At 69.5% G+C, this 115343-nt stretch carries 99 protein-coding genes (2 of these 99 running past the window's edge); 53 read left to right on the forward strand and 46 right to left on the reverse strand.

Annotation, left to right across the window (positions count from 1 at the left end; genetic code table 11):
• From ACFC1I_RS12725 to ribD, 6 genes are all read right to left on the reverse strand, one after another.
• On the reverse strand, window positions 1-286 hold the beginning of the coding sequence (locus ACFC1I_RS12725; protein WP_376009780.1) for an MFS transporter. 1205 nt of this gene lie to the left of the window's left edge; the window shows 286 of its 1491 coding nt (coding positions 1-286); its start codon is at window positions 284-286; its stop codon lies beyond the left edge, outside the window.
• 231 nt (window positions 287-517) lie between these two features.
• Window positions 518-868, reverse strand: coding sequence for a Fe-S protein (locus ACFC1I_RS12730; RefSeq protein WP_376009782.1), 351 nt, complete (start codon window positions 866-868; stop codon window positions 518-520).
• 207 nt (window positions 869-1075) lie between these two features.
• A complete protein-coding gene (gene ribH, locus ACFC1I_RS12735) occupies window positions 1076-1552 on the reverse strand; it encodes a 6,7-dimethyl-8-ribityllumazine synthase (protein WP_376009784.1) in 477 nt (158 codons plus the stop codon).
• Window positions 1549-2823 carry a GTP cyclohydrolase II gene (ribA, locus tag ACFC1I_RS12740; protein WP_376009787.1) on the reverse strand — a complete coding sequence of 425 codons (1275 nt, stop codon included), beginning with the start codon at window positions 2821-2823 and terminating at the stop codon, window positions 1549-1551. Before ribA ends, ribH begins: the two co-directional genes overlap by 4 nt.
• The gene (locus ACFC1I_RS12745; protein ID WP_376009790.1) at window positions 2820-3527 is read right to left on the reverse strand and encodes a riboflavin synthase; all 708 of its coding nucleotides are present in this window, start codon (window positions 3525-3527) and stop codon (window positions 2820-2822) included. Before ACFC1I_RS12745 ends, ribA begins: the two co-directional genes overlap by 4 nt.
• Entirely contained in the window at window positions 3527-4564 is a 1038-nt protein-coding gene (gene ribD, locus ACFC1I_RS12750; protein WP_376009792.1) for a bifunctional diaminohydroxyphosphoribosylaminopyrimidine deaminase/5-amino-6-(5-phosphoribosylamino)uracil reductase RibD, read from the reverse strand. The genes ACFC1I_RS12745 and ribD overlap by 1 nt, the downstream gene beginning before the upstream one ends.
• Before the next feature lie 381 nt (window positions 4565-4945).
• On the opposite strand from ribD, the gene ACFC1I_RS12755 reads away from it, so the two are divergent.
• The 3 genes from ACFC1I_RS12755 (at window position 4946) to ACFC1I_RS12765 (ending at window position 9331) form a co-directional block, all read left to right on the forward strand.
• Window positions 4946-6673, forward strand: a complete 1728-nt coding sequence (locus tag ACFC1I_RS12755; protein ID WP_376009794.1) for a glycerol-3-phosphate dehydrogenase/oxidase — start codon at window positions 4946-4948, stop codon at window positions 6671-6673.
• Between the two features lie 71 nt (window positions 6674-6744).
• Window positions 6745-8283 (forward strand): glycerol kinase GlpK, encoded by a 1539-nt coding sequence (gene glpK, locus ACFC1I_RS12760; protein WP_376010860.1) that lies wholly within the window; start codon window positions 6745-6747, stop codon window positions 8281-8283.
• A 28-nt stretch (window positions 8284-8311) separates the two neighbouring features.
• A complete protein-coding gene (locus ACFC1I_RS12765) occupies window positions 8312-9331 on the forward strand; it encodes a hypothetical protein (RefSeq protein ID WP_376009797.1) in 1020 nt (339 codons plus the stop codon).
• A gap of 9 nt (window positions 9332-9340) precedes the next feature.
• Here ACFC1I_RS12765 and ACFC1I_RS12770 read toward each other — a convergent pair whose 3' ends face one another.
• Both ACFC1I_RS12770 and ACFC1I_RS12775 read right to left on the reverse strand, forming a co-directional pair.
• Complete coding sequence (locus ACFC1I_RS12770) at window positions 9341-10201, reverse strand: Fpg/Nei family DNA glycosylase (RefSeq protein ID WP_376009798.1); 861 nt, start codon at window positions 10199-10201, stop codon at window positions 9341-9343.
• A gap of 120 nt (window positions 10202-10321) precedes the next feature.
• Entirely contained in the window at window positions 10322-10888 is a 567-nt protein-coding gene (locus tag ACFC1I_RS12775) for a GNAT family N-acetyltransferase (protein ID WP_376009801.1), read from the reverse strand.
• 326 nt (window positions 10889-11214) lie between these two features.
• Here ACFC1I_RS12775 and ACFC1I_RS12780 point away from each other — a divergent pair, with 326 nt between their 5' ends.
• Entirely contained in the window at window positions 11215-12051 is an 837-nt protein-coding gene (locus tag ACFC1I_RS12780) for an endonuclease domain-containing protein (protein ID WP_376009804.1), read from the forward strand.
• A 185-nt stretch (window positions 12052-12236) separates the two neighbouring features.
• On the opposite strand, the gene trpS is transcribed toward ACFC1I_RS12780, so the two are convergent.
• From trpS to sdhC, 7 genes are all read right to left on the reverse strand, one after another.
• Complete coding sequence (trpS, locus tag ACFC1I_RS12785; protein WP_376009807.1) at window positions 12237-13244, reverse strand: tryptophan--tRNA ligase; 1008 nt, start codon at window positions 13242-13244, stop codon at window positions 12237-12239.
• A gap of 30 nt (window positions 13245-13274) precedes the next feature.
• Window positions 13275-14141 (reverse strand): exodeoxyribonuclease III, encoded by an 867-nt coding sequence (locus ACFC1I_RS12790; protein WP_376009809.1) that lies wholly within the window; start codon window positions 14139-14141, stop codon window positions 13275-13277.
• Window positions 14142-14238: 97 nt separating this feature from the next.
• The gene (locus ACFC1I_RS12795; protein ID WP_376009812.1) at window positions 14239-15564 is read right to left on the reverse strand and encodes a YihY/virulence factor BrkB family protein; all 1326 of its coding nucleotides are present in this window, start codon (window positions 15562-15564) and stop codon (window positions 14239-14241) included.
• A 156-nt stretch (window positions 15565-15720) separates the two neighbouring features.
• Entirely contained in the window at window positions 15721-16521 is an 801-nt protein-coding gene (locus ACFC1I_RS12800) for a succinate dehydrogenase iron-sulfur subunit (RefSeq protein ID WP_376009814.1), read from the reverse strand.
• Entirely contained in the window at window positions 16521-18344 is a 1824-nt protein-coding gene (sdhA, locus tag ACFC1I_RS12805) for a succinate dehydrogenase flavoprotein subunit (protein ID WP_376009817.1), read from the reverse strand. Before sdhA ends, ACFC1I_RS12800 begins: the two co-directional genes overlap by 1 nt.
• 44 nt (window positions 18345-18388) lie before the next feature.
• Window positions 18389-18838 carry a succinate dehydrogenase hydrophobic membrane anchor subunit gene (locus ACFC1I_RS12810; protein WP_376009820.1) on the reverse strand — a complete coding sequence of 150 codons (450 nt, stop codon included), beginning with the start codon at window positions 18836-18838 and terminating at the stop codon, window positions 18389-18391.
• A complete protein-coding gene (sdhC, locus tag ACFC1I_RS12815; protein WP_310289241.1) occupies window positions 18838-19269 on the reverse strand; it encodes a succinate dehydrogenase, cytochrome b556 subunit in 432 nt (143 codons plus the stop codon). The genes ACFC1I_RS12810 and sdhC overlap by 1 nt, the downstream gene beginning before the upstream one ends.
• Window positions 19270-19509: 240 nt before the next feature.
• On the opposite strand from sdhC, the gene ACFC1I_RS12820 reads away from it, so the two are divergent.
• The 9 genes from ACFC1I_RS12820 to ACFC1I_RS12860 all read left to right on the forward strand — a co-directional run bounded on the left by ACFC1I_RS12820 (window position 19510) and on the right by ACFC1I_RS12860 (window position 30491).
• Entirely contained in the window at window positions 19510-20625 is a 1116-nt protein-coding gene (locus ACFC1I_RS12820; RefSeq protein ID WP_376009822.1) for a mannose-1-phosphate guanylyltransferase, read from the forward strand.
• A 179-nt stretch (window positions 20626-20804) separates the two neighbouring features.
• Window positions 20805-21950 (forward strand): BMP family protein, encoded by a 1146-nt coding sequence (locus ACFC1I_RS12825; protein ID WP_376009825.1) that lies wholly within the window; start codon window positions 20805-20807, stop codon window positions 21948-21950.
• Window positions 21951-22062: 112 nt separating this feature from the next.
• Window positions 22063-23577 carry an ABC transporter ATP-binding protein gene (locus ACFC1I_RS12830; RefSeq protein ID WP_376009827.1) on the forward strand — a complete coding sequence of 505 codons (1515 nt, stop codon included), beginning with the start codon at window positions 22063-22065 and terminating at the stop codon, window positions 23575-23577.
• A complete protein-coding gene (locus ACFC1I_RS12835) occupies window positions 23574-24941 on the forward strand; it encodes an ABC transporter permease (protein WP_376009830.1) in 1368 nt (455 codons plus the stop codon). Before ACFC1I_RS12830 ends, ACFC1I_RS12835 begins: the two co-directional genes overlap by 4 nt.
• Window positions 24938-26218, forward strand: coding sequence for an ABC transporter permease (locus ACFC1I_RS12840; protein WP_376009833.1), 1281 nt, complete (start codon window positions 24938-24940; stop codon window positions 26216-26218). Before ACFC1I_RS12835 ends, ACFC1I_RS12840 begins: the two co-directional genes overlap by 4 nt.
• Before the next feature lie 110 nt (window positions 26219-26328).
• Window positions 26329-26730, forward strand: a complete 402-nt coding sequence (locus ACFC1I_RS12845) for a cytidine deaminase (RefSeq protein WP_376009836.1) — start codon at window positions 26329-26331, stop codon at window positions 26728-26730.
• The gene (locus ACFC1I_RS12850) at window positions 26727-28016 is read left to right on the forward strand and encodes a thymidine phosphorylase (RefSeq protein ID WP_376009839.1); all 1290 of its coding nucleotides are present in this window, start codon (window positions 26727-26729) and stop codon (window positions 28014-28016) included. The genes ACFC1I_RS12845 and ACFC1I_RS12850 overlap by 4 nt, the downstream gene beginning before the upstream one ends.
• A 92-nt stretch (window positions 28017-28108) precedes the next feature.
• Window positions 28109-29224: an adenosine deaminase gene (locus ACFC1I_RS12855; protein WP_376009842.1), complete on the forward strand. Its 1116-nt coding sequence runs from the start codon at window positions 28109-28111 to the stop codon at window positions 29222-29224.
• Window positions 29225-29558: 334 nt separating this feature from the next.
• Window positions 29559-30491, forward strand: a complete 933-nt coding sequence (locus ACFC1I_RS12860) for a DUF559 domain-containing protein (RefSeq protein WP_376009845.1) — start codon at window positions 29559-29561, stop codon at window positions 30489-30491.
• Between the two features lie 329 nt (window positions 30492-30820).
• Here the strand turns inward: ACFC1I_RS12860 and ACFC1I_RS12865 are convergent, their stop codons facing one another.
• The 11 genes from ACFC1I_RS12865 to ACFC1I_RS12915 all read right to left on the reverse strand — a co-directional run bounded on the left by ACFC1I_RS12865 (window position 30821) and on the right by ACFC1I_RS12915 (window position 41646).
• Window positions 30821-31780, reverse strand: a complete 960-nt coding sequence (locus ACFC1I_RS12865; RefSeq protein ID WP_376009847.1) for an SDR family oxidoreductase — start codon at window positions 31778-31780, stop codon at window positions 30821-30823.
• Entirely contained in the window at window positions 31777-32829 is a 1053-nt protein-coding gene (locus ACFC1I_RS12870; protein WP_376009850.1) for a bile acid:sodium symporter family protein, read from the reverse strand. Before ACFC1I_RS12870 ends, ACFC1I_RS12865 begins: the two co-directional genes overlap by 4 nt.
• Window positions 32826-34181, reverse strand: a complete 1356-nt coding sequence (locus ACFC1I_RS12875) for a flavin-containing monooxygenase (protein WP_376009853.1) — start codon at window positions 34179-34181, stop codon at window positions 32826-32828. Before ACFC1I_RS12875 ends, ACFC1I_RS12870 begins: the two co-directional genes overlap by 4 nt.
• Window positions 34182-34295: 114 nt before the next feature.
• Window positions 34296-35024, reverse strand: coding sequence for a TSUP family transporter (locus tag ACFC1I_RS12880; protein WP_376009856.1), 729 nt, complete (start codon window positions 35022-35024; stop codon window positions 34296-34298).
• A gap of 4 nt (window positions 35025-35028) precedes the next feature.
• Window positions 35029-35820: an alpha/beta hydrolase gene (locus ACFC1I_RS12885; RefSeq protein WP_376009859.1), complete on the reverse strand. Its 792-nt coding sequence runs from the start codon at window positions 35818-35820 to the stop codon at window positions 35029-35031.
• A gap of 131 nt (window positions 35821-35951) precedes the next feature.
• Window positions 35952-37106 carry a mannitol-1-phosphate 5-dehydrogenase gene (locus ACFC1I_RS12890; RefSeq protein WP_376009862.1) on the reverse strand — a complete coding sequence of 385 codons (1155 nt, stop codon included), beginning with the start codon at window positions 37104-37106 and terminating at the stop codon, window positions 35952-35954.
• A complete protein-coding gene (locus ACFC1I_RS12895) occupies window positions 37106-37543 on the reverse strand; it encodes a PTS sugar transporter subunit IIA (protein WP_376009865.1) in 438 nt (145 codons plus the stop codon). The genes ACFC1I_RS12890 and ACFC1I_RS12895 overlap by 1 nt, the downstream gene beginning before the upstream one ends.
• Before the next feature lie 165 nt (window positions 37544-37708).
• Window positions 37709-39268, reverse strand: coding sequence for a PTS mannitol transporter subunit IICB (locus ACFC1I_RS12900; RefSeq protein ID WP_376009868.1), 1560 nt, complete (start codon window positions 39266-39268; stop codon window positions 37709-37711).
• A gap of 45 nt (window positions 39269-39313) precedes the next feature.
• The gene (gene ptsP / locus ACFC1I_RS12905) at window positions 39314-40969 is read right to left on the reverse strand and encodes a phosphoenolpyruvate--protein phosphotransferase (RefSeq protein WP_376009870.1); all 1656 of its coding nucleotides are present in this window, start codon (window positions 40967-40969) and stop codon (window positions 39314-39316) included.
• 2 nt (window positions 40970-40971) lie between these two features.
• Window positions 40972-41250: an HPr family phosphocarrier protein gene (locus ACFC1I_RS12910; RefSeq protein WP_376009871.1), complete on the reverse strand. Its 279-nt coding sequence runs from the start codon at window positions 41248-41250 to the stop codon at window positions 40972-40974.
• Window positions 41251-41292: 42 nt separating this feature from the next.
• Window positions 41293-41646 carry a PTS sugar transporter subunit IIB gene (locus ACFC1I_RS12915; RefSeq protein WP_376009873.1) on the reverse strand — a complete coding sequence of 118 codons (354 nt, stop codon included), beginning with the start codon at window positions 41644-41646 and terminating at the stop codon, window positions 41293-41295.
• 129 nt (window positions 41647-41775) lie between these two features.
• Here ACFC1I_RS12915 and ACFC1I_RS12920 point away from each other — a divergent pair, with 129 nt between their 5' ends.
• Window positions 41776-43716, forward strand: a complete 1941-nt coding sequence (locus ACFC1I_RS12920; RefSeq protein WP_376009875.1) for a BglG family transcription antiterminator — start codon at window positions 41776-41778, stop codon at window positions 43714-43716.
• A gap of 271 nt (window positions 43717-43987) precedes the next feature.
• Here the strand turns inward: ACFC1I_RS12920 and ACFC1I_RS12925 are convergent, their stop codons facing one another.
• Complete coding sequence (locus tag ACFC1I_RS12925; protein ID WP_376009877.1) at window positions 43988-44938, reverse strand: hypothetical protein; 951 nt, start codon at window positions 44936-44938, stop codon at window positions 43988-43990.
• A 368-nt stretch (window positions 44939-45306) separates the two neighbouring features.
• Window positions 45307-45891 (reverse strand): GNAT family N-acetyltransferase, encoded by a 585-nt coding sequence (locus tag ACFC1I_RS12930; protein WP_376009879.1) that lies wholly within the window; start codon window positions 45889-45891, stop codon window positions 45307-45309.
• 209 nt (window positions 45892-46100) lie between these two features.
• On the opposite strand from ACFC1I_RS12930, the gene ACFC1I_RS12935 reads away from it, so the two are divergent.
• The 5 genes from ACFC1I_RS12935 (at window position 46101) to ACFC1I_RS12955 (ending at window position 51373) form a co-directional block, all read left to right on the forward strand.
• Complete coding sequence (locus tag ACFC1I_RS12935; protein ID WP_376009882.1) at window positions 46101-47666, forward strand: ABC transporter substrate-binding protein; 1566 nt, start codon at window positions 46101-46103, stop codon at window positions 47664-47666.
• 104 nt (window positions 47667-47770) lie between these two features.
• Window positions 47771-48730 (forward strand): ABC transporter permease, encoded by a 960-nt coding sequence (locus tag ACFC1I_RS12940; protein WP_376009885.1) that lies wholly within the window; start codon window positions 47771-47773, stop codon window positions 48728-48730.
• On the forward strand, window positions 48727-49608 hold the full coding sequence (locus ACFC1I_RS12945) for an ABC transporter permease (protein ID WP_376009888.1): 882 nt from the start codon (window positions 48727-48729) through the stop codon (window positions 49606-49608). Before ACFC1I_RS12940 ends, ACFC1I_RS12945 begins: the two co-directional genes overlap by 4 nt.
• Complete coding sequence (locus ACFC1I_RS12950; protein WP_376009891.1) at window positions 49605-50459, forward strand: ABC transporter ATP-binding protein; 855 nt, start codon at window positions 49605-49607, stop codon at window positions 50457-50459. The genes ACFC1I_RS12945 and ACFC1I_RS12950 overlap by 4 nt, the downstream gene beginning before the upstream one ends.
• Window positions 50456-51373, forward strand: coding sequence for an ATP-binding cassette domain-containing protein (locus ACFC1I_RS12955; protein WP_376009894.1), 918 nt, complete (start codon window positions 50456-50458; stop codon window positions 51371-51373). Before ACFC1I_RS12950 ends, ACFC1I_RS12955 begins: the two co-directional genes overlap by 4 nt.
• A 102-nt stretch (window positions 51374-51475) precedes the next feature.
• Here ACFC1I_RS12955 and ACFC1I_RS12960 read toward each other — a convergent pair whose 3' ends face one another.
• Both ACFC1I_RS12960 and ACFC1I_RS12965 read right to left on the reverse strand, forming a co-directional pair.
• Window positions 51476-53776, reverse strand: a complete 2301-nt coding sequence (locus ACFC1I_RS12960) for a phospho-sugar mutase (RefSeq protein ID WP_376010863.1) — start codon at window positions 53774-53776, stop codon at window positions 51476-51478.
• A 35-nt stretch (window positions 53777-53811) separates the two neighbouring features.
• On the reverse strand, window positions 53812-54645 hold the full coding sequence (locus ACFC1I_RS12965; RefSeq protein ID WP_376009897.1) for a purine-nucleoside phosphorylase: 834 nt from the start codon (window positions 54643-54645) through the stop codon (window positions 53812-53814).
• Between the two features lie 103 nt (window positions 54646-54748).
• On the opposite strand from ACFC1I_RS12965, the gene ACFC1I_RS12970 reads away from it, so the two are divergent.
• A complete protein-coding gene (locus ACFC1I_RS12970) occupies window positions 54749-56206 on the forward strand; it encodes an NAD(P)H-quinone dehydrogenase (protein WP_376009899.1) in 1458 nt (485 codons plus the stop codon).
• A gap of 372 nt (window positions 56207-56578) precedes the next feature.
• Here ACFC1I_RS12970 and ACFC1I_RS12975 read toward each other — a convergent pair whose 3' ends face one another.
• The 3 genes from ACFC1I_RS12975 to ACFC1I_RS12985 all read right to left on the reverse strand — a co-directional run bounded on the left by ACFC1I_RS12975 (window position 56579) and on the right by ACFC1I_RS12985 (window position 59593).
• Entirely contained in the window at window positions 56579-56881 is a 303-nt protein-coding gene (locus ACFC1I_RS12975; RefSeq protein WP_376009901.1) for a hypothetical protein, read from the reverse strand.
• A 177-nt stretch (window positions 56882-57058) separates the two neighbouring features.
• Window positions 57059-58825 (reverse strand): acetyl/propionyl/methylcrotonyl-CoA carboxylase subunit alpha, encoded by a 1767-nt coding sequence (locus ACFC1I_RS12980; RefSeq protein ID WP_376009904.1) that lies wholly within the window; start codon window positions 58823-58825, stop codon window positions 57059-57061.
• Between the two features lie 78 nt (window positions 58826-58903).
• Window positions 58904-59593, reverse strand: a complete 690-nt coding sequence (locus tag ACFC1I_RS12985) for a Maf family protein (protein ID WP_376009907.1) — start codon at window positions 59591-59593, stop codon at window positions 58904-58906.
• Between the two features lie 200 nt (window positions 59594-59793).
• Between ACFC1I_RS12985 and ACFC1I_RS12990 the strand changes: the two genes are divergently transcribed.
• The 4 genes from ACFC1I_RS12990 to ACFC1I_RS13005 are packed head-to-tail and all read left to right on the forward strand — an operon-like array spanning window position 59794 to window position 64174.
• A complete protein-coding gene (locus ACFC1I_RS12990; protein WP_376009910.1) occupies window positions 59794-61119 on the forward strand; it encodes a class I SAM-dependent RNA methyltransferase in 1326 nt (441 codons plus the stop codon).
• 22 nt (window positions 61120-61141) lie between these two features.
• A complete protein-coding gene (locus ACFC1I_RS12995) occupies window positions 61142-61819 on the forward strand; it encodes a response regulator transcription factor (protein WP_376009913.1) in 678 nt (225 codons plus the stop codon).
• A complete protein-coding gene (locus ACFC1I_RS13000) occupies window positions 61809-63059 on the forward strand; it encodes a sensor histidine kinase (RefSeq protein ID WP_376009915.1) in 1251 nt (416 codons plus the stop codon). The genes ACFC1I_RS12995 and ACFC1I_RS13000 overlap by 11 nt, the downstream gene beginning before the upstream one ends.
• Window positions 63056-64174 (forward strand): hypothetical protein, encoded by a 1119-nt coding sequence (locus ACFC1I_RS13005; RefSeq protein ID WP_376009918.1) that lies wholly within the window; start codon window positions 63056-63058, stop codon window positions 64172-64174. Before ACFC1I_RS13000 ends, ACFC1I_RS13005 begins: the two co-directional genes overlap by 4 nt.
• Before the next feature lie 388 nt (window positions 64175-64562).
• Here ACFC1I_RS13005 and ACFC1I_RS13010 read toward each other — a convergent pair whose 3' ends face one another.
• Together ACFC1I_RS13010 and ACFC1I_RS13015 are read right to left on the reverse strand one after the other, a co-directional pair.
• On the reverse strand, window positions 64563-64805 hold the full coding sequence (locus ACFC1I_RS13010) for an acyl-CoA carboxylase subunit epsilon (RefSeq protein WP_376009920.1): 243 nt from the start codon (window positions 64803-64805) through the stop codon (window positions 64563-64565).
• On the reverse strand, window positions 64802-66391 hold the full coding sequence (locus ACFC1I_RS13015) for an acyl-CoA carboxylase subunit beta (RefSeq protein ID WP_376009923.1): 1590 nt from the start codon (window positions 66389-66391) through the stop codon (window positions 64802-64804). The genes ACFC1I_RS13010 and ACFC1I_RS13015 overlap by 4 nt, the downstream gene beginning before the upstream one ends.
• Before the next feature lie 112 nt (window positions 66392-66503).
• Between ACFC1I_RS13015 and ACFC1I_RS13020 the strand changes: the two genes are divergently transcribed.
• The 7 genes from ACFC1I_RS13020 to ACFC1I_RS13050 all read left to right on the forward strand — a co-directional run bounded on the left by ACFC1I_RS13020 (window position 66504) and on the right by ACFC1I_RS13050 (window position 74957).
• Window positions 66504-67313 carry a biotin--[acetyl-CoA-carboxylase] ligase gene (locus tag ACFC1I_RS13020; protein ID WP_376009926.1) on the forward strand — a complete coding sequence of 270 codons (810 nt, stop codon included), beginning with the start codon at window positions 66504-66506 and terminating at the stop codon, window positions 67311-67313.
• Between the two features lie 80 nt (window positions 67314-67393).
• Entirely contained in the window at window positions 67394-67978 is a 585-nt protein-coding gene (locus tag ACFC1I_RS13025; RefSeq protein ID WP_376009929.1) for a PH domain-containing protein, read from the forward strand.
• Between the two features lie 63 nt (window positions 67979-68041).
• A complete protein-coding gene (locus ACFC1I_RS13030; protein ID WP_376009932.1) occupies window positions 68042-69178 on the forward strand; it encodes a 5-(carboxyamino)imidazole ribonucleotide synthase in 1137 nt (378 codons plus the stop codon).
• A gap of 106 nt (window positions 69179-69284) precedes the next feature.
• Window positions 69285-69752 carry a 5-(carboxyamino)imidazole ribonucleotide mutase gene (gene purE / locus ACFC1I_RS13035; RefSeq protein WP_376010866.1) on the forward strand — a complete coding sequence of 156 codons (468 nt, stop codon included), beginning with the start codon at window positions 69285-69287 and terminating at the stop codon, window positions 69750-69752.
• The gene (locus ACFC1I_RS13040; protein WP_376009935.1) at window positions 69749-71233 is read left to right on the forward strand and encodes an LCP family protein; all 1485 of its coding nucleotides are present in this window, start codon (window positions 69749-69751) and stop codon (window positions 71231-71233) included. The genes purE and ACFC1I_RS13040 overlap by 4 nt, the downstream gene beginning before the upstream one ends.
• Before the next feature lie 3 nt (window positions 71234-71236).
• Complete coding sequence (locus ACFC1I_RS13045; protein ID WP_376009937.1) at window positions 71237-72367, forward strand: glycosyltransferase; 1131 nt, start codon at window positions 71237-71239, stop codon at window positions 72365-72367.
• 130 nt (window positions 72368-72497) lie between these two features.
• On the forward strand, window positions 72498-74957 hold the full coding sequence (locus tag ACFC1I_RS13050; protein ID WP_376009939.1) for a hypothetical protein: 2460 nt from the start codon (window positions 72498-72500) through the stop codon (window positions 74955-74957).
• Window positions 74958-75106: 149 nt separating this feature from the next.
• Here the strand turns inward: ACFC1I_RS13050 and ACFC1I_RS13055 are convergent, their stop codons facing one another.
• Window positions 75107-76516 (reverse strand): sugar nucleotide-binding protein, encoded by a 1410-nt coding sequence (locus ACFC1I_RS13055; protein ID WP_376009941.1) that lies wholly within the window; start codon window positions 76514-76516, stop codon window positions 75107-75109.
• Window positions 76516-77514, reverse strand: coding sequence for a dTDP-glucose 4,6-dehydratase (gene rfbB / locus ACFC1I_RS13060; RefSeq protein WP_376009943.1), 999 nt, complete (start codon window positions 77512-77514; stop codon window positions 76516-76518). Before rfbB ends, ACFC1I_RS13055 begins: the two co-directional genes overlap by 1 nt.
• A gap of 71 nt (window positions 77515-77585) precedes the next feature.
• On the opposite strand from rfbB, the gene rfbA reads away from it, so the two are divergent.
• From rfbA to ACFC1I_RS13095, 7 genes are all read left to right on the forward strand, one after another.
• The gene (rfbA, locus tag ACFC1I_RS13065; protein ID WP_376009945.1) at window positions 77586-78458 is read left to right on the forward strand and encodes a glucose-1-phosphate thymidylyltransferase RfbA; all 873 of its coding nucleotides are present in this window, start codon (window positions 77586-77588) and stop codon (window positions 78456-78458) included.
• 104 nt (window positions 78459-78562) lie between these two features.
• The gene (locus tag ACFC1I_RS13070) at window positions 78563-80413 is read left to right on the forward strand and encodes a rhamnan synthesis F family protein (protein WP_376009948.1); all 1851 of its coding nucleotides are present in this window, start codon (window positions 78563-78565) and stop codon (window positions 80411-80413) included.
• Window positions 80410-82350, forward strand: coding sequence for a rhamnan synthesis F family protein (locus tag ACFC1I_RS13075; RefSeq protein ID WP_376009951.1), 1941 nt, complete (start codon window positions 80410-80412; stop codon window positions 82348-82350). The genes ACFC1I_RS13070 and ACFC1I_RS13075 overlap by 4 nt, the downstream gene beginning before the upstream one ends.
• Before the next feature lie 38 nt (window positions 82351-82388).
• Complete coding sequence (locus ACFC1I_RS13080; RefSeq protein ID WP_376009954.1) at window positions 82389-83303, forward strand: ABC transporter permease; 915 nt, start codon at window positions 82389-82391, stop codon at window positions 83301-83303.
• Window positions 83304-83305: 2 nt separating this feature from the next.
• Complete coding sequence (locus tag ACFC1I_RS13085) at window positions 83306-84514, forward strand: ABC transporter ATP-binding protein (protein WP_376009957.1); 1209 nt, start codon at window positions 83306-83308, stop codon at window positions 84512-84514.
• Between the two features lie 3 nt (window positions 84515-84517).
• The gene (locus ACFC1I_RS13090) at window positions 84518-86362 is read left to right on the forward strand and encodes a glycosyltransferase (RefSeq protein WP_376009960.1); all 1845 of its coding nucleotides are present in this window, start codon (window positions 84518-84520) and stop codon (window positions 86360-86362) included.
• 81 nt (window positions 86363-86443) lie between these two features.
• Window positions 86444-87349 carry a class I SAM-dependent methyltransferase gene (locus ACFC1I_RS13095; RefSeq protein ID WP_376009963.1) on the forward strand — a complete coding sequence of 302 codons (906 nt, stop codon included), beginning with the start codon at window positions 86444-86446 and terminating at the stop codon, window positions 87347-87349.
• Window positions 87350-87355: 6 nt separating this feature from the next.
• Here the strand turns inward: ACFC1I_RS13095 and ACFC1I_RS13100 are convergent, their stop codons facing one another.
• Complete coding sequence (locus ACFC1I_RS13100) at window positions 87356-88759, reverse strand: glycosyltransferase (RefSeq protein ID WP_376009966.1); 1404 nt, start codon at window positions 88757-88759, stop codon at window positions 87356-87358.
• Window positions 88756-90366 (reverse strand): DUF2142 domain-containing protein, encoded by a 1611-nt coding sequence (locus ACFC1I_RS13105; RefSeq protein WP_376009969.1) that lies wholly within the window; start codon window positions 90364-90366, stop codon window positions 88756-88758. The genes ACFC1I_RS13100 and ACFC1I_RS13105 overlap by 4 nt, the downstream gene beginning before the upstream one ends.
• 112 nt (window positions 90367-90478) lie before the next feature.
• Here ACFC1I_RS13105 and ACFC1I_RS13110 point away from each other — a divergent pair, with 112 nt between their 5' ends.
• From ACFC1I_RS13110 to ACFC1I_RS13125, 4 genes are read left to right on the forward strand one after another with little or no spacing between them, the layout of a single operon-like run.
• Window positions 90479-92329: a hypothetical protein gene (locus ACFC1I_RS13110; RefSeq protein WP_376009972.1), complete on the forward strand. Its 1851-nt coding sequence runs from the start codon at window positions 90479-90481 to the stop codon at window positions 92327-92329.
• Window positions 92330-92371: 42 nt separating this feature from the next.
• Complete coding sequence (locus ACFC1I_RS13115; protein ID WP_376009975.1) at window positions 92372-93103, forward strand: glycosyltransferase family 2 protein; 732 nt, start codon at window positions 92372-92374, stop codon at window positions 93101-93103.
• On the forward strand, window positions 93100-93537 hold the full coding sequence (locus ACFC1I_RS13120) for a DUF2304 family protein (RefSeq protein ID WP_376009978.1): 438 nt from the start codon (window positions 93100-93102) through the stop codon (window positions 93535-93537). The genes ACFC1I_RS13115 and ACFC1I_RS13120 overlap by 4 nt, the downstream gene beginning before the upstream one ends.
• Window positions 93527-94777, forward strand: coding sequence for a hypothetical protein (locus ACFC1I_RS13125; RefSeq protein ID WP_376009981.1), 1251 nt, complete (start codon window positions 93527-93529; stop codon window positions 94775-94777). Before ACFC1I_RS13120 ends, ACFC1I_RS13125 begins: the two co-directional genes overlap by 11 nt.
• On the opposite strand, the gene ACFC1I_RS13130 is transcribed toward ACFC1I_RS13125, so the two are convergent.
• The 6 genes from ACFC1I_RS13130 to ACFC1I_RS13155 form a co-directional block, all read right to left on the reverse strand.
• On the reverse strand, window positions 94774-95712 hold the full coding sequence (locus tag ACFC1I_RS13130) for an NAD-dependent epimerase/dehydratase family protein (RefSeq protein ID WP_376009983.1): 939 nt from the start codon (window positions 95710-95712) through the stop codon (window positions 94774-94776). The genes ACFC1I_RS13125 and ACFC1I_RS13130 overlap by 4 nt on opposite strands.
• The gene (locus tag ACFC1I_RS13135) at window positions 95709-96719 is read right to left on the reverse strand and encodes a GDP-mannose 4,6-dehydratase (RefSeq protein ID WP_376009985.1); all 1011 of its coding nucleotides are present in this window, start codon (window positions 96717-96719) and stop codon (window positions 95709-95711) included. The genes ACFC1I_RS13130 and ACFC1I_RS13135 overlap by 4 nt, the downstream gene beginning before the upstream one ends.
• A 58-nt stretch (window positions 96720-96777) precedes the next feature.
• Window positions 96778-97872, reverse strand: coding sequence for a glycosyltransferase family 4 protein (locus ACFC1I_RS13140; RefSeq protein ID WP_376009987.1), 1095 nt, complete (start codon window positions 97870-97872; stop codon window positions 96778-96780).
• Between the two features lie 62 nt (window positions 97873-97934).
• The gene (locus ACFC1I_RS13145) at window positions 97935-99038 is read right to left on the reverse strand and encodes an acyltransferase family protein (protein ID WP_376009990.1); all 1104 of its coding nucleotides are present in this window, start codon (window positions 99036-99038) and stop codon (window positions 97935-97937) included.
• The gene (locus tag ACFC1I_RS13150) at window positions 99038-100174 is read right to left on the reverse strand and encodes an NAD-dependent epimerase/dehydratase family protein (protein WP_376009992.1); all 1137 of its coding nucleotides are present in this window, start codon (window positions 100172-100174) and stop codon (window positions 99038-99040) included. Before ACFC1I_RS13150 ends, ACFC1I_RS13145 begins: the two co-directional genes overlap by 1 nt.
• Before the next feature lie 55 nt (window positions 100175-100229).
• Window positions 100230-101120: a glycosyltransferase gene (locus ACFC1I_RS13155; RefSeq protein WP_376009994.1), complete on the reverse strand. Its 891-nt coding sequence runs from the start codon at window positions 101118-101120 to the stop codon at window positions 100230-100232.
• A gap of 149 nt (window positions 101121-101269) precedes the next feature.
• On the opposite strand from ACFC1I_RS13155, the gene glf reads away from it, so the two are divergent.
• The 5 genes from glf to ACFC1I_RS13180 all read left to right on the forward strand — a co-directional run bounded on the left by glf (window position 101270) and on the right by ACFC1I_RS13180 (window position 106839).
• Window positions 101270-102406 (forward strand): UDP-galactopyranose mutase, encoded by a 1137-nt coding sequence (glf, locus tag ACFC1I_RS13160; RefSeq protein ID WP_376009996.1) that lies wholly within the window; start codon window positions 101270-101272, stop codon window positions 102404-102406.
• A 23-nt stretch (window positions 102407-102429) separates the two neighbouring features.
• Window positions 102430-103236, forward strand: a complete 807-nt coding sequence (locus ACFC1I_RS13165) for an ABC transporter permease (protein ID WP_376009998.1) — start codon at window positions 102430-102432, stop codon at window positions 103234-103236.
• On the forward strand, window positions 103236-103994 hold the full coding sequence (locus ACFC1I_RS13170; RefSeq protein WP_376010001.1) for an ABC transporter ATP-binding protein: 759 nt from the start codon (window positions 103236-103238) through the stop codon (window positions 103992-103994). Before ACFC1I_RS13165 ends, ACFC1I_RS13170 begins: the two co-directional genes overlap by 1 nt.
• Window positions 103995-104243: 249 nt before the next feature.
• Window positions 104244-105101, forward strand: coding sequence for an ABC transporter permease (locus ACFC1I_RS13175; RefSeq protein ID WP_376010003.1), 858 nt, complete (start codon window positions 104244-104246; stop codon window positions 105099-105101).
• A 49-nt stretch (window positions 105102-105150) separates the two neighbouring features.
• Window positions 105151-106839 (forward strand): ABC transporter ATP-binding protein, encoded by a 1689-nt coding sequence (locus ACFC1I_RS13180; protein ID WP_376010005.1) that lies wholly within the window; start codon window positions 105151-105153, stop codon window positions 106837-106839.
• Window positions 106840-106844: 5 nt separating this feature from the next.
• On the opposite strand, the gene ACFC1I_RS13185 is transcribed toward ACFC1I_RS13180, so the two are convergent.
• Window positions 106845-109148, reverse strand: coding sequence for a glycosyltransferase (locus tag ACFC1I_RS13185; protein ID WP_376010008.1), 2304 nt, complete (start codon window positions 109146-109148; stop codon window positions 106845-106847).
• A 55-nt stretch (window positions 109149-109203) separates the two neighbouring features.
• Here ACFC1I_RS13185 and ACFC1I_RS13190 point away from each other — a divergent pair, with 55 nt between their 5' ends.
• From ACFC1I_RS13190 to ACFC1I_RS13215, 6 genes are all read left to right on the forward strand, one after another.
• Window positions 109204-110370 carry a nucleotide sugar dehydrogenase gene (locus ACFC1I_RS13190; protein ID WP_376010011.1) on the forward strand — a complete coding sequence of 389 codons (1167 nt, stop codon included), beginning with the start codon at window positions 109204-109206 and terminating at the stop codon, window positions 110368-110370.
• Between the two features lie 145 nt (window positions 110371-110515).
• Window positions 110516-111994: a sugar transferase gene (locus ACFC1I_RS13195; protein ID WP_376010012.1), complete on the forward strand. Its 1479-nt coding sequence runs from the start codon at window positions 110516-110518 to the stop codon at window positions 111992-111994.
• Between the two features lie 155 nt (window positions 111995-112149).
• Complete coding sequence (locus ACFC1I_RS13200) at window positions 112150-112953, forward strand: glycosyltransferase (protein WP_376010015.1); 804 nt, start codon at window positions 112150-112152, stop codon at window positions 112951-112953.
• Window positions 112950-113924: a glycosyltransferase gene (locus ACFC1I_RS13205; protein WP_376010017.1), complete on the forward strand. Its 975-nt coding sequence runs from the start codon at window positions 112950-112952 to the stop codon at window positions 113922-113924. The genes ACFC1I_RS13200 and ACFC1I_RS13205 overlap by 4 nt, the downstream gene beginning before the upstream one ends.
• Before the next feature lie 2 nt (window positions 113925-113926).
• Window positions 113927-115090 (forward strand): glycosyltransferase, encoded by a 1164-nt coding sequence (locus tag ACFC1I_RS13210; protein ID WP_376010019.1) that lies wholly within the window; start codon window positions 113927-113929, stop codon window positions 115088-115090.
• A gap of 63 nt (window positions 115091-115153) precedes the next feature.
• A protein-coding gene (locus ACFC1I_RS13215) for a glycosyltransferase family 2 protein (protein ID WP_376010021.1) crosses the window boundary here: on the forward strand, window positions 115154-115343 show its 5' end (the start). It continues 674 nt past the right edge of the window; the window shows 190 of its 864 coding nt (coding positions 1-190); its start codon is at window positions 115154-115156; its stop codon lies off the right edge, out of view.

Below are 115343 nucleotides of genomic sequence, written 5' to 3' on the forward strand. Positions count from 1 at the left end.
CCTTGCGGCCGAACCGGTCGCCGAAGTGCCCGAAGACGATGGCGCCGAGCGGGCGCGCGACCATCGCGGCGCCGAAGACGCTGAACGACAGCAGCAGCGACGTGGTGTCGTTGCCGGTCGGGAAGAAGAGGATCGGGAAGACGAGGACGGCGGCGGTCGCGTAGACGTAGAAGTCGTAGAACTCGATCGTGGTGCCGACGAGGCTCGCGAGGATGACACGGGAGCGGGGATTGGCGGGTGCCGCGGGGGAGGCGGCGGTCGTGCTGGTCGTGCTGGGGGAAGACATTTTCACCTGGGGCGTGCGCGGAGCGGGGCATCCGGGTGGGATGCGGCGGTGGGCGGACGCCGGGCGCAGGGGTGACGCGTCAGGCGGCACTGCACTGGATCACCGTGGGAGCGGGCGTTGTCGCCCGGCACAAAGGACTACCCTACTCCCGGCAGCGCGGCCTGGGCCCCGCATACGGAGAACGGATGCTGCGGCCCCAGGGCCGCAGCATCCGTTCCGTGTATCAGCGGTTCAGCGCCAGAGCACCGCGATCGCGGCGTTCGCGAAGGTGAGCGCACCGATCGACCAGAAGATGGCGCCGGGCACCGAACCCGTCTTGCGCTGACGGCCGGCGCCGATGCCGAGGAGCGCGCCGATGACGACGAGGATGATGAGCTTCACGCCGATCTTCATGTAGTTCGGCTCGTACGTGAGGCCCCACGGTGCGGCGAGGATGAGGCCGGCGAGGCCGGCGATCGCGAGACCCCAGTTCATGAGGCGCGTGATCCGGTGCTTTCCCACCGCTTCGACGACCCAGGCGCCGAAGAGGATGGCGAAGCCCACGAGGTGGACGAGCACGACGACGTGACGGAGGATTTCCATGCCATCAGCCTAGCTGAAGGTTGGCTCCCCGCCAGGTGCGACCCCCATCAGGCGGCGTGCACGCCCCCACCCCCGTCCGTACCCGAATCAGGCGATGAGGCGAAATCAGGCCGGATCCGGCGTGGACCAGCCTGATTTCGCCTCATCGCCTGATTCGAAGACGGTGGACGGGTGCGCGGGGCGGCGGGTGGGAGCGCAGGCGCGGGCTCAGGCGCGCAGGCCGCGCAGCACCACGGCGGTGCGGATCGCCGCGTCGGCGGCCTCGTAGCCCTTGTCCTCGACGGAGCCCTCGAGGCCCGCGCGCGCGATGCCCTGGGCCTCGTCGTCGAGCGTCAGCACGCCGAACCCGACCGGCTTGCCGGTGTCGAGCGCGACGCGGGTCAGGCCATCGGTCGCCGCGTTCGAGACGAACTCGAAGTGCGGCGTCCCGCCGCGGATGATGACGCCGAGCGCCACGACCGCGTCGGCCCCGGCCTCGAGCGCCGCCTTCGCCACCACCGGAAGCTCGAACGAGCCGGGTACGCGCACCAGCCGGTGCGAGGCGCCCGCCGCCTCGGCGGCGCGCGCGGCGCCGGCGATGAGGCCGTCGGTGATCGTCTCGTGCCACGTGCCGGCGACGACGACCACGTCCAGTCCGCTGCCGTCGACGGGTGCCGTGGCCTCGGGTGCGCCCTTGCCGCTCATCGTTCTGCTCCTTCGTGCATGTGGGCGATGGCGTCAGCCAGGTCAGCCTCGTCGATCAGGTGACCCATGCGATCGCGCTTGGTCTCCAGGTACTGGTGGTTGTTCGGGCCGACGCCGACCAGGAGAGGCACCTGCTCGACGATGTCGAGGCCGAGCTCCCGCAGCTGCTTCACCTTGTCGGTGTTGTTCGTCAGCAGGCGCACCTTCTCGATGCCGAGGTCGGTCAGGATGCCGGCCGCCGCCGCGTAGTCGCGCGCGTCGGCCGGGAGGCCGAGCGCGAGGTTGGCGTCGACGGTGTCGAGGCCGCGCTCCTGCAGCGAGTAGGCGCGCAGCTTGTTGATGAGGCCGATGCCTCGCCCCTCGTGGCCGCGCATGTAGATGACCACGCCGCCGTCCTGCTCGATGGCGTCGAGGGCGGCATCGAGCTGCGGGCCGCACTCGCACTTGAGCGAGCCGAACGCCTCGCCGGTCAGGCACTCCGAGTGCACGCGCACGAGCGGGGCCTCCGAGAGCTCGCCCGAGACGACCGCGATGTGGTCGGTGCCGGTGATGCGGTCCTTGTACGCGAGGAAGCGGAACTCGCCGTGCGCCGTCGGCACGTGCGCTTCGGCACGCAGGCTGACGCGGCGCTTGTGGACGTTGCGGCTCGCGGGATCGCACGGCGCGTGCTCGTCGAGGTAGGCCGCCAGCTGCTCGATCGTGATGACCGGGATGCCGTACTCGGCGCCGAGCTCCTGCAGTCCGGGCAGGCGCATCATGCTGCCGTCCTCGGCGACGACCTCGCCGATGACGCCCACCGGCGCGAGCTCGGCGAGCTTCATGAGCTCGACCGCGGCCTCGGTGTGGCCGGCGCGCTCGCGCACGCCGCCGTCGACGGCGCGCAGGGGGAGCACGTGACCCGGGCGGATCACGCTGGTCGGCGTCGACTCGGGGTCGGCGAGCACGTTGAGCGTGTGCGCCCGGTCGGCCGCGCTGATGCCCGTCGAGACGCGGTCCGCGGCGTCCACACTCACCGTGTAGGCGGTGCCGCGAGCGTCCTCGTTGTTCTCGACCATCGGCGGCAGGTCGAGGCGATCGGCCCAGTCGGCGGGCATGGGCGCGCACAGGAACCCGCTGGTCCACCGGACCGTCCACGCGATCCACTCGGGGGTGGCGAGCTGGGCCGACAGGATGACGTCGCCCTCGTTCTCGCGGTTCTCGTCGTCGGCGACGATGACGGGCCGGCCGGCGCGCAGCGCCTCGAGGGCCTCGGGGATGGTGGCAAGGCTCACTTCGAGCCTCCTTCCGTGGGTGCGGACGCGTCCGCGGGCAGTTCGGGTGCGGCCGGGGTGGCCGAGGGTGCGGGCACGGCCGGGGCGGCCGGCGTTGCCGGCGCGAAGGCGAGCAGTCGCTGCACGTGGCGGGCGAGGATGTCGGTCTCGAGGTTGACGCGGTCGCCCGGCACGCGGGCGCCGAGCGTGGTGGCGGCGAGGGTCTCGGGAATGAGCGAGACCTCGAACCAGCCGTCGCCGGGGGCTGCGGGGCTCGCGCCGCTCACCGTGAGCGAGACGCCGTCGACGGCGATCGAGCCCTTGTCGACGACGAGCGGGGCGAGCTCGCCCGGCACCGAGATGCGCAGCACCTGCCACTGGGCGCCGGGCCGCACCTCGAGCACCTCGCCGGTGCCGTCGATGTGCCCCTGCACGATGTGCCCGCCGAGGCGGCCGTGCGCGGCCGTCGCGCGCTCGAGGTTGACGACGCGGCCCGCGGCGACGCCCTCGAGCGTCGACATGTCGAGCGTCTGCTTCATGACGTCTGCGGTGAACCAGTCGGCACCCTGCTCGACGACGGTGAGGCACACGCCGCTGACCGCGATGGAGTCGCCGTGCGCGGCATCCGACACCGCTTTCGGACCGCGCACCGTCACGCGCACGCCGTCGCCCGACGGCTCGACGGCGGTGACCTCGCCGATCTCCTCGATGATTCCGGTGAACATCACTCGTCTCCTTCCGAGGCGGGGTGGGCGACGAACAGCAGATCGTCGCCGAGAGGGATGACGGATGCTACGGCCAGCCGCCGCGCGTCGCTCATGGTCGTCACTCCGATGTCTTGCACGGCGACCCGGTCGCCGCCGATCAGCACCGGCGCGACGTACACCAGCAGTTCGTCGGCGAGCTGTTCCCTGAGGAAGGACGCCGCGACGGCCGGGCCGCCCTCGACGAACACGCGCTGCACGCCGCGGTGGCGCAGGTCGTCCAGCAGGCCGGGAAGTCCGCCCGAGGCGTCGTCGCCCGGGTACTGGAGGAAATCGTGGGGATGCCGCCGCACGGCCGCCGCGTCCGGCACCGCGCGGGCGCCGACGACGACCGGAACGGGCTGGTGCGGCAGGAGCGAGCCGTCCTCGGCGCGAGCGGTCAGCGCGGGGTCGTCGGCGAGCACGGTGCCGGTGCCGGCAACGATCGCGTCGGCCTCGGCGCGGCGGCGGTGCACATCGGCGCGCGCCGCGGCGCCCGTGATCCACTTGCTGGTGCCGTCGGACGCGGCGGCCCGGCCGTCCAGGCTCTGGGCCCACTTGACCGTGACGTGCGGGCGGCCGAGGCGCTGGACCGTCAGCCACGAGTCGAGCAGGGCGGTCGCCTCGTCGGCGAGGAGCCCTGCCTCGACTTCGACGCCGGCCGCACGCAGACGCGTTCCTCCGCCGGAGGAGTGGTCGCCGGGATCGGCGATCGCGTAGACCACGCGGGTGACGCCGGCGGCGATGAGCGCCTCGGAACAGGGGCCGGTGCGCCCGGTGTGGTTGCAGGGCTCGAGGGTCACGATCGCGGTCGCACCGCGCGCGGCGCCGGGTGCGAGCTTCGACAGCGCGTCGACCTCGGCGTGCGGGGTGCCGGCGCCCTGGTGCCAGCCCTCGGCGAGGACCTCGCCGGAGGGGGAGAGGAGAACGGCCCCGACCTGGGGGTTCACGCCGCGCGGGCCGCGGCGTGCGATCGCCAGCGCGCGACGCATCGCGTCGTGTTCGGCTGTGCTCGCCATCCGGGCCCTCGTCTCGTCGTTCTCGACGCTCCGAGGCAGGGGAAGCGGGAGGCGCGCATCGCGGCGCCTCAAGTGCTGCCTCCCATCCGGACTAGCGGCCGGCCTCCCTGAGGAAGCCCGTCGCATCACCGTCGGTTCCGGAATTCCACCGGATCGGCCGTGGCGGCATCCGATGCGGATGCTGGTGCCTTGGCTCGCGGACTGTCACCGCCGGTTCGGATTCACACCGACCCCGGAGCACGTTGATGCTCTCGAGTGTAGTCAACGCAGCATCCGTCTCCATACATTCCATGACTTCACATGAAGTCCACCGGTGGGGCGGATCCCGCTCGGAACGGCGATGTCATGATGGAAAAGCGACAGCACGACGAGGGGGAAGCGATGACGGCGCGGGCTCGGGACCGAGGATGGACGACGCTCGCGGGGCGGCCCTACGCGGACGTGCTGATCATCGGCGGGGGCATCAACGGCCTGGCGACCTTCCGCGATCTCGCGATGCAGGGGGTGGACGTCGCCCTCGTCGAGCGCGACGACTTCGTGAGCGGAGCGTCGGCGGCGTCGTCGCACATGATCCACGGCGGCATCCGGTACCTCGAGAACGGCGAGTTCCGGCTCGTGCACGAGGCCGTGACCGAGCGCAACGCGCTGCTGCGCACCGCGCCCCACTACGTGCGGCCGCTGCAGACCACCATCCCGATCTTCTCGACGTTCTCGGGCGTGCTGTCGGCGCCGCTGCGCTTCCTGCGCCACGGCGGCGGGAAGCACCGTGAGCGGGGCGCCGCGCTCATCAAGATCGGGCTCGTGATCTACGACTCGTTCTCGCGCGGCGGCGGCGTGTTCGGCAGGAGCACCGTGCCGCGGCACACCTTCCACGGGCGGGCGCGCTCGCTCGCGCAGCTTCCGCAGCTGAACCCCGACGTGAAGTACACCGCGACGTACTGGGACGCCTCCCTCCACGACCCGGAGCGCCTCGCCATCGATGTGCTGCGCGACGGCCGCGCGGCCGGCGGCGACCGGGCGCGTGCCGCGAACTACACGGCGGCAGTGGGTGTCGACGGCGGACGCGTCGTGCTGCGCGACACGCTGACCGGAGACGAACTGCGGTTCTCCGCATCCGTCGTCATCAATGCCGCCGGTCCGTGGACCGACTTCACGAACCTCGCCCTCGGCGACCCCACCCGCTACATGGGCGGCACCAAGGGCTCGCACGTCGTTCTCGACCACCCCGAGCTGCTCGCGGCGACCGGCGGGCGCGAGCTGTTCTTCGAGAACGAGGACGGGCGCATCGTCCTCATCTATCCGCTGAAGGCCCGCGTGCTCGTCGGCACCACCGACCTCGAACACGACATGGCCGACCCGGTCGTGTGCACCGAGGCGGAGGTCGACTACTTCATCGAGCTCATCGGCCAGGTGCTGCCGACGATCCCCGTCGAGCGCTCGCAGATCGTCTACCGGTTCGCCGGCGTGCGGCCGCTCCCCGGCCACGACGACGTCTCGCCGGGGTTCGTCTCGCGTGACTACCGCATCGAGTCGGCGCCGTTGGGCGAGGGGGATGCCACGGTCCTGAGCCTCATCGGCGGCAAATGGACCACGTTCCGCGCCTCGGCCGAGCACCTCGCCGACCGCGCCCTCGAGCTGCTGGCCCGCCCGCGCCGCGGCTCGACCCGGGGTGTGCCGATCGGCGGCGGCCGCGGGTACCCGACCACGGAGCGCGCGCGCCAGCAGTGGATCTCGGCGCACGCCGCCGCGGTGCCGCCCGCCCGCGTCGCGACGCTGCTCGACCGCTACGGCACCGTCGCCTCGGCCGTCGCCGACGCGATCGAGGCCGACGCCGACGACGCGCTGCTCGAGCACCTGCCGGGCTACAGCTCCGGGGAACTGCGCCACCTCGCGGCGACGGAGGACGTCGTGCACCTCGACGACCTGCTGATGCGGCGCACGTCGATCGCCTTCGTCGGCGCCGCGACGGCCGACGCGGTCGCCGAGGCGGCGGATGCCGTCGCTCCGGTGCTGGGCTGGGACAGCGGCCGGACGGCGGTCGAAGTGGGCCGCGCGCTGGACCGCGTGCACGCCGCCGACCCCACGTGGATCCCCGCCGCGGCGCGATAGCCTGACCGCACGTGCGCTCGGCGCGCGGCCGACCCATGCGGGCGAAGTCGCCCGTGAGCAAGGAGACGACGTTGCCCGACCACGTGCTGTCCATCGACCAGGGCACGACCTCGACGCGCGCCATCGTGTTCGACGCCGACGGCGCGGTGGTGGCCGTCTCGCAGCGGGAGCACGAGCAGATCTTCCCCCGGGCCGGTCGCGTCGAGCACGACCCCGTCGAGATCTGGACCAACACCGAGTGGGTCATCGCCTCGTGCCTCTCGCGTGCCGGGCTCGCAGCATCCGACATCGCCGCCATTGGGGTCACCAACCAGCGTGAGACGGCCGTCGTCTGGGAAAAGCGCACGGGGCGGCCGGTGCACAACGCGCTCGTGTGGCAGGACACCCGCACGCAGCCCCGCATCGACGAGCTGGCGGCCGAGGGCGGCGCGGACCGGTTCGCTGAAACCACGGGGCTCCCGCTGGCGACGTACTTCTCGGCGTCGAAGGTCGCGTGGATCCTCGACAACGTGGCCGGTGCGCGAGCCGCCGCCGAGGCGGGCGAGCTGCTGTTCGGCACGCCCGACACGTGGGTGGTGTGGAACCTGACGGGCGGGGCGCGCGGCGGCATCCACGTCACCGACGTCACGAACGCGTCGCGCACGCTGCTGATGGACCTCCGCACCCTCGACTGGTCGGACGAGCTGCTCGCCGTCTGGGGCATTCCGCGCGCGATGATGCCCGAGGTCCGATCGTCGTCCGAGGTGGTCGGACACTCGTCGCTGCCCTCGGTGCTCGACGGGGTGCCGATCGCCGGCATCCTCGGCGACCAGCAGGCGGCGACCTTCGGGCAGGCCGCGTTCGACGCGGGCGAGTCGAAGAACACGTACGGCACGGGCAACTTCCTCCTCGTGAACACCGGCACCGAGATCGTGCGGTCGCAGAGCGGCCTCATCACCACCGTCGGCTACCGCATCGGCGACGAGCCCGCGCACTACGCCCTCGAGGGATCGATCGCGGTGACGGGATCGCTCGTGCAGTGGCTGCGCGACAACCTCGGCATCATCCAGCGGTCCGAAGACGTCGAGACGCTCGCGGCCAGTGTCGACGACAACGGCGGGGCGTACTTCGTGCCCGCGTTCTCGGGCCTCTTCGCGCCGTACTGGCGCCCCGATGCGCGCGGTGCGCTCGTCGGGCTGACGCGGTACGTCAACAAGGCGCACATCGCACGGGCCGCGCTCGAGTCGACGGCGTTCCAGACCCGCGACGTCATCGACGCGGTCGTCGCCGACACCGGCCGCACGCTCGACGAGCTGCGCGTCGACGGCGGCATGACGCGCGACGACCTGCTGATGCAGTTCCAGGCCGACATCCTCGGCATCCCGGTGGTGCGGCCGAAGGTCGTCGAGACGACCGCGCTCGGCGCCGCGTACGCCGCGGGGCTCGCGACCGGCGTGTGGAGCGACCTCGACGAGCTCCGATCGCACTGGCGCGAGGACGCCCGCTTCGAGCCGCGCATGCCCGACGACGAGCGCGAGCGCCGCTACCGCCAGTGGCGCAAGGCGGTGTCGAAGTCGCTCGACTGGGTCGATGACGACGCGCGCGTGCTCATGGGCACGACCGGCGACTGACGTCGGGGACCGCGGCTACCATCACAGAATGGTGGACGAGTTCCCTTTCCGAGCGAAGCTGAACATCGAGGTTGACCTCGAGATCGGCCCTCCAGAGGCGGTGACCGCAGCCGCGATTGAGGGCACGTCTCGCTACGACTTCGGTTCCGAGATCGCGGCGGCCGAGGAGCGGAACCTTCTCGCCTCGGACTTCGGAGCGGCAGTGATGGAGCTTGTCGATACCGGGCTGCTCGAAGGCGACACCGGACTCATCCAAGTACGGGGTTCCGTGATGGGTTTCCTTGAACAGCCCCATCCCCAGGGCTCCCGCGACGAAGCCGCGGCTGAGGAGCAGACGTTGCCACCCTCGTTGCGGGTGCACCCATCCCCGGAAGACGAGTACTCCGAGACGGGGATCGCGCGCAACTCAGTGAACCTGCACGGGATCGACTGGGTGTTCGAGGACATCGTTCCCGAAGAGAGTGAACCCCGCCCGAGCACTGCGGAGCGCGCGAAGCTGATGAGGGAGACCGCACTCATAAGAGGTCTGCTCTGGCACGCAAGTGTGACAGTCGTCGATCGTCTCTTCGAGGATCTGCGAGAACTCGCGCGACCTGATGCGGGCGCTGGTGCCTGGCACGACACGTGGGTGCTGAGTCAGCTGCCGCCCATGTTCGGTCATCGCTACGGCGTCCTCTTCGCGCAGAAGTTTCTGGTCGCTGCCGTCGAGGTCACTGCTCGCCTGGCGGGCGGGTGGTCGACGCTCCCGACCGTCGCGCACGAACTGGCGCTGCGCATCATCCTGAACGAAGCCGAGTCCGTGCAGGAGGAGATCGCCTTCTCGCTGCGCTCCGACTGGCGAGCGCAACTCGAAGAGGTGCTGTTCCGGGACCTCGATCACGAGCTGCTCTACGAGCCCGACATGGATGGGATCGGAGAGTACGCGGCTGCCCAGCTCGGGATGACCCCGATGGATTTCGCCTCGTGGTTCGTCCCGTTCGCCAACGCGGAGCAACCCGCTCCGTATGCCACCGACTCGTCCCGCATCGGGCGGCTGGACGACGATTGACTCAGCTCCTTACTTAAGCAGGCGCGAGAGGCGACGGTCGGCGAGGATCTTCCCGCCGGTCTGGCACGTGGGGCAGTACTCCAGCGAGTTGTCGGCGAAGAACACGCTGCGCACCTCGTCGCCGCAGACGGGGCAGGTCTCGCCGCGGCGCCCGTGGACCTGCATGCCGCGGCGCTTCGCGTCTTTCAGCTCGGCCGGTGGCTTTCCGGATGCTTCGGCCACAGCATCCGTCAGCGTCACGGTCATCGCGTCGAACAGGCGCGTGATGTCGTCGTCGGAGAGGGAAGACGCCAGCGCGTAGGGCGACATCTTCGCCGCGTGCAGGATCTCGTCGGAGTACGCGTTGCCCACCCCCGCGATGATCGTCTGGTCGCGCAGCACGCCCTTGATCTGCGTGCGGCGGCCCGCGATCAGGTCGGCGAAGGTGTCGCGCGTGAAGCTCGCGTCGAGAGGGTCGGGGCCCAGGCGGGCGATGCCGGGCACGTCGGCGAGATCGCGCACGACGTAGTAGGCGAGCGACTTCTTCGTGCCGGCCTCGGTGAGGTCGAACCCGGCGCCGTCCGACAGAGCGACGCGCAGCGCGATCGGGGTCTTGCCGGGGCGGATGATCGTCTTCGGCAGCTCGTCGTACCAGCGCAGCCAGCCCGCCTTGGCGAGATGGAACACGAGGTGCGGCCCGGTGGTGGCGAGGTCGATGAACTTGCCGTGGCGCGCGGCGCCGGTGATCTCCTGCCCGTGGAGGGCGTCGATCGGCGGGGCGTACGTCTTCAGCGCGGCGATGTTCGCGACCGTCGCCCGCGTGATCTGCACGCCGGTGAGCCGTTCGCCGAGGAAGTCGACGAGTCCCTGCACCTCGGGCATCTCGGGCATGCGCTCATCCTGCCATGCCCCGGCGACACGCGCGCCGGGCGGCGGCAGGCGGGCAGCTTGAGCGGGGCGTACGTCGGTGCTTGACGAGGCGCCGGGGGCGCAGCATCCACTCGTCCGTCGTCAGTCCTCGAGGATGGGCCAGGGCTGAGGCGTCCGTTCGTCCGTCTTCAGGAGTGCGGCGATCCAGCCGTCGTCGCGGCGGTCCCCGCTCACGAGCGCCTGGCGCAGGGTGCCCTCGAAGCGGAAGGCCAGCGCGCGCGCGACGCGCGCCGACGGCTCGTTGCCCACGACGGCGCGCCACTCGATGCGCGCGAGGTCGGCGCCGTCGGGCGAGAAGGCCCAGTCGATCACGGCGTTCGCGGCTTCGCGGAGGCGCCCGCCACCGCGCTGGTCGGGTGCGATCCAGTATCCGATCTCGCCGTTGCCCTGTCCGTCGAGGCGGTAGAAGCCGATGGTGCCGACGAGCGTCGCGCCGTCGCGGATCACCCACGTGCGGTGCAGCTCCCCGGCCCATTGCTCGGCGACGGAATCGATGAACTTCTCGGCGTCGGCGCGCGTGTACGGCGAGGGAACGCGCGTGTAGCGCTGGATGTCGGGGTCCTGGCACGCCGCGTAGACGGCGTCGACGTCCTCCACGCGCGGCGCCGACAGCTCCAGGCGCGCAGTGCGCAGGGTCACGGGCTCCATCCGCCCAGCCTAGGACGCGGCCCCGCGGGGACGGGGATGCCGGTCTCAGGACCCGTGCCCGTTGCGGGTCCACTGCCGGACCCGTGAGAGGTTCGTGTGCCGCGTGTCTAACTCCGGAGTTCTGGTCAGAGCCGACGACGGAAGGCCAGGAGCGCCCTGCCGATGCGAACCAACGGGCTCAGAACTCCGGAGAACCGAACGCCGGCTACCCGGATCTCGGAGGAGTGCGAAGCACTGACTCCTCCCCAGAGGCCCTCGAGTCGCCGGAACGCACAGATCTCGTCCGGCTGCCGCACCCGGTGCCGCACACGAGCGAGCCTCTCGGTATGCACCAGCACCGCACGCGCGCCGAACTCTTCGCCGAAGGGCTGACAAGCCGTGACATCACCAGGGCCGTTCAGTCCGGCGAACTCATCCGGGCCCGGCGCGACAGGTACCTCCCCGGTGATACGCCGGATGCCGTCGTCCGCGCCGTCAGAGTCGGCGGACGACTGACCTGCCTCTCGCTGCTCCAACTGCTCGAAGTGTTCGTCCTAGCCAACTCACTGCTGCACGTCCACCTCTCGCCGAACGCCACGCGTTTGCGGACACCGCACAATCGCGCCATGCGGCTTCGTCCCGCGCGATCACCGAAGACGCGACTGCATTGGCGCGAACTACCCGAGTCCGCGGGAAGCGCGGCATGCGTCGACATCGTGGTGGCGCTCGCTCACGCGGTCAGATGCCAGACACCGCGTGCGGCGGTTGCGTCGATCGACAGTGCGCTCAACAAGGGCGTGCTGCATGCCGACAGCCTCAGTGCGCTCTTCGACCTGCTTCCGGACAAGTACCGCGTCCTCCAACGACTCGTCGACGGCCGAGCCCAGTCGGGGCCGGAGACTCTGGTCCGACTGATGGTTCATGGACTGGGATGCGGCTTCGACCTGCAGGTGCCGATCGACGGTGTCGGGTTCGTCGATCTCGTGGTCGACGGCTGGCTCGTGATCGAGTGCGACAGCAAGGCATTCCACTCGGACTGGACCCAGCAGCTGAAGGACTACCGGCGCGACCTGGAGCTGGCGAAGCAGGGCTATTGCGTGCTCCGACTGACGGCCGAGGACATCCTCTACCAGCCGGAGTCAGTGCTCGCATCCTTGCGCGGCGTGCTCACCGGCCGCAGGTAGCCGGTTCGAACGCGCGGCCGTTCGGTTCTCCGGAGATTCGGCGACTGTCTCACGGTCAGGTGCCGAATCCGCGTCCGACGCCGGGCCGAACTCCGGAGTTGCGAACGCGCGAACGGACGCAGACACCAGGAGCAGGAGGGCGGATGCCGCGGCCCGCGGCCCCGGGCCGCGGCATCCAGCCCGGCTCAGCGGGAGCGGCGGAGGAGGCCGACCTTGTCGTAGACGTCGGCGAGGGTGCGCTCGGCGACGTCGGACGCCTTGCCGGCGTTGACGGCGAGCACGCGGTCGAGCTCGGCGGTGTCGTCGAGCAGCTCGAGGGCGCGGGAGCGCACGGGCCCGAACTCGTTCACCACGACCTCGGCGAGGCCCTTCTTGAAGTCGCCGTAGCCGCGGCCCGCGTACTCGTCCTCGATGGACGGGATCTGGCGGCCGGTGAGGGCCGCGTAGATCACGAGCAGATTCGAGACGCCGGGCTTGGCCTCGCGGTCGTAGCGCACGGACCCCTCGGAGTCGGTGACCGCGCGCATGATCTTCTTCGCCGAGACCGCCGGGTCGTCGAGCAGCCACAGCACGCCGGCGTCGGTCTCGGCAGACTTCGACATCTTCGCGGTGGGGTTCTGAAGGTCGTAGATGCGGGCGGTCTCCTGCTGGATGACCGGCATCGGCACCTTGAACGTCTCGCCGAAGCGGCTGTTGAACCGCTCCGCGAGGTCGCGGGTCAGCTCGACGTGCTGCTTCTGGTCGTCGCCGACGGGCACGATGTCGGTCTGGTACAGCAGGATGTCGGCGGCCATCAGCACCGGGTACGTGAAGAGCCCGACCGACGTGGCGTCCGAGCCGTAGCGCGACGACTTGTCTTTGAACTGCGTCATGCGCCCGGCCTCGCCGAAGCCCGTGATCGTCGACAGGATCCACGCCAGCTCGGCGTGCGCGGGCACGTGCGACTGCACGTACAGCGTGGACTTCGAGGGCTCGATGCCGGCGGCGATGTACTGCGCGGCGGTGCGGCGGGTCTTCTCGCGCAGGTGCTCGGGGTCCTGTGCGACGGTGATCGCGTGCAGGTCGACCACCGAGAAGAACGCGTCGTACGACTCCTGCAGATCACGCCACTGCATGAGAGCCCCGATGTAGTTGCCGATCTGAAGCGAGTCGGCGGAGGGCTGCATGCCGGAGTACAGACGCGATCTACTCATCCGAAAAGTCTATAGAGCGGATGCTGCGCCTCAGCGCCCGATCGTGTAGTCGGCGACGACGGGGGAGTGGTCGCTCCAGCGCGTGTCCCATGAGGGGGCGCGCACCACGCGGTAATCGGCGACCCGGGCGCCGAGCTCGGGCGTCGCGAGGTGGTAGTCGATGCGCCACCCGGTGTCGTTGTCGAACGCGCGCCCGCGCATCGACCACCAGGTGTAGGGACCGTCGACGTCGCCGTGGAACCGGCGGCCGATGTCGACCCAGCCGAGGCCGGGGCCGGTCGAGCCGTCGACGCCGGTGACCTCTGCGCCCTCCTCGCCGAAGAAGCGGTCGAAGTACGCGCGCTCACGGGGGAGGAACCCGGCCTTCTTGACGTTGCCCTTCCAGTTGCGGATGTCGAACTCGCGATGGCCGACGTTGAGGTCGCCCATCACGAGCGCGAGCGGGGATGCGGCCTTGAGCTCCGGCAACCGCGTCTCCATCGCGTCGAGGAAGGCCCACTTCGCGTCTTGCTTGGGGGTGTCGGCCTCGCCGGTGTGTACGTAGGCGCTCACGACGATGAGGCGCTCGCCGTCGATCTCGAAGTCGGCCTCGATCCAGCGGCCGGCGCTGTCGAGCACGTCGGCGGCGTCTTCGGCGGCAGCGCCGAGCACGCGCCGCACTTCCACCGACGGCATGCGACTGGCGACGGCCACGCCGGCGCGGCCCTTCGCGAGCGCCTCGTCGTTCACGATCTCCCAGCCCGGGAGCGCGGCGCGCAGCTCGTCTTGGGTCGCCCGCACCTCTTGCAGCGCCATCACGTCGATGTCGGCGGCGTCGAGCCACTCGAGCATGCCCTTGCGCGTCGCCGCGCGGATCCCGTTGACGTTGACAGAGGCGATGCGAACACGGCGAGACACGACGGCAAGACTATCCGGGGCCACCGACACCGCCGCACTCCACGGCAGAATCCCGGCCGGCACCCGCCCTCGAGACCGCGTGCCGCTCTCGACGGAGTCAGGCCTTGCCGTTGCCGTTCGCGCCCGGGCCGTGCACGGCGCCACGGCCGTTCTCGGCCGGGCCACCCGAGGCGTCTTTCCCAACCCGCGACCGCTTCGCCTTCGCCGCCTTGGGTGCCGCCGGTGCCGCCGGCGTCGCGGCCTCGACCTGGCTCAGCTCGTCCTCGGCCTCGCGGACGGCGCGGTCCGCGACCCACGCGCGGTACCACGGCGCCTGATCGCGCGCGTCCTGTGCGGTGCGCAGCCGCACTCGCGCCGCCACGAGCAGTGCCGCGTGCTCGGCGGCGACGCGCTCGGCATCGGTCTGCGGCAGCATCACGACGTCGCGGTCCTTCGCCGCGACCGCGATCCACGCCGCGGCGACGAGCATGACGATGCCCAGCAGACGGAACCACAGCAGCATCCCGATGAAGATCGCGAAGGTCGCCAGCAGCGGGTTGGACGGCGTGTAGCTCAGCAGCAGGCCGGCGCCGAGCTGCAGCACCGAGATTCCGAGACCGCCGAGCATGGCGCCGGGCCAGATGCGGCGCCACGGCAGCTTCGTACCGGTGAGGAAGCGGAAGAGGCCGGTGAGCGCCGCCGAAGTGATCACGAAGCCGATGAGCACCGAGCCCACGCTCACGGTGATGTCAGTGAAAGCGCTGGTGTTCTTGAACCCGATGAGCGAAAGAACCCATTCGACCGCGTAGGCGCCGACCGTGCTCAGCATCGCGCCGAGGATGAGCGCCGCACCGAAGATCAGGGCGGCGAGGAAGTCGCGCGCCTTCAACAGGAAGTAGCTGCGGCGATCCGGCGGGATCGCGAAGAGCTCTCGCACCGCGCGACGAGAGTACGTGACCCAGTCGATCGCGGTCCAGATCAGGGTGCCGAGGGCGATGATGCCCGTCCACCCGAGAACGCCGGAGTTCGACGATGCGATCTCCTGCACCTGGTCATTCGTCACCAGGCCGCCGGACGGCGCGATGAGCCCCGGAATGTAGCTGTTGATCAGCTCGATGAGGGCGTTGACAGCTTCGGTGCTGCCGCCGAGCCAGATCCCGACCACTGCGAAGACGAGGTAGATCGCGGCGAAGCACGCGAACAGCGCGACGTAGCTCACGCCCGCCGCGAGCAGGAACCCGTTCTCGATCAGGAAATGCCGCCACACCCGCACCGGGAACCACGCCATCGTCGCCTGCGTGAGCCGCGTCGCGCGGCTGATCGGGGCGTCGAACCGCTGCCTGAGGTTGTGTTCCGTGGCCTCCCAGCGCTCGCGGAGCGACTCCTCCTCGCGCTGCGCGGCGTCCGCGGCCGCACGGGCGTCGGGCGGGGGCGTGTGCGTCACGGTGTCAGATTATCGACTCCCGGCAGCCCTGCCGCACCCGTGCACGGGACGTCGCCACCGCGCATTCACACGCGGCGACGGAGAACGGATGCTGCGGCAATGACGATGCCGCATCGCTCAGCGATGCGGCATCCGTCCATTCAAGAACGCGAAGGGCTACGCGCGCCCGCGGAGGACCGCCTGCTTGACCTCGGCGATCGCCTTCGTCACCTCGATGCCGCGCGGGCACGCCTCGGTGCAGTTGAAGGTGGTGCGGCAGCGCCACACGCCCTCCTTGTCGTTGAGGATGTCGAGACGCACGTCGCCCGCGTCGTCGCGCGAGTCGAAGATGAAGCGGTGCGCGTTGACGATGGCGGCGGGGCCGAAGTACTGGCCGTCGGTCCAGAAGACGGGGCACGACGAGGTGCACGCGGCGCAGAGGATGCACTTGGTGGTGTCGTCGAAGACCTCGCGGTCGACGATCGACTGGATGCGCTCCTTGCCGGCCTCGGGCTTCGAGTTCGCGATGAGGAACGGCTGCACCTCGCGGTACGACGCGAAGAACGGCTCCATGTCGACGACGAGGTCCTTCTCGAGCGGCAGGCCCTTGATCGCCTCGACGTAGATCGGCTGCGAGATGTCGAGGTCCTTGATGAGCGTCTTGCACGCGAGCCGGTTGCGGCCGTTGATGCGCATCGCGTCGGACCCGCAGATGCCGTGGGCGCACGAACGGCGGAACGTCAGCGAGCCGTCGACCTCCCACTTGATCTTGTGCAGGGCGTCGAGCACGCGGTCGGTCGAGTAGAGCTCGACGTCGTAGTCGACCCAGCGCGGCTCTTCGTCGACCTCGGGGTCGAAGCGCCGGATGATGAAGGTGACGAGGAATGACTGGATGCCGGTGTCGTTCGCGGACTCCTCCGCGCGGACCGGTGCGTCGGCGTCGGTGCGCTCGATGACGTCGGTGACCGAGGTCGCCATCAGTACTTCCTCTCCATCGGCGGGTAGTTCAACTCGCCCTTCTCGTTCGTCGTGAACACGACCGGCTTCCAGTCCAGGCTGATGTGGTCCTCGGCGTTCGACGAGTGCGGGTCGCCCGACAGGTACGCCATCGTGTGCTGCATGTAGTTCTCGTCGTCGCGCTTCGGGAAGTCGTCGCGCATGTGGCCGCCGCGGCTCTCCTTGCGGTTCTTCGCGGTGACGACGACGACCTCGGCGATGTCGAGGAGGAAGCCGAGCTCGACGGCCTCGAGCAGGTCGGTGTTGAACCGCTTGCCCTTGTCGTCGACGTGCACGTTCTTGTAGCGCTCGCGCAGCTCCTCGATCGTGAGGAGCACCTCGCCGAGCGACTCGTCGGTGCGGAACACCTGGGCCTTGCGGTCCATCTCGTCCTGCAGCGTCTTGCGGAGGACGGCGATGCGCTCGGTGCCCGGGTTGTTGCGCAGGCCCTCGATGAGGGTGCGCACCTCGGCGGCCGGGTCCTCGGGGAGTGGCACGAAGTCGGCGGTCTTGACGTACTCGACGGCGTTGCGGCCGGCGCGCTTGCCGAACACGTTGATGTCGAGGAGCGAGTTGGTGCCGAGGCGGTTCGAGCCGTGCACCGAGACGCACGCGCACTCGCCGGCGGCGTACAGGCCGGGCACGACCGTGGTGTTGTCGCTCAGCACCTGCGCGTCGTTGTTCGTCGGGATGCCGCCCATCGCGTAGTGCGCGGTCGGCATGACGGGCACCGGCTCGACGACCGGGTCGACGCCCAGATAAGTGCGGGCGAACTCGGTGATGTCGGGGAGCTTGGTCTCGAGCACCTCGGCGCCGAGGTGCGTGCAGTCCAGCAGCACGTAGTCGCGGTGCGGGCCGGCGCCGCGGCCCTCGGCGACCTCCTGCACCATGCAGCGGCTGACGATGTCGCGCGGCGCGAGGTCCTTGATGGTCGGCGCGTAGCGCTCCATGAAGCGCTCACCGCTCACGTTGCGCAGGATCGCGCCCTCACCGCGCGCACCCTCGGTGAGGAGGATGCCGAGCCCGGCGAGGCCGGTCGGGTGGAACTGGAAGAACTCCATGTCTTCCAGCGGCAGGCCCTTGCGCCAGATGATGCCGACGCCGTCACCGGTGAGGGTGTGGGCGTTCGACGTCGTCTTGAAGATCTTGCCGAAGCCGCCGGTCGCGAAGATCACGGCCTTGGACTGGAAGACGTGCAGGTCGCCGGTGGCGAGCTCGTAGGCGACGACGCCCGCGATCTGCTTGTCCTTGCCCTCGCCCACCGTGATGAGGTCGAGCACGTAGAACTCGTTGAAGAAGTTGATGCCGAGCTTCACGCAGTTCTGGAACAGCGTCTGCAGGATCATGTGGCCGGTGCGGTCGGCGGCGTAGCACGCGCGGCGCACCGGGGTCTTGCCGTGGTCGGCCGTGTGGCCGCCGAAGCGGCGCTGGTCGATCTTGCCCTCGGGCGTGCGGTTGAACGGCAGGCCCATGTTCTCGAGGTCGATGACCGCGTCGATGGCCTCCTTGGCGAGGATCTCGGCCGCGTCCTGGTCGACGAGGTAGTCGCCGCCCTTGACGGTGTCGAAGGTGTGCCACTCCCAGGAGTCCTCTTCGACGTTGGCGAGGGCCGCCGCCATGCCGCCCTGCGCCGCGCCGGTGTGCGAGCGGGTGGGGTACAGCTTCGAGATGACAGCCGTCTTCGCCCCGGGGCCCGCCTCGATGGCGGCACGCATGCCGGCGCCGCCGGCGCCCACGATGACGATGTCGAACTGGTGGTAGTGGACGCCGTCCTTGACGTAGCTGTCGGTGGTCTCAGTGCTCACGCTGTGTGCTTTCGATGGTCGGTGCTCGGGGAACGCCCGAACGCTTACGCGCAGATTCCGGTGATGACGTCGGACGCGGTCTCGGGGTCGAAGCCGAGGCACGGGTCGAACGTGAAGACGACGAGCGTGCCGAGCACGATGAGGAACGCGGCCGCGAGACCGAGCGCCCAGACCAGCACGCGGCGGGTGCCGGCGTGGGTCACGTAGTCGTTGACGATCGTGCGCATGCCGTTCGCGCCGTGGATCAGCGCGAGCCACAGCATCAGCACGTCCCACCACTGCCAGAACGGCGTGGCGTACTTGCCGGCGACGAACGCGAAGTCGATGCCGTGGATGCCTTCGCCGACCATCAGGTTCACGAAGAGGTGGCCGAAGATGAGGACCACGAGCAGCACGCCCGAGGCGCGCATATAGACCCAGCCCCACTTCTCGAGGTTGGCGCCCCGGCGACGGACGGCGGCGCGCGGAGCGCGCGGATCGGCGATGGCGGTCATCAGTGGCCCCCTCCCGGAGCGAAGGCGAGCATGAGGTGACGCGGGACGAAGCCGAGCATCGTCACCACCCACAGCCCCAGCACGCCCCACCACAGCTGGCGCTGGTGGCGGGTGGCCCACGACCACATGTCGACCAGGATGATGCGCAGGCCGTTGTACGCGTGGTACGCGATCGCGCCGACCAGGGCGACCTCGCCCAGGGCCATCACGGGGTTCTTGTACGTGCCGATCACCGCGTCGTACGCCTCGGGCGACACCCGGATGAGCGCCGTGTCGAGGATGTGCACAAGCAGGAAGAAGAAGATGGCGACGCCGGTGATGCGGTGCAGCACCCACGACCACATGCCCTCGTTCCCGCGGTACAGCGTGCCGCGGGGAACTCGGGAGGTGGTCTCGGATACCGACGGTGTGACGCGTGCTGGTGCAGACACGTCCGTCCTCCTTGGATCGAAACACGATGGGGCTCGCCCCGGACTGCGAGGCCTTCCCCCGAAGAGGGCCCGGGAACCGTGGGCTTCGGGCCTTCGGCGTCACGCGGGCGCTGCGACCATCCTATTCCCGCATTTCGCGGGCGGGCGACGAAGGCCACCCTTACGACCCCTTCATCCGGAGGGATCTTCCCGGACGGCAAGAACCTCGGTTGTTTCGCGGATCCGGCTAGCCTGGGTGCCATGTCCGGACCCATCGACGACTTCTACGCCGTGATCCCCGCCGGCGGCATCGGCAGCCGGCTGTGGCCGCTCTCCCGCGCCGATGCGCCGAAGTTCCTGCACGACCTCACCGGTTCGGGCCACACGCTGCTGCGCGACACCTGGAACCGTCTCGAGCCGCTCGCCGGCCCCGACCGCATCGCCGTCGTGACCGGGCGTGCGCACCGCGCCGCGGTCGAGAAGGAACTGCCCGACATCGACGACAAGAACGTCATCCTCGAGTCCGAGCCGCGGGACTCGACGGCCGCGATCGGCCTGGCCGCCGCGATCCTCTCGCGCCGCGAGCCCGACGTCATCATCGGCTCGTTCGCCGCCGATCACGTGATCCGTGTGCCGCAGCTGTTCGAGTGGGCGGTCAACCAGGCCGTCGCCACGGCGCGCGAGGGCTACATCTGCACGATCGGCATCCAGCCGTCCGAGCCGTCCGTCGGCTTCGGCTACATCAAGAAGAGCGACGCGCTGAAGGTCGACGGCGCCCCCGAGGCGGCGCTGGTCGAGAGCTTCGTCGAGAAGCCCGACCTCGAGACCGCGAAGGAGTACTTCGCCGACCGCAACTACCTGTGGAACGCCGGCATGTTCATCTCGCGCGCCGACGTGCTGCTCGGTGAGATCGCCGAGAACGAGCCTCATCTCTATGCGGGGATCATGGACCTCGCCGAGGCGTGGGACGACCGCGAGCAGCGGGGGCCGGTCGTCGATCGGGTCTGGCCGACCCTCAAGAAGATCGCGATCGATTACACCGTCGCCGAGCCCGCCGCCGCGAAGGGGCGCCTCGCCGTCATCCCCGGCCACTTCGACTGGGACGACGTGGGGGACTTCGCGAGCCTCGCCAAGCTCAACTCCCACGGCCGAAAGAACGACCTCGCGATCCTCGGCGAGAACGCGCGCATCCTCTCCGACGCGGCCAGCGGCATCGTCGTCAGCCAGACGCGTCGCGTCATCAGCCTCATCGGCGTGCGCGACATCGTCGTGGTCGACACCGAGGACGCGCTCCTGGTCACCACGAGCGAGCACGCGCAGCGTGTGAAGGGCGTCGTCGACGCGCTCAAGCTCAGCGGGCGAGGCGAAGTTCTGTGAAAACGGATGCTGCGGGCCGCGGCATCCGTTTTCCCTGATCCTCTGCTCATCTGAGCGGGATATTGCGTCTTTGTAACCTTTCGCGAATGACGCCTCACGATGCATGCAACCGCGCCGTCACAGTGGGTAACTTGATGCAGTCCCCGTGAAGGCCGCGGGGGAACGTAGTGGAGGCTGAGTTGACCATCTCACGCACCAAGAAGCTCGTCGGCGTCACCGTCGCCGCGGGCATGCTGATCGCCCTCGCCGGCTGCGGCTCCGCCCCTGAGGAGACCGAACCCACCGGAGACGCCGGGAACGTCGTCGAGGGCTTCACCCCCTGCCTCGTGTCGGACGACGGCGGCTTCAACGACAAGTCGTTCAACCAGTCCGCCAAGGAAGGCATGGACCGCGCCGCCGAAGAGCTCGGCGTCAAGCCCATCGAGGTCGAGTCCAGCTCGGCCAACGACTACGCCCCGAACCTCGAGAACCTCATCGCCGAGGGCTGCACGTTCATCATCTCGGTCGGCTTCAAGCTCTCGGCCGACACGGTCGCCTCCGCACTCGCGAACCCCGACGTGAACTACGCCATCATCGACGACCGCGCCGACAACAGCGGCAAGACGGGCGACGACGGCAAGGAGACCGGCGACGGCGAGACCGACGCGCCGAACATCAAGCCGCTCCTGTTCGACACGGTCCAGGCCGCGTACCTCGGCGGCTACGCCGCGGCCGCGTGGTCGGCGCAGGCCGGCGTCAACAAGGTCGGCACCTTCGGCGGCATCCCGATCCCGCCGGTCACCATCTTCATGGACGGCTTCATCGACGGCGTCGACAAGTACAACGAAGACAAGGGTGCCGCGGTCGAGACCTTCGGCTGGGACGTCGACGCCCAGGAGGGCTCGATGACCGGTGGCTTCGCCGCCAACGACACCGCCAAGCAGACGGCGCAGGGCATCCTCGACCAGGGCGTCGACGTGATCCTCCCGGTCGGCGGCCCGATCTACCAGAGCGCGCGCGACGCCATCACCGACGCCGGCAGCGGCACGGTCATGCTCGGTGTCGACTCCGACCTCGCCAAGGCCGACCCCTCGGTCGCCGACATGGTGCTGGTCTCGATCATGAAGCGCATCGACGAGGCCGTCTACCAGGCGACCATGGAGGCGTCGTCGGGCGACTTCGACCCGGCCACCTACATCGGCACGCTCGAGAACGAGGGCGTGGGCCTGTCGGGCTTCGGCTCGTTCGAGTCGCAGCTGCCGGAGGGCCTGCTCGACGAGCTCGCCGCGCTCCAGGAGCAGATCATCTCGGGCGACCTCGAGGTGACCTCGCCCAGCTCGCCGTAAGGCAGCAGGAACAGCGGAACGCGGCCGGGTGGACGACTCCACCCGGCCGCGTTCTTCCCCGCCGCCGCCGGATGGATGGCGCCGCGGCCGACAGCATATATAGGGTGCACATATGAAGCTCGAGCTCCGTGGGATCACGAAGCGTTTCGGGTCCCTCGTCGCGAACGACCACATCGATCTCGTGGTCCAGCCGGGTGAGATCCATGCCCTTCTCGGGGAGAACGGCGCCGGTAAATCCACACTCATGAACGTGCTCTACGGCCTGTACCAGGCCGACGAGGGCGAGATCCTGCTGGACGACGCGGTCCAGCACTTCCGCGGCCCCGGCGACGCGATGGGCGCGGGCATCGGCATGGTGCACCAGCACTTCATGCTGATCCCGGTCTTCACCGTCGCCGAGAACGTGATGCTCGGGCACGAGAACACCAAGGCGCTCGGCGCCCTCGATCTCGCGAAGGCCCGCCAGCACGTGCGGTCCGTCGCCGACCGCTTCGGGTTCGAGGTCGATCCCGACGCCATCGTGGGCGACCTCCCTGTCGGGGTGCAGCAGCGCGTCGAGATCATCAAGGCCCTGTCGCGCGACGCGAAGGTGCTCGTGTTCGACGAGCCCACCGCGGTGCTCACGCCGCAGGAGACCGACGAGCTGATGACGATCATGAAGCAGCTGCGGGACGAGGGCACGTCGATCGTGTTCATCACCCACAAGCTGCGCGAGGTGCGCGCCGTCGCGGACCGCATCACCGTCATCCGGCTCGGCAAGGTCGTCGGCGAGGCATCGCCGACTGCGTCGAACGCGGAGCTGGCGTCGCTCATGGTCGGTCGCGCCGTGGAGCTCACCGTCCACAAGGATCCGCCGAAGCGAGGCGAGGGCGGCCTCGAGGTGCGCGACCTCCGCGTCGTCACCCCGAACGGCACCGTCGTCGTCGACGACGTGAGCTTCGACGTGCGACCGGGCGAGATCCTCGCGGTCGCCGGCGTCCAGGGCAACGGCCAGACCGAGCTCATCGAGGCGATGGTCGGCCTCGGCGAGCGCGTCACCGGCTCGATCGAACTCGGCGGCGTCGAGCTCGTCGGCAAGAGCGTGCGCGGCATCCTCGACGAGGGCGTCGGGTTCGTCCCCGAGGACCGCACCGAGGACGGCCTGGTCGGCACCTTCACGGTGGCCGAGAACCTCATCCTCGACCGCTCCGGCGACAAGGCCTTCGTGTCGGGCGGCACGATCCGCCGCGGCGTGCTCGACGACTTCGCGAAGGCGCGCATCACCGAGTACGACATCCGCACGCAGGGGCCGGATGTCCCCGCCGGCACGCTCTCGGGCGGCAACCAGCAGAAGGTCGTCATCGCCCGCGAGATGAGCCGCGAGCTCAAGCTCCTCGTCGCGGCGCAGCCGACGCGCGGCGTCGACGTCGGCTCGATCGAGTTCATCCACAAGCGCATCGTCGAGACGCGGGATGCCGGCATCCCGGTCGTCGTCGTCTCCACCGAGCTCGACGAGGTCGCCGCTCTGGCCGACCGCATCGCGGTGATGTACCGCGGCGCGATCGTCGGCATCGTGCCGGGCGACACCCCCCGAGACGTTCTCGGCCTCATGATGGCCGGCGAGAAGCCCGAGGAGGCCGTCGCGTGAACGACCAGAACCCCGCTGCGAGCGGCGACCCGCTCAAGGGTCTGCCGGCGGACCAGCTCCCGCCCGTGTCGGGCCCGCTCACCGGTTCGCCGAACCTCCCGGCGCCCACGCCCGACGCACCCGGTGCCGTCGACGGCGAGGTGCCCCCGCCGCCGCGGCAGAACGTCTTCATCAAGGAGCTGCTACGCAGCAACTGGGTGACCACCGTCCTCGCGATCGTCGTCGCGATGATCGTCGGCGGCATCCTCATGGCGATCACGAACGAGGAGGTCCAGCGGACCTCCGGCTACTTCTTCGCGCGGCCGGGCGACACCCTCGGCGCGGTGTGGAACGCCGTCTACGGCGGCTACGAGGCGCTCTTCCGCGGTGCGATCTACAACCCCCGCGCGAACGACTTCGCCACGCAGATCCGCCCGCTCACCAACACGCTCGGCTTCGCCGCACCGCTCATCGCCGCCGGCCTCGGCGTGGCGCTGGCGTTCCGCGTGGGCCTGTTCAACATCGGTGGCCGCGGTCAGATCCTCATCGCCTGCGCGACAGCGGCGCTGTTCACGTTCAACCTGAACCTGCCGATGTTCCTGCAGCTTCCCCTCACCCTCGCGGCGGGCATCGCCGGCGGCGCGATCTGGGGTGGCATCGTCGGTGTGCTGAAGGCGCGGACCGGCGCTCACGAGGTGATCCTCACGATCATGCTCAACTACGTCGCGTTCTACCTCGTGACGTGGATGGTGCGCACCTCCGGCATCCTGCAGCGGCCCGCGGGCGACCAGCCGATCTCATCGGCGACGCCGGCGAACGCGCAGTTCCCCGACCTCCTCGGACCCCGCTTCCCGCTGCTCGACTGGGGCTTCATCATCGTCATCGCCGCCACCGTGTTCGTGTGGTGGCTGGTCGAGCGCTCGAGCCTCGGCTTCCGCCTGCGCGCGGTGGGCGAGAACCCCCACGCCGCACGGGCGTCCGGCATCTCGGTGCAGCGCATGTACATCTACGCCATGCTCTTCGCCGGTGGCCTCGCGGGCCTCGCCGGCATGAACCAGATCCAGGGCTCGGTGACCACCGGCTTCGACGGCTACATCGACGCGGGCATCGGCTTCGACGCGATCACCGTCGCCCTGCTCGGCCGCAGCCGGGCCTGGGGCGTGTTCGCCGCCGGCATCCTGTTCGGTGCGCTGAAGGCCGGCTCGTTCACGATGCAGGCGTCGCAGGGCATCCCCGTCGACATCGTGCTCGTGGTGCAGTCGCTCATCGTGCTGTTCATCGCGGCGCCGCCGCTCATCCGCACCATCTTCTTCCTCCCGAAGACCGATGCCGAGAAGGCCGCCAAGGCGAGAGCCAAGGCCGCGAAGAAGGCGGTGTCCGCATGACCGCACTAGCTTCTGCGCCCGACGGGACGATCCAGCTGGCCACCGTGAAGGTGCGTCACCTCAAGCTGCCGATCACCCTCGCCATCGCGACGGCGCTGCTGGCGCTCCTCTTCCTGTTCGTGCCGCGCAACGGCATCTCGACCTTCCGGCTGAGCGACCCGAGCTCGTCGATCGGCCTGCCGAACGTGAGCGTCCCGACCGCCATCACCTGCTGGATCATGGTCGGCTTCCTCGTTCTCCTGACGCTGTGGGCGTTCTGGGACTCCGCGAACTACCGCCGCACCGGACTCTGGCTGCCGATCGTCTTCAGCCTCCTCGCCGTCTTCGCCTTCCTCGTGTGGGCGGCCGCCGGTGGGCTCGTGCCCGTCACCGGGCTGCTGTTCGGCGCGCTGTCGCTGTCGGTCCCGCTGATCTTCGGTGCGCTCGGCGGCGTGATCGGCGAGCGGGTCGGCGTCGTGAACGTGGCGATCGAGGGTCAGTTCCTGTTCGGCGCGTTCAGCGCCGCGCTGCTCGCGAGCATCACGCACAACCCGTTCGTCGGCCTCGTCGGAGCGATGATCGGCGGCGTGCTCGTGGCCTTCGTGCTGGCGGCGTTCTCGATCAAGTACCTCGTCGATCAGGTCATCGTCGGTGTCGTGCTCAACGTCCTCGTCACGGGTCTCACCGGCTTCCTCTACGGAGCGCTGCTGGTGCCGAACGAGGCCGAGCTCAACCGCCCGGTGCGCTTCACGCGCTTCGAGATCCCGCTCCTCGGCGACATCCCCATCATCGGGCCGGTGCTGTTCAACCAGACGTTCATCGTCTACCTCATGTACATCACCGTCGCGCTCGTCGCGTGGGGCCTGTACCGCACCCGCTGGGGCCTGCGCCTCCGCGCGGTCGGCGAGCACCCGCAGGCGGCCGACACCGTGGGCATCAAGGTCAACACCAGCCGGTTCTGGAACGTCTCGCTCGCGGGCGCGATCGCCGGCATCGGCGGCGCGTACTTCACGCTCGTCTCCGTGGGCCAGTTCACGAAAGAGATGACGGCCGGCCTCGGCTTCATCGCCCTCGCGGCGGTCATCTTCGGCCGCTGGGACCCGATCCGTGCGACCCTCGCGGCGCTGCTGTTCGGCTTCGCGACGAACCTGCAGAACCTGCTGACGGTGCTGCGCACGCCGATCCCCAGCGAGTTCATGCTGATGCTGCCGTACGTCGTGACGATCATCGCCGTCGCCGGCTTCGCAGGGCAGATACGCGGCCCCGCCGCTGCCGGCAAGCCATACATCAAGGGGTGACGAGTGCCTGCCTCGAACCCGCAAGCCGCCGACCCTCCGGATACTTGCACGGTCGACCGGAGGCTGCGGACCCCTGTGAAGCCTGACATCACCGTGAACGGAGTCCTCTGGTGACCGATATCGACTGGGATGAGCTGCGCGCCGCCGCAACCGATGCGATGCAGCGGGCGTACGCCCCGTACTCGCGCTACAAGGTCGGCGCCGCGGCCCTCGTGACCGACGGACGCATCGTGACCGGGTGCAACGTCGAGAACGCGTCGTACGGCGTGACCCTGTGCGCCGAGTGCGGTCTCGTCAGCGAGCTCGCGAACTCGGGCGGCGGCAGCCTCGTCGCGTTCGTGTGCGTCAACGGCCACGGCGACACGATCATGCCGTGCGGCCGCTGCCGCCAGCTGCTGTACGAATTCGCGATCCCCGGCATGCTGCTCGAGACCGTGTCGGGGATCCGCACCATCGACGAGGTGCTGCCCGACGCCTTCGGCCCCCGCGACCTCGAGGAGGCGACGCGATGACGGTCGAGGCATTCGACGCGGTCGATGTGATCCGCACCAAGCGCGACGGCGGTGCCGTTCCCGAGCCGGCGATCCGATGGATGGTCGACGCGTACACGCGCGGCTACGTCGCCGACTCGCAGATGGCCGCCTTCGCGATGGCGGTGCTCCTCAACGGCATGACCCGCGACGAGATCCGCGTCATGACCGACGCGATGATCGCGTCGGGGGAGCGCATGAGCTTCGCCGGCCTCGGCAAGGCCACGGTCGACAAGCACTCCACCGGCGGCGTCGGCGACAAGATCACGCTGCCCCTCGCCCCGCTCGTGGCGAGCTTCGGCGTCGCGGTGCCGCAGCTGTCGGGCCGCGGCCTCGGCCACACCGGCGGCACGCTCGACAAGCTCGAGTCGATCCCCGGGTGGCGTGCGGCGCTCTCGAACGACGAGATGTTCGCGCAGCTCCGCGACATCGGTGCGGTCATCTGCGCCGCGGGCTCCGGACTCGCGCCGGCCGACAAGAAGCTCTATGCGCTCCGCGACGTCACCGGCACCGTCGAGGCGATCCCGCTCATCGCGTCGAGCATCATGTCGAAGAAGATCGCCGAGGGCACCGACGCGCTCGTGCTCGACGTGAAGTTCGGCTCCGGCGCGTTCATGCAGGACGTCGACCGCGCACGCGAGCTCGCCCGCACGATGGTCGCGCTCGGCACCGACTCCGGTGTCTCGACGACCGCGCTGCTCACCGACATGAACACCCCGCTCGGCCTCGCCATCGGCAACGCCAACGAGGTGCGCGAGTCGGTCGAGGTGCTCGCCGGCGGTGGTCCCGCCGACGTGGTCGAGCTGACGGTGGCGCTCGCGCGCGAGATGCTCGCGCTCGCAGGCCAGCCCGATGCCGATGTCGAGGCGGCTCTGCAGGACGGTCGCGCGATGGACGCCTGGCGCGCGATGATCCTCGCGCAGGATGGGGATCCGGATGCTGCGCTCCCCACTCCGAACGAGACCCACACGGTCACCGCGACCGAGGGGGGATACATCACCGGCATGGAGGCGCTCCCGTTCGGCATCGCCGCGTGGCGCCTCGGCGCCGGACGCGCCCGCGCGCAGGACCCGGTGCTCCACGCCGCGGGCATCGATCTTCACGTGAAGCCCGGCGATGAGGTGACGGCCGGCCAGCCGCTGTTCACCTTGCTCGGCGAGGATGCCTCCCGGTTCGACCGCGCCCTCGAGGCCCTCGACGGCGCGTGGCAGATCGGTCCGGCCGCACCGGAGCACACGCCTCTCGTCCTGGAACGCATCACGGCCTAGGCTTAGTCAGTCCCGCGCCGGAGTCCCCGCCGCGGCGGGCCGCAGCATCCGTCCACCACCCCCACTCGCGATCGCAACCGAGGAGAACCCCCATGCCCATCGATCAGCACGGCGACGCCATCCTCGACGGAGTCTCGCTGCGGAGCCTGCCCAAGGTCTCGCTGCACGATCACCTCGACGGCGGTGTGCGCCCCGCGACGATCATCGAGCTGGCCGACGCCATCGGGCTGGAGGTTCCGGAGTCCGACGCGGACGACCTCGCGGACTGGTTCGCTGAGAAGAGCGACTCGGGCTCGCTGGTCGAGTACCTGAAGACGTTCGACCTGACCACGGGGGTCATGCAGACCCGTGAGGGCCTCACGCGCGTCGCGCGCGAGTTCGTCGAGGACCTGGCGGCCGACGGCGTGATCTACGGCGAGGTGCGCTGGGCGCCCGAGCAGCACCTCGCGCGCGGGCTGTCGCTCGACGAGGTCGTCGCCGCAGTGCAGGAGGGCATCGAGGAGGGCGAGGACGCCGCCGAGCGCAGCGGTCGCGACATCCGCGTCGGGCAGCTCATCACCGCGATGCGCCACACCGACCGCTCGCTCGAGATCGCACGGCTCGCGGTGAGCTGGCGCAACCGCGGGGCGGTCGGCTTCGACATCGCCGGCCCCGAGGACGGCTTCCCCGCCTCGAACCACCGCGAGGCGTTCGACTACCTCGCGTCGGAGTTCTTCCCGGCCACCGTGCACGCGGGTGAGGCCGCGGGGCTCGAGTCCATCCGCTCGGCCCTCATCGACGGCCGCGCGCTGCGCCTCGGCCACGGCGTGCGCCTCGCCGAGGACCTCGAGGTCGTCTCGCGCGCCGGCGAAGAGGTGCTGGTGCAGTTCGGCGACCTGGCGCGCTGGGTGCGCGACCGCGAGATCCCGCTCGAGCTGTCGCCCTCGTCCAACCTGCAGACCGGCGCGATCGAGCGCTGGGGCACCACGATGGAGGATCACCCCTTCGACCTGCTGTACCAGCTCGGCTTCGCGGTGACCGTGAACGTCGACAACCGCACGATGAGCCGCACGTCGCTCACGCGCGAGCTGGCACTGCTCGCCGAGACCTTCGAGTACGGCCTCGACGACCTCGAGGCCTTCCAGCTCAACGCCGCCGCCGGCGCCTTCCTCCCGGTGGAGGAGCGCGAGGAGCTCATCGACCTCATCGCCGACGGCTTCGACGCGTAGCCCGCAGGGGCTCCTGAGGGACGCATGCCGCGGCCCGCGGCATCCGTTCTTCCATTCGTGGGCGCGGCTCTGTCCCGGTGTTCTCGCCTCGACCTCCGTCGAGTTCGGTGAGGTCCGGACTTCGCAGGTTCCGCGCTCCGAGTTTCTGCGTTGTCCGGACTTCGCTCGCCGGGTGGGCGATTGTGCGAAGTCCGGACTTCGCCGGTTCCGGATGCTGCGTTCCTGCGTTGTCCGGACGGCGCAGATTCCTCCACACCGGGCTTGTCGCTTGGGTTGTGCACAGGTTCGTTCGCCATGGCGTGAGCCGCGCCACCGCCGTGCGTGAAATGGGGAGGTGACGAAGAAGCCCCCCGCAATCGGAAGCCTGCCGTTCACGGTCGCCGACGGACTCGAGCATGGAATCGGCCGTGGAACCCTCGACGGCCCGCGCTTCGACCGACCGTTTCACGGCGTGCGGCAGGCCAAGGAGACGCACGTGAGCAGCGACGCGCCCAAGCAGCCCCGCAACGTCGCCAGGCTCCGCGCGTTCAAGAAGCGCTGTGCTCAGCTCGCCGTGCGGATGGGAGTCGAAGACTTCGTAAGCCATACCTCGGCACTCGTGCTGCATGGCGCGCCGACTCCGCGGGACTGGGACGGGGTCATCCACATCTCGGGGATCCGGCCGCGCAATCCGATCCGCATACGCGGTGTGGAGTCACATCGTCTCTCTGCGAGGGAAGCCGCGTTCACTTTCCGCGGCCGCATACGGGTCGAGGCTCCCGCGCGAGCTTGGGTACAAGCATCGAGTCAGCTCTCCGACGTCGACCTCATCGTGGCAGCCGACTATCTCGTCGCGCGGCGGCGACGCCTCACCACGATCGAGGAACTCCGAGCGGAGGCCGTTCGCATGCGTCGCCCGCGGCTCCAAGGCGTGATCGATCGCGTTCGCGACGGTGCAGAATCAGGCAAGGAGACGGAACTGCGGATTCGGTTGGTCGACGGCGGCCTCCCGGAGCCCGAGCTTGCGGTCGAGCTCTTCACCGCGAATGGGACGTTCGTTGCTCGACTCGATCAGGCCTACTCCCGATACCGGGTTGCCGTCGAATACGACGGTCGCCAGCACGCCGAAGACGCGAACCAGTTCGAACGGGACGCCGATCGTTGGCGCGCGATCGGTGATGAGGGTTGGCATCTCGTCCGCATCCTCAACCACCACCTCGAGCCCAACCCTCAGGTGGCAGTCGATCTCGTGCGTCGAGCACTTCTCCGCGCCGGCTGGCGTCCTTGAGAGCAGGCGCGAGGTCCGGACTTTGCAGGGCTTGGGTTGGATCCTCCTGTGAGGTCCGGACTTTGCAGGGTGTGGGAGATCGGTCTACTGCGGTTCCTGGCACCTGACCGCGTCGCGCAGCCCCGGGCGCTCCTGTGAGGTCCGGACTTCGCAGGGTGTGGGTTGGATCCTCCTGTGAGGTCCGGACTTTGCAGGGTGTGGGAGGCCGGTACTCTGCGGTTCCTGGCACCTGACCGCGTCGCGCAGCCCCGGGCGCTCCTGTGAGGTCCGGACTTCGCAGGTTTTGGGTTGCATGCTCTGGTGAGGTCCGGACTTCGCAGGGGCGGGGGTCAGCGGCGGGCGACGCCGGGGTGGGACTCCAGGTACGCCTCGAAGGCCTCGGACGACGTCTTCGACGGGGTGAAGCCGAACTCGTCCTTCAGCCGGGCGTTCGCGAGCACGGGGCGGTAGCGGAGGAAGCCGACCTGCTCGGGGCCGTGGACGGTGAGGCGCAGCATCCGTCCGACGCGCAGCCCGAAGCCGAGCACACCGGCAGGCACCGTCACGACCGGCTTGCCGAGGCGCCGGGCGATCTCGGGCACGGTCACGCGGCCGTCGCCGGCGACGTTGTAGACGCCGGCCGGGCCGTCGGTGGCCGCGCGCGCCATCGCGCCGGCGACGTCGTCGACCCACACGAAGACGAACGGCGACTCCGAGCCGCGCACCTTGAGCAGCGCGGGACCGTCCCAGAGCGCGGTGATCTGGTTCCGCACGGTCGGCCCGAGGATCGTGCCGATGCGGAACACCACCTGCTCGAGCTCCGGGTGCGCGGACCGGTAGCTCGCGAGCAGCTGCTCGACGAGCCGCTTGTGCTTCGAGTACGGGAACTCGTCGTTGCCGCGCACCGGATCGCTCTCGCGCAGCCACTCCGGGTTGTCGGCGTGGTAGCCGTAGGCGGCGCCCGACGACGACACGACGATGCGCTTCACGCCGGCCTCGACGCAGGCCTCGAGCACATGCCGCGAGCCGCCGACGTCGACGAGGTACTCCATGCCGTGATCGCGGCCCGGGTTGACGATCGCGGCGAGATGCACGACGACGTCGATGTCGTGCCGGCGCAGCAGCGGCACGAGGCCGTCGGGCCGGGTCACATCGCAGTCGTCGTAGACGATTCCCTCGATGGGATGCTGCGGCCGCCGCACGTCGCCGGCCACGACCAGCTCGACATCGGGGCGCGCCGCGAGGGCCGTGGCGACGTGCGAGCCCAGGAAGCCCGAACCGCCGGTGACGAGGACGCGACGCCCGCTCACGGCGTCGGCTCCGCAGCGTCGCCGGGCCCCGCAGACCCCGCCGGCCCGGCCGGTCCCGCCGACCCCGCGGACCCCGCTGGTTCCGCACCGGCCCGGCCGGCCGCCGCCGCGCGCAGCGCGTGGCGGGATGCGTCGCCCTTGGCCGAGCCGGTGCGCTTCTTCGTGTGCCGTGCCCAGAGGGCGGCGACGATGAGCCCGGCGATGATGTCCCAGATGCCCCACCAGCCGGCGACGATCGCCATGCCGCCGAGGCCGCCGAAGAACGCGAAGACGAGCCCGAGGCCGAGACCGGCGTTGCGGATGCCGACCTCGAACGTCATGGCCTTGCGCTCGCGGGTGCCGAGGCCGCCGACGACCGCGGTGCTGTAGCCGATCGCCAGCGCGACGGCGTCGTGGATCGTCACGACGACCACGATGATCCCGAGGAACGCGACGAAGTACTCCCAGTTGCCGGCGAGGGCCGCGACGATGAAGGCGACGAGCGCGAGCAGCGAGAACCACTTCACGAACGGCTGCACGCGCGCGGCGAACCGCGCGAACCGGTGCCGGATGAACAGGCCCAGCGCGAACGGGAGGCCGATGATCAGCAGGATGTCGCCGAGCATCGCCCACGCGTCGAGCGAGACCGCCTCGAGCAGCGTGCGCGCCGTCGGGTGTAGCGACCCCCAGAACGCGATCGACAGCGGCAGCACGAAGATGTAGATGAGGTTCGACACCGCCGTCATCGACACCGACAGCGCGACGTTCCCGCCCGACCGGTGCGTCAGCACCTGCGAGATGTTGCCCGGCGGGCAGCACGCCACGAGGATCATGCCGAGCGCCATCGACGGCGTCACCGGCAGGATCAGCGTCAGCCCGAACGTCACCGCGGGCAGCACGATGAGCTGCGCGAGGATCGCGATGACGAACGGCTTCGGCTTGCGCGCGACGACCTTGAAGTCCTCGAGCGTCGTGTCGAGCGCGATGCCGAACATGATGAGCCCGAGCACGACGTTGAGGATCACGAGCGTGCCCGGATTGAAGTTGAGCACCACGTCGTCGGGATTCATGCCGTCACCTTCTTGCGAGCGGCCCCGCGCGCCCGGCGCGGGCCGCGAGCCGCAGCATCCGTCTTCAGAGCCTCCGTGGCCGTGCGCACCGCGCCACGGTAGGCGTCCTTGTTGACGTAGTACGACATGCGCTCGAGGCCGAGGTAGTTGTAGCCGCCGGTGAGGTCGGGCCACGGCTCGCCCGTCACCCGCGCGCGGAACGCGGCCGCTCGGTCGGGGTGGCGCTCGAGCGCCGCGAGGTAGGCCGCGATCAGCGCGGCCTGCTCGTAGCGGCCTTGCCAGCCGATTCCGGATGCCTCGATCATGCCCATCACGTAGAGCCCGTTGAACGTCGGGGTGAAGGTGTTGAGGAAGAGGCGCGGTGCCATGCCCGTCCACTCCAGCGCGGCGCGGTCGACGAACGGGTAGTCGAGCTTGTACCCCGTCGCGAGGAGGACGGTGTCGTACTCGCCCGAGGATCCGTCGCGGAAGTGCACCGTGCTGCCGTCGAATCGGTCGATGTCGGGGACGATCCGCAGGTCGCCCTGGCCGAGGTGGTTGAGGATCAGCGTGTTGACGATCGGGTGCGACTCGTAGATCTTGTAGTCGGGCTTGGGGAACCCGAACCGCACCGGGTCGCCGGTGAAGGCGCGCAGCACGCGCGTGTCGACGAACTGCTTGAGGCGCGCCGGCAGCGGTTTGCCCTGGTTGAGCGTGTCGGAGGGTTTGCCGAACAGGTAGCGCGGCACGAAGTAGTAGCCGCGGCGCACGCTCATGTCGACGGAGGCGGCGTGGTGCACGGCGTCGACAGCGATGTCGCAGCCGGAGTTGCCGGCACCGATGATGAGCACCCGCTTGCCGGTGAGCTGCGTGGCGCTCTTGTAGGCCGAGGTGTGCAGGAGCTCTCCGGAGAACTCGCCGCGGAACGCGGGCACGTTCGGCTCGGCCAGCGTGCCGTTCGCGAGGATCACGCCGGCGTACTGCTCCGCCAGCGCACCCGACGGGCCGTCGGCGCGCAGCATCCACTCGCCGTCGTCCGTACGTGTCAGCGACGTGACCTTCGTGTCGAACCGGAAGCGCGCGGTGAGTCCGAAGTGATCGGCGAACTCTCGGAAGTACGCGATGAGCTCGCGGTGGCTCGGGTAGTCGGCCGTCGTGCGCATCGGGAACTCGGCGAACTCGGTCGTCGTGCGCGACGAGATGAGGTGCGCCGACTCGTACATCGTGGAGCGCGGGTTCTCGATGTCCCAGAGGCCACCGACGCCGCGAGAGGCCTCGTAGCCGTCGAAGGTGATGCCGGCCTTCTGCAGGGCCCGCGCGGCGGCGAGCCCCGACGGGCCGGCGCCGATGATGGCATAGCGGTGCGCGCTCATGCGTCTGTCATTCCGTCTCCACACGTCTTCGTGTCGTCGGCGCGACGGTGCCGACCCCAGTTGCGAGTGCAACCCTAAGCGTTAGTCGGAATTAACCGAAATCGCCGGATCGTCTCACACGAAGACTGCCAGGAAGCCCCGCACCAGCACCACTGTCGCCCCGGCCCACGCGATGGCGAGCATCGCGATCCGGGCGATCCGCGGCGAGACATTGCGCGACAGGATCGTGCCGATGGCGATGCCGGCGATCGTGGCCACGATGAGCGTTCCGACGTCTTCGACCGGCGAGACCGGAAGGCCGCGGAGGGCTACCGAGGCGATGCCGAACGCCAGGAAGATCACCTGCACGCTGGCCGCGAAGCGGCGCTGCGGCCACTTGTCGCCCACCGCGTAGGCCGCGAGCGCGGGGCCCGACAGACCGCTCGCGGCGTTCATGAAGCCGGCGGCCGACCCGGCGACGATCGCGCCGGTGCGGCCTGACAGCGATGCCGAGAGTGCGGGGATGTGGCTCGCGACGAGCGCGAAGTACGCCATCGCGGCGATCACGAGGAGCAGTGCCGGCTCGGGGAGCAGGTGCACGAGCAGCACGCCGAACGGTGACGCGATGAGCCCCGGCCAGATGAGCCACCAGGTGCGCTTCCATTCGACCTGCTTCCAGACGAACGGCACGGCGGTGGCGGCGGCCACCACCGCGAGCAGCACCGCGATGGTGACGCCCTCGACGGGGCCGTAGAGGAGGACGATCGGCCCGACGAGCACCAGGACGAACCCGAGCCCCGTGATGCGCTGGATCACCGCCGCGACGAAAGCCGCGACGACCGCGAGGACGAGGGTGAGCTCCACGCCCTCAGCCCTGGGCGAGGGCGAAGGCGCCGACCAGCTCGGTGAGCTGGTCGCGCATGTCCTCATCGGAGATCGTCGGGGTGTTGTCGCCCGCCTGCAGGCCGTAGTCGCCGAACGAGGAGTGGCTGGCGCCTTCGATCTCATGCATCTCGGCGTCTTCGGGGAGCAGGTGGCGGTTGTCGGCGATCTTCTGCGGCGTCGACAGCCCGTCCTCGCTGCCCGAGACGCTGATCACCGGCAGGCCGGAGTCCGACAGGTCGTTCGAGCAGTACGAGCCGAACAGGGCCAGCCCGTCGGCGTCCGACGCGAGCTGGCAGGCCCGCACGCCGCCCAGCGAGTGCCCGCCGACCAGCCACGTGTCGACGTCGGGGGCCAAGTCGGTGAACGTCGACAGCGGCCGGACGTCGAAGAACGCGAGGTTCAGCCACGGCTTGGTGATGACCACCGTGACGCCGTCCTCGACGAGCCCCGACACCTTGTAGGCGTACGCCCACGCGTCGACCTTCGCACCCGGGATGTACACCAGACCCACATCGGCCGACTCGCCGGCGGGGGAGAGCACGATGGCCGCGTCGGTGTCGGTGATCTCGATCGCCGTGTTCGCCTTCACCTCGGCGAGCGGCTCGGCCTCGGCGCCCATCACGCCGACCTGGCTCCAGATCACGATGCCGACGACGGCGAGCACGATGAGCGCGCCGAGCGAGCCGAGGATCCACCACAGGACGCGCAGTCCGCGCCGGCGGGGCTTGGTTGCGGGTTCGGACGGGGTGCCTGCCTCGGGCGCGGAGTCGCTCACCGATTAACCCTACGTGGTCATACGTGGCAATACCGCGGTGGCGGGTTCGGGGCGCACGGCGTGCGTTCGGTGCGCGCGCGGTGCGCCCCGAACGATCACGACGCGCCCCGAACCCGACAGCCCTGCCCGGCTCAGCCCGCGAGCTCCGCCTGCCGGGCCGCGACGACCGCCTCGACCTTCGGGAAGAGTGGATGCTGCGGCTCGAGGCCCGTGACCGACTCCGTGAACGTCGCGGCATCCTGTTCCCGCAGCATCCGCTGCAGGTCCACGGACTGCGCGTCCTCGGTGTCGTCGAACGCGAGCGCCGCGCCCATCGCCGCGACCAGGGCGTCGACGCCGAGCCCGCGCTCGGCCGCCTCGGCCGCGGGGCCGACGAACCGCTCGTGGCGCGACAGCTTGCGCAGCGGCTGCCTGCCCACGCGCCACACGGTGTCGGGGAGGGCGGTGTTGCGGAAGCGCCCGAGGATCGTCGCGCGGTAGTCCGCCAGCGAGGCGGCGTCGAGCCCGTGCTTGGCCTCCAGCAGCGCCGAAGTCTCCTCCAGCGCGGCCTCCACCCGAGCCGCGATGCCCGGGTCGGCGAGCGCCCCGGCGATCGCCTCGACGCCGGCCAGCGCGCCGAAGTACGCCGTGGCCGCGTGCCCGGTGTTGACGGTGAAGAGCTTGCGCTCGATGTACGGCGCGAGGTCGTCGACGAAGTGCGCACCGGGGATGTTGGGCGGGTCGTCGCCGAACGGCGGCCGCTCGATCGCCCACTCGAAGAACGGCTCGACCGTGACGTCGACGCCGGCGCCTTCCGGCTGGGCCGGCACGATGCGGTCGACGGCGGTGTTCGCGAACACCGCGCGCGACGAGAGGGCGTCCCACGCGTCGCCGGCGAGCGCCTTGATCTCGTCGCGCAGCAGGTCGGTCGCGTTGATCGCGTTCTCGCACGCCATGATCTGCAGCGGCGGGCTCGACGGGTCGCGGAGGGCCAGCCCTGCCACGATGTGCGGAGCGACGAACTTCAGGATCGTCGGCCCCACGGCCGTCGTGACGACGTTCGCCCCGGCGATCTCGTCCACGACGCGTTCCGGGTGCTCGGCGCTGTTGATGGCTCTGAAGCCGGTCACGACCGTGTCGCGACCACCCTCGCCCACCTCGTGCACCGTGTAGCGCGAGACGTGGTTGATGGCGTCGACGAGCGGGGCCGCGACATCCGAGAAGACGACGTCGTACCCGCCCTCGTGCAGCAGCAGCCCGACGAACCCCCGCCCGATGTTGCCGGCCCCGAAGTGGACGGCCTTCATCACACGCCCGCCGCCGACACGAGGCCGAACAGCTCCTCCGGCGTCTGGGCGGCCTTGAGGCGGGCGACATCGTCCTCGTCGGAGAACAGGATCGCGATCTGCGACAGGATCTCGAGGTGCTCGTCTCCCTTGCCGGCGATGCCGATCACGAAGCTCACCGGGTTGCCGTCCCAGTCCACGCCGCCGTCGTAGCGCACCACCGACAGCGCCGAATCGAGGATCTCGTTCTTCGTCTCGTTGGTGCCGTGCGGGATCGCGAGCTCATTGCCCATGTACGTCGACACCGTCTGCTCGCGCTGCAGCATCGCGTCGTAGTAGGCGCCGGTGACGGCGCCCACCGACTGCAGGATGTCGGCCGCCTCCCGCATCGCCTCGTCGCGCGTGGCGCTCCCGGAGTGGATGCGCACCTGGCCGATGCTCAGAACCTCGCGTGCCATGTTCTCGCCTTTCTCGTCGTTCGTCTCGAGTCGTTCGTCTGAAGATGTCGTCGGAGGAGATACGGATGCCGCGGCCCGCCGCCCGTTGTGAGCGACGGGGCGCGGCCGTGCCGAGGGCGGTGGGACCGGGGGCTCATCGCCCGCCCGGCCCCACCGCGGTCTCAGCTACGCCTTCCCATCCTCATGCTGGGCGCGGACGAGGTCCACGACCTCGTCGTAGCGCGGCGAGTTCATGAAGTTGTCGACCGACACGTGGACCGAGTCCGGCGTCTTCTGCCGCGCGCGGTCCGTGAGCTGGTTCTGCGTTATGACCAGGTCGGCCGACGGGTCGAGCGCCGCGATCGCCTTGTTGGTGACCGTGACGTCCTCGATCCCCGCCTTCTTGATCTTGTTGCGCAGCACGCTCGCGCCCATGGCCGACGAACCCATGCCCGCGTCGCACGCGAACACGATGTTCTTGATCTCGCGCTCGGTCATGGTGGCGGGCTCGATGCCGCCGTCGGCGCTCGTCGCAGCGCCGCTGCGCAGGCCGTCGAGCGCCGCCGACGACTTGCCCTTGGCTGCCGCGGTCTGCGTGATCGCCGCGCCGAACGCATCGTCGGTCGCCGCCATGGCCTCGAGGTCGCGCTTGCGCGAGGCGCGCAGGATGACCCACGAGATGAGGAACGTCACGGTGGCGGCGAGCACCACCGAGAGCAGCACCGCGACGTAGGAGTTGTTCGCGACTTGAGCGATCACCGCGAAGATGCTGCCCGGTGCGGCCGGCGCTCTCAGGGCACCGCCGAGGAGCATGTTCGTCGTGACGCCGGTCATGCCGCCCGCGATCAGCGCGAGGATCAGCATCGGCTTCATCAGCGCGTACGGGAAGTAGACCTCGTGGATGCCGCCGAAGAACTGGATCACCGCGGCGCCCGGGGCGGAGGCGCGCGCGGCGCCGATGCCGAAGAACGTGAACGCGAGGAGCAGACCCACACCGGGGCCGGGGTTGGCCTCGAGGAGGAACAGGATCGACGAACCGGTGTCGGCGGACTCCTGGATGCCGAGCGGAGTCAGCACGCCATGGTTGATGGCGTTGTTGAGGAAGAACACCTTCGCCGGCTCGATGATGATGCTCGTCAGCGGCAGCAGGTTCATCGAGACGAGCCAGTCGACCGCGTTGCTGAGCACCTGCATGATGCCGTTCACCACCCACGCGATCGGGTAGAAGCCGATGATGGCCAGGACGAAGCCCCAGATGCCCGCCGAGAACATGTTCACGAGCATCTCGAAGCCGGCCCTGATCTTGCCTTCCCACAGACTGTCCAGCCACTTCATGGAGTAGGCGCAGATCGGGGCCATGATCATCGCGCCGATGAACATGTGCACCTGGCCCAGCTGGTTGTCGGCCGGCAGGTCGGCGTTGATCTGTGCGATCAGGTAGTCCGATCCTGCGATCGCGCCGAAGGTGCCGATCGAGGCCACCACGCCACCGCGCACGCCATAGATGATGTTGCCGCCGGTGTATGCGATGAGGATCGGCAGCAGATAGTGGATGAAGGGCCCCACGAGCGTCGCGAGCGCCGGGACCGGGGTCCAGCCGACCGCGATGAAGAACGCGGTGAAGATGCCCCACGCGATCAGCGCGGGGATGTTCGGCATGATCATGCCGGACAGGAACGTGCCGAAGCGTTGGACTCCGACCCGAGCCCTGCTGGTGCCCGAGGTGGGCACTGACGCCGTTGTCATTTTGCTGTCTCCCTTGTGTGTGGGTTTCCGGGCCGCCGCGGCGACCTATCGGGTGGCCGCCTGCTGGGCTGCGGACCGGGCGGATGCCGCGTCGTTGGCGGCGAGGGCTGCCGTGGCGATGTCGCGCGCCTCGGCGATGGTGTGCTGGAGAAGGGTGGCGCGCACGTCGGCGAGGGCCGTGGGTGCCATGGACAGGCTCGTGGCGCCCAGGCCGACGAGCACGACGGCGAGCAGGGGATCTGCCGCCGCCTCACCGCAGATGCCGACCGGCTTGCCGTTCGCGCGGCCGGCGTCGCCGACCTCGCGGATCAGGCGCAGCACCGCCGGGTGCCACGGATCCTGGAACGTCGCGACCGACCCGAGGAGCCGGTCGGCGGCGAGCGTGTACTGCGTGAGGTCGTTGGTGCCGATGGAGGCGAAGTCCGCGTCGACCAGGATGCGATCGGCGAGCAGCGCCGACGACGGCACCTCCACCATGACGCCGGCGGTCTTGATGCCGTAGTCGCGCGCGAGGGCGGTGAAGTACTCCGTCTCCTCGACCGTGGCGATCATGGGCGCCATGACCCACAGGTCGGCGTCGGTGGCGGCATCCGCCTCGGCGAGAGCCGTGAGCTGTTCGCGCAGGATGTCTTCGCTGGCGCGGAGCGCACGGATGCCGCGGAGCCCGAGTGCGGGGTTCTCCTCGTGCGCGTCGTTCAGGAACGCGAGCGGCTTGTCCGCGCCGGCGTCGAGCACGCGCACGACGACCTTCTTGCCGGGGAAGGCGGCGAGGAGCTTCGTGTACGCCTCCCGCTGCTGCTGGACGGTGGGCGCCTGGTTGGAGCTCAGGAACAGGAACTCCGTCCGGAACAGGCCCACGCCCTCCGCGCCGAGCGCGACAGCGTCGGCGGCACCGTCCGGGTTGCCGAGGTTGGCGAGCAGCGGGATCGCGGTGCCGTCCGCGAGCGCCCCGTCGGTGAGGGGAGCGGATGCTGCGGCCGCACGCGCGTCGGCGCGGTTCTGTGCCCGCTCGAGCTCGTCGGCGGTCGGCTCCGTCGTCACGACGCCGGCCGCGGCATCCACGATCACCATCTCTCCCTCGCGCAGCCCGGTCGCGGTGGTCGCGCCCACGATCGCGACGATCGACTTCTCGCGCGCGAGGATCGCGGTGTGCGAGGTCGGCCCGCCCTCGGTGGTCACGAGCGCGAGCACCTTGTCGAGGTCGAGGAGTGCGGTGTCGGCGGGTGCGAGGTCCTTCGCGACGAGGACGAACGGATGCCCCGGGTCCGGCACGCCGGGGGCCGGGACGCCGCGCAGCCGCGCGATGACCCGCTGTGCGACGTCGTCGAGGTCGGCGGCGCGCTCGCCGAGGTAGCCGCCCATGGCCGCGAGCTGGTCGCGGAACGACGCGAACGCGTCGAACACCGCGAACTCGCCGGTCTTGCCCTGGGCGAGGCGGGTGCCGATCTCGTCGGCGAGGGTCGGGTCCTCGGCCATCATGGCCTGCGCCTCGAGCACCTCCTGCGCGGCGCCGCCGGCCTGAGCCCCGCGGGCCTCGAGCTCGCGCGCGACGGCGGCCACAGCATCCGTCACCCGCGCCTTCTCGTCGTCGGCGCTCAGCGTGCTCGGCGCGTCGGAGGGTGCCGGCGCAGGCTCGGCCATGCGCGCGACGGGCCCCTGGGCGACGCCCAGGCCGATTCCCACACCTCGGAGTTCGGTCATGTTCAGGCCTCCGCGTCGTGGTCGGTGGTGAGGAGCTCGGCGAGCGTGTCGAGCGTCGATTCCGCGCCGTCGCCGTCCGCGGTGAGGGTCACGTAGTCGCCCTGCTCGATGCCGAGCGCGATCACGCCCAGGATGCTCGCCGCGTTGACGGGGCCGCCCGCGTCCTTCGCGATCGTGATCGGGATGCCGGCATCCTTCGCCGCCTGCGCGAACAGCTTCGCCGGACGAGCGTGCAGACCGTGCGCCGATCCGATCCGGACGGTGCGGGAGATGGGTGGCATGTCGTGACCTCTCTGTCTGTTCCTGGTGTCGTCGCGTGGCGTTCAGTCGTGTGGTGATGGGGCCGCGTCCGCGGCCGGGAGCGGCCCCCCGGGGCTCCCGATCGCGGTGCGGACCAGTTCGAGGGTCCGCGTGCCGTCCCGGTCTCCGAAGATGTCGGACGGCAGCAGTACCACGGTCGTCCCCCGAGCGGCGGCATCCCGTTCTATGCGCTCCAGCGCATGGACCAGGTGCGGCCCCACGAGCACGACGTCGGCGGCATCGAGATCGATCGGCAGCGACTGCTCGGTGCCGGCGAAGGCGGAATAGTCGAGTCCCTGCGCGTGGGCCGCGTGACGCACACGCTGAGCGACGAAGGTGCTCGACGCACCCGCTCCGCACACCACCAGGATCCTCATCGACCCGCCTCCTCATTTGCCATTCTTGTGAGAACGCTGGGAGGGGACAACCACTCCTTCTTCCGCAGGGGCGGAAACGGGGGAGGCGCCGGCGGCCTCGCTGTCCGGTGCGCGTGGTTGACTGGGCCTGTGACCCGAGCCCGGCAAGATCGTGTGCTCTCACTGCTCCTGCGCGACGGCGACTGGGTCACGGCATCCGCTCTCGCCGACGCGCTGGGCGTGACGCCGCGCAGCATCCGCTCCTACGTCACCGCGGCGAATGCGCGGGTGGCGCCGGGTGCCGCCGTCGAGTCCGGTCCGCAGGGCTATCGAGCGGGGACGGATGCTGCGGCCGCCCTCCGCGCGGGCGGGGACGCCGGCACGCCCCGCGACCGGCTGCACACCCTCGTCCGGGCGCTTCTCGACGCCCCCGACGGCATCGATGTGTTCGAAACGGCCGAGGCGCTGCACGTCTCGCCCGCCACCCTCGACGCCGACCTCGCCCGCGTCCGCGGGCTGCTCGGCGGCACCGAGCTCACCCTCGAGCGCTCCGCGTCACGCGCGCGGCTGCGCGGCACCGAGGGCGCGCAGCGGCGTCTGCTCAGCCGGCTCGCGCACGACGAGATGGACGCCGGATCCTTCGATCTCGCCGCCCTCCGCCGCACACTCGGCGAGGGGTCGGTCGGGGCGCAGGCGTTCGGCCCGTTCAAGACCGAGCTCGTCGCGCGCCTGGGAGACCTCGGCTGGTTCGTCAACGAGTTCGGCATCGCCGACGTGGTCATGCACATCGCGATCGCCGCCGACCGCACCTCGCGCGACCGCCCGCTCGACGCCGGAGCCGGCGCCGCAGCCGGGCGCGAGCGTCCGACCCAGAGCCAGGTCGCCGGGATCATCGCGGAGCTCTCCGAGCGGCACCTGGGCGTGCAGCTCGGCAGCGCCGATCTGCAGCACCTCGCGACGCTGGTCCTGACGCGCGTCGTCGCTCCCGACGGGCACGAGGACGCAGCATCCGGAACCGCGCCGTCAGCCCTCGATCCCGAGGTCGAGGCGGTCGTGCGCGAGGTGGTGACCGCCGCGGCCGACGAGTTCCTCGTCGACATCGCGCACGACGACTTCGTCGCGCGGCTCGCCCTGCATGTGCAGAACCTGCTGCATCGCGCCCGCGAGCAGGCGTGGTCGCGCAACCCGCTGACGCGGTCGCTGAAGTCGACGTACCCGATGATCTTCGAGGTCGCGGTGTTCATCGCGAGCCGCCTGCAGCAGCGGCTCGGCATTCCGCTGCCCGACGACGAGATCGCCTACATCGCGATGCACGTCGGCGGCCGGCTCGAGCGCAGCAGGCGGGCCGATCAGCTCCTCACCGCGACCATCGTGTGCCCCGGCTACTACGACCTGCACGAGCTGCTGCGGTCGAGCGTCGACCGCTCGCTCGGGCAGGCGATCGAGGTGGTCGGCGTCGAGACGCGCGTCGACCCGGACTGGTCCTCGATCGACACCGACCTCGTCCTGACGACGATCGACCCGCCGACCGCTGCCGAACGGATCGTGCGCATCCAGCCGTTCCTGACGGACGCCGACGTCGAGCGTGTTCAGGCCGCCGCCGGTCGCATCCGCCGGTCACGCCGCCTCGCCCGGCTGCGTGCCGAGCTGGAGCGCTACTTCGAGCCGTCGGCGTTCGTGCGCGGCCTCGACGAGACCGCGGGCGAGGAGGGGGTGATCCGCGGGCTCGGGGCCCTGCTCGAGGCCCGCGGGGTCATCGACGCCGAGTACGTCGCGCGCACGATCGACCGCGAGCGCCTGTCGTCGACCGCGTTCACCGACGCCCTCGCCGTCCCGCACTCGCTCGAGATGACCGCGGCCCGCACAGCCATCGCGATCGGCATCGCCGACCCGTCGATCCCGTGGGGCGACGGCCGCGTGCAGGTCGTCGCGCTCGTCGCGTTCTCCGAGACCGAGCGCGAGGCCTTCCAGACGGTCTTCGAGCAGTTCGTCGAGGTCTTCAGCGAGCGCGACAGCGTCCAGCGCATCGTGCGCCGCGGCACCGACTTCAACGCCTTCCTCGACGAGCTCGTCGCCGTCATCGACGGCTGAGCCGCAGCATCCGTCGTCCCCTTCCCGACCCGTCCCCTTCCCGACCCGTCTTCAGGGTTTGGGGCGCACGCCGGTCGTTCGGGGCGCACGCCGCGCGCCCCGACTGCACGCGGTGCGCCCCAACACTGGGGAGGGGATGGATGCTGCGGCCCGCGGCCACGCCGCGGCCGACGGGGGTTGGACGGCCTTCGCGGGTTCGGGGCGCACGCCCATCGTTCGGGGCGCACGGCGCGCGCCCCGACTGCACGCGGTGCGCCCCACCCGAAGGAGGTCAGCGGGGCGGGCGAATGCTGAAGGCCTCGAGCCGCGTCCGCAGGTCGGCCGCCGTTGCCAGGTGGGGCCAGCCCCAGCGCGCAATACGGCGCTGGGTGGTGCCGCGGATCCAGTCCTCGCGCTGCTTCTCCTCGTCGAACACCTGCGACGAAGTGCGCCCGTCGAGAATCTTCCCGTCGACGTACTTGATCGCGCCGTCGAACTCGCCGAAGGCGTTCGCCTCATCCAGTCCGAAGTCGACGTAGTAGGGATGGATGCCTCGCCCCGGCACAGCGACCTGCAACTCGATGACGCGGAACCCGATCTCCCGGAGGCGGATACGGCTGATGCTTTCCCCCGGCAGCTGGGCCCGCCCATCGGCGAACTCCAGAACGCGACGGGCACGGGTGAGTCCGTGCGCCGATCGGCGAGCGATGGAGAGCGCCTCTTGACGGAACCGCTCTGCCTCGATGAAGTCATACTCGCCGGGACCGGTGACGAACTGCTGGCGGAGCGCGGCATCAGCCACGGTGACGGCCTGCTCGAACGAGGCCGTGCGCGCGACATCAGACACAGTGCGCGCGAGCGACGTGACCTGCAGGCCGCCGATCTCGACGACGTCATCGTCCGGGAGATCCCCGCGGTGGCGTATCACTCCGCGCGCGGCGCCTGGCCGCGCCTCCCGAGCAATGACGTGCACCCGGTCCCGATCCGCGCGGTAGAGCGGCAGCCCGTGTGCGGCCGCCGCCGTCTCATGGGCGAACACGGTGGGTGTGGGCGAGCAGAGCGTGAGCGCGTGGGCGCGAGCGATGACACGGGCCTCCGACTTCGCGGCGTTCCACGCGACCGTGTCCACGTAGACGCCGACGCGCAACCGCGTCAAATCGCCGAGCGTGACTGCCGTTGCGAGCCGCCGCGGCGTGGTCGTGTCGAGCAGCTGGGTGCGCGTGAGGAGCGTGAGAGTCGCCATGTCCGCGAGTCTCCGACGGATGGCCGGCGCGCGGGACGCTGGACCGCAGGTCTGTGGACAACACCAACCTGTGGAGGAAGCGCAAGTCCTGGCTGCAGCATCCAATCTCCGTACTCGTGGGTTTGGGGCGTGCGGCGATCGTTTGGGGCGCGCGCCGCGCGCCCCAGGTGAACGCGACGCGCCCCAAACATTGACGGGATGGATGCTACGGCCCGGGTTGCGATGCGGCACTCGGGTGGAGACACCTGGGTTTTGGGGCGTGCGGCGATCGTTCGGGGCGCGTCCCTTGCGCCCCGAACGGACGCGACGCGCCCCAAACCTGGATGGGGCTGGGGAGGTGGGTCGGGGACGGATGCTGCGCCCCGGGGTCAGCCGCGGGCGAGGCGCTCGGTGAGGTCGAGGCGGACGGCGGGCCACTCGGCCGGGAGGATCGAGAAGACCACGGTGTCGCGGAGGGTGCCCTCGGGGCCGAGGCGGTGGTTGCGGAGGACGCCGTCCTGCTTGGCGCCGAGGCGTGCGATCGCCGCACGGGACTGACGGTTGTGCCAGTGCGTGCGGAACTCGACGGCGATCGCGTCGCACTGCTCGAACGCGTGGCCGAGCAGCAGCAGCTTCGACGCCGAGTTCACGAAGGTGCGCTGGGCCTCGACCCCGATCCAGGTGTGCCCGATCTCGACGTGGCGGTTCGGCTGGTCGATGTTGCAGAACGTGGTCTCGCCGACGACGCGCCCGGTGTCGAGCCGGCGCACCGCCCACGGGTTCATGTGTCCCTCGTCGCGCCACCGCAGCCGCTGTGCGATGTCGGCGGCGATGCCGTCAGGACGCGGCACCGACGTGTACCAGGTGTGCTCGAGACCGACGGCCGCGGCGGCGAGGTCCGCCTCGTGGTCGGGGGAGAGGGGCTCCAGCCGCACGAAGGCGTTCTCGAGTGTGACGGGCGCGGTGAGCAGCATGCTCCGAGCGTAGAACCGGATGTGCGCCAGGCCGCACGTGCTGGGCAGGGTGCGAAGTCCTCACGCCCCGCGAATCGCCAAGTGCGCGTCCGCACGTCGTCATACTTCGCAATTGTTCGCCTCCGCCCGGCCCTCCCCTCCGGAGCCCCGCCTAGGCTCGAACGGTGCGTCCGTTCGGGTGCACACACAGCGAAGAGGATCCGAAACAGATGAAGACGAAGAGGCGAGTGATCGCCCCCATCGCACTGGCACTGGCGGCGACCATCGGTCTGGCCGCCTGCTCGCAGGGCGACGCCGCACCCGAGACGTCCGGCGCCGAGGCCACCGGCCAGCTCACCTACGTGATCGCGAGCGACCCGTCGTCGCTCAACCCGATCAACGTGAGCGACCGCTGGGGTCTGACCGTCACGAACATCGTCTACTCGCCGCTCGCGCGCGTCGAGGGCGACGGCACCGTCGTCAACGAGCTGGCCGAGTCGATCGAGCCCGCCGAGGACGGCCTGTCGGTCACCGTCACCCTGAAGGACGGCCTGACCTGGTCCGACGGCGAACCCCTCACGGCTGACGACGTCGTCTTCACCTACACGAACAAGGCCGTCCGCGAGAACGGCAACGCCGACCTGCTCTACGTGGGCGACCAGCCCATCACGGCCGAGGCGACCGACGAGCGCACTGTGGTCTTCCACCTGCCGAGCGTCAGCGCGGCGGCCCTCAGCAACATCGCGACCGAGACGTACATCATCCCCGAGCACGTGTACGGCGACGTCACCGACTTCTCGGTGACCGAGCTCGACCCGCTCGCGGTCGGCTCGGGCCCCTACAAGCTCACCGAGTACCAGCGCGGCCAGTACCTCACGTTCGAGGCGAACGAGAACTACTACGGCGAGGCGCCGAAGATCCCCGAGCTGACCCTGCGCATCGTGGGCGACTCGAACACGACCAAGACGGCGCTGCAGACGGGTGAGGCGGATGCCTCGTTCGCGACGCCCGACCAGATCACCGAGCTCGAGGGCGCGGGCCTGAACGTCTACCCGTACGCCGAGGGCCGCGTGGCCTACCTCGGCCTCAACGCGGCGAAGCTCACCGACCCCAAGGTGCGTCAAGCGATCTTCTTCGCCCTCGACCGCGACGAGATCAACACCGGCGCGTTCCTCAGCGACGACTACTACGAGAACGCCTACACGATCCTTCCGCCGAGCAACGCGTTCGCGACGGAGGACGTCGAGAAGTACGAGCAGGACGCGGATGCCTCGGCAGCCCTCCTCGAGGAGGCCGGCGTCTCCGACCTCAGCTTCACGCTCGCGTACGCCGGGGCCGACCCCGCGCAGAAGACCGAGGCGACCCTCATCCAGCAGCAGCTGAAGGACGCCGGCATCACGGTGGAGCTCGCGGGCATCGAGCCCGCCGCGGTCTTCGAGGAGATCCAGAAGGGGGCCGACTCGCAGTACGACGCGTTCCTCGGCGGCTACATCATGGGCCAGGACCCCGACGCGTACAGCCTGCTGTACCGCACCGGCGCTTCGGCGAACTACTTCTCGTACTCCAACCCGGCCACGGACGCGCTGTTCGACCAGGGTGTCGTCGAGCTCGACCCCGAGGCCCGCAAGGCGATCTACGCCGACCTGCAGGCGCAGATCGCCGAGGACGCGGTGGTGTTCCCGCTGGCCGACAACCTCAAGATCCTCGCCGTGAACCCGCGGATCGGCGGCGTCGAAGACGCCAAGCTGGTCCCGATCTACACGTTCGAGAACTTCGGGCTCCTCACCGAGCAGTGAGTCACCGACGTCACGGGCATCCCTCAACCGGGTGCCCGTGACGTCGTCGTGTGTCCGGCGGGCGCTGCGGCGCAGCATCCGTCGTCCACCCGGAAAGGAGAACGATGGCGGTCTACATCCTCCGCCGCCTGCTGCAGGTCGTGCCGATGCTGCTGCTCGTGACGTTCGTCGTGTTCGCGCTGCTGCATGCGGCGCCGTACGACGTCGTCGACACCATCACGACGCCGCAGATGTCGGACGAGACCAAGGCCGCCATGCGCGAGCGCTACGGTCTCGACCAGCCCATCGTGGTGCAGTACGGCCTGTGGCTCGCCAACGTCCTTCAGGGCGACTTCGGCTACTCGCTCGCGAGCCGGCACTCGATCGCCGAGGAGCTGGCCGTGCGCATCCCGAACACGATCATGCTCGTGGCGCCCGCGTACCTCGCGGCGCTCGTGCTCGCGGTCGTGCTGGGGCTCATCGCGGGCTCGCGCCGCGGCACCGTCGTCGACAAGGCGATCGACGGCCTGGCCGGCATCGGCATCGCGACGCCCTCGTTCTGGTTCGCGCTGCTCGTGATCTACGTCTTCGGGTATCAGCTGCGCTGGTTCCCGATCATCGGCATGCACTCGGTGGGCAAACAGGGCGACCCTGTCGACTTCCTGCTGCACTTCGTCATGCCGTTCCTCGTGCTCGTGGTCGCGTTCTTCCCCGAGCTCGCCCGGTACGTGCGCTCGGCGACGATCAGCCAGTTCTCGCAGGACTACGTGCTCGTGCAGCGCGGGTTCGGCACGTCGCGCCGCCAGCTGCTGACGCGGCACGTCGGGCGCAACGTGATGCTGCCGATCATCACGCAGCTCGGTCTCGCGCTGCCGATCCTCGTCACCGGCGCCATCGTGACCGAGTCGATCTTCGGCTGGCCCGGCATCGGCCCCTACTTCCTCACGGCGACGCGCAGCCTCGACTACCCGGTCGTGCTCGCGGTGCTGCTGCTGTCGGCGGTGCTCGTGATCGTCGGCAACCTCATCGCCGACATCCTGTACGTCGTCGTCGACCCGCGCATCCGGATCGGAGCGGGCTCATGACGTCTTCCACCAACACCACGCCGAACGTCGCCGCGGTCGTCGACGCGACGACCCTCGTGCACCGCACGCGGTCGTTCCGCTCGATCTCGGCGATCCTCGCGATCGTGTTCCTCGTGGTCGTCGGCCTGACCGCGCTGCTCGCGCCGCTACTGCCCCTCGATCCGACCACCACCGACCTCGCGATCCGCTGGCAGCCGCCGAGCGCCGCGCACTGGTTCGGCACCGACGAGCTCGGCCGCGACTACTTCTCGCGCGTCGTCTACGGCGGCCGCGTCTCGCTGACCGTCGGCATCCTGGCGATGGCAGCCGCGACTGCCATCGGCGTGGTCGTGGGCCTCATCGCCGGCTACGCGGGCGGCCGCGTCGACGACGCCCTCATGCGGTTCGTCGACTTCCTGTCGTCGATCCCGTGGATGGTGCTCGTGATCGTCGCGAGCGTGTTCCTGAGGCCCGGCCTCTGGACGATCATCTTCGTGATCGGCGTCTTCTCGTGGATGGCGACCGCCCGGCTCGTGCGCGCCGAGACCCTGACGCTCCGCGAGCGGGCGTTCGTCCGCTACGCGCAGTACATCGGTGTGCGCCGCGAGCTCGTGATGTGGCGCCACGTCGTGCCCGACGCCGCGCCGACGATCATCGTCGCCGCAACGGCGAGCATCTCGACCGCGATCCTCACCGAGTCGGCGCTCAGCTTCCTCGGGCTCGGCATCCAGCCGCCGATGGCGTCGTGGGGCAGCCTCCTCGAGACCGCCCAGGGGAGCCTCCAGACCGCGCCGTACCTCGCGCTCATCCCCGGTGTGCTGATCCTGCTCACGGTGCTCTCGTTCAACGTGCTCGGCGACGCGCTGCGCCAGTCGGTCACCGAAGGAGGAACGTCATGACGGATGCTGCGCCCCAGAGCCCGTCGGCAGATCCCGCCGACATCCTGCTCAGCGTCGAAGGACTCGACGTCGACCTCCCCGGCCACACCGGCGGCCGCGTGACCGTGCTCGACGACGTCTCGTTCGACGTCCCGCGCGGGCGCGTCGTGGGCATCGTGGGCGAGTCCGGCTCGGGCAAGACGATGCTGCTGCGGGCGCTCATGGGGATCCTCCCCGACGGCGCGACCCGCGAGTGGCGCCGCGTGCTGCTCGACGGCGACGACGTCACCGCGACGCTCGGCCGCCGGCGCCTGCCCGCCGCCATGGTCTTCCAGGACCCGATGACCTCGTTCAACCCGCTCGTGCGGATCGGCGGGCACCTCACCGAGGTCGCGCAGCGCTTCCAGAAGGTGGGCAAGCGCCAGGCGACCGTGCTCGCCCGCGAGGCACTCGCCGCCGTGCGCATCCCCGAGCCCGAGCGCGTGCTGTCGCGGTACCCGCACGAGCTGTCGGGCGGCATGCGCCAGCGCGCGATGATCGCCATGGCCCTGCTCGCCCAGCCCGAGCTGCTGCTGGCCGATGAGCCGACGACGGCGCTCGATGCCACCATCCAGGCGCAGATCCTGGCGCTCCTGCGCACCCTGCAGTCCGAGCGGTCGCTCACCGTGCTCATCGTCACGCACGATCTCGGCGTGGTCGCCGCCGTCTGCGACGACGTGCTCGTGATGAAGGACGGCCGCATCGTCGAGTCGGGCAGCGTGGATCGCGTCTTCGCCGAGCCGCAGCATCCATACACGAAGGAACTGTTGGATGCTGCGCCCGACGCCCCCGCCGAGCTCGGGGCGGCGACCGATCAGGGAGGCGACGCGTGAGCGCTGAGACCCCGACCCGCACCCCGGACCTCGTCGAGGTCCGGGGGCTCGTCAAGACCTTCCCGCAGCGGAACGCCTGGGGCCGCACGATCGGCACGACCCGCGCCGTCGACGGCATCGACCTGACGATCCGCCGCGGCGAGACGCTCGCCCTGGTGGGGGAGTCGGGCAGCGGCAAGTCGACGCTCGGGCGCTGCATCCTGCAGATGGACGAGCCCACGAGCGGCACCGTGACCTACGAGGGCACCGACCTCACGGCGCTGCCGCGCGCGAAGCGGGCGCCGTTCCACCGGTCGATGCAGGTGATCTTCCAGGACCCGTTCTCATCGCTGAACCCGCACCGCACGGCCCTGCAGAACGTCATGGAGCCGCTCACCGTGCTCGCGCCCGACTCCGATCCGCGCGCCCGCGCGATCGAGGCGCTCGCCGCGGTGGGCATCGACGGCGACGCCGTGAACCGGCGCCCGCGCGCGTTCTCGGGCGGTCAGCGCCAGCGGATCGTGATCGCGCGAGCGATCGCCGTGCGACCGGGCTTCGTCGTCTGCGACGAGCCGCTGTCGGCGCTCGACATGTCGATCCAGGCGCAGGTCACCGACCTGCTGCTGCGGCTGCAGCGCGAGCTCGAGCTCACGTACCTGTTCATCTCGCACGACCTGTCGGTGGTGCGCGAGATCGCGACGCGCACGGCCGTGATGAACCGCGGCCGCATCGTGGAGCTGGGCCCCACCGCCGAGGTCTTCGCGTCGCCGCAGCACCCGTACACGCGGCATCTGCTCGACGCGGCCCTGTCGACCGACCCCGCGCAGGCGCGCCGCCGCCTCGAGCGCATCTCGACGCGTCCCGAGCCCGTGGGCCTCGAGCCCGACGGCACCGCGCTCGCCGAGGTCACCCCCGGCCACTTCGTGCTGCGCTGAGGCTGCTGTCCGGGTTTGGGGCGCAGATTCTCCGTTGGGGCGGAGATAATGCGCCCCGACGGAGGGAATGCGCCCCAAACCCGGAAGAGACCGGGGGCGGGGTCAGCCGCCGTACTCGGCGAGGAGCGCGCGGGCGCCGTCGGCGAGGGCCGCGATGCGGGCGGCGGCGTCGTCGCGGGAGTCGCCGCGCACGTCGAGGTACAGCTTGAGCTTCGGCTCGGTGCCGCTCGGGCGCACGATGACGCGCGAGCCGTCGGCGAGCCACAGGCGCAGCACGTCCCCGGGCGGCAGGTCGTCGACCCCGTCGAGCAGATCATCCACGCGCTCGACCGCGACCTCGCCGACGGACGATGGATGCTGCGCCCTCAGCGCCGCCATGATCCGCGAGATCTGCGAGACGTCGTCGACGCGGATCGAGACCTGGTCGCTCGCGAACGCGCCGAACTGCTCGTCGAACTCCGCCAGGAGGTCGGCGAGGCTCGCGCCGCGCCCGCGCGCCTCGGTCACGAGGCCGAGGATGGCGATCGCGGCCGAGATGCCGTCCTTGTCGCGCACGGTGCCGGGGTTCACGAGGTAGCCCAGCGCCTCCTCGAAGCCGAAGACGATGCCGGGCGCGCGCGAGATCCACTTGAAGCCGGTGAGCGTCGCGTGGAAGTCGAGCCCGTAGTGCTCGGCGACGGCCTCGAGGCCGGGTGACGACACCAGAGAGCACGCGAGCGAGGCGCCGTCGGGCGTGCCGTCGGCGGTTGCGAGCCGGCCCGCGCGCCAGCCGAGCAGCAGCCCGATCTCGTTGCCCGTGAGCCGGCGCCAGCCGCCCTCGGCGGAGTCGTCGGGCAGCGCGACGGCGAGCCGGTCGGCGTCGGGGTCGTTCGCGATGACGAGCTCGGCGCCCGCCTCGCGCGCGGCCTCGAAGGCGAGGTCCATCGCGCCCGGCTCCTCCGGGTTCGGGAACGCCACGGTCGGGAACGCGCCGTCGGGCTCGAGCTGGGCGGTCACGGGCACGGGCGCGGGGTAGCCCGCGGTCTCGAGGATCCGCGACAGCGTCTCCCAGCCGACCCCGTGCATCGCCGTGTACACCCACGTCAGGCCCTCGGCGCCGTCGGGCGCAGGCGCGACCGCCGCGGTCGCCGCGACGTACTCGTCGACGACGCTCTCGGTGGCGAGCTCGAACCCGAGCGACCGGGGCACCGTGCTGATGTCGCCGGCCTCGGCCACGCGCGCGATGTGCGCGGCGATCTCGGCGTCGGCGGGCGACACGATCTGCGAGCCGTCGTCGTCACCGCCGAGGTACACCTTGTAGCCGTTGTCGTCGGGCGGGTTGTGGCTCGCCGTGACCATGACGCCGGCGGCGGCGCCGAAGTGCCGCACCGCGAACGCGAGCACCGGCGTCGGCAGCAGCCGCGGCAGCAGGACCGCACGGAGCCCCGCGCCCGCGAAGATCTCGGCCGAGTCGCGCGCGAACACGTCGGAATTGCGCCGCCCGTCGTACCCGATCACGACGATCGGGGCGTCGTCGAGAATTCCCGGCACCTCCGGGCCCTCGGCCTCCAGCGCATCGGCCGACGGCGTCTCGGTGAGCTCGGGCGCCGACGGCTCCGTGAGTTCTTCGGAAGTGGATGCTGCGTCCCCCGCGCCGTGCGCGGCTTCGGCCTCCTCCTGGCCTCCGGCCGCGGCGGCGCCCTCCGCGCCTTCAGCCGCGGCGGGCTCGCCCGGGTCGGTGGTCGGCGAGTCCGCGGCGCCGGGGTCCTCGGCGCCGGTGCGCTCCGTATCGGACGGGGCGGCCGCGTCGGACGAGGTCTCAGTGTCGGACGAGGGTGCGCCGTCGGAAGGGGTGTCCGCGCTTGCGTCGGACGGGCCGTCGGACTCGGACCCAGACGGGCCCGCGGCGTCGGCCTCGGACTCGGACGCGGCCAGGTCACCGGCGTCGGCATCGGCCGAGCCCTCGGCGCCCGCCGGCTCGTCGGGCGAACCCGTGGCGTCGGCACGGCCGGCAGGAGCCACCACGACCCCGTCGTCGGCTGCGCTGCCGTGGGCGGCGGTCGCAGCATCCGTCTCGCCTTCCGAGCCTGAGGCGTCCGCTGCGCTCGACGCGGCCTCGACGCCGACCGGCGGGAGCCCCGCCTGTTCGCGCACGTACGCCGCGAGTCCCGCCGCCGCCTGCGCGACGAGCACGCGGTTCATGCGGTTGCTGCCGGCGCCGAGGGCGCCGCGGAGGCCCGCGGTGCCGAAGGCGAGGCGTGCCGAGAAGCGGTCTCCGAGGTCTTCGAGCGCGGCGGGGTTGCCCGTCTCTGCCGCGTCGATCAGCGCGCGCAGCTCGGTGCGGGTCTCGCCGTCGGGGTCCTGTGCGAGCCACGCGTGTGCTCGCGCGAGGACGTCGGCCGCAGCATCCGTTCCCGTCGACACCTCGTCGGGAGCCGGCTCCTGCACGTCCTGGCCGTTCACAGCGCCCCGATCACTCGGGCCAGCAGCGACGAGATGACCGGCTCGGCGTTGCGGCCGGCCTCGATCACCTCCTCGTGGCTGAGCGGGTGCTTCTGGATGCCCGCGGCCATGTTGGTGATGAGCGAGAAGCCGAGGATCTCCATGCCGGCCTGGCGCGCGGCGATCGCCTCGAGCGCGGTCGACATGCCGACGATGTGCCCGCCGAACGACTTGACCATCTGCACTTCGGCGGGCGTCTCGTACTGGGGTCCGCGGAACTGCGTGTAGACGCCCTCGTCGAGGCTCGCGTCGATGGTGCGGGCGAGGTCGCGCAGCCGCAGCGAGTACAGGTCGGTGAGGTCGATGAAGGTCGCGCCCTCGAGCGGGGTGTCGCCTGTCAGGTTGATGTGGTCGCTGATGAGCACCGGGCGGCCGGGGTGCCAGGTGTGCTTGATGCCGCCGGCGCCGTTGGTCAGCACCATCGTGCGCGCGCCCGTCGCGGCGGCGGTGCGCACGCTGTGCACGACGCGGCGCACGCCGTGGCCCTCGTAGTAGTGGGTGCGGGCGCCGATCACCAGCACGCGGCGGCCCTTGGGGGTGACGACGCTGCGGAGGGTGCCTGCGTGGCCGGCGAGGGCCGGGGAGCTGAAGCCGGTCACCTCGGTGGCGGGGAACGTCGAGGTCGTCTCGCCGAGGAGTTCGGCGGCCTTGCCCCAGCCGCTGCCGAGCGTGAGCGCGATGTCGTGACGCTCGACGCCGGTGATGCGGGCGATGTCCTCCGCGGCGGCGGCGGCCACCGCGAACGGGTCGGCCGTGGGGTCGTCGAGAGGATTGCCGGTGGTGTCTGACATGGGACCACTTTAGGAACGGACGGCGACGAGGGCCAGTGAAGCCGTGCCCGGCGGCCGCCCGGGAGTGTCGCGATGTCGTCGCGGGGTGCTCCGGCAGGGGAGAATGGAATTCATGTCGATCAGCTTCGAGACCACCCAGAGCGTCGCCGTCCTCGGCGGCGGACCCGGAGGCTACGAAGCGGCGCTGGCCGCCGCCCAGCTCGGAGCCGAGGTGACGGTCGTCGAGCGGGCCGGCATCGGCGGCTCGGCGGTGATCACCGACGTGGTGCCGTCGAAGTCGCTCATCGCGACCGCCGACGCGGCCGTCGCGATCGCGGGCGCCGGCGACCTCGGCGTGCAGCTGTTCGCGAAGGGCAAGGACGGCAAGCCGCTCAAGCCCGAGATCGCCATCAACCTCACCGCCGTCAACAAGCGCCTCCTGACGCTCGCGCGCCAGCAGTCCGACGACATGCGCGCCGCGCTCGCCGAGGCGGGAGTGCGCATCATCTCGGGCCACGGTCGCCTCGAAGGCGACAACGCCGTCGTGGTGTCGACGGGCCCCGGCGGCACCGACTTCGACCGCATCGAGGCCGACACGCTCGTCGTCTCGGTCGGCGCCTCGCCGCGCGAGCTCGCGAGTGCCAAGCCCGACGGCGAGCGCATCCTCACGTGGACGCAGCTGTACAACATGACGGCGCTGCCCGAACACCTCATCGTCGTCGGGTCGGGCGTCACCGGTGCCGAGTTCGCCGGCGCGTACATGAACCTCGGCGCGAAGGTCACGCTCGTCTCGAGCCGTGACCAGGTGCTTCCGGGGGAGGACAAGGATGCCGCGGCCGTCCTCGAGCGCGTGTTCAAGCGCGGCGGCATGAAGCTGCTGTCGAAGTCGCGGGCCGACAGGGTCGAGAACACCGGCGACGGTGTCGTGGTCACCCTGTCGGACGGCCGCACCGTCGAGGGCAGCCACTGCCTGATGGCCGTCGGCTCGATCCCGAACACCGCCGGGATCGGCCTGGAAGAGGCCGGCGTCCAGATGACGGAGTCCGGCCACATCCAGGTCAACCGGGTCGCGCGCACGTCGGTGCCGAACATCTACGCCGCGGGCGACTGCACCACGTTCGTGCCGCTCGCGTCGGTCGCCTCGATGCAGGGCCGCACCGCCGTCTTCCACGCGCTCGGCGACGTCGTGATCCCGCTCGAGCGCCGCCGCATCACCTCGAACATCTTCACCGCCCCCGAGATCGCGACCGTCGGCTGGCAGGAGAACGACATCGACGCCGGCCTGATCAACGGCGTCGTGCACAAGCTGCCGCTCGCGGCCAACCCGCGCGCCAAGATGATGGGCATCAAGGACGGCTTCGTCAAGATCATCGCCCGTGAGGGGAGCGGCACCGTCATCGGCGGCGTCATCGTCGGCCCCCGCGCCTCCGAGCTCATCTACCCGATCGCGATCGCGGTCGAGCGTCGCCTCACGGTGGACCAGTTCTCGCGCGTCTTCGCGGTCTATCCGTCGCTCTCGGGCAGCATCACCGACGCTTCGCGCGCGATGCACGTCGTCGACCACAACGTCTACGGCGGCTGACCTCCGCGCTCCCCGGGCCTGTCACCGCGCCGCCGGCATGGTGCGCGCACCGCGCCGGCCGCGGGGCGCCGCTGAGGCCGCAGCATCCATCCGTCCCGCCGTCCCTGCTTCGACAGGTCAACCGCGGTTCCACAGGACCGCGGATGCGGTTCGGCTCATGTGGAAGCCTGGTTGACCTGTTGAACGGGGGTGAGGTGATGACGGATGCTGCGCCCGCGGCCCGCAGCACCCATCTCTTCCTGCTTGGACAGGTCAACCGCGGTTCCACAGGACCGGTACTGCGGTTCGGCTCATGTGGAAGCCTGGTTGACCTGTTGAACAAGGGTGGCGGATGACGGATGCTGCGGCCCGCGGCCGCACAGAGGCTCCGCGTCAGCCGAGGCCGGTGTTGCCGCGCCAGAGGTCGGCGGCGCGGTTCGCGGCCGCGTCCACCAGGGCGCGCAACTCCGGACGATCGGGCATCGCGAACGAGACGTACGCGCCGCGCCCGCCGGCGACCGGGCGGCCGTAGGCCTTGACCGCCACGGAGTGGTCGGGCAGCAGCCGCACCGTGAGCGACTGGAGCTCGAACTCCTCGCCGCGGCGCACGTCCGTCCAGCGCAGCTCGGGCGGGATCACGACGCTGATCGCGAGCGCCGACACCTCTGGCGCACCCGAGTCGGGTGAGACGTCCATTCGGCCATCCTGTCACCCTCGCCGAGCCGGGGCCCGAGGCATCCGTCTCCCGGGTCTTCCCGTGCCGAAACACGGGTCGGTGACGGCGACACGCCGGTGACGGATGCTTCGTCCCGGCGTGTCGTGCGACCGACCCGTGTTTCGGCAAGCAGACGCCGCGAAAACCGGGCCTGTGGATCAGGAGATCGTGAGGAGCTGGTGGCCGGCCGAGACCGTCGTGCCGGGGTCGGCGTTGATGGCGCCGATGACGCCGTCCTTGTGGGCCTGGATGGGCTGCTCCATCTTCATCGCCTCGAGGACGATGACGAGGTCGCCCTTGACGACCTGCTGGCCCTCTTCGACGGCGACCTTCACGACGGTGGCCTGCATCGGCGACTTCACCGCGTCGCCCGAGGCGCCCGCGACGACCGAGGGGGAGTGCGAGCGGCGCGACGGCGGGACGGCCGCCGGGCGTCCGGCGACGCCGACGGGGGCGACGACGCGGTCGGGCAGGCTCACCTCGAGGCGCTTGCCGGCGACCTCGACGACCACCGTGTGGCGCGCTTCGGCGGCGGTCGGCTCGCTGAGCTCGCCGTCCCACGGGGCGATGTCGTTGACGAACTCGGTCTCGATCCACCGGGTGTAGACGCCGAACCGTCCGTCCTCGGCGGTGAATGCGGGGTCGCGCACCACGGCGCGGTGGAACGGCAGCACCGTCGGAAGGCCCGAGACCTCGAACTCGTCGAGGGCGCGGCGCGAGCGCTCGAGCGCCTCGGCGCGGTCGCGGCCGGTGACGATGATCTTCGCGAGCAGCGAGTCGAACGCGCCCGACACGCTGTCGCCGGCGGTGACGCCGGAGTCGAGGCGGATGCCGGGGCCGCCGAACGTCTTGAATACGTGGATGGGTCCTGGCTGCGGGAGGAAGCCGCGGCCCGGGTCCTCGCCGTTGATGCGGAACTCGATGGAGTGGCCGTCGGCGACCGGGTCGCCGTAGCCGAGCTCTTCGCCCTCGGCGAGGCGGAACTGCTCACGCACCAGGTCGATGCCGGTGACCTCTTCCGAGACCGGGTGCTCGACCTGCAGACGGGTGTTCACCTCGAGGAACGAGATCGTGCCGTCGGCGCCGATGAGGAACTCGCACGTGCCCGCGCCTACGTAGCCGACCTCCTTGAGGATGGCCTTCGACGCGTCGTAGAGGATCTTGTTCTGCGCGTCGCTCAGGAAGGGCGCCGGCGCCTCTTCGACGAGCTTCTGGTGGCGGCGCTGCAGCGAGCAGTCGCGCGTCGACACGACGACGACGTTGCCGGCGGCGTCGGCGAGGCACTGGGTCTCGACGTGGCGCGGCTTATCGAGGTACTTCTCGACGAAGCACTCGCCGCGGCCGAAGGCGGTGATCGCCTCGCGGGTCGCCGACTCGAACAGCTCGGGCACCTCTTCGAGGGTGCGCGCGACCTTGAGGCCGCGGCCGCCGCCGCCGTACGCGGCCTTGATCGCGATCGGAAGACCGACGGTCTCGGCGAACGCCACGACCTCGTCGGCGCCCGACACGGGGCCGGGGGTGCCGGGGGCGAGCGGCGCACCGACCTTCTCGGCGACCGCGCGGGCGGTCACCTTGTCGCCGAGGGCCTCGATCGCCTCGGGCGACGGGCCGATCCAGACGAGACCTGCGCCGATGACGGCACGGGCGAAGTCGGCGTTCTCGGCGAGGAAGCCGTAGCCGGGGTGCACGGCGTCGGCACCGGAGCGGCGTGCGACCGAGAGGATCTTGTCGATCGACAGGTACGTCTCGGCGCTGGTCGCGCCTTCGAGGGCGTACGCCTCGTCGGCGAGACGGGAGTGCATGGCGTCGCGGTCCTGGTCGGCGTAGACGGCGACCGAGGCCTTCCCGGCGTCACGGGCGGCGCGGATGACGCGGACGGCGATCTCGCCGCGGTTGGCAACGAGAACCTTGGCGATCTGAGGCATGGATGCCAGCCTACCGACGGCATCCCGAGGGCTTTTGAGCGGTTCGTACAAGAACCGACGAGAAACGTGGGCTTCCTACTACAACGACGCGTCGCCGATTTCGACGCGCTCGAGCGACGGATCCGTGGTGTTCCACAGCGCCGTCCACTCCACGCCGACCTCGCGCGCGAGGCGCCGCAGCGTCGACACCGACATGCCGACGACGGTCGAGGGGTCGCCCTCGACCCGCTCGATGAACGCGCCGCCGAGGCTGTCGACCGTGAACGCGCCGGCCACGTGCAGCGGCTCGCCGGTCGCGACGTACGCGTCGATCTCGGCATCGGTCACATCGGCGACGAAGGAGACGGATGCTGCGGCCGTCGCATGCACTTCCCGCGGGGGCTCGCCGGGCTCGATGCGCACCACGGCGTGGCCGGAGTGCAGCACACCGGTGCGCCCGCGCATCGCGCGCCAGCGCGCGGCGGCGTTCTCGGGCGTGTAGGGCTTGCCGAGCACCTCGCCGTCGAGCTCGAACATCGAGTCGCCGCCGATCACGATGCCGTCGAAGTCCGGGATGTCGTCGCGCAGCCGCGCCGCGACGTCGGCCGCCTTGCGCCGCGCGAGCAGCAGCACGTGCTCGTCGGGCGCGAGGGTGCGCTCCTCGGCCGCCTCGACCGCCGCGATGACGGCCTCCTCATCGACGTCGGGGGCGACGGTCAGCGGACGGATGCCGAACTGCCCGAGCAGCATGAGCCGGGCGGGCGAGGTCGAGGCGAGGCAGACGCGCATGCCCCCACCGTACCGACGGGGACTGTCCGGCGGCCCCCGCCCGCCCGGCGCCCCCGCCCGCCCGCCGCCGCCCGCCTCCTACCGTTTGCAGGACCTGCCTCCGCGCACGGGGCTCGAGCCCGCGGCTTTTCGCGCCACGACCCGGGCCCGAACGCCTGCGGTCCTGCACACGGTCAGCGGCGGGCACGTAGGCTCGTCGGGTGAGTGAAACCGGCGACATCCTCGACCTCGACATCACGGGCGTCGCCCACGGCGGCGTCTTCGTCGCCCGGCACGAAGGACGCGTCGTGTTCGTGCCCGACGCGATCCCGGGCGAGCGCGTGCGTGTGCGGCTCACCGACACCGCCAAGAAGTCGTTCTGGCGCGGCGAGACCCTCGAGGTGCTCGACGCGTCGCCGCACCGGCAGCTCCACGTGTGGCGGCAGGCCGACGTCGACGTCCCTCCCGAGCAGCGCCCCGGCGGCGCCGACTTCGGCCACATCGCGCTCGAGCACCAGCGCGCGCTCAAGATCGAGGTGCTGCGCGACGCGCTGCAGCGGTTCGGGGGCACCGACATCCCGGTCGGCATGCACGGCGTCGCCCCGCTCCTCACGGACGCCGGCGACGAGACCGACGGCGAGTCCGTCGACGGCACCGCGTGGCGCACCCGCGTCAGCCTGCACGTCGACGCCGACGGCAATGTCGGTCAGTACGCCGCCCGCAGCCACCGTGTGGTCCCGCTCGAGGACCTGCCCCTCGCGACCTCGGCGGTCGAGTCCGCCGCGCTCGCGCTCCGCGGCGGTGACCCCGGGCGCATCGATCTCGTGCAGCCCGCGGACGGTCGCGTGCGCATCCTGCCGCGACCGGAGCGGAGAGCGGATGCTGCGCCCCGCCGCGGCCGCGGTGCGCGACCCTCGTCCGCAAGGCCTCGAAAGACGCCCGCGCCCGAGGTCGTCCTCGAGCGCGTCGGCGACCGCGACTTCCGCGTCGACGCCGGCGGGTTCTGGCAGGTCCACCGCCTTGCCGCCCATACCCTCACGACGGCCGTCGCGAGCCGACTGGCAGGCGCCGTCGACCCGGAGGCGTGGCACCTCGACCTCTACGGCGGTGTCGGCCTCTTCGCCGCGACCCTCGGCGACCTCGGCGGGCCGTCCACGCGGGTGACGAGCGTCGAGTCCGATGCCCGGGCGACCGAGCACGCGGGGGAGAACCTCGCCGACTGGGTCGGCGCCCGCGCCGAGACCGGGCGCGTCGACCGGTGGCTGGCGCGGCTCGCGGCCGAGGCATCCGCTCCCGAACGTGAGCGGCTGTCGCGCGGCGTCGTGCTGCTCGACCCGCCCCGGTCCGGAGCAGGTCGTGACGTCGTCGACCACCTCACGGCGCTGGCGCCGTCGACGGTCGTCTACGTCGCCTGCGACCCGGTCGCGCTCGCGCGCGACATCGCGACCTTCCGCGCGGGCGGGTACGAGGTCGCAAGTGTCGATGGCCTGGACCTTTTCCCGAATTCGCATCACGTCGAAGCCGTGGCGGTGCTCACTCGCGCGTGACTCTCGTCGCTAGGCTGGCGGCATGACGCGGGTGGCCTTCATCGACGACCATGAGTCGGTCCGGCTCGGCCTCGAAGCGGCGTGCGCCCGCGCCGAGACCATGAATGTCGCCTTCTCGGGCAGCACGGTCACCGAGTACGTCGACTGGCGCGCGTTCTCGCGTCAGGCGCCCGCAGACGTGGTCGTGCTCGATCTGACGCTCGGTGACGGCACCACCGTCACCGAGAACGTGCGACGCCTCGTGCTCGACGGGTCGAGCGTCATCATCCACAGCGTCGCCGACCGGCCCGCGGCGGTGCGCGAGGCGCTCGCCGCGGGAGCTGCGGGGGTCGTCAGCAAGTCGTCGCCCATCGGCGACGTCATCGCCGCGGTGCGGACCGTCGCACGCGGCGAGCCGCTCAACAACGTCGAATGGGCCAGCGCCGTCGAGGGCGATCGCGCCTTCGCCGACGCCCAGCTGTCCGCGCGCGAGCGGGATGTGCTGCGCCTCTACGCGGCCGGCCTGCCGCTCAAGGTCGTCGCCGACCGACTCGGGGTCGCGTACTCGACCGCGAAGGAGAACATCACGCGCATCCGCGTCAAGTACGTCGAGGTGGGGCGTCCCGCGCCGACCAAGATCGATCTGCTGCACCGCGCCGTCGAGGACGGGATCCTCGTCGAGCCCTCTGCCGACCCGGGAGACGCCACGCGTGGCCGCTGACGCCCAGACCGGCGTGCTCGACACGGCGTGGGGGCAGATCCCGCACTCGCCGCAGACGACCGCAGGGATCGGGTCGTTCACCCGCTCCCGCGTCGAGCGCATCATCTCGCTCGTCGCCGGCGGGTTCGGCTCGCTGATCCTCGGTCTCCAGTCCTTTCTGAGCGCCCTCGGCCCGGCTCCGGAGCGCCCGGGATGGCACGTCCCGCTGATGATCGTCGTCTTCGGCGCCCTCGGCGTGATGGTGCTGGCCTGCGTGATCGGGCGCGGTGTGCGCCCGGCGGCCGGCGCGTTCGCGATCGTCTACGTCCTCGTGCTGATGGTGTGGCCGATCGCGACGGCCGGTGTGATCGCGCCGACCACCGACGAACCGTGGATCTGGTACCTGCTGAACCTCGCGACCCTGGCCGCGGTGCTCGCCTTCCCCTTCCCGATGCAGATCGCGTTCACGATCGCGCTGCCGCTGCTGTTCGGTGTCGTCCGCATGATCCAGGTGGGCTTCGAGCCCACGTACTGGCCGGTCGTGATCCTGGACGTGACGTTCGCGCTCATCCTGGGCGGGATCATCCTCACGCTGGGGTGGCTCTTCCGGTCGGTGGCGGTGAACGTCGACAAGACCCGCGCGCAGGCGGTCTCCTCGTACGCGCAGGCCGCCGCGGCCGACGCCGCCGAGCAGGAGCGCGTCGCGGTGGCGGCTTTGATGCACGACAGCGTGCTCGCGGCGCTGATCGCCGCCGAGCGGGCGACCACCGCACGCGAGCGCACCCTGGCCGCGACGATGGCACGGGAGGCCCTAACCCGCCTCGCCAACACCGAGCAGGACGAGCACGAGGGCCCCGACGAACCGTGGGCGCCGGCTGTGCTCGCCGAGGAGATCGCCCAGGCCGCCCGCGAGCTGGGGGTGGACGTCGACGTGCAGCGCGAGATCGACGCCGACGCCCCACCCATCCCCGGGCGCGTGGCGCGCGCCCTCACGCTCGCCGCGACGCAGGCCGTCGCGAACGCGGTCCAGCACGCCGGCGGGGCCGGGCTGGGCGTTGCGCTGCGCGCCGCCTACGGCACCGTCCGCGTCGAGGTGCACGATGCCGGCGAGGGGTTCGACCTGGACGCGGTCCCCGATGACCGCCTCGGAATCCGGGCGTCGATCATCGCGCGCGTCGCCGCGGTCGGGGGTCGCTCCGATCTCGAGTCGGGGCCGCATGGCACCGTCGTGCGGCTGACTTGGCAGGAGCCGTCGTCATGATCAGCGTCAAGAACGTCCTCACCGTGCTGGGCGTCGCGTTCACCGCCTACTTCGCCGCGCGAGGTCTGCTGTGGGCGGGCCAGTCGATCCCGCAGCCGCTCGTCATCGTCGTCGCGGTCGGCATGTACCTCGCGGTCACGTGGCTCTGCATCTTCTGGCAGCCGGCCTCTCAACGCCCCGCATCGCGCGCCCGTGCGGCGCACTCCGCGGACGGTGCGCCGGGCGAGAGCCTCGAGGCGCTGGCCGCGCCGCACACCGCGGGCGAAGGCATCCGTGGCCCGCTCCCGCTGCCCGTGACCGCCCAGGTGCTCGCGCTGGCCTGCGCGGTCATCGTGCCGAACGCGATCCCCATCGCCGTCGGCGAGACATCCCGCATGGTGTCCTTCGCAACCTGGTACCTCGGGGGCATCGGTGCGCTCATGACCATCGTCATGGTGCGTCGTCGCCCCTGGACGGCCTGGGCGGGGATCGCGTTGCTCACGATCGCGTCGTTCCTCTGGATGGGCCCGGTCAACGCGCTCGCGCTCGGACTCGTCGGCTCCATCGTGTGGGTCACGTGCGCGCAGCTGCTGGTGTTCTCGATGGACCGTGCGGCGCGCGACACCTCGCGGCTCACACGCCTGCAGCGGGCCGCCACCGGCTGGCAGACGTCGCAGGTCGTGCGCCAGCGCGAGCGGCGCGTGCAGGTGCAGCGGGCGCTCGCGATCGCGGGTCCTGTGCTCACGCGCACCGTCGCGCACGCCGGCGTGCTCACCGACGCCGACCGGCTCGAGGCCCGCATCGCCGAGGGCCGGCTGCGCGACGAGATGCGCGGACCGCGCCTGCTCGACGACGAGGTGCGCGCCGAGCTGGAGCGCGCGCGGCGCCGCGGCGCCAACGTCACCGTCCTCGACGAGGGCGGACTCGACGACGTCGACGACGAGACCCTCGGCATCATCCGCGCCCAGCTGGCCGAGGCGCTGCGCTCGGCGAGCTCCGAACGCCTCTACATCCGCACCTCGCCCGACGAGCGCGTCGCCGTCACCGTGGTCGGTCGCTCGCCCTCGGTGGGTGCGCCGAGCGACGAGGACTCCGTCGACCTCTGGCGCGAGATCCCGCACCCCGGCAGGGTCTGACCCTCCCGCCTCGATCGACCCTCAGGAGGGGCGGGCGGCCGGATACGTCGGTGCCGAGGCGCCCGATCGGCGCCGTCACAGGGCAGACTCGCTCCCCGCCGGAAAGGGGGAGGGGATTCCTGGCGGAGAGCGGGAGCTGAAGGAGGCGAGGGGCGGCGAAGCCGCCCGCCCCTCGCCTGCGCGAACGGTTACCCGAAAACCGTCCGCATGGCCGGATCCGGGGCATCCGCTCAGCGGTGCCGGATCGACCGAACGCAGAAGCGTTCCAGCGGAACAAGTATCTCGGGGTTGCAAGAGGTGTGTCTGTAGGTATTTCGGGGGACAAACCCGTCGACCCGTGGACAGGGTCCAGAAAACCGCGAGTGCTCACGCCTCGGCGGTCAGAGCGTCAGCCGAACCGGCCCCAGCCCAGATCGCGGTTCAGCGGCTGCCGGAGCGCACGCTGCGAGAGCTCCCACGCCGTGCGGGTCTCGCGGTCGTCGGCGACGGCCTCGGCCGCCTCGCCCGTGTACGCCTCGCTCACGACGGCGATGAGCGCGGCGAGTTCCTCCTCCGTGGGAGCACCACGGAGGACTTCGATCGTCGGACCCTGGGGCGCAGCATCCATCCCGGCGTCGCCTGCGTTGCTCACAGCGGGATGTTCCCGTGCTTCTTGGGGGGCAGGCTCGCGCGCTTGCCGCGGAGGGCGCGGAGGGCCTTGGCGATCGAGACGCGGGTCGCGGCCGGCTCGATGATGCCGTCGAGCTCGCCGCGCTCGGCCGCGAGGAACGGGGAGGCGACGTTGTAGGTGTACTCGTTCGCGAGGCGCGTGCGGACGGCGGCGACGTCTTCGCCGGCCTCCTCGGCCTTCTTGATCTCGCCGCGGTAGAGGATGTTGACGGCGCCCTGGCCGCCCATCACCGCGATCTCGGCCGTCGGCCACGCGAGGTTGACGTCGGCGCCGAGCTGCTTCGAGCCCATGACGATGTACGCGCCGCCGTAGGCCTTGCGGAGGATCACGGTCACCAGCGGCACGGTCGCCTCGGCGTAGGCGTAGAGGAGCTTCGCGCCGCGGCGGATGACGCCGGTCCACTCCTGGTCGGTGCCGGGAAGGTAGCCGGGCACGTCGACGAGCGTCACGATCGGGAGCGAGAACGCGTCGCAGAACCGCACGAAGCGGCTGGCCTTCTCGCCGGCCTCGATGTTGAGCGTCCCGGCCATCTGCGACGGCTGGTTGGCGATGATGCCCACCGAGCGGCCCTCGATGCGGCCGAAGCCGATGACGATGTTCGGGGCGAACAGCGGCTGCACCTCGAGGAAGTCCTCGGCGTCGACGATGCCGCGGATCACCTGGTGGATGTCGTACGGCTGGTTGGGCGAGTCGGGGATGATCGCGTTCAGTGCGCGGTCGGCATCCGTCGTCTCCCACTCGAAGCCCGTCTCGTAGACCGGCAGCTCCGCCATGTTGTTGTCGGGGAGGAAGCTGAGCATCGAGCGGACGTAGTCGATCGCGTCGTCCTCGTCTTCGGCGAGGTAGTGCGCGACGCCCGAGCGGGTGTTGTGCGTGTGCGCGCCGCCGAGCTCCTCCATGCCGACGTCCTCGCCGGTCACGGTCTTGATGACGTCGGGGCCGGTCACGAACATCTGGCTGGTCTTGTCCACCATGACGACGAAGTCGGTGAGGGCGGGGGAGTACACCGCGCCGCCCGCGGCCGGGCCCATGATGATCGAGATCTGCGGGATGACGCCCGACGCGCGGGTGTTGAGGCGGAAGATCTCGCCGTACTTGCCGAGCGCGACGACGCCCTCCTGGATGCGCGCGCCGCCGGAGTCGAGGATGCCCACGATCGGGATGCCGCTGCGGAGCGCGAACTCCATCACCTTGATGATCTTCTCGCCGGCGACCTCGCCGAGCGAGCCGCCGAAGGTCGAGAAGTCCTGCGAGTAGACCGCGACGGTGCGGCCGTGGATCGTGCCGACGCCGGTCACGACCGAGTCGCCGTAGGGGCGCGAGCGGTCCATGCCGAAGGCGGTGGTGCGGTGGCGCACGTACTCGTCGAGCTCGACGAAGCTGCCGGTGTCGAGGAGCTGCTCGATGCGCTCGCGCGCCGTGCCCTTGCCCTTCGCGTGCTGCTTCTCCTTCGCAACCTCCTCGGGGTCGAGGACGGCCTCCTGGAAGCGTGCGCGGAGGTCGGCGATCTTGCCGGCGGTCGTCGAGAGGTCGGGCTGCTCGGTCACGGATTCCACCCTATCGGCGGGCTCGTCCGATCTGTTGGAGGGTTCGCACAAGGGGTTGCGGCATCCGCTGTTCGTCCCCGGAGTCGTGCGGCAGAGGCGTAGCGTGAGGACCATGCCGATCTCGTCCGAAGGTTTTCCGCTCGCCGCCGCCGTGAGCCCGCGCGTCCAGGTCGTCGAGACCACGGACTCCACCAACGCCGACGTCATCCGGCACGTCACCGACGCGGCGCACGAGTGGCCGCACCTGTCGTTGCTGCTGACCAACGATCAGCGCGCCGGCCGCGGGCGGCTCGACCGCACGTGGGTGACGCCGCCGGGCTCGGCGCTCGCGGTCTCGGTGGTCGTCGACGTGTCGGCCCTTCCCGTCACCGCGCGCGGGTGGATCCCGCTGATCGCGGGCGCGGCGATGACCCGCGCGATCGCCGCGCAGCTGCGCGGTTCGGCGCACTCCGCCACCCTCAAGTGGCCGAACGACGTGCTCCTCGACGGGTCGAAGCTCTGCGGCATCCTCGCGGAGGTCGTGCCGGGGCATCCTGATTCCGTGGTGATCGGGTCGGGCGTGAACACCCGGATGGCGTCCGTCGACCTCCCCGTGTCGACCGCGACGTCGTTCGCCGCCGCCAACCTGACCTGCGACGAGGACCGCCTGCTCGCCGACTACCTGGGTGCCCTCGACGAGCAGCTGAAGGCGCTCGGCGCCGCCGGGGGAGACGCGGCGGCCTCGGGAGTGCTCGCCGAGGTCGAGGCCCTGTGCAGCACCCTCGGAAGCGACGTCTCGGTGTCGCTGCCGGACGGCGACACCCTCTGGGGCCGGGCGCAGCGCATCGATCCCGACGGCCGCCTGGTGGTCGTGCAGGACTCCGAGTTCGAGAGCGTCGTGTCGGCCGGGGACGTCGTGCACGTGCGGAGCCGCCCGGCCTGAACCGATCGCCGGGCACCCGGTCATGACGCACATCGGCGGGTGCGCACCGGACTGTCAGCCCCGCACCGCACAATGGGGACATGACGCAGCCGACGAGCTACGGCGGCAGGCCGCTGACGCCCGCCCCCGGCGCGCCCACGCCTGAGCTGCTCGTCGCGCGCTTCCGCGCCCATGCCCGGCGCCTCGCCTGGTCGGCGCTGGTGCTGATCGTCGTGGCTGGCGCGGTCGGCTACTTCTACGGCAATCTCCCGGCACCCTTCGAGAATTGGATGCTGCTGGCCGCCGCGGCGCTCGTGGTGCTGTTGCTCGTCGTGCTGCCGTATCTGTCGTGGCTGGGCCACATCTACACGATCACCACGCGCCGCGTGATGGAGCGGCGCGGAGTGTTCGCGGCCAAGCGGCGTGAGCTGGCGCACGTGCGCGGCTACACGCTCAAGGTGAGCCGCGGCCTGCTGCCGCGCATGTGGGGCGCCGGCACGATCACGCTGACGAACGGGGTCGACGAGCCGCTGAAGCTCGCGAACATCCCGAGCGTCGAGCTCGTGCACGAGGCGCTCGTCGACCAGGTCGAGGTGAATCAGATCCTCGCGCACCGCGACGCCCAGACGCTTCCGCCGGGGCCCCAGCCGGTCGTTCCGCCGAAGCCCCCGCTGCCGCAGGCCTGACGCGGCGCGTTCATCGTCCTGCGGGTGCGGGATGATGGAGGGAGGCTTACGAGAGGGAATGGCATGGCGCTGCGAGTCGGAGTCGTCGGGGGTGGGCAGCTGGCCCGCATGATGATCGCGCCGGCGGTCGAGCTCGGGGTCGAGATCCGGGTGCTCGCCGAAGACGAGGGGATGTCGGCATCCCTCGCCGCAACCGCCGTCGGCGACTACCGCGACGCCGAGACCGTGCTCGCCTTCGCCCGCGGCGTGGACGTCGTCACGTTCGACCACGAGCACGTGCCGCAGGACGTGCTCGCCACCCTGGTCGGCGAGGGCATCGCGGTGCACCCCGGCCCCGACGCGCTGAAGTTCGCGCAGGACAAGCTGGTCATGCGCGCGCGCCTGCAGGAGCTCGGGATGCCGCAGCCCGACTGGGCGGCCGTCACCGACGCCGACGAGCTGCAGGCCTTCATCGACGACCACGGCGGACGCGCTGTCGTGAAGACCCCCCGCGGCGGTTACGACGGCAAGGGCGTGCGGGTCGTCTCGGCCGGCACCGAGGCCGACGACTGGTTCGCGACCCTCGCCGAGGACGCACACGGCGGCGCCCTGCTCGTCGAGGAGCTCGTCGACTTCACGCGCGAGCTGGCGCAGCAGGTCGCGCGTCGCCCGTCGAGTGCGGTGCGCGCGTACCCCGTGGTCGAGACCGTGCAGCGCGACGGTGTGTGCGCCGAGGTGATCGCCCCCGCTCCGCACTCCAGTGAGCGTCTGCAGCAGGTCGCCGCCGAGATCGGCGTCTCCATCGCCGAGGGCCTGGGCGTGACCGGGATGCTGGCCGTCGAGCTCTTCGAGACCACCGACGAGCGTCTCCTGGTGAACGAGCTCGCGATGCGCCCGCACAACAGCGGCCACTGGAGCCAGGACGGCGCCGTGACGAGCCAGTTCGAGCAGCACCTGCGCGCCGTGCTCGACCTGCCCCTCGGCGACACCGACCCGGTCGCCGGATGGGCCGTGATGGTCAACATCCTCGGCGGCCCGGTGGAGGAGTCCCTCGACGCCCGCTTCGCCGCCGCGATGGACGAGCACCCCCAGGCCAAGGTCCACACCTACGGCAAGGCGCCGCGCCCCGGCCGCAAGGTCGGTCACGTCAACGTCGTCGGCGACGAACTCGATGACGTGGCGTACCAGGCTCGGGCCGCAGCATCCTTCTTCCTGGACTGAACTGCCCGGAAGCGCGCCGTTGCGGGGAGTTTCCAGCCACGACCCCTACCCTTGACGGGTGACTGCGCCCCTACATTCCTCCGAGGCGCCGCTCGTCGGCGTCGTCATGGGCTCCGACTCCGACTGGCGGGTCATGAGCGACGCCTCGCAGGCGCTCACCGACTTCGGCATCCCGCACGAGGTCGAGGTCGTGTCGGCGCACCGCACGGTCGACAAGCTGGTCCGGTACGGGCGTGAGGCTCGAGGCCGAGGCCTCCGGGTTCTCATCGCGGGCGCCGGAGGTGCCGCGCACCTCCCGGGCATGCTCGCCTCCCTCACCGCGCTTCCGGTGGTCGGGGTTCCGGTGCAGCTGGCGACGCTCGACGGCATGGATTCGCTCCTCAGCATCGTGCAGATGCCGGCCGGCATCCCGGTCGCCACCGTCTCGATCAACGGCGCGAAGAACGCCGGGCTCCTCGCCGCACGCATCCTCGGGGCATCCGATCCCGTGATCGCCGACCAGGTCGAGGCGTACGCCCGCGACCTCGAAGCCCAGGTCGAAGAGAAGAACCGGCGGCTCAAGGAGTCCCTGTGAGCGTCATGAGCGCGCCGCGCACCAGCGCCCGCCCGTCAGGGCCGGGCGTCGTCGAGGAACGCCCGATGCGGAACCCGGATGCCTCGTCCCGCGCGGTGATGACGCGTCGCGGGTGGTGGCTGGTCGGGCTGAACTTCCTCATCCCTGGTTCTGCGCAGGTGCTCGCGGGAAACCGCAGGCTCGGCCGCTTCGGCATCGGCGCGACCCTCGTCATGTGGGTGCTGCTCGTCGTCGCGCTGCTGTTCGCCCTGCTCGCTCCGACGGCCGGGCTGAGCATCGTGACGAGCGCGTGGCTGCCCGACTTCCTCGGGCTCCTCCGCCCTCTGCCGCTGCTCATCGCGCAGGCGCTGCTCATCGCGTACGCGGTCCTGTGGCTCGTGCTCACCATCGACACGCTGCGGCTCGTGCGGCTGGTCAAGACCGGGGGCATCGCGCGGTTCGCGATCGCGCTCGTGGCTGTCGGGCTGCTCGTGGTCGCGAGCGGGACCGCGGTGATCGCGTCGAACGCGGTCGGCACGGTGCGTTCGACGATCAGCTCGATCTTCGGGGCGAGCGGGCCGACCGTGCCGCCGGACGACGGCTACTACAACGTCCTGCTGCTCGGCGCCGACAGCGGCGAGGGCCGCGACTCGATGAGGTTCGACAGCATCTCGGTGGTGTCGGTGAACGCGGCCACGGGAGCGACGACGATCACGGGCATCCCTCGCGACATGCCGAACTTCCCGTTCGCCGCAGGCCCGATGCAGGACGCGTACCCCGACGGCTTCCAAGGCCACGGCGACCCGAGCTGCGGGTGGGGGAGCGGCGTCAACCAGCTGACGAACGCCGTGGAGCAGTGCCGTGAGGACCGCGGGAAGGGGCTGTACCCGGATGCCGAGGCCCAGGGTTCCACCCCGGCGATCGAGGCGACCAAGGATGCGGCCGAAGGCATCCTCGGGATCAAGATCCCGTACTACGTCTTCGTCGACATGCACGGCTTCGCGTCGCTCGTGGACGCGCTCGGCGGCGTCGACATCAACGTGGTCGAGCGGCTGCCGAAGGGCGGCCCGCCCGAGGGCGTGGATTCCCACAACGTCGACGCGTGGGCGACCGGGTGGATCGAGGCCGGCCAGCAGCACATGGACGGCGACACCGCCCAGTGGTACGCCCGCTCCCGTTACACGACGAGCGACTTCGACCGCATGCGCCGTCAGCGCGAGCTGCAGGAGGCGATCCTCGCGCAGTTCACGCCGGACGTCGTGCTGACGCGGTTCCAGGACGTCGCGGCCGCCGGCGCCGACATCGTGCAGACGGACCTCCCGCAGTCGCTGATCCCGACGCTCGTCGATCTCGCCGTGAAGGCGAAGGAGGAGCCGGTGCAGACGATCGAGCTGACGCCTGCCGGTGGCATCGACGAATACAACCCGGACTGGGCGTACATCGCGCAGCTGGTGCAGACCACGCTGCACCCGCCGACTCCCACCCCCGCCCCCGAGGGCTGACCGATGGTGGCTACGCTGCGCGTCGTGCTCGACCAGGTGGTCGCGCCTACGGAACCCCAGATCGCAGAGGCGTCCCTCGAGCTCGCGCGGGCGCTGGTGATCGGCGCGCCGTCGGGATGCGAGGTCGAGGCGATCGCGCCCGCCGGCGGGGTCGACGGCGCGCTCGATGCGGTGCCGGGGCTGGCGGGGGTCAGGCGGACGGCGTTGCAGCGGCGCGAACTCGCGGCTGCGCTGCAGCTGGGGGTCGGGACAGGCATCGGCGGGGGCATGATCCATTCGCCGTCGCTGTTCGCTCCGTTGGTGCGCCACGATCGGGTGCACGACCATGACCAGACGGTGGTGACCGTGTGGGATCTGCGGCCGTGGGAGGCGCCTTCCGAGCTGCCGCGGGCCGTGGTCGCGTGGCACAAGGCGATGCTGAAGCGCGCGGTGAAGCACGCGGATGCCGTCGTCGTCCCGACCCACTCGCAGGCTGCACGGCTGGTCGAGATCGCGCCGGCCCTGCGGGACCGGGTCCGGGTGATCGCAGGGTCCTCCCCGCTCGGCTTCGCGGTGCCTGTGGATGAGGTCGGGCGCCGGCGCTCGCTCGATGTCCCCGAGGGATTCGTGCTGCTCGCCGGCGGTCCGCTGGGGTCGGAGGATCTGGATGCCGGACTCGCTGCGGTGGCAGCATCCGGTGTCGATCTGCCCGTGGTCGTCATCGACGTCGACGAGGGCCACGAACCAGCGGTCGCTGACCTTGCCTCGGCGGCGGGCGTGCCCGAGCGGGCGCTGCACGTGCGCGGGGTGCTGTCCGCGGAGGACCGCGCTGCGGTGTTCGGAGCGGCCGTCGCGTTCGTGGCGCCGTCGCGGCGGGCGGCATTCCCCTGGCGGATCGTCGATGCCCTGACCCTCGGCGTGCCGGTGATCGCCGCTTCATCTGCGGTGCACGACGAGGTGGTGTTCGACGGAGGCCCGCTGATCCCGGCTGCCGACACGGCGGAGCTGTCGGAGGGACTCGGAGCCGCGCTCGCTTCGGGCCTCGGCTCGACGGCTGCGGCCGAACGGCTCGCCGTGCTCTCGGGGGATCGAGGTCGTTCTTTCTCGTGGCGCGAGGCCGCGGACAAGGTCTGGGCCCTGCACGCGGAGCTGTAGCGGCGCGAGCGGTTCTTCGGCGAGGCGCAGCGTCACCACCAGTCGCATACGTCACACTGTTCACGTGGCTGCAGGTTCCAGGGGGGAACGCCGTGTGTTCGCGCGGCGTCGTATCAGTGTTGTCGCTGCGGTGCTGAGCCTGATCGGCGCCCTGTTGCTGGCGCCGGCGATCGGCGAGAGTGATCCCGCAGCGGCGGCTTCGGCACCCTCGGTGCCGGCCGCGGTGCCGGGGAACATCGCGAAGATGGCCGATCTCTCGCAGTTCCAGCCCGGGCTCATCATCAGCGACGCGAAGTTCTTCGACCGCAGCACGATGAGCGAGGCGCAGATCCAGCAGTTCCTGCAGTCCAAGGTGCGCACGTGTCAGAGCGGGTACGTCTGCCTGAAGGACTGGTACGACACGTCACGTGCCACGAGCGCGGATGCGATGTGCGGCGCCTACGCCGGGGGCACCCGCGAACGCGCCTCCACCATCATCTACAAGGTCGCGCAGGCCTGCGGCATCAATCCGCAGGTGATCCTGGTCATGCTGGAGAAGGAGCAGGGCCTGGTCACCCACACCTGGCCCTCGGACTGGCGGTACACGATCGCCATGGGGCAGGGGTGCCCTGATACCGCGGCGTGCGACACCCGGTACTACGGATTCTTCAATCAGGTGTACGGCGCCGCGTGGCAGCTGAAGCGCTACGCCAACCCGCCCGGGACCAGCCAGTACTTCACGTGGTACGCGCCGGGCAAGACCTGGAACGTGCGCTGGCACCCGAACGCGGCCTGCGGGTCGGCGCCTGTTCGCATTCAGAACCAGGCGACCGCGAATCTGTACTACTACACGCCGTACCAGCCGAACCCGGCGGCGATCCGAGCCGGATACGGCGAGGGCGATGCCTGCTCGAGCTACGGCAATCGCAACTTCTTCCAGTTCTTCACCGACTGGTTCGGTTCGACGACGGGTGGCGGGAACCCGTTCGGCAACGTCGAATCGATGCAAGGCGACTCCGGATCCGTGCGCCTCACGGGCTGGGCCGCCGACCCCGATACGAAGAACCCCATCGAGATCCATGTCTACGTCGGCTCGAGCGGCAAGGCCTTCGTCGCGGGCAACGAGCGACCTGATGTCGGCGCCGCCTATCCTGCCGTCGGTTCCAAGCACGGCTTCGACGTGCGAGTGACGGTGCCGGCCGCGGGGACTCACAACGTCTGCGTCTACGGCATCAACGTCGGCGTCGGCGTGAACCAGCTCCTGGGCTGCAGCTCCGTCACCGTCAACGGGCCGATCGACGGCGGCAGCGCCCCCATCGGCCACCTCGAGTCGCTGACGGTGAACGGCTCCAAGGCCACGGTGACGGGGTGGGCCATCGATCCGGATACGACTTCCCCCATCCGCGTCCGGGTGACCGTCGGGAAGACGACGACCGAGGTGACCGCCAACCGGGCACGTCCCGATGTCGGCGCCGCCTACCCCGCATCGGGACCGAACCACGGCTTCTCGGCACAGGTGACCCTGCCGGTGGGGACATCGAAGGTCTGCGCGGTGGCGGTGAACACGGGTGTCATCGGCGGCAACACCTCCCTCGGCTGCCGCGAAGGCACGGTGAAGCCCCCGACACCGACGGTCAACCAGGCCCCGATCGGCAGCTTCGAGTCCGCCGCGGCTTCCTCGGGTTCCCTCACCATCGCCGGGTGGGCGCTCGACCCCAATGTGACCACCCCGATCCAGGTCCACGTGTACGTGAACGGCGTGGGCAAGGCGTACACGGCCGACGTGTCGCGTCCGGACGTGGCCGCGGCGTATCCCGGGTACGGCGATCGACATGGCTTCGTCGTCCAGGTCCCTGCCTCATCCGGCACGCATCAGGTGTGCGTCTACGCGATCGACGATGCGGGAGGGGCGAACCCGACTCTGGGTTGCCGTTCGGTGACCGTGTCGGCGCCCACTCCCACCGTCAACCACGCGCCGATAGGGAACTTCGAGTCGATCGGAGCCTCGGCGACATCGCTCACCATCGCCGGGTGGGCCATCGATCCCAATGTGACGACCCCGATCGAGGTCCACGTGTACGTGAATGGTGTGGGCAAGGGCTACACCGCAGATGTGTCGCGGCCGGACGTCGCGGCGGCGTATCCGGGGTACGGCGATCGGCACGGCTTCGTGGTCCAGGTGCCGGCCTCGACGGGGACGCACCAGGTCTGCGTGTACGCGATCGACAGCGCCGGCGGGGCGAACCCGACCTTGGGCTGTCGCTCCGTCACCGTGTCGGCGCCGGCACCCGCGGCCAACAGGGCACCGTTCGGGAACTTCGAGGCGGTGTCCGTCGCATCGGGCGCGCTGACCGTCTCGGGCTGGGCGATCGATCCCGACACCACGGCCCCGATCGCCGTGCACGTCTACGTCGACGGCACGGGGCGGGCCTTCAACGCCAACCTCTCACGTCCGGATGTCGCGGCGGCCCACCCTGCATCGGGTGATGCTCACGGGTTCGTCGCGACGATGCCGGCTTCCCCCGGCGCACATCGCGTCTGCGTCTACGCGATCGACAGCGCCGCAGGGGTGAATCCTGCTCTCGGTTGCCGCGATGTCACCGTGCCCTAGGCGCAGCCGCCGGGGACGGTGCGCACGCGCCGATGCCGGAGAGCCTGCGCGCCGAGGAGATCGAGCCTGAGCGTCAGTGCCTGCACAGAGAACCCCCACGGGCGACGAACGTCGCCGGTGGGGGTTCCTCGTTCTCCCGACGGGAGACGTCAGACGGTGAGGTACTTCCGCAGACTGGCCGAGGCGTCGGCCGGTTCGAAGCCCGTCGCCCGGATCTTGGTCAGGTCGAGCACGCTGTTGCGCGGCCGCGGTGCGACCGGCCCCGCAGCTGCGGCGAAGTACTCCTCGGTGCTCACCCCGGTGACGCGCGAGGGGTCGTGGCCGGTGAGCTCGAAGACCTGGCCGGCGATGGCAGCCCACGTCGTGGGCTCGCCTTCGCCGGTGACGTTGTAGGTGCCGAACGCGGGACCGGAGCGAAGGAGGTGGGCGATGGCCCGCGCGATCTCCGAGGTGAAGGTGAGCCGACCGCGCTGATCGTCGACGACCTTGGGGTCGATTCCGCGCTCCGCCAGCGACGCCATGGTGCCGACGAAGTTCTTGCCGTCACCGATGACCCAGCTGGTGCGGATGATGTAATGCCGGGGCGTGGTCGCTGCCGCCGCATCGCCCGCAGCCTTCGTCTGGCCGTAGACGCCCAGCGGTGCCAGGGCGTCGTCCTCCGTGTAGGCCGTGCTGCTGCTCCCGTCGAAGACGTAGTCGCTCGACACGTGGACGAGGGTGAGTCCGTTCGACGTGGCGATGCGAGCCAGAGCGGCCACGGCGGTCGCATTCGCGGCCCACGCGTCCTTTCGGCCGGCGGGCGTCTCCGCCGCGTCCACCGCGGTGTACGCGCCTGCGTTGATGATGACGCCGTAGTCGCGCCAGCGGCGAGCCGACTCGGCATCGCCGGCGGTGAGATCGAACTCCGCCCGCGTCGCGTACTCGATGTGCCCCGCGTCCCCGAGCTCTGCGCGAAGCGCGCGCCCCAGCTGGCCGCCGGCCCCCAGGACCAGGATCTTCCGGGGCGGCACGGGAGCGACATCGGCCAGCCTCGGGTGGGCGAGGTCCTTCGGCGAGATCTCGACGTCGCTCAGGGGAATGGGCCACGCGATCGCAGCAGTCTCGTCTGCGAGGTTGAGGAAGGCGTACTCGGCGTCCGGCGACCAATGGTCGTTGACGAGATAGGTGTACGCGGTGTTCTCTTCGAGCGTCTGATAGGAGTTGCCGACGCCCCGGGGGACGAAGATCGCCTTCGAGGGGTCGAGCTCGACCGTGAAGGTCGCGCCGAAGCTGGGTCCCTCTCGGAGATCCACCCACGCGCCGAAGATGCGGCCGGTGGCCACCGACACCCATTTGTCCCACGGCTCGGCGTGGATGCCTCGCGTGGTTCCCACGGCGTCGTTGAACGAGATGTTGTTCTGCACCGGTCCGAAATCCGGAAGACCGAGCGCCGTCATCTTCTCGCGCTGCCAGTTCTCCTTGAACCATCCGCGCGAGTCGCCGTGAACCGGCAGGTCGTACACGACCAGGCCGGGGATGTTCGTCTCGAACCGGGCGAGCGCCTTGCCGAAGTCCTCCATCACTGGCCATTCGACGCGTAGAAGGCTTCGACGCCGTCCTTGGCCGGCGACCACCAGTCCTCATTCGCGCGGTACCAGTCGATGGTGGCGGCGAGGCCGTCTTCGAAGCCGCCGTACGCGGGCGCCCAGCCGAGCTCCTCACGCAGCTTCGTGGAATCGATCGCGTAGCGCAGGTCGTGTCCTGCGCGATCGGTCACGTGGTCGTACGCGTCGCGCGGCATCCCCATCAGGTGGAGGATCAGCTCGACGACGTCCTTGTTGTTCCTCTCGCCGTCGGCTCCGATCAGATACGTCTCGCCGATCACGCCCTTGTCGAGGATCGTCAGCACCGCCGACGAGTGGTCGTCGGCGTGGATCCAGTCGCGGACGTTCTCGCCCGCACCGTAGAGCTTGGGACGGATGCCGCGGATGACGTTGGTGATCTGGCGCGGGATGAACTTCTCGACGTGCTGGTAGGGACCGTAGTTGTTCGAGCAGTTCGAGATGGTGGCACGGACGCCGAACGAGCGCACCCAGGCGCGCACCAGCAGGTCGCTGCCGGCCTTCGTGGAGGAGTACGGCGACGACGGGTTGTAGGGCGTCTGCTCCGTGAAGCGCTCGGGGTCGTCCAGTTCGAGGTCGCCGTAGACCTCGTCCGTCGAGATGTGGTGCAGGCGCCGGTCGTGCTTGCGAGCCGCTTCGAGCAGCGTGTAGGTGCCGATGATGTTCGTGTCGAGGAACGGGCGCGGATCGTGCAGCGAGTTGTCGTTGTGGGACTCCGCGGCGTAGTGCACGACGGCATCCACCTGGGAGAACAGCTCGTCCACGAGCGGCGCGTCGGCGATGTCGCCCTGTACGAAGGTGAAGCGGTCCGCGGGCAGCCCGCCCAGTGAGGCGCGGTTGCCGGCGTAGGTCAGCTTGTCGAGGACCATGACGTGGTCATCGGTGTGCTCGAGAACGTGGTGCACGAAGTTCGAGCCGATGAAGCCGGCGCCACCAGTGACGAGGAGTCTGCGCATCAGACCAGGATACCGGGCGGTCGCGGGCACCCAGGTTTGCCGCAGTTCCGCACATGCCGGAGACTAGAGGCATGCGTGGCATCATCCTGGCGGGCGGCACGGGTTCGCGACTTCACCCCATCACCCTCGGAATCTCGAAGCAGCTCGTGCCCGTGTACGACAAGCCGATGATCTATTACCCGCTGTCGACGCTGATCCTCGCGGGCATCCGCGACATCCTGGTCATCACCACCCCCCAGGACTCCGACCAGTTCCAGCGACTGCTCGGCGACGGCTCGCGATTCGGCGTGTCGATCACCTACAAGACGCAGCCCTCCCCGGACGGGCTGGCGCAGGCGTTCATCCTGGGCGAGGACCACATCGGCGACGACACCGCTGCTCTCGTGCTGGGCGACAACATCTTCTACGGGCAGGGCATGGGCACGCGCCTGCGCCAGTACGCGGACATCGATGGCGGAGTCGTCTTCGGGTACTGGGTCGACGATCCGACCGCGTACGGTGTCGTCGAGTTCGATGGCTCGGGCAACGTGGTGTCTCTCGAGGAGAAGCCCACGCAGCCGAAGAGCAACTACGCCGTTCCCGGTCTGTACTTCTACGACAACGATGTCGTCGAGATCGCCAAGAGCCTCAAGCCCTCGCCCCGAGGCGAGCTCGAGATCACCGACGTGAACAAGGTCTACCTCGAGCGCGGCGACCTCAAGGTCGAGCTGCTCCCGCGCGGCACGGCGTGGCTCGACACCGGGACCTTCGATTCGCTCAGTGAGGCGACGGACTTCATCCGCACGGTCGAGAAGCGCCAGGGGCTGTCGATCGGCTGCCCCGAGGAAGTCGCCTGGCGCATGGGCTTCCTGACCGACGAAGAACTCCGGAAGCGTGCCGAACCGCTCGTCAAGAGCGGCTACGGCGCGTACCTGCTCAAGGCGCTGCAGCAGGGCACGAGCTGAGGGCGCCGGACGGACCGATGATCGTCGACTCACGCAGCGAATCGGATCCTGGCGCAGAGACCACGAGGCTCGTGGTCTACGCGATCTCCCGCGGGGGTGATCGCGTGGACGACTACATCCTTCACGCGCTCGCGGCGCTGCGCCCTCACGCGACGCGCCTGGTCGCCGTCGTCCCCTCCGACGCGAGCGGCGTCGTGACCGCCGTGCTGGCCCAGACCTGCGACGACGTCCGGGTGAGCGACTCGTCGCGATTCGATCCCGTCGACTACGCGGCAGCGGTTCGGGCATCGACGAGTTCGGGCCCGTTCGACGAGGTTGTCCTCACCGGGGACTCGTGGTTCGGGCCGATCTCGGACTTCGCGCCCGTCCTGCGCAGGATGGCGGACGTCGCGTGCGCGGCCTGGGCGATGGTCGAGAACGCGGCAGGCATGCCGACGACCTTCCCGGAGGCCGGATTCGAGCACCAGACGCTGCCGTGGGCGTGGACGGTGCTGCGCACCGAGGTCTTCGCTTCCGGGGCGTGGGCCTCGTACTGGCGCGCACCGTCGAGGGTTGCCGACGCGCAGGAGGAATCCCGGTTCCTCGAGCATCTCGCCGGCGGTGGCGCGTCGATCGCCTTCGCGTTCCCCGCCGCGGACTTCGCCTCTGCCGACCCGGGGCTGTTCTCGTCGTCTCTCCTGCTCGAGGCCGGATGCCCGTTCCTGCTGCGCACCCTGTTCCTCCAATACCCGCCCCACCTCGATCGATTCGCCGTCATCGGGCGGGAGATCCTCGCGCAGGTCGACGACCTCGGCTTTCCGATGCCGCTCATCTGGCAGAATCTCGCGCGCACCGTGCAGCCGAAGGCGCTGTACGCGATCGGGGGCATGCTGGAGGTGCTGCCCGACGTCGATCTCGGCTACGACCCCGATCGCCCGTTCCGCATCGCGGTGATCGTGCACGCGAGCGACGTCGACAACGTGCCCGAGGTCTTCGCCCGCCTCTCGAATCTGCCCACCGCCTACGACCTGTACGTCACGACGACGGACGGCAAGCGCGCAGAGAAGCTGCAGCGCATGCTCGAACGACGCGAGGATGCGAACCTCGCGTCTGTCGACGTGCGTGTCACGCCCTCCAACCGTGGGCGAGACATGAGCGACTTCTTCGTGGGATGCCGGGACGTGCTTCTCAGCGGCGAATACGACCTGGTGATCAAGGCCCACTCGCGCCGCACGCGGGACAAGACCGTGAACGTGCGCAGGTACTTCCGGCGCTACCAGTACGACAATCTGCTTCACAGCCCCGGATACGTCGCGAATCTGCTCGCGATGTTCCAACGCGAGCCCGGCCTCGGCGTGGTGTTCCCGCCGATGATGCACATCGGCTACTCGATCATGGGGAACGCCTGGGGCGGGCTTCGCGACACGGCGGAGACGCTCGCCCGGGATCTCGGCATCAGCGTCCCGTTCGACAAGATCTCGCCTCTGGCGCCCTTCGGGGGGATGTGGATCGGACGGCCGGAGGCCCTCGCCCCGCTGACGGCCAGGCGTTGGCAGTTCCGGGACTACGGCAAGCGGACGGGGCAGTCCTATCGGAACCTCGCGCGCGTGCAGGAGCGGCTCATCGCCTACGCGGGAGCAGAGCTGGGCTACCACACCCGGACGGCGCTCACGCGTGAGCATGCGGCGATCAGCCACACGATGCTCGAATCGAAGGTCGACGGTCTCTTCGCCAACACGAGGGGATGGCCGGTCGAGCAGATCGCCCTCATGCAGCGCGCGGGGGACGCCGGCCACCTGGGCACGGTCGCGCTCGCACGCATGTACATCCGACTCAATCACCCGCGGCTCTCGCGGATCACGATGCCGCTGTTCGAGATGGCGCTGCGGGCCGTGGTGGTGCTCAAATACGGCCGTCGCGGAGTGCACATCTTCACGTCGGTCATGACGGGTCGAACGCCGGAGGGCCGACGATGAAGACCGCAGAGCTGATCACGTTCCCGACGAAGGACGCGGCGGAGTTCCCCGACGGCGGCCGTCGCCTGCTCGTCTACGTCGTCTACGACGTGCGGGGCGACGTCGAGGAGTACATCCCCTACGCGCTGTCGCACCTGCGCGAGCACTGCGCCACGGTCCTCGTCGTGGTGAACGGGGTGCTCACCGACCTCGGCAGATCGCGACTGGAACCCGTCTCCGACCAGATCATCGTGCGCGAGAACCGCGGATACGACATCTGGGGGTACAAGGCGGGACTGGACGCCGTCGGCGAGTCCATCGCCGACTACGACGAGGTTCTTCTGGCCAACGACACGTGGTTCGGCCCGGTCCGACCCTTCGGGCCGATGTTCGAACGGATGGATCGCAGCGCCCTGCACTTCTGGGGCATGACGGACCACGTGCGGGTCGAGCCCAATCCCTTCACCAACACGGGCTATCTGCCCTACCACCTGCAGTCCTACTGGGTGGCCGTGCGGCGCGACATGTTCCTCTCGGAGGACTGGCTCGCCTACTGGCGCGACCTTCCGCAGATGGACACGTACGCGGACGCCGTCGTGAAGCACGAGGGCATCTTCACCGAGCACTTCACCGACCTGGGCTATGTCGGCGAGGTAGCCTTCCCGACTCTCACGGACCGCGTCGAGAACCACGCCGTGCTGTACGCGGAGCAGCTCATCCGCGCGGGATGCCCCACGCTCAAGCGGCGGCCGTTCTTCCAGTGGCCGGCGTATCTCGACCACCTGGCGGTCATCGGCCGGTGGACGCTCGAAGCAGTCGAGGAGTTCGGCTATCCGATCGACCTGGTCTATGCGGACCTGGCGCGCAACGTCGAGCCGCGCACGCTCAACGCGGATGCCGCGATGCTCGAGGTGCTTCCCGACGAGCCGGTCGACTACGACCCCGACTCGCCGCAGCGCATCCTCGTCCTCGCCCACGTCTTCTACCCGGAGATGACCGATGAGATCCTCGACCGCGCGGACTTCCTGCCGGGCGACTACGACCTCGTCATCACCACGCCTGACGACGAACGCGCCGAACGTATCCGCAGCGCGCTCGCCGCGCGCGAGCCGCGAGGCGCCGCAGAGGTACGGGTCGTAGCATCCAACAACGGCCGCGACCAGGCCGCATTCCTGATCGGATGCCGCGACCTGCTGCTGAGCGGCGATCATGACCTGGTCGTGAAACTCCACTCGAAGAAGACGCCGCAGGACGCCTACAACGTCGGGCAGCATTTCAAGCGGCAGCAGTTCACCAACCTGCTGAACAGCCCCGGCTACGCCGCCAACCTGGTCGGTCTCTTCCAGCGCGAGCGCGGGCTCGGCCTGGTGTTCCCGCCGACGATCCACCTCGGCTACCCGAGCCTCGGTCATGGCTGGTGGGCCAACAAGCCGCCTTTCCGGACGCTCGCCGCTGAGCTCGGCATTCGCGTACCCGTCGACGAGGTGTCGCCCCTCGCGCCCTTCGGCTCGATGTTCGTCGCACGCCCGGAGGCACTGCGCATCCTCGTCGCACACGAGTGGACGTATGAGCAGTTCGGCGGGGTCGAGGCGTATCAGGACGGCGGTCTGGCGCATGTCCTGGAGCGCATGCCGGTGTACGCGGCGGGGGAGCTGGGGTTCCACAGCCGCACGGTGGCCAATCGCGAGTATCTCGGCTCGAGCTACGCGGCGCTCGATTACAACTTCGACCAGTTCTCGAGCACGCTGCACGACAGCACCATGCAACAGATCCAGCTGCTGAACGCCGCGGGACCCATGGAGTATGGAACGCTGACCGACTTCGCACGCATGTTCGCGCGACTGCGCCGACCGGCATCCGAGGCGGCGCTGGTCGCCGCGGCGGAGCGGATCCTGCGCGTCCGCAGCGCGCTCGGACGCGTAAGGTCTGCGGTCCGCCGCCGGCTCCCTCATCGCTGAACTGCGCAGCGATGCCCCCCGGTTAGGATTGTCCAGTTATGCCCGATTTCATCCCCGCCGCTGAAGCGCGCTTCGCCCGGCTCTCCGCGCTGCCGATGCGCAGCGTCGGCTCGCTCGGGTCTGGTCTGGACGGCTTCGTACGGCCGGTCCGCGAGATCTTCGCCCATCGTGAGATGCTCGGACTCCTGGTCCGGCGCGATCTGAAGGCGAAGTACAAGGACTCCGCTCTGGGGTTCCTCTGGGCGCTGGCCCGCCCCCTGGTGCAGCTGGCCATCTACTACGTGGTGCTCGGCCACTTCCTGCAGGCGGCGCGGGGGATCCCTGACTTCGCTGTCTACGTGTTCGCGGGTCTGACGGCGATGGGGCTGTTCCAAGAGATCGCGGTGGGTGGCACCGGTTCGATCATCGCGAACGCCGGCCTCGTCAAGAAGGTCTACATGCCGCGCGAGGTGTTCCCCCTCGCCAGCACAGGCTCGGCCCTGTTCAACTTCGGCGTACAGATCGTGGTCCTCCTGCTGGCGACACTGCTGGTCGGCAAGCCGCCGTTCCACTGGGAGTTCTTCTACGCCGTTCCGTCCCTCGCGGTGCTGCTGGTCTACGGGTTGGCGTTCGCCCTGCTGTGCTCGGCGCTCAACGTCTACCTGCGAGACATGCAGTACCTCGTCGAGGTGGCGACGTTGCTGCTCTTCTGGATGTCGCCCGTGGTGTATTCATGGCAGATGGTGGCGTCGATCATCACCAATCCCGTCCTGCTCGACATCTACACCAACAACCCGCTCACGCTCGCGGTCCTCGGGTTCCAGGAAGCGTTCTGGGTTGCCGGCGGTGATGTCGAGCAGCCGTCGAACCTGCTGTTGCGGCTGCTGATCGCCCTGGTGATCGGCCTCGTGCTGCTGCTGCTCAGTCACCGTGTCTTCCTGCGGCTGCAGGGCGACTTCGCCCAGGAGCTGTGAGAATGACGACCCCCCGCGCCGCATCCGGTTCATCGCGCCCCGAGGTCGTGCGGATCTCGAACGTCTCGAAGAGGTTCACCGTCCGCAAGGACTCCTCTCTCAAGGAGCGTGTGATCACGCTCGGGCGTGCCGGGCGTGCGCACAAGCAGGACTTCTGGGCTCTCAGCGACGTCAGTCTCGACATCCGGGCAGGCAACACGATCGGACTCATCGGGCACAACGGGTCCGGCAAGAGCACGCTGTTGAAGGTGATCGGCGGCATCATCCAGCCGACCTCCGGAACCGTCGAGCAACGCGGTCGCATCGCGGCGCTGCTCGAACTCGGCGCCGGATTCCACCCCGACCTCACGGGTCGAGAGAACGTCTTCCTGAACGCCTCGGTCCTCGGCCTCACCGCTGAGGAGACCGCCGCCCAGTTCGACGCGATCCTCGAGTTCTCGGGGGTCGGCGAGTTCATCGACACGCAGATCAAGTTCTACTCGTCGGGCATGTACGTGCGGCTCGCATTCGCGATCGCGGTGCACACCGATCCCGACATCCTCCTGGTCGACGAGGTGCTCGCCGTCGGCGACGAGCAGTTCCAGCGCAAGTGCCTCGACAAGATCAGCGAGTTCCAGGCGGAAGGGCGCACGATCATCATCGTGAGCCACGCGCTCGACCAGATCGCGGCGCTGTGCGATCGCGTCGTGGTGATGAACCGTGGCCAGATGGTGTTCGACGGCATTCCGGTCACGGCGATCGAGCGCTTCCGCGAGCTCCTGGCGAACAACGCGGTCGGCGAGGCGCGCCCTGACGAAGTGAGCACGGGTATCGCGATCCAGCGGATCGAGATGATGGGCGCCGCAGGTGACGTGAAGCACGACTTCGCGCTCGGCGAGTCCTTCATGATGCGCTTGCACGTGAAGTCCTACGTGCCGATCGAGGAATGGGCGATCGGCTTCAGCATCGACACGGCCATGGGGCAGATGGCCTTGGCCTCCAACACAGACCTGCTGGGCCAGCGGCTGGCGACGATCGACGGCGAGGCGACGTTCGACGTCGTCGTGGACGGGGCGCAGCTCAGCCCCGGACGTTATGTCGTCAACGCCAACGTCTCCGGCATCAGCGTGAGCGCCTCGCACTCGCTCATGCAGGGCGCGCAATTCACCATCGACGGCACGCCCACGACCATCGGGCCCGTCGCTGCCGCGATCCGCATCGACGAGAGATAGCGGATGCCGGCGGCCTCACGCTCGCGCTGCCTCCAGCGCATCCTGTTCCCCGCCGCGGGCGACGAGGACGCCGCCGCGCTGTACCTGCGGATCACGCGGGGCACCGCCACCTGGACGCGGACGAGCCTCGACGTGGCGCCGGGGTCGACGGTCTCCCTGAGCACCTACTTCGCCGCCTTCCCGGCCGCTTACTGGCAGGCGCACACCCGGGTCGCCTCCGTCGCTGTGACGGGGGAGATCCTGGGGTCCGGCGTCGTGCGCGTGTGCGCCGCCGATGAGACGACCGGCCGCCGCGTGCTGTGGAGCGGCGTGGTGAGCGGGAACTTCACCCGCGACATCCCGCTGGAGGACGGCACGTGGTTCTGGTTGGAGCTCGAGGCCGGCGATCAGCCGCTGGAGCTGCGCGATGCGCAATGGTGCGCGGACGAGGCACCGGTCGACGCGGCCTGCGTGTGCATCACGACCCATAACCGCGGCGCGGACTGCGTCGGCGTGCTGGAGCGGCTCGCCTCCGACGACCGTGTGCTCGAGCGCATCGCGCGGGTCATCGTGGTCGATCAGGGCGATCAGCCGTTGCGCGACGCACCGGGCTTCGAGGCGGCCGCGGCGGCGCTCGGGGATCGACTCCGCGTGATCCCGCAGGGCAACCTCGGCGGCTCGGGCGGCTTCAGCAGGGGGATGCTCGAATCACTGGGGGAGGACGCCGACCACGCGCTGCTGCTCGACGACGATGTGCTCCTCGAACCGGAGTCCATCCTGCGCCTGCTGGTCTTCTCGTCCCGTGCACGCGGCGAACTCGTGGTCGGCGCGCAGATGCTGAGTCTCGTGCACCGGACCTCCCTGCACTCGATGGGTGAGCACGTGACGCGCCGCGGCTTCTGGTGGGGGCCGGTGGAACCGGCGATGGCACCCGTCGACCTCGCCATCGCGACGATCGAGAGCACGCCGGGGCTGCGCCGACGCTACGACGTCGACTTCAACGGATGGTGGATGTGCCTCGTCCCGCTGCCTCTCGTCCGCCGCATCGGCGCGTCCCTTCCGCTGTTCCTCAAATGGGATGACGCCGAGTACGGGCTGAGGGCCGCGGAGAACGGAGCTGCGACCGTCTCGCTCCCGGGAGCAGCCCTGTGGCACATGCCGTGGACCGACAAGGACGACGGACTGGACTGGCAGGCCTACTACCAGCTGCGCAACCGTGTGGTCGCGGCCCTGATCCACTCGCGGACCGCGCGTGGCGGCGGCGTCCTGTCGTCGTCGTTCGCCCAGGACGTGAACCACGTGCTGTGCCTGCAGTACGGCTCCGTCGCCGCGCGGCGGGTCGCATTGCGCGACGTGCTGGCCGGACCGGGACACCTGCCTCGCGCCCTGCCCCGACGCACCGCGGACATCCGCGCACTCATGGCCCGCGCGGGTCAGGTCGTCGTGCCCGAGGCTCACCTCCCCGACGCTCGCGGGAACCGCCGGTCGAAGCCGGTCCAGGGACGCGGTGCGGCGGCACGGCGACTCGCGGCCGTCTTCGCGCATCAACTCACGCGCCCTCGCTCGACGCCAGACGCACGGGTCGATGCGTCGTTCACCCGTGCGGAGGGCAAGTGGTGGAACCTCGGCCTCGTCGACAGCGCAACCGTGGCCAGCGCCACGGGCAGCGGTGCCTTCGTCGCGCGACGTGATCGCCGTACCGCGGTCACCCTGCTCAGGGACGGGGTGCTGCTCCGCGTCCGGCTGTGGGTGCGCTGGCCGCGGCTGGCGCGTGAGTACCGGCAGGCGGCACCGGAGCTGAGTTCGCCGAGCGCGTGGAACGCGCAGTTCGCCGGCGAGGTGCCCGGCACGGACACCGCCATCGGCTGACTTCTCGGATCCACGGGGGATTCGCTCGCGCTCGCGGGTGCCCCCTATGCTGTGGGAACCCGAGCAATGGAGCAAGGCGACATGAAATCGTCCGTAGATGTCGGTACCGCCGAGCGTGAAGGCGCCTCCGCACCCTTCTGGCTCCGCCCGACCTCCTATTGGATGCCCGCGCACTTCCCGATCTCCGCGTGGACGACGCATGGTGCGTTCGCCGCGTGGCTCGTCGACGTGCTGCGCCCACAGCGGATCGTGGAGTTGGGGACGCACTACGGCTATTCGTGCTTCGCGTTCGCGGAGGCGGCGAAGCGCCTGGGGCTGGCGACGACCGTCGATGCGCTGGACAGCTGGGAGGGCGACGACCACGCGGGGCATTACGGCCAGGAGGTGTTCGACGCCGTGCATGCCGTCGTCGAAGCGGACTACCCGGATCGAGTGCGCATGATCCGTGGACTCTTCGCGCAGTCGCGTCATCTGTTCGACGACGCGTCGATCGATGTGCTGCACATCGACGGCCGGCATGGTTACGAGGACGTGGTCGCCGACTACGAAGAGTGGCGGTCCGTCGTCCGCGACGGGGGAGTGATCCTCTTCCATGACATCGCCGAGCACGACAACGGCTTCGGGGTGTGGCGGCTGTGGGAGGAGATCGCCGAGCCGGGGCGCTCTTTCGCGTTCGACCACGGCCACGGACTGGGGGTGCTGGCGATCGGGGAGATCGCCGATCCGCCACTGCGGGAGCTCTTCGAGGCGGATGACGCGACGGCGTCCCGGATCCGGGCGGACTTCGAGCGACTCGGATCGGGGCTCGCGCGACAGTCGTGGCTGGAGACGGTGCCCGCCGACGCCGAGCGCGCGTGGGCGGAAGTACGCCGGCGCGCCGTGCACGAGGACGAGCTTCAGGCGCGCATCGACGCGCTCACCGGCAGCACGAGTTGGCGGCTGACCGCACCGGTCCGCGGGATCGGCCGACTGGTCCGCCGCCGCTGACCCCCGTCAATCGCGCTGCAGGCGCTCGCGACGGGTGAGCATCTTGGACCGGACGAGTGCCGGACCGCCCTGCTTCCAGTAGTGCCGCAAGAGGGCGAGATCCCGGCGGGGACCCCGAGGCATCGCGAGGATCCGCTCGAAGGAGGTGCCGCCCAGCGCACCGGACCGACTCATCACCAGGTCGCGGTCGGGAGCGGGCTGAGGGTTCTGGCAGAACTCCACGAGCGGGCCGAGTGCACGCGACCAGAAGAACTCCTCCCGGACGACGCGGAGATTCGCACGGGCGACGCCGCGGGCCTCCTCATCGCACACCATCTCGACGATGGCCGTCGCGAGCGCGGACGGGTCCTTCGGCGGCACGACGCGTCCGATGCCGCGCTCACGGATGAGGGTGGCGAAGCTGTCGCCGTCGGTGGCGACGATAGGCAGTTCCGCCCACAGATAGTCGAGGATGCGCGTGCGGAACGCGAACCGCGTCTCGGCGTGGAGCTGATGGGTGCTGACGCCGAGGTCGGCGTCCAGCAGGTAGTCCGCGCGCCGCTCATAGTCCACCCACGAGTCGTTGAAGAAGACGGTGCGGTCGATGAGACCGAGTCGTTCAGCGGTTTCGACGGTGTCGGTGAGCGCCTTCATCTCGGGGATGTCGGGATTGAAATGGCGGGCGCTCAGGAAGAACAGCTTGATCTCGGGATGGTCCTCGGCAAGCAGTCCCATCGCCTCGACGAGGGTCGCGGGGTCGAACCAGTTGTAGATGCCGCCGCCCCAGATCAGCACCTTGTCCGTCGCGGCGATGCCGGGCACGGTGCCCTTGATCCCGTGCGCGCGCTGGACGGGCGGCTCTTCCGAGACGCCGAACGGCACGAGCCGCAGGAGCGAGTCGAAGGTGGGGTCCGCGACGTACGTCGTCGGGTTCAGCCGTCCCATCGATGACAGGCCGCCGAGCCAGAGGTCGCGCTGAGCCTCCGATGCGCACAGGAAGCAGTCGGCCCGCGCCAGTTGCTCGTTCAGCAGCGACACGGCCTTGGTGACCTCGTCGGCCCACTCGGCGGGGGGAGCGTACTTGTTCATCTCCAGCTGTTCGAGCTGGAACGGGTCGTAGAGGTCGGCGACCACGATCTTCTGCGTACGCGCGATGCTGGGGAAGGTGCGGAAGGACGTCCCCTGGACGATGATGACGTCTGCCCACTGCTCGTGGTGGCTCATCTGACGGTCGTCCGACTCGCGCACATGCACCGTCTCGAACATCTCGGACGAGCGTTCGATCCGATTCCATGACACGACCCGCACGTCGCACACCGGTGCGAGGGCTTCCGCCATGTTCCAGACACGGATCGCGGGACCCGCCATCCGTTCGCCGATGAGGTCTCCGGTGATGATGAGCACGCGAGTGCGGGTCAGCCCGCCGCTCACGAGGTCGCCCCGACCGTTCCCTCATCGGCACGCACGGCTGCTGAGCCGGGAGTGCTCGACGTGATGTCGGTTGAGGTCTCGTCCGTTGTGCGACCGGATCCGTCGCGGCTCGGGTCGGCATCGATCGCGGGGGGATCGGAGGGGGACATCACCTCCGCCGAGTCTTCGCCGCGCAGCAGCAGGACGAGGAGGATCAGGGCTGCGGCGAACACCACGCTGCCGCCCAGCCAGACGACCATCGGGCTCGGAGCCCACGCCCACCACCACTGCGCGTTCGCGCCCGGATCGGCGGTGAACTCGTCGAGTCCGGTCGTATAGCGCTGGATGTTGACGTGCAGCGCTGCGGAGTTCGCGATCGCCAGCGCAGCGACGACGGCGATCGACCGGAACCCGCGCCATGCGCGAGCGATGTCGGACCTCGCCGAGGCGACGCCGATCGTGATGATCATGAGCGGCATGAGGTAGCGCGGCTGGATGAGTTCGCCGACGAGCATGCGCGACTGGCCGAGGAGCACGACGGGAACGAGCCACATGGCTGCGACCCCGAGTCCGATCGCGATGCCGCGTCGCAGCGACGCGCGGCCGCCACCCACCAGGAACACGCCCCAGAACACCGCGCCGGCGAGGACGGAGACGGTCGCGGGCATCGGAGTGTCCAGCCATCCCAGCCCCCAGCCGCCGAGAGCGCCCATCCACAGGCTGGGTGCCGACAGCAGGTTGGATACATGCTGCGACCCTGACAGCGGGGGACGATCGCTGTCGAGGCCGCCGACGATCGAGGAACCCTGCCACGCGCTGAAGTAGAAGGCGAGGCTCACGATGATCACGATTCCGGCGGCAACCAGCGGGACCAGCGGCGGTCGCTTCGAGCGGACCCCGAGCAGCAGTGCGAGCAGGACACCGAACACGGCGTACACCGCTGAGTCCGCGCGGGCGCCCGCACCGATGATCGTTCCGAAGACGGCGAGCGCTGCCAGCACCCAGCGGCGCCTGCCTTCGGTGAGCAGCGCGCCGTACAGCGTGATCCACACGGTCGCGGCCGACAGCAGCGCCCAGGACGAGGGGTTGGTGGAGCCGTAGATGAACATTCCGAGCGGAACGGCGGTGGCAGCCACTGACAGCACCAGCACCGGCCTCAATCGTCGTGGCAGCGCGAAGAACACGGCGGTGAGAAGTCCGACGGCGAAGGCCGAGTTGGCGAGCTTCATCGCCATGACCGACGCCGCGACGTTGCCGCTCGCGAACACCGACATCGTTCCGTAGAAGACCGGGGGATAGAGACCGTCGACGTTTGCGCGCTTGACCTGGGTCATGCCGTCGGCTTCGCCGTTCCAGCACTCCGCGCTTTCGCCGCCGTGGAATGCGTAGCAGGTCGCCGTCGTCACGGGCGTCGGCACGTAGCGCTTGACCGGGTCGCCGTCGGGGTTCTCGCACAGTCCGTCGCGGCCACCCAGTCCGCACCAGATGGACGCGAGGTGGAAGTCGTCGTCGGGCGTCGCGCCCACCGGCGAGCTGATCGACCATGCGCTGAGCGACAAGAACGCCAGGATCGGAATCAGGATCGCGAGGACCAATCGGCTGCGGGGCGATCGAGTGCGGCGTGTCACTTGAGCATCGTACCCGGAGGGGTGCGCCGGCCCGCTTTCCCAAGGTCCAGCGGCTATTGTTCAGAGGGCGCTTCCGCGGACGAGAGTGCGGCGCGTGAAGGAGAGTACTGGGATGCCCTCATCTGGGGGATCGCGTCGGCGCGCGATCGTGCTTGCGACGTATCTTGTCGTCCTCGTCGCCGCGTGCGTGTGGACCTTCTTCGGTGGGTCCTTGCTGCTGCCGGTCGGACTGGTGCTCCTCCCCGCTCTCGTGCTGCTGCGATCGCGGATGTCGCTCAGCGCGAGTCTCGCCCTGCTGTTCGTCGTCTTCGGATGGGCGGTCCTGGGCGTCATGATCGTCGCGCGCTACACGGGGATCCCCGCTCTGGCCGCGGTGGTCGCCGTTGCCGTCGCGATCGGTGCGTTCTGCGCGATCCGGCTGTACCGCGCGGGCCCTCGCTTCGTTCGCGCGGACGTCGTTGATCTCGGGTTCGCCGCGTTGGGCGGCCTGGTGTGGTGCGGCGTCGTGCTGGCCGCAATCGTCATCCCGGGAGCGACGCCCCTGTCGTGGGCGATGTCCGGAGACGCGGCGAACAACGTGCTCTTCGCGCGCGAGGTACTGCAGCAGGGCGGCGTGGCGCTCGGCGCCGGACAGAACCCCGTGCCGCTCACCGCCGCCCTCATCGCGTTCTTCACCCTCCCCGCCGCCGTCGGCGGTGCGCCGTCCGCGGGGGCTCAGATCACCGCCCTCGCCGAGATGTGGTCGTTCGGGATCGTCGCGGCGTGCGTGCTCTGCGGCGCGCTGGCACTGGCCATCGCCCGCGGTCGGTCGGCCATGGCGCTGGTCGCGGCCGCCGTCGGCTCCGCGCTCCCGCTCAGCTGGATCATGCTTTCGGGACCGGTGACGCTCGGATTCGTGAACTTCCACCTCACCATTGCGCTGCTGGTGGCGAGCCTCATCACGCTGGTGCACGCCGGACGCGCCGCGCTGACATCGCTCGTCACGCTGGCACTCGCGATCGCGCTCACCCTGGCGCTGTGGGCGCCACTGGCGGGGATCCCTGGCGTCGCCTTCCTCGTCCTCGTGATCGTGCATCGCAAGGCGGTCTTCGCGCTGCGACGGGGGCGTCTTGTCATCGCCGTCCTCGCGATCGCCCAGCCGGTGTTGGTCTTCCTGACCTTGTCCGTCCCGGCGCTCATCGGCCAGGGAGATCTTCTCGAGGAAGCGCTGGGCGCCGTCTTCGAGTTCAAGAAGGTCATCGTCCTCGCCGCTCTGCTGCTGGCGGTGGTCTTCGGGCTGCTGCACGCGCGGTTCACGAGGTCGCCGGATCTCGTCTGGATCCTGATCGCGCTGGTGGGCGGCGGCGGCGCCTGCCTCGCCTTCCTGCTGTGGCTGCGGCGCAACCAGGACACGTTGTGGAGCTACTACCAGTTGAAGTTCCTGTGGTTCTTCCTGGCGATGCTGCTTATCGTTGGGGCGGTCGCGGGGCTCACGTTCGCGGCGGCGATCTCTGCACGCGCCGCGTGGTCCGCGTTCGCGGTCGTCGTCGTGCTGTCGACGATCGTGGGTGCGGGGGAATTCGCGCGGGCGACGGTTCCGACGTTCAGCGACGACGTGCAGGCCGTCAAGAGTCCGCTGGCGCGCATTCTGTCCGGGGACTTCTTCTCGGTAGGCGAAGACGATCGAGTGTTCGAGCAGGTCGTCAGGCTCGCCGACTCCGACGAGCGGACGATGCTCTGGCAGTCCACGGATCCCGACGAGGACTCCATCATGTTCTGGGTGGTCCAGCTGTCGTCGCAGGGCGTCGGCGACGTCGCCCTGCGAAAGTACGCCTACTATCACGACGGCGAGTCCATGGACGACCTGTGCACCATCAGGAGACTGATGGGCGCTCCGGTCACCGTCATCACGGCCGACCCCTCCATCGTCGAGCGGGCACAGGAGTCGTGTCCGGCGCTGGGGCCGGTCGAGCTCGTCCAGTGACGTTCCGGACCTACGACAGCCGATTGATAGGATGGGCTCACCATGCCTGAGCACTCCGAGCGCACGCTCATCATCGTGCCCGCATGGAACGAGTCCCGGAATGTCGGGAACACCGTTCGCGAGATCCTCGGCCAGTCCTCCGACTACGACGTCGTCGTCGTCGACGACGGCTCGACCGACGACACCGCTCAGGTCGCACGCGAGGCCGGTGCCCGCGTGCTGGTCCTCCCCTTCAACATGGGCGTCGGCGGGGCCATGCGCACGGGATTCACGTTCGCGCAGAGGCACGGCTACGAGCGCGCGATCCAGGTCGATGCGGACGGCCAGCACAATCCGCGGGACATCCCGCTGGTGCTTGCGGGGCTCGATCTGGCCGACATCTCGATCGGTGCGCGATTCGCACAGGTGGGCGACTACCAGGCGAAGGGGCCGCGACGCTGGGCGATGGTCTTTCTCGCCAGCGTGCTCTCGCGCGTCGCGAAGACCCGTCTGACGGACGTCACGAGCGGGTTCCGCGCGGCGAACCGGCGCGCCATCGACCAGTACGTCCACTACTACCCGGCCGAATACCTCGGTGACACCGTCGACTCGCTCGTCAGCGCCATCCACTCGGGCCTCACGGTGACCCAGGTACCCGTCGCGATGCGTCCCCGGGTGCACGGCAAGCCGAGCCAGAACCCCATCGGGGCCACCGTGTACCTGCTGAGGTCGGTGTTCGCGCTGTCGCTCGCACTCATGCGCGGGAGCCGCCGGACGCTGGAGGTCAGCGCATGATCGTCATCGCGGGCATCGGCCTGGCGTTGCTCGTCCTGGCCCTCATCATCTCGCTCCTGTTGCGCCGCCAGCTGCGTGAGAAGTATGCGACGCTGTGGCTGCTGATCGGGATCGTCATCCTGATCCTGGCGATCTTCCCCGGACTGCTGCTCGGACTCTCCGACGCGCTGGGCGTTGCGGTCCCCTCGAATCTCATCTTCGCTCTGGCCCTCGTGCTGCTGATCGGCGTCGCGCTGCATCTCTCGTGGGAGCTCTCGCAGGCGGAGGACGAGGTGCGTCGCGTCGCCGAGGACGTCGCGATTCTCCGTACCGAGGTCGAGGAGCTCCGTCGCAACGCCGGCCTCGAGCCGGGCACCGGAGGACCGGCGGCGGCGCCCCACGCCGACCCCGTCGCGCCACAGGACGGCGAAGACCGCACGGTTGATGAAGGCTGAAGGAGCCGGCGCCGGACTTCGCGCCATCCTCATCGCCACCGCGGTGGCGGGCATCCTCGGCTACGCCATCCAGCTTCTCGCGCCGGCGCTCCTGCCGGCGGGTTCTGCCTACATCACGTTCTCCATGTACTGGTCGACGCTGTACCTCTGCGTCGCCGCACTGTCGGGTGTGCAGCAGGAGGTCACCCGCGCGGCCCGTCCCGCCGACGCCTCGCCTCCCGACGCCGTCATCCGTGACTTCGCGCTGATCCTCATGGGCGTCGTCGTGACCGCGGTGACGATCGTCGCGCTCGTCGCCGGGTCGGCGGTGTTCCCGGGCCCGACGGCCGCGCTCGCGACCTCCCTCGCCGTCGGCCTCGTCGGCTACGTTCTGGTCGCGGTCCTCGGCGGCGTGCTCTACGGCCTGCGCCTGTGGACCGCTGTCGCATGGCTGACCATCATCGACGCGGTCTGTCGCGCGGTGCTGGTCATCATCGCCTTCGCTGCGGGCTGGCCGGCCGAGTTGGTGGCGGCGGCCGTCTCGGTCCCGTTCGGTCTCGCCTTCCTCGCTGTGTGGCTGGGGATGCGCCGAAGGGTGGTCGGCGCTTTCCGGCTCGATGTCCGGCTGGGGCGCCTGCTCGTGAACACCGGGGGGACGGTCCTGGCCGCGACGGCGATGGGCGTCATGATGAACGGCATGCCGCTGCTGCTCGGGCTTACCGGAGGAGCGACTGATCCGACGATCCTCGCGGGACTGATCCTGACCATCACGCTGACACGCGCCCCGCTGGTCGTTCCGCTGCTCGCTCTGCAGAGCTATCTCATCTCGGTCTTCCGCGACGCCGGTCGCGCGGTGATGCGGCGGATCCTCTCCGCGCTCGCCCTGGCGTTCGTCGCCGTCGGGCTGCTGGCAGCTGTCGCGTGGTTCGTCGGCCCGTGGGTGATCGGGCTGGTATCGCGCGGGCAGTACACGGTGACGTCGGCGATGATGGCGACCGTCACCGTGGGCGCCGGGCTCGTCGGCATGATGTGCGTCACCGGGCCGGCGCTGATCGGTCGCAACAGGCACGTCCCGTACGTCGCGGGATGGGTGGTCGCCGCCGGCCTCACCATCGGCACGATGCTGCTGCCGCTGCCCTTCGAGACGAGACTGACGCTGGCGCTGCTGGTGCCTCCGGCGGTCGGACTGTGTGTTCACGTGGTCGCCGTGTGGCGGCATCCCGAGGTCGAATCGGTGACGCAGCCGGGTATCGCCGTTTAGCGCACCGGTGCGCGATCGTCGATCGTGGCGATGAAGTCGGTGATGGAGCGGCGCCAGCCGATCTCAGGCGTCCAGCCGAATTCGGTCCGCAGGCGCTCTGCCGATCCGGTGATCCGCTCGGGGTCGCCCGGGCGGAGTCGCGCGGCGTCGACCACGATCGGCGGGATGGGGCTCCCCAGATCCTCACTGATCGCGGTGAGGATCTCCCGGCCGGTGCGGCTGTCGCCCGAGGCGACGTTGTACACGAAGCTCTGGCGACGTTCGCTCGACACGATGGCGAGGTACGCACGCGCGACATCCCGCACATCGGTGTAGTCGCGGGCGGTGTCGAGGTTGCCCACGTGGAGCGGTTCGTCGGCACTGAGGGTCTTCAACGCCTGGGCGAGGTCGGGAACAAGGAAGCCGAGGTCTTGGCCGGGGCCGATGTGGTTGAACGGCCGTGCGATGCTGACGTCCATGCCTCGATGGCGGTAGTACGCCGCCTGCGATTCGACGAGCAGCTTCGCGACCGCGTACGGCGAGTTGGCGGAGGTGGGCGACGACTCGTCGATCGGCTCGCCGTCGGCTCGGGGAGCGTAGACCGCTCCGGAGCTCACGATCAGCATCCGGGTCGGATGCCCCGACGCGAGGATCGGCTCGCACATGGCGGTGACCATGCGGCTGTTCGCCTCGATGTACCGCTGCGGGGCGGCGAAGGACGGACCCACCGCCGCCAGGCCGGCGAGGTGGATCACCGCATCCACGGGCGTCGTGACCGGCCACGCGGTGGTCAGGTCAGCCTGCGAGTACTGCGACAGCATCGGGGCGATCTCGGCGGGTGGTGCCTGCTCCCGTCCGATGGCCCACACGTCGTACCCCGCTTCGTGCGCGAGGCGGACGACATGCCGGCCGACGAAGCCGGTGGCACCGGTGACCGCCAGCGTGGGCGCCGTCATGCCGACGGCCCGGCTCCGTCGCCCTGCTGCACGCGGATGTCGTGGGCCACCATGCGAGACACAAGGCCCGGGAAGTCGACGTCGCGACGCCAGCCGAGTTCGGTCTCGGCCTTCGCGGGGTCGCCGAGCAGGATGTCGACTTCCGCCGGTCGCAGGAACGCGGGATTCTGCTTCACGAGCGGTCGCCAGTCCTCGATGCCGACCTCGGCGAACGCCAGCGTGAGGAAGTCCTCGATCGAGTGGGTCTCGCCGGTGGCGAGCACGAAGTCGTCAGGAGTGTCGTGCTGCAGCATCTGCCACATTCCGCGCACGTAGTCACCGGCGTAGCCCCAGTCGCGCTTGGGCCAGAGGTCGCCGAGTTCGATGTGCGACTGCAGTCCCAGGTGGATGCGGGCGACGGCATCGGTGATCTTGCGGGTGACGAACTCCTTGCCCCGGCGCTCGCCCTCGTGGTTGAAGAGGATGCCGCAGGAGACGAACATCCCGTAGCTCTCGCGGTAGTTCTTCGCGATCCAGTGTCCGTAGAGCTTGGCGACGCCGTACGGGCTGCGGGGGTGGAACAGCGAGTCCTCGGCGTAGCCGTTGCCGGGACGGTTGTAGTCGAGGCCTCCGAACATCTCGCTGGTGGATGCCTGGTAGAACCGGGTCCGTTCGGTACGACCGGTGATCCGCAGCGCCTCGAGGAGGTTGAGGACGCCCTTGCCGGTCACGTCCGCGGTGAGCGTGGGGTTCGTGAACGAGAAGCCGACGTGGCTGACGGCGGCGAGGTTGTAGACCTCGTCGGGGTCGGAGCGCTCCACGGCCCGCACCAGTGACGCGGGGTCGGTCAGGTCGCCCTCGATGAGTGCGACCTCGGGGAACTCTGCCTCCACCGCGGCCTTGCGGGGGTTGTTCTGCCCGCGCACGAGGCCGAACACCTCGTAGCCCTCGGCGAGCAGCAGCTCCGCGAGATGCCCGCCGTCCTGCCCGGTGATGCCGGTGACGAGTGCACGCTTGCTGGTTGACATGTCTGTCCTCTTTTCGTTTCGAGGGCGGGGATCGGGGAGTTCGTGAAGGACGGCCGACTCAGCTCGCGAGGGCGAGCTCGAAGACAGCGAGCGTCTCGCGCGCTGTCCGCTCCCAGGTGAAGCGGCGTTCCTGTGCGTAGCCATCGGTCGTCATCTTCGCCTGCAGGTCGGCGTCGCTCACGACCTCGTCGATGACCTTGGCGAGAGCCGGGATGTCCTGTGTCGGGAAGAAGCGCGCGGCGTCGCCTCCGACGTAGCGGTGCACGTCGATGTCGCTCAGCAGCACGGGCACACCGGCGCCCATGGCTTCGAGCGTCGGCAGTGAGAACCCTTCGGCGAGCGACGGGATCGCGAGCGCGGTCGCGGTCGAGTACAGATGCGCAACCTCCTCGTCACTCACCCAGCCACGGAGCTCGACCCACTGTCCCACGCCGAGCTCCTCGACGAGCGGCGCCAGCGGGTCGTCGCCGCGACCGCCCGTGATGACCACGCGGGGGCGACGCTCCGGCGGGAGCAGCGAGATCGCCTGGGGGAGCGACCCCCAGTTCTTGTGGGGCCGGCGGTTGCCCATCGCGATGATCAGCGGTCCCTCCGAACCGGCGAGCGAGCGATCGACGCCTTCGGGGTGTCCGCCGGCGAGGGGCACGACATGCACACGCGCGGGATCCACGGAGAGGTATTTGTGGATCTCGGACTCCGACCCGGGACTGTCCGTGATGATGTGCGAGGCGTTCTTGGCGACCTGGCGCTCCATCCACTTCACCGGCTCGGTGTACAGCGGCGTCGACATGAACTCCGGGTGGCTCCAGTAGAGCATGTCGTGCATCGTGACGACGGTCGGCATATCGGTGCGACGAGGACCGAGGGTTGCCGGCGAGTGGATGAGGTCGACGCCCAGCTTCCGTGCCTGGCGTGCGACCGAGAAGAGCTCGCCGTACGCCCAGGCGAAGCGGTTCTCGCCGCTGATGCCCGAGTCGATCGCCTCGCCCGGGAACCAGGACCGGTCCAGCGCGTAGCCCTCGGTGCTGAAGTACCCGATGAACTCCCACGTCGGCGCGAGTTCGCCCAGCCGGCGGTAGAGCTCGCGTGCGTAGACCTCCATGCCGCCCTTGGTGCCCGAGTACGAGAGGAGGTCGACGAGCACGCGAGGCATGGGGAGGATTCTACCAATCGGGATGCCGCGGCCCGAGGCTGCGGGAAGAGGGCGAAGCGGTGTCAGGGGGCGGCGTCGGCAGCCGGTGCCGTGGCGACGGCGGCGGTGCGCGCCTTCTGCGATCGTCGGGTGGCGCGCATGACGGGGCGCTCGATCAGCAGCCAGCTGGCGGTGGCGAACACGATCGTCACGAGGACGTTGAGACCCATGAAGACCCAGACGCCCGCGCCGGCGGCGCCGACGAGCATGAGCAACTGGGCGGTCGGCCACGCGTAGATGTAGAAGCCGTATGAGATGTCGTGCTTGGCGATCAGTCGCGGCTGCGGCACGACCGTGCTCAGCCAGAGCAGCCCGTACGCGAGGAAGGGTGCGGCGAGCTGGCCACCGAAGCCGGGGATGAGGAAGATCGGGACGAGTGCGACGATGAGGCTCGCGATCCCGATCCAGCGACGCATGCCCCAGCGCTCGAAGAGCACATAGGCGACCACTCCGCCGAGGAAGTAGGGCAGGAGCTTGAAGAGCAGGGTGAAGTCGCCGTCGAGGCCCAGCTTGGTCCAGAAGCCCATCGTCGCCTGGACGCCGACCGCGCACACCCACAGCGCGACGGGGAACCACACGGTGCGGCGGAAGATCGCCAGGAAGCCGAGCGTCCAGACGATGATGTAGCAGAAGAACTCGTAGTACAGCGTCCACAGCGAGCCGTTCCAGGCGCCGGCGTAGGGCACGGTCTGCAGCGTCCACGAGATCGTGTACGAGTTGACGTGCAGCCCGATGTTGCCCCAGATGTACTCCAGCGGCGTGACCGGGGTGGTCATGAACCCGCTGAGCTCGCCGCGCTCGAGCAGCCCCGCGATCGGGGCGAACACGAGCGCCGTCACCACGAGGACGACGAGGAACGCCGGGTAGATGCGCGCGATGCGATGCACCAGGAAGTCGCCCGTCGAATGACGGAACCTGCTGCCCGTGATGAGGAAGCCGCTCAGGACGAAGAACCCCGCGACCGCCCAGCCTCCGAGGTTCTCACCGTGCAGCATCGGCCCGTGCCCGTTGCCGGTGATGTAGAACGCGTGCGCGAACAGCACCGCCGCCGCGAGGATGAGGCGGAAGAGGTTGAGACTGTTGCGGCTGTGCGGGAACGCGCGACTCGACGTGGGGGCGGTGACCATTACTTGAGCAGGCTCCGCTCGGCCATCTCCTTTAGCGAGCGCTCGTATCCGCTCTCTTCGACGGGTTCCGTCTGCACCCACTCGACGAAGCGGGCGACACCGGTGCGGAAGTCGGTCTGCGGCTCGTACTCGAGCACATCGCGCAGGAGGGAGGTGTCGGCGACGTTGTGGCGGATGTCGCCGAGGCGGTAGTTGCCCGTCACGGTCGTGGGAACGGACGCCCCGAACGCCGCGAACAGGGACTCGACGACCTCGTTGACCGTCGTCGCCACGCCGCTGCCGACATTGATCGTGTGCCCGGCGGCCGACGGCATGGTCGCAGCGCGGAAGGTGGACTCGACGACGTCGTCGATGTAGACGAAGTCCCGGCTCTCGAGGCCGTCCTCGAAGATGTTGATCTCCTTGCCCTGCCGGATGAGGGTGGAGAAGATCGACAGGATGCCCGTGTAAGGGTTCTTGAGCGACTGGCCAGGGCCGTAGACATTCTGATACCGCAGCGCGACCGACTCGACCCCGATGGTGGGGCCGACGGTCATGATGAGGGACTCCTGCATCTGCTTCGTGATGCCGTAGACGGAGGAGGGGTGCAGCTTGGCGGACTCGTCCGTCGCGATCATCGCCACCGGGCCTTCGCCCCGCATGTGCACGTCGAAGTCGCCGTGCGACATGTCGGCGTCCGCGCGGTGCGGCGGATACACGACGCGCCCGTCTTCGGTGCGGTACGCGCCCTCGCCGTAGATCGACCGCGATGAGGCGATGACGAGGCGCTTCACGGAGTGGTCCTCATTGGTGAGGAGGTCCAGCAGCTTCGCGGTGCCGCCCACGTTCGCCTCGACATAGCGGTCGATCTCGTACATCGACTGCCCGGTTCCGGTCTCGGCGGCAAGGTGGACGACGATCCCGGCACCGTCCAGCGCCGTGCGCAGATCGTCGACCGACGTCACAGTGCCCTCGATCACCGTCGCGACACCGTCGAGCGAGCGCAGCAGCGGGGACGTCGTCCGCGGGTCGTCGCCGTGCACCTGGGGGATCAGCGAGTCGAGGACGGTCACCGAGTGCCCCGCGTCTGCGAACCGTCGCGCGAGGCGGGTTCCGATGAAACCTGCACCACCGGTGATGAGCACGTGCTCGGGCATGACGTGATCTCCTGAAGAGAGGACGGACGCGCTCGTTCGGAACGCAGCCCTGGCGTTAGAAGGCGAAGATGTGCGCCAGCGTCGATTGTAGCCCGGTGCCGTTCCCGTGCCGGATGACGCCGGGGAGCTCGGCGACCCCGTGCAGCCGCGACATCACGCGCAGTCGCGCCGTCGTCGCGGTCCTGCGCCACCCCTTGCCGCGGGCCAGCGCGCGCGCCTGGGCGTAATAGGTCCGCTCGTCGCGGAAGCGTCGTCCGTCCAGGAGCGTCTTCTGCGACGCGCTGGCGCCGTGGCGGCGGTAGGAGAAGGAGAGCGTCGGGTTGTAGGCGAGGCATCCACCCTCGAAGGCGATGTCCATCAGCAGCGCCAGATCCTGGATGATCGGCAGCCCCTCGCGGAAATCGATGCGACGCATGGTCTCCGTGCGGAAGGTCAGTGAGGGCCAGTAGAGCCAGTCACCCCTGATGAGGCTCGTCGCCATCGCTTCTCCCCGCAGGACGGCGACGCCGTGCCCGCGCCGCGGGGCGAGGAGGCCGGACTTCACCCGGTCGACGAGCGGGCGGACGACGGTGCCGTGCTCGTCGATCACCTGGACGCCGGGTTGCACGACGTCCGCGTCGGGAACGGTGGCGATCGTCGCGCGAACGACATCGAGGTAGTTGGGGTGGAGGAGGTCGTCACAGCCGAGGATCGTGATGTGCTCGCTCGTCGCGCGCCGAATCGCCTCGCGGTAGTTCTCGGTGATGCCGAGATTCGTCTCGTTGCGGACATACACGACCCGCTCGTCATCGAGGCCGGCGAACCAGTCGGCGACGCTCTCGTCGGGGTACTGGTCGTCGAGGACGATGAGCCGCCAGTCGGGATCCGATTGGTTGAGGACCGACTCGACGGTCAGGTAGAGCAGACCGGGGTCTCCCCAGAAGGGGACGAAGATCTCGTGTGTCATGGCGCGACGAGCCTACGAGATCTGGCTGGGAGTCGGGGAATGCGTCGCCGGCGATCACCGGTCGACGGCACCCGCGTAGACTTCGAGGTCGGCGGTGTGCGGCCGCCGACGTCGAAGACCCCGGTCGCTCGGGAGAAAGCGTGCGCCGTATGGATCTGCTTGTCGTCGGCTCCGGCCTCTTCGGTCTCACCATCGCTGAGCGGGCGGCGGCATCCGGTCGCAAGGTCACGGTCATCGACCGTCGTCCGCACATCGGCGGGAACGCATACAGCGAGGACGACCCCGCTACGGGCATCGAGGTGCACAAGTACGGCGCGCACCTCTTCCACACGTCGAACCCTGGTGTCTGGGAGTACGTCAACCGCTTCACGACGTTCACCGACTACGTGCACCGCGTCTACACGAACCACAAGGGGGTCGTGTTCCCCCTTCCCATCAACCTGGGCACGATCAACCAGTTCTTCCAGGCGGCCTATTCGCCGGAGCAGGCGCGGGCCCTCGTTCACGAGCAGGCCGGTGAGTTCGATGCGAAGGATGCCGCGAACCTCGAGGAGAAGGGCATCGCCCTGATCGGGCGGCCGCTCTACGAGGCCTTCATCCGCGACTACACCGCCAAGCAGTGGCAGACCGATCCGAAGGACCTGCCCGCCGAGGTGATCAGCCGCCTTCCGGTGCGCTACACCTACGACAACCGCTACTTCAACGACACGTGGGAGGGGCTGCCGACCGACGGCTACACGGCCTGGCTGGAGCGGATGGCAGACCATCCCCGCATCGAGGTGAAACTCGACACCGACTTCTTCGACGAGTCGCAGCCGCTCAACAAGAAGGCCACCGTCGGTCAGCTCCCGATCGTCTACACCGGCCCTGTGGATCGCTACTTCGACTACGCCGAGGGCGCCCTTTCGTGGCGCACCATCGACCTCGAGCGGGAAGTGATTCCCGTCGGGGACTTCCAGGGGACCTCGGTCATGAACTACGCCGACTCCGACGTGCCGTACACCCGCATCCACGAATTCCGGCACTTCCACCCCGAGCGCGCCGACCGTTACCCGACGGACAAGACCGTCATCATGCGCGAGTTCTCACGGTTCGCCGAGCGCGGAGACGAGCCGTACTACCCCGTCAACACTCCTCAGGACCGCGACGGTCTGCTCGCCTACCGGGAGTTGGCGAAGGGGGAGAAGGACGTCCTCTTCGGCGGCCGCCTGGGCACCTACCAGTACCTCGATATGCACATGGCCATCGGGTCGGCGCTGTCGATGTGGAACAACCAGCTCGCCTGAGTCCGCGCCCGTAGGATCTTCAGGTGACCACTGCCGCCGTCGGAGCTGCCGGATCCCCGCAGCGCTATCTGCATTCGCTGTGGCTGTTGTCGGCACGCGATCTGCGAGTGCGATACGCGACGAGCGCACTCGGCTACCTGTGGTCGGTGCTCGACCCGCTCGTCATGAGCGCCATCTACTGGTTCGTCTTCACGCAGATCTTCCACCGCACCGTCGGGCACGAGCCGTACATCGTCTTCCTCATCACGGCGCTGCTGCCGTGGGTCTGGTTCAACACTGCGGTGTCCGATTTCACCAAGGCCTTCAGCAAGGACGCCCGGCTCGTGCGATCGACGGCCATTCCCCGTTCGATCTGGGTCAACCGCATCGTCCTGACCAAAGGCGTCGAGTTCCTCTGCTCACTGCCGGTGATCGTGCTCTTCGTCGTCGTCTCGCAGTTCACCGGCACGCCCGCGCAACTCAACTGGGGCATTCTGTGGCTGCCGGTCGCCGTCTTGCTGCAGGTCGTGCTGCTCGTCGGGCTCGGACTGATCGTCGCGCCGCTCTGCGTGATGTACACGGACCTCGAGCGCACGACGCGCCTCATCCTGCGCGCGCTGTTCTACGCGTCGCCCGTCATCTACGGCGTGGAGAATCTCCCGGGTGCGTTCGAGACACTCGCAGCGTTCAATCCGCTCTCCGGCATCTTCGCCCTCTACCGGGTCGGCTTCTTCCCTGAGGAATGGGACTCCTGGGTCATCGGCGTCGGGGCGGTCCTCTGCTTCGCGATACTGGGCCTCGGTGTCTGGGTGTTCCGTCGGCTTGAGCGTCCCGTGCTGAAGGAGCTGTGATGACGGAGGCATCCCTGGCATCCGAACACGCGATCGAGGTGGCGGACCTCGGAGTTCGGTTCCGCCGCAACCGGCGCGGACGCCGCAGCTTCAAGGACCTCTTCGCAGGGTCGCAGCGTCGCGCACGCCCTGGCGAGTTCTGGGCGCTGCGCGACGTGTCGTTCACAGTCGCGCCGGGTGAGTCGATCGGGGTCGTGGGTCGCAACGGCCAGGGCAAGTCGACCCTGTTGAAGCTGGTCGCAGGAGTGCTCCTCCCCGACGAGGGCACTGTGCGAGTCAACGGCGGCGTCGCGCCCCTCATCGAGATCACGGGCGGATTCGTGGGAGATCTCACGGTGCGCGAGAACATCTATCTCACCGCGGGACTGCACGGGATGCCGCGCGCCGAGGTCGCCCGCCGGTTCGACGGCATCCTTGACTTCGCTGAGATCGGCGACTTCGTCGACACCCCGTACAAGCACCTCTCGAACGGAATGAAGGTTCGTCTCGCGTTCTCTGTCGTCTCGGAGCTCGACGAGCCCGTGCTGCTCGTCGACGAGGTGCTCGCGGTCGGCGACAAGGCGTTTCGAGCGAAGTGCTATCAGCGCATCGACGAGCTTCTGGCCGATGGCCGCACGCTGTTCTTCGTCAGCCACAGCGAGGGTGACCTCCGCCGCTTCTGCAAACGCGGCCTCTATCTCGACAAGGGGCGTTTGGCGATGGATGCTGCGATCGAGGACGTTCTCGACCGGTACAACGCCGACTACTCGACGGGTTGAACGCCCGGAGGGCACACCGACTGACCCGCGGACTGCATTCCAGCTCACTCGCCAAGGCCTTGGTCCTCAGGCGGTTTCTGCGGCGCAAGTGCCGCAGAAGTGCGTGCGCCGGCATGAGCACCGCTCTCTCGGGCGCCGGCGGGCCGGCACACGGTGAAGGCGCGTGGCGCTCGGGATAAGATCGCTGATGGCCCGCTTGCGGTAGAGAACGCGCGGGGACACCACCCCCCCAATCGGAAAGGCAAGGCAATGGCCCAGCTTGACATGGAGGCGCCGCCGGCGGCGGGCCTCCAGCGAGTAGGTCAGCGGCCCGCTCTCCTTCCCTACCTAGCCGAGACTTGGCGACGCAGAAGTTTTGCTCTCACGCTCGCGGGGTATCGTCTCACTGCCGATCTGCTGCTCAACCGGTTGGGTGTGCTGTGGATCGTACTGAAACCGCTGTCCGTTGCGCTCGTGTACGGCACGATCTTCCATTTCCTCCTGTCGGGCGCCGCGCGACCTGCGAACTTTCTGCAGTATCTCATCGTCGGTGTTTTCGTTTTCGAGTTCTTCACGGGTTCGTTCAGTCAGGGCGCGAAGGCGATCACTGGCAACGCCAAACTGGTTCAAAGCCTGGGTTTTCCGCGCATTCTCCTGCCCGTGTCTGTCGTCGCCGAGCAGGCGATGAGGATGGTCCCGGTTGTGGTGCTCCTGGGAATCCTCCTGCTCGTGTTCGGCGAGCCACTGGCATGGTCGTGGCTTCTCCTCGTGCCGATTCTTGCGGTGATGGCGGTCTTCAATCTAGGCGTCGCCCTCGTTGTCGCGCGCATGTCAGTCCGAACCCGCGATGTACAGCAGTTCATCCCGATCATCACGCGGATTCTCTTCTACACAAGCGGGATCTTCTTCAGCGTCGATGGCGCGCTGGCCGACTACCCGATCCTCCTCACCGCAGTGCAGCTCATCCCCACGTACGACTTCATCGCGATCTCCCGCGACGTGATGCTGACCGGTTACACCGCGCCTGCCATCGCCTGGGTGGCCGCGCTCGCGTGGGCGACTTTCGGCATCCTGTTCGGGGTCGTCTTCTTCTGGCGCGACGAGGCAAGGTACGGTCTCAGTGACTGAATTCACTACAGGATCGGCCACGACCCCGGGCGTACCGTCGCCGCGCCCGATGATCGTGACCGACGACGCGCACGTTACGTACCGGGTGTACGCCTCGGGCAAGCGCCTGACCGCGCGCGACGCGATGTTCAGCATGAATGCGCTGCGTGGTGGCCGTGCCCTCCATTCCGTTCACGCTCTTCGAGGTGTGAGCTTCACGGCTTCCGAGGGGGAGACGATCGGCGTCGTCGGCCACAACGGGTCGGGGAAATCGACGTTGTTCCGCGCGATGACCGGTCTCATCCCGACCTCGCAAGGATCCATCTGGGCGGCGGACCGCCCCGTGCTGCTGGGCGTGAACGCGGCTCTCGTGCCTGGACTCTCGGGAGAGAACAACATCAAGCTCGGCCTGCTCGCCATGGGCTTCAGCCCCGAGGAGGCGGCCGCGAGCGTCGACGAGATCGCCGACTTCGCGGAACTCAACGAGTTCCTCTACCACCCGATGCGAACGTATTCGTCTGGAATGGCGGCGCGCTTGCGCTTCGCCATCGCGTCGGCGCGGCCTCACTCGATCCTCCTCATCGACGAAGCCCTCTCGGTGGGGGACCGACGCTTCAAGCTCAAGAGTGAAGAGCGGATCCGTGCTCTTCGCGATTCTGCAGGTCTCGTGATGATCGTGAGCCATTCGGCAGGATCACTACGGGATACCTGCGAGCGTGTGCTGTGGATCCATAAGGGAGAATTGGTCGCCGACGGTCAGACTGACGCCGTGATCGACGACTATCTCGCCTGGACGAAGAAGCCCGGCGGAGCAGTGGGAGCCGCAAGCGTGGTACGAGCCAAAGAGTCTCTCTCCAAAGCCGCAGTGCCCGCGGCCACCGCCGTGAGCACGCCGATGGTGGATGCGCCCACGTCGCCTCTCCCGGTGCCTGCGGAGAATGAACAGACCGCATCCCGTCGTGAACGGTTCCGACGAGCGGTTCAGCATAGTCGTCGGCGCCGCGCCGCCGCCGTAGTCGTAACCAGCGCCGCCATACTGGTCGCACTCGGCGCCGTCGCCGCGATCGCCGCTCCGGGTACTACGTCGGAGGTCCCGGAGGTTCGAGTGACTCCGGGTGCGGACGGCGACGCGCCGACGATCGAGAGCTTCACTTCTGGTTCTGCGTCAGCTGTGTGCATCGCTCCAGAAGGCAAGACACAAGTTCCACTGAATTGGACGATCGACGGCGCTTCCCGCGTCGCGATCGCCTCGGCACCGAACGAGATCGACGCGTTCGAGAAGCCACTTCACGACAACTTGCCCACAAGCGTCTCCACGTTCCTCGTGTCGTACCCGTGCGAGGAGGCTTCACGCGCGTACACGCTGATGGCAGAGTCTCCAGACGGCGGACGGGTGAGCACCTTTGTGATCGTGTCGCGGACGATTGCGCGTACCCCTTCCCCCACCCCGACACCGACGGAGATTTCGACGCGGCAGCCTGTCAGAGGGCAGGGCGGTGATGCTGAGAGGGGCGGCAGCTCCGACACCAGCACCGGAGGCGGCACTGACACCGGAGGCAACCCTGACTCTGGGAGCGGGGGAGTCGTGGATCCCGGCCCGGTGCCGGAGCCTAGTTCCCCGCCGACGTCGGAGCCGACGCCAGTACCGACAACGGAGCCGACGCCCGAACCGTCGTCACCGCCGGAGGAGACGCCGCCCCCGCAGCCGACCGACCCTGTACCGACGCCGGCGCCGACGGAGACTCCTGCCGCTCCGTGACCTCATCAGCGCCGTAACCAACGCTTCACGCGCCGCGCGACGCGTGCCACGCCGGGTATTCCGATCAGGGTCGCGCGGACTCGTGCCTTCGCGCCGAAACCACCTCTCGAGCGCGCTCGAGACGCGCCGCGCTCGGCATAGAACGTCATGAGCGCGAGGAGCAGTGCAGAGTCTGCCTGCGTCGGTTCGGGCGAGTATTCGGCGGGCAGTTCGCCAGCGAGGAGTTCAGCGTAGAGACTGCCGAGGTCGGGCTCACGCGCTCGGTGCGAGGCCAGCAGCGAGGCTTTGGACACGGCCACGTAGCGGTCTGGTTCAGCGATGAGCTGTGCGATCTGTCGCGCGAGCGAACCCGCGTCGCCCTGAGGGGCCGTCACAACGCCGCCGTTGTCCCGCAGCAGACTGAACCACGGCAACTCGTACATCGCTACCGGGAGCCCGCGCGACTGAGCCTCGGCGATGGTGAGCGGGTAGCCCTCGATGATGCTTGTGGACACGAAGACGTCTGCGGCGTCGATGGCGTCCAGAAGCGGTGCGCCGTGCAACGGCCCCACAGCGCGGACGCGGTCGTCGATGCCGAGCCGACGCGCATCGGCGTTGAACCGTCGTGCGGTTGTGCCGTCGGAATCCGGACCGATCACCGTCAGGTGAAAGTCCACACCGAGGTCGCACAACTTCTGGGAGACGCTGAGCAGCTCGCTGATCCGTTTTGTCGACTCCTCCAGCCGACCCCACCACGCCAGTGAGACACGACCCAGAGGCGCGGATCGCGGGGCAGGGAATTCCCCAGGGGCGCGCAGCAGGGAAGAGGGCGGATTCGGCATGTAGGCCACATGGCGCACGCTTCGAAGCTTGAAGTAGCTCACATCGAGAGGCGACAGAACGACCAGCAGCGCGAGCGCGCCGCTGTACCGTTCCAGCCGCGTCAATCGATCGGTGCCCTCATAAACGGGGCGGGCGACGAAACTGTGCACCCACCCGATCGTCGCCGCCCCCTCCGACCGCGCCATCAGTGCGAATGCCGGCCAGTGTGGCGTGTGCAGCACTTGGTGGTCGATGACCACGTCGATCGCGTCCGAGCGGCAGAGGTCCGCCCATTCCTCCAGTTGGGCGCTCAGTCCGCGACCACTCAGTTCGACGAATTTCACGCCTGCGGGCAGCGCAGCGCGATCGCTGCCTGGCTTCCGCGCGACGATCACGACACGGTGGCCGTTTTCGGTGAGGTAGCGCGCCTGCGCCAAGAGCACTTCCGTCACGCCGCCGGCCGTCAAAGACGACGTTGCGAGGACAACATTGCGGACGGGCTCCGCGTCCAGAGGCTCATGAGGTGCGAATCGCGCCAGGTCCGTCAGCGTATCCGGATAGAAGCGGGCAGTGGCGCGGAAGACGTCGGAGGGAGACGAGCGCGCATAAACCAGCTCGAGTGCATCTGCGACTACTCGGTCGTCACTGCGAGTGACGACCTGGTGGCACACGTATCCGATGATCGACTGCCGTACCGATTCGTAGGCGCTCAGCAGGAGTCGGCGGTCCGGGTGCCTGCTGGCGAGTGCGTCCACCGCCGGACGGATGCTCTCGACGGAGTCGATCGCGCCTGCGTAGAACTGCGCCCGATCGATGCTGTCGACGCGGTGCCCGCTGCCACCACGCCCGAGGTGATAGCGATAGAGGCGATGGCGCGTCGAGACGTATCGCTCCGCAAGTGCGGCCACCAGGAACGCCAGCGGGAGGTCGTTGACGCGTGACAGCACGAGGTCTTCCGGGAGCATCGCGTATGCGTCCCGCAGGATCCTCGACGTGAACAGGTGGCGCCAAAGCTGCCCCTGCGCAGGCTCGCCCACAGGGAAGAGGCCGCGCAGCACATCCGTCCCGTTGAGAGCGCGGTGGGTCGGTTGGAGCCGCTGTTCGTACGATCCGCCCGTTCGGCCATCCTGCCCGACGACAGTCACGCCGAAACCCACGACGTCGGCGCGAGACCTCCTCGCGTGAGCGATGGCCGTGCGAGCGGCGTTCTTCTCCAGTTCGTCGTCGCCGTCGACGAACAGCACGTGCGAGGCGGCGGCCGCGAGAATACCCGTGCGTCTGGCCTGGAGCGCCGATCGGTTCGTGTCGTGACGAATCAAGCGGACCCTGGAGTCGCGGGCCTGGAAGCGCTCGACGACCTGAACCGTCTGGTCGGTCGAGGCATCATCGACGCAGACCACTTCGATGTCAGGCAGCGTCTGCCCGAGGCAGCTCTCCAGGGTGGCCTCGATGGTCTCCCCGTCGTTGAACAGCGGTACCACGATAGAGAGGAGCGGTGCCGGCGTCATCGGCCGCAATCTTACTCGGCACGCCGGGGTCGACGCGCTCGGGTACCCTGGCGCCATGAAGATCGCCATCGCAGGCACGGGTTATGTGGGCCTGTCGAACGCCGTCATCCTCGCTCAGCATCACGAAGTCATCGCCGTCGATATCGACCCGCGGAAGATCGAGCTCCTCGAACGCCGCATCTCGCCTATTGCGGATGCTGAGCTCGAGGAGTACCTGGCGACGCGCGAACTCGATCTGCGAGCGACCACCGATGCCGCGGACGCCTACTCGGCAGCGGACTTCGTCGTGGTGGCGACCCCGACCAATTACGACGAGGAGTCGAACTACTTCGACACCTCGTCGGTCGAATCCGTCATCGACGTCGTGCTCTCGGTGAATCCCCATGCCGTGATCGTCATCAAGTCCACGGTCCCTGTCGGGTTCACGGCGCGCATGGTCGCGGAACATGTGGGCGCCTCCATCATCTTCTCTCCCGAGTTCCTTCGGGAGGGACGCGCCCTGTACGACAACCTCCACCCGTCGCGGATCGTCGTCGGGGATCGGGGTCCCGCGGGGGAGCGGTTCGCCGGATTGCTGCTCGAGGGGGCGATCGACGTGGATGTGCCGGTGCTGCTGACCGACTCCACCGAGGCCGAGGCGATCAAGCTGTTTGCCAACACGTTTCTGGCGCTGCGCGTCGCGTACTTCAACGAACTCGACACCTATGCGGCGGTGCACGGTCTCGACGCCCGCCAGATCATCGAGGGGGTCGGTCTGGACCCGCGCATCGGTTCGCACTACAACAACCCGTCGTTCGGATACGGCGGATACTGCCTCCCCAAGGACACGAAGCAGCTCCTCGCGAACTATTCGGAGGTCCCCCAGAACCTCATCGCCGCGATCGTGGACGCGAACCGGACGCGCAAGGATTTCGTGGCGTCCGACATCCTCGCCCGCAACCCCACCACCGTCGGCGTCTACCGCCTCGTCATGAAGTCGGAGTCGGACAACTTCCGCGCATCGTCCATTCAAGGAATCATGAAGCGCATCAAGGCCAAGGGCGTCGAGGTGGTGGTCTACGAGCCCGCGCTCGAGGCCGATGACTTCTTCAACTCCGATGTCGTGCGAGACCTCGACGAATTCAAGGCGCGGTGCGACGTCATCATCGCGAACCGCAATGCCGGCGATCTGATCGACGTCGCGGCGAAGGTGTACACGAGGGACATCTACGGACGGGACTGACCCCCTGCCCAGTGCAGTGCGGCTTTCGCGCATGCCTCGCGGCGTCGGATATTCTGTGAATCGTTGAAGGCACGCGGCGGAGAGGGATCTGCGCGATGCCGCGGACGGGCGTCGCTCCAGGCGCTTGAGCAGAGCCGGGGAGATGATGCGACGGGGCAACTCTCGAGTGCGCCGGGCCACGCGACACGTCAAGCCTCGGCGTTCATCGCGTGACTGGCCGGCGCGGTACGCGGGCCGGCTCGTCTACAGCGACCTGGCCGTGATCGCCGCGGTCCTCGTAGCCTTCCGCATCTTCGGAATGCCTCCGTACGCGGTCGAGGTCTCGTGGGTGGATGGACCCACGTTCCCGTACCTCTTCCTCCTGGTGCTCGTCGCCGTGCTGTGGCTGATCGCGCTGAGTGTCTTCGATACCCGCGACAGACACATCGTCGGCAGTGGGACGATCGAGTACGCGCGCATCGCCAACGCGAGCCTCGCCCTGTTCGCCTTCCTGGTGTCTCTGGCCTTCTTCTTCCGCATCGAGGTGTCGCGCCTGCTCCTCCTCGTGGCGCTGCCATTCGGCGCAGTGCTGCTCATCATGTCCCGCTGGATATGGCGGCAGTGGCTTCGCCGGCAACAGAAGAGTTCGAAGTACGTCTATCGCGCCGTCGTGCTCGGAGAGGCGACGAAGGCGGCACATGTCGTCGCGGCCATCCAACGGACGCCCGCGACGGGTTTCGACATCGTCGGCGTCGTGTCGAACGGCCGCAGCGAGCCGTTCATCCGTGGCGTGCCGGTTGTCGGCGGCTTCTCGACGGCAGTGAACGCGATGGATGCGGTCGACGCCGACACCGTCATCGTCGCCGGCTCTGCGGACCTCGACCCGTTGGCGCTGCGGCGCCTCGGCTGGGCTGTCGCAGACCGGGACGCGAACCTCGTGGTCGCCCCCGAGCTCACCGATGTCGCCGGGCCGCGGATCCACTCCCGCGCGGTCGCCGGCCTGCCTCTCGTCCATGTCGACTTCCCGGCACTCGAGGGTTACCGCCGCTTCATCAAGCGCGCCTTCGACATCGTCGGATCGGTTCTCCTCGTACTGATCGCGTCGCCTCTGATGATCGCGACGGCCATTGCCATCCGCATGGAGGGGCCAGGATCGATCCTCTACCGGCAGGTGCGCATCGGCCGCCGCGGGACCCCGTTCGGAATGATCAAGTTCCGTTCGATGACCGCGGACGCCGATGATCAGCTCGCCAGCCTGCTCGATCTGCAGGGGACCAGCGACCGGCCGCTGCACAAGGTGGTCGACGACCCCCGCATCACGCAGGTGGGCCGGTTCATCCGACGGCACTCGATCGACGAACTGCCTCAACTGTTCAACGTGCTGGTGGGCACGATGAGCCTTGTCGGGCCGCGGCCTCAACGTCAAGCCGAGGTGATCCTCTACGACGACGCGGCTGAACGGCGTCTGCTCGTCAAGCCGGGCATGAGCGGGCTCTGGCAGGTCAGTGGGCGTTCCTCGCTGACGTGGGAGGACGCGATCCGCCTCGATCTCTACTACGTCGAGAACTGGTCGTTCATGCAGGACCTCCAGATCCTGTTCCGCACGGTGAAAGCGGTCCTCGTCCCAGGCGACAGCGCCGGGTGAGCGCTTCGCCGCACCACCAATCGTGAGTCCGTCGCGCAAGGGGGCCTGAGAGAGCGCGGCTACCATAGGGGTGGTCTGTGTCCGGTGCGAAAGGAGGGCGGCGCTCAGTGAAGCCTGGCTCCACCCCGAATGACCGCGCCGCGGCGGGTATCACCGTGTCTCTGATCACCGTGACTCACAACAGCGCCGAGACCCTGCGCCGCTGCTGGGGCTCGTCGTCGCTCCCGGAAGGCGTGGAGTGGGTTGTCGTCGACAACGCCTCTGCCGACGCAAGCGCCTCGGTGGCTCGTGAACTCGGCGCGAAGGTGATCGAGGCCGGAGCCAACCTCGGCTTCTCCGCTGCCAACAATCTGGGACTCGATCACGCGCAAGGGGGCTTCATCGGGTTCGTGAATCCCGATGTGGTGGTGGAGTTCGACGAGCTCGCCGGCCTGGCGGCTGTCGCCCGCGAGCGTGGCGCGCTGGTCGCCCCACAGCTGCTCAATGCCGACGGCACCGAGCAGCCGAACGGTCGTGGGTTCCCGCTGCTGATCTCGAAGGTGCGTCATCGACTGCGTGGCGGCGACCCGACCTACCTCCTGCGCTCCGACGACGGAACGCCCCGAGCGGTGTGCTGGGTGATGGGCGCAGCGCTCCTCGGCGATCGTGCCGTCTTCGAGCGGTTGGGCGGCTGGGACGACCGCTTCTTCCTCTATTACGAGGACAAGGACATCGGCCTTCGCGCGTGGAAGGCCGAGGTTCCGGTGCTCCTGGTGCCCACGGCACGATGGAAGCACGGGTGGGCGCGCGAGACGACGTCGCTGCGCTGGGCTCCGTGGCGCCGTGAGATCGCATCGATGACGAAGTTCTACACTCGCTACCCGGAGTTCCTGATCGGGAAGCGAGCGAGTCGGCGGGCCCATCCACTCGCCGCTGCCGGAGTGTACGGTGACGCGACACGGCCAGGACTCGTGGGATGACCGCGCATGAGACCAGGGACAACACGACGCTGATCGCGACGGTGCTCGACGAGGAGCGATCCCTGCCCGCGTTCCTCGCGAGCCTGGAGTCGCAGACCGTCCATCCGGCGGAGATCGTCGTGGTGGATGGAGGATCCAGCGATCAGACAGTCGACCGCCTGCGTGCATGGACTCCGGCCTGCGGTTGCCGCGTGATCGTGCACGCTGCGCCGGGGGCAGGTATCTCGGCCGGGCGGAACCTCGCCATCACGCTCGCGACGAACGAGCAGATGGTGGTCACTGATGCCGGCACTGCGCAGCGAAGCGATTGGTTCGCGATGCTGACCGCGCCGTGGGAGCACGACCCCGATGCAGTGATCGCCGGCTTCTTCGAACCCGCAGGAGACTCCTTCTGGTCTCGGACGATCGCGGCAGTGATCACTCCGACGCGGGAGGAGATCGATCCGAAGACCTTCCAGCCATCGAGCAGGTCTGTCGCATTCCCTCGGGGAGTGTGGCGAGAGGTCGGGGGATACCCGGAATGGCTCGACTACTGCGAAGATCTCGTGTTCGATCTGGCGATCCGCGAGACCGGACGGCAGTTCACGTTCGCACCTGACGCGATCGTCGCATGGGTCGGCAGACCGAACCTCCGGGCGTTCGCGAAGCAGTACTACCGATACGCACGGGGAGACGGCAAGGCCGGCCTCTTCCCGGGACGTCACCGCCTGAGATACGGGGCGTACGCCTTCGCACTGATCGCATGGTGGATCTCGCCCTGGCTGTTCCTCGTCGGCGCGATCGGCTTCGCCGCTTATGTCCGCACGCCGGTGCGACGGGTCTGGGAACGACGCAGGATGTTCGGCAGACCCGCTACGGCTGGGGCTCTCCTCGCCGCACCGCTTGTCGTCGTCGTGGGCGACGTGGCGAAGATGGCGGGCTACCCTCCAGGGGTCGTGTGGCGCCGTCGCCGCGCGCGCGGAGTTCGCTGACTATGCCCGAAGCATCGCCACCGCGCGTCGTGCTCGTCTGGCGCAACGATGTGCTGCACGGATCCGAGACGTTCATCCGCAATCAGGTCGACGCCACCCGAGGATGGCGAGCCATCCTCGGCGGCGCACGACGATGGGAGTCGGCGCTCTCGGCCCCGACGGACGAGATCCTGTTCGGGAGCGCCCCCATCGAACGCGTGAGGCGCCGGCTCTTCCTCATGACGGGAAGGTCGTCGAGGCTGGACCGACTCATTCGCACCCAGCGCGTGTCGCTCGTCCACGCACATTTCGCAACCAGTGCGACGGCCGTCGCCGGCACCGCGCGCCGATTGGGCCTGCCGTTCGTCGTGACCGTGCACGGCTTCGACGTCACCAACCACGCGATGCGTCGGGGGCGGCGTGGCGCGCGCGACGCGCGGCGGATGCGCCAGGCCCTCCAGGCGGCCAGTCGCGTCGTCGCGGTCTCGGACTTCATCGCGACCCAGACCATCACCGCCTTCGGCGTGGACCCCGAACGTATCCGCGTACTGCCGATCGGGGTTCCGGTTCGCCCGAGCCCGGCGCCGGTCCGGGTGACGAGGGATCTCGCGTTCGTCGGCCGGCTCGTCGACAAGAAGGGCGTGCCCGATCTGCTCGCCGCGCTGTCGCTGCTGGCCGGACGGGGTCTCCGCCCGTCGCTCGCGATCGTCGGGGAAGGGCCGATGCGAGCGGCTCTCGAGGAAGAGGCCGCCTCTCGCGGGCTCTCCGTGGAGTTCCTCGGGCATCTGCCCCCGGACGACGTCGCGCAGGTGCTGCGGGAGTCGAGGGTCTTCGTGGCGCCCTCGCGAACAGCATCCAACGGTGACGCGGAGGGCTTCGGGATGGTCTACCTCGAAGCCGCGCTCGCGGGCATCCCCGCGATCGCATACAGGCACGGCGGCGTTCCGGAGGCGATCGTCGACGGGGTGACCGGTCTCCTCGCGGACGAAGGCGACATCGAGGGCCTCGCCGCCTCCATCGAGACCTTGCTCGCCGATACCGATGTGCGTGCGGAGATGGGGCGCGCCGCCGAGGCGCGCGTGCGCGCGGAGTTCGACATCCGGCCCCGCACCGATGCCCTGGTCGCGCTGTACGACGAAGTGTCGACCGAGGCTGCCGCCACGCCCGCCGGAGTCTCCGATGCCTGAGCGCGATCGGTGCGGGCGTCTGCGTCCACTATTCTCGGGGTGCCGCGGCGAGAGCGAGGAGAAGTGAACGTCGACGTCTCAGTCGTCATACCGACACACGAACGCGCCGATCTCGTCGGACGGGCGATCACCTCGGCGTTCGCTCAGACGGCGCGTCCGGCTCAGGTCATCGTCGTCGATGATGCGCGGGACGCGGAGACGGAACGTGTCGTGCGGGCGCTCATGCAGACGTACGGACCGGCGCTGACATATC

This window comes from Microbacterium sp. NPDC056044, assembly GCF_042267145.1.
Taxonomy (GTDB): domain Bacteria; phylum Actinomycetota; class Actinomycetes; order Actinomycetales; family Microbacteriaceae; genus Microbacterium.

Coding starts and splice junctions, on each gene's coding strand:
- ACFC1I_RS12730 (WP_376009782.1), bottom strand. CDS start 868: ATGGAAATCCTCCGTCACGTCGTCGTGCTCGTCCACCTCGTGGGCTTC.
- ribH (WP_376009784.1), bottom strand. CDS start 1,552: ATGAGCGGCAAGGGCGCACCCGAGGCCACGGCACCCGTCGACGGCAGC.
- ACFC1I_RS12745 (WP_376009790.1), bottom strand. CDS start 3,527: ATGTTCACCGGAATCATCGAGGAGATCGGCGAGGTCACCGCCGTCGAG.
- ribD (WP_376009792.1), bottom strand. CDS start 4,564: ATGGCGAGCACAGCCGAACACGACGCGATGCGTCGCGCGCTGGCGATC.
- ACFC1I_RS12755 (WP_376009794.1), top strand. CDS start 4,946: ATGACGGCGCGGGCTCGGGACCGAGGATGGACGACGCTCGCGGGGCGG.
- ACFC1I_RS12765 (WP_376009797.1), top strand. CDS start 8,312: ATGGTGGACGAGTTCCCTTTCCGAGCGAAGCTGAACATCGAGGTTGAC.
- ACFC1I_RS12770 (WP_376009798.1), bottom strand. CDS start 10,201: ATGCCCGAGATGCCCGAGGTGCAGGGACTCGTCGACTTCCTCGGCGAA.
- ACFC1I_RS12775 (WP_376009801.1), bottom strand. CDS start 10,888: ATGGAGCCCGTGACCCTGCGCACTGCGCGCCTGGAGCTGTCGGCGCCG.
- ACFC1I_RS12780 (WP_376009804.1), top strand. CDS start 11,215: ATGCACCAGCACCGCACGCGCGCCGAACTCTTCGCCGAAGGGCTGACA.
- trpS (WP_376009807.1), bottom strand. CDS start 13,244: ATGAGTAGATCGCGTCTGTACTCCGGCATGCAGCCCTCCGCCGACTCG.
- ACFC1I_RS12800 (WP_376009814.1), bottom strand. CDS start 16,521: ATGGCGACCTCGGTCACCGACGTCATCGAGCGCACCGACGCCGACGCA.
- ACFC1I_RS12810 (WP_376009820.1), bottom strand. CDS start 18,838: ATGACCGCCATCGCCGATCCGCGCGCTCCGCGCGCCGCCGTCCGTCGC.
- ACFC1I_RS12820 (WP_376009822.1), top strand. CDS start 19,510: ATGTCCGGACCCATCGACGACTTCTACGCCGTGATCCCCGCCGGCGGC.
- ACFC1I_RS12830 (WP_376009827.1), top strand. CDS start 22,063: ATGAAGCTCGAGCTCCGTGGGATCACGAAGCGTTTCGGGTCCCTCGTC.
- ACFC1I_RS12840 (WP_376009833.1), top strand. CDS start 24,938: ATGACCGCACTAGCTTCTGCGCCCGACGGGACGATCCAGCTGGCCACC.
- ACFC1I_RS12850 (WP_376009839.1), top strand. CDS start 26,727: ATGACGGTCGAGGCATTCGACGCGGTCGATGTGATCCGCACCAAGCGC.
- ACFC1I_RS12855 (WP_376009842.1), top strand. CDS start 28,109: ATGCCCATCGATCAGCACGGCGACGCCATCCTCGACGGAGTCTCGCTG.
- ACFC1I_RS12870 (WP_376009850.1), bottom strand. CDS start 32,829: ATGAATCCCGACGACGTGGTGCTCAACTTCAATCCGGGCACGCTCGTG.
- ACFC1I_RS12875 (WP_376009853.1), bottom strand. CDS start 34,181: ATGAGCGCGCACCGCTATGCCATCATCGGCGCCGGCCCGTCGGGGCTC.
- ACFC1I_RS12890 (WP_376009862.1), bottom strand. CDS start 37,106: ATGAAGGCCGTCCACTTCGGGGCCGGCAACATCGGGCGGGGGTTCGTC.
- ACFC1I_RS12895 (WP_376009865.1), bottom strand. CDS start 37,543: ATGGCACGCGAGGTTCTGAGCATCGGCCAGGTGCGCATCCACTCCGGG.
- ACFC1I_RS12900 (WP_376009868.1), bottom strand. CDS start 39,268: ATGACAACGGCGTCAGTGCCCACCTCGGGCACCAGCAGGGCTCGGGTC.
- ptsP (WP_376009870.1), bottom strand. CDS start 40,969: ATGACCGAACTCCGAGGTGTGGGAATCGGCCTGGGCGTCGCCCAGGGG.
- ACFC1I_RS12910 (WP_376009871.1), bottom strand. CDS start 41,250: ATGCCACCCATCTCCCGCACCGTCCGGATCGGATCGGCGCACGGTCTG.
- ACFC1I_RS12915 (WP_376009873.1), bottom strand. CDS start 41,646: ATGAGGATCCTGGTGGTGTGCGGAGCGGGTGCGTCGAGCACCTTCGTC.
- ACFC1I_RS12925 (WP_376009877.1), bottom strand. CDS start 44,938: ATGGCGACTCTCACGCTCCTCACGCGCACCCAGCTGCTCGACACGACC.
- ACFC1I_RS12930 (WP_376009879.1), bottom strand. CDS start 45,891: ATGCTGCTCACCGCGCCCGTCACACTCGAGAACGCCTTCGTGCGGCTG.
- ACFC1I_RS12935 (WP_376009882.1), top strand. CDS start 46,101: ATGAAGACGAAGAGGCGAGTGATCGCCCCCATCGCACTGGCACTGGCG.
- ACFC1I_RS12940 (WP_376009885.1), top strand. CDS start 47,771: ATGGCGGTCTACATCCTCCGCCGCCTGCTGCAGGTCGTGCCGATGCTG.
- ACFC1I_RS12945 (WP_376009888.1), top strand. CDS start 48,727: ATGACGTCTTCCACCAACACCACGCCGAACGTCGCCGCGGTCGTCGAC.
- ACFC1I_RS12950 (WP_376009891.1), top strand. CDS start 49,605: ATGACGGATGCTGCGCCCCAGAGCCCGTCGGCAGATCCCGCCGACATC.
- ACFC1I_RS12965 (WP_376009897.1), bottom strand. CDS start 54,645: ATGTCAGACACCACCGGCAATCCTCTCGACGACCCCACGGCCGACCCG.
- ACFC1I_RS12970 (WP_376009899.1), top strand. CDS start 54,749: ATGGAATTCATGTCGATCAGCTTCGAGACCACCCAGAGCGTCGCCGTC.
- ACFC1I_RS12975 (WP_376009901.1), bottom strand. CDS start 56,881: ATGGACGTCTCACCCGACTCGGGTGCGCCAGAGGTGTCGGCGCTCGCG.
- ACFC1I_RS12980 (WP_376009904.1), bottom strand. CDS start 58,825: ATGCCTCAGATCGCCAAGGTTCTCGTTGCCAACCGCGGCGAGATCGCC.
- ACFC1I_RS12985 (WP_376009907.1), bottom strand. CDS start 59,593: ATGCGCGTCTGCCTCGCCTCGACCTCGCCCGCCCGGCTCATGCTGCTC.
- ACFC1I_RS12995 (WP_376009913.1), top strand. CDS start 61,142: ATGACGCGGGTGGCCTTCATCGACGACCATGAGTCGGTCCGGCTCGGC.
- ACFC1I_RS13005 (WP_376009918.1), top strand. CDS start 63,056: ATGATCAGCGTCAAGAACGTCCTCACCGTGCTGGGCGTCGCGTTCACC.
- ACFC1I_RS13020 (WP_376009926.1), top strand. CDS start 66,504: ATGCCGATCTCGTCCGAAGGTTTTCCGCTCGCCGCCGCCGTGAGCCCG.
- ACFC1I_RS13025 (WP_376009929.1), top strand. CDS start 67,394: ATGACGCAGCCGACGAGCTACGGCGGCAGGCCGCTGACGCCCGCCCCC.
- ACFC1I_RS13030 (WP_376009932.1), top strand. CDS start 68,042: ATGGCGCTGCGAGTCGGAGTCGTCGGGGGTGGGCAGCTGGCCCGCATG.
- purE (WP_376010866.1), top strand. CDS start 69,285: ATGGGCTCCGACTCCGACTGGCGGGTCATGAGCGACGCCTCGCAGGCG.
- ACFC1I_RS13045 (WP_376009937.1), top strand. CDS start 71,237: ATGGTGGCTACGCTGCGCGTCGTGCTCGACCAGGTGGTCGCGCCTACG.
- ACFC1I_RS13055 (WP_376009941.1), bottom strand. CDS start 76,516: ATGGAGGACTTCGGCAAGGCGCTCGCCCGGTTCGAGACGAACATCCCC.
- rfbB (WP_376009943.1), bottom strand. CDS start 77,514: ATGCGCAGACTCCTCGTCACTGGTGGCGCCGGCTTCATCGGCTCGAAC.
- rfbA (WP_376009945.1), top strand. CDS start 77,586: ATGCGTGGCATCATCCTGGCGGGCGGCACGGGTTCGCGACTTCACCCC.
- ACFC1I_RS13075 (WP_376009951.1), top strand. CDS start 80,410: ATGAAGACCGCAGAGCTGATCACGTTCCCGACGAAGGACGCGGCGGAG.
- ACFC1I_RS13080 (WP_376009954.1), top strand. CDS start 82,389: ATGCCCGATTTCATCCCCGCCGCTGAAGCGCGCTTCGCCCGGCTCTCC.
- ACFC1I_RS13085 (WP_376009957.1), top strand. CDS start 83,306: ATGACGACCCCCCGCGCCGCATCCGGTTCATCGCGCCCCGAGGTCGTG.
- ACFC1I_RS13090 (WP_376009960.1), top strand. CDS start 84,518: ATGCCGGCGGCCTCACGCTCGCGCTGCCTCCAGCGCATCCTGTTCCCC.
- ACFC1I_RS13095 (WP_376009963.1), top strand. CDS start 86,444: ATGAAATCGTCCGTAGATGTCGGTACCGCCGAGCGTGAAGGCGCCTCC.
- ACFC1I_RS13110 (WP_376009972.1), top strand. CDS start 90,479: ATGCCCTCATCTGGGGGATCGCGTCGGCGCGCGATCGTGCTTGCGACG.
- ACFC1I_RS13115 (WP_376009975.1), top strand. CDS start 92,372: ATGCCTGAGCACTCCGAGCGCACGCTCATCATCGTGCCCGCATGGAAC.
- ACFC1I_RS13120 (WP_376009978.1), top strand. CDS start 93,100: ATGATCGTCATCGCGGGCATCGGCCTGGCGTTGCTCGTCCTGGCCCTC.
- ACFC1I_RS13125 (WP_376009981.1), top strand. CDS start 93,527: ATGAAGGCTGAAGGAGCCGGCGCCGGACTTCGCGCCATCCTCATCGCC.
- ACFC1I_RS13130 (WP_376009983.1), bottom strand. CDS start 95,712: ATGACGGCGCCCACGCTGGCGGTCACCGGTGCCACCGGCTTCGTCGGC.
- ACFC1I_RS13135 (WP_376009985.1), bottom strand. CDS start 96,719: ATGTCAACCAGCAAGCGTGCACTCGTCACCGGCATCACCGGGCAGGAC.
- ACFC1I_RS13140 (WP_376009987.1), bottom strand. CDS start 97,872: ATGCCTCGCGTGCTCGTCGACCTCCTCTCGTACTCGGGCACCAAGGGC.
- ACFC1I_RS13145 (WP_376009990.1), bottom strand. CDS start 99,038: ATGGTCACCGCCCCCACGTCGAGTCGCGCGTTCCCGCACAGCCGCAAC.
- ACFC1I_RS13150 (WP_376009992.1), bottom strand. CDS start 100,174: ATGCCCGAGCACGTGCTCATCACCGGTGGTGCAGGTTTCATCGGAACC.
- ACFC1I_RS13155 (WP_376009994.1), bottom strand. CDS start 101,120: ATGACACACGAGATCTTCGTCCCCTTCTGGGGAGACCCCGGTCTGCTC.
- glf (WP_376009996.1), top strand. CDS start 101,270: ATGGATCTGCTTGTCGTCGGCTCCGGCCTCTTCGGTCTCACCATCGCT.
- ACFC1I_RS13170 (WP_376010001.1), top strand. CDS start 103,236: ATGACGGAGGCATCCCTGGCATCCGAACACGCGATCGAGGTGGCGGAC.
- ACFC1I_RS13175 (WP_376010003.1), top strand. CDS start 104,244: ATGGCCCAGCTTGACATGGAGGCGCCGCCGGCGGCGGGCCTCCAGCGA.
- ACFC1I_RS13180 (WP_376010005.1), top strand. CDS start 105,151: ATGATCGTGACCGACGACGCGCACGTTACGTACCGGGTGTACGCCTCG.
- ACFC1I_RS13185 (WP_376010008.1), bottom strand. CDS start 109,148: ATGACGCCGGCACCGCTCCTCTCTATCGTGGTACCGCTGTTCAACGAC.
- ACFC1I_RS13190 (WP_376010011.1), top strand. CDS start 109,204: ATGAAGATCGCCATCGCAGGCACGGGTTATGTGGGCCTGTCGAACGCC.
- ACFC1I_RS13195 (WP_376010012.1), top strand. CDS start 110,516: ATGCGACGGGGCAACTCTCGAGTGCGCCGGGCCACGCGACACGTCAAG.
- ACFC1I_RS13205 (WP_376010017.1), top strand. CDS start 112,950: ATGACCGCGCATGAGACCAGGGACAACACGACGCTGATCGCGACGGTG.
- ACFC1I_RS13210 (WP_376010019.1), top strand. CDS start 113,927: ATGCCCGAAGCATCGCCACCGCGCGTCGTGCTCGTCTGGCGCAACGAT.